The organism is Raineyella fluvialis, from assembly GCF_009646095.1.
Taxonomy (GTDB): Bacteria; Actinomycetota; Actinomycetes; order Propionibacteriales; family Propionibacteriaceae; genus Raineyella; species Raineyella fluvialis.
Map to the genome: position 1 here is coordinate 2,845,787 of NZ_CP045725.1, position 115,343 is coordinate 2,961,129.

Here is a 115,343-nt window from a genome sequence, read left to right on the forward strand (position 1 = left end):
CTTCGAGGACATCCTGCTCTGCTGTGCGGCCATGCTCGCCGAGCGCCCCGAGGTCGCCGAGGAGGTCCGCCGCACGTACCGCCACCTGGTGGTGGACGAGTATCAGGACGTGTCGCCGCTGCAGGAGGCGCTGCTCTCCCTGTGGCGGGGTGATTCCGAGGACATCTGTGTGGTGGGCGACCCTGCTCAGACCATCCATTCCTTCGCCGGTGCGCGCGCCGACTACCTGACGGGTTTCACCCGGCGCTATCCGGGTGCGGCGGTGGTCCGACTGGTCCGCGACTACCGCTCGACACCTGAAGTGGTGAGGGTCGCCAACCAGGTGATCGGACACGCCGGCCCGCAGGCGCTGGTCGCCCAGCGGCCGGCCGGCCCGGCGCCGCTCTGGTCGGAGGCCTCGGACGAGGCCGAGGAGGCTGCCGGGATCGCCGCCTGGTTGGCCGGTCTGGCAGGGCAGGGGGTCGACTACCGCGAGATGGCGGTGCTCTTCCGGATCAATGCCCAGTCCCCCCAGTTGGAGCAGGCTCTCGACGCGGCGGGCATCCCGTACCTGGTGCGGGGGGCGGAGCGCTTCTATGACCGCGCCGAGGTGAAACAGGCCATCGGCCTGCTCCGTGCCCAGGCACGGACCGGCCAGGCCGACGGTGTCGGCGCCCTCGACCAGGCCAAGGCGCTGCTGGAGCCGCTCGGCTGGCGCGCGACGGCACCGTCCGGCGCGGGCTCCCGTCGGGAGAAGTGGGAGTCCCTGGCCGCGCTCATCGACCTGGTCGATGATGTTCTCGCCGAGCGGCCCGGGTCCAGCCTGGCCGACGTCGCAGAGGTCCTCGAGTCGCGGGCGGCGGCTGACCACGCGCCGATCGCCCACGGCGTCACGCTCTCGACCTTCCACGCGGCCAAGGGCCTGGAGTGGGATGCCGTCGCGCTCTCCGGTGTCCATGAGGGGTCGGTGCCGTTCGTCCTCGCGAAGTCCCGCGACCAGGTGGACGAAGAGCGCCGGTTGCTCTACGTCGGCGTCACCAGGGCTCGGGAGCACCTACGGATCTCCTGGTCGCGGGCGCGGTCGGGGACGAACGGCCGGCGACGGCCCTCACGATTCCTGGACGGAATCATCCCCGACGGTGTCCCCGCCGGGCGGGTCACAGCCTCCGGTGCGGGCAGCGCGGCTCGTCGCAGGACGGCACTGAGTGCCACCTGCCGGGTCTGCGGACAGCCGCTGCGTGACGCCGCCGAACGCAAGATGTCCCATCATCGCGACTGCCCGGTGGACTACGACGAGCCGACGGCCGACGCGCTGCGGCGGTGGCGGCGCACGGAAGCCAAGCTGCGCAGCATCCCGGCGTACGTGGTGTTCACCGACGCGACCCTGCTGGCGCTCGCCGAGGCCCGCCCGAGCGATGAGCGGGCGCTACGGAATGTGAACGGGATCGGCGCGGCGAAGGTCGAGCGCTACGGAGAGGCCGTGCTGAGGATCTGTGCGGATCCCGGCCTCGTCGACGAGGAGGGGACCCTCGCCGGTACCGACGCGGTCTGAGCGTGCCGGCTCCCGCTGGGACTGCCGGCCGGAGCCCAGCAACAACCACACGACGGGTGCGGTCGCCAGGCCCGCCAGGTCTGGCGCCACGCTCGGGTGTCCATCTCCACAGTCCGGTCGGCGAGATCCGGCAGGCCGCCTCGCCCCCAGCAGGACAGTTGGGCCATCACCATGGACGTGGCCCACTCGCGCAGGGCTGGCGGATACGGAGCGGGCGACGAGATCATGGCGGCCCGCTGCTCCACCCATGAGGCGTCCCGAGCTGCGCGGGTCAGGTCGCCGCAGGTCAGGCAGGATGTTCGCCCCGGCACGACGAACGGGCCCACCAGCACGCCCTCCGGCCGGGGGCGCAGGACGACATGCGGATCGTCGGCGCGCATCAGGGCCTCGATGAGGGCAGGGTCCGGTTCCAGGCAGCCGGAGGCGACCACCGTCGGCGTCCCGGCGGGAAGCGGCCGACGGTCGAGCATGTCGACACAGTGCACCCGATCGTGACCCGGGCCGAGGTCCTGATACCCGCCGGGGGCGACGACCTGGACCATCCCCACCCCAGCCTCGAGGAGTCCCGCGACGAGTCCGGGAACCAGGAGAGTGTCGGCGACGACGCGCGCCACTCGCGTTCCGCCCAGTGGACCTTCCTGTGGGTCGTCCACAGCGAGCAGGCCGGCGCGCGCGAGAGTTGTCACCAGGTTGTCCACAAGCCCCGGCGTGACATTCCACCGGACCGTGAGGTCGTCGAGGGAGTACTCGCCGGTCAGATCCGCCAGCATCCGGCCCAGCCCGGTCGGACCGGCTCCGAACCTCAGCCCACGATCCGCGTCGCAGCCGATCTGCACCGTGCCATCCCGCAGTTCGAGGACGGGCAGGCCGGTCAGCAGACGCGGGTGGGCTCCCGACGCGAGGCGTCCCGCGACACTGTCGTTCATGCCCACCACGATGGCCCGGAGCGGCGAGGGTTTCCACCCTGACAAGGGAACGGACAACACCCCGCGGTTCCGGACAACAGCTCGGACCACATCGCGCAGGGCTGGGGAGGTGGCAGGCAGAAGGCCCTCACGCTATCGATGGTGTTCGCCTTCCCCTGCGAACGCACCGACCACGGAGGGCCTTCTGACGCCAATCTAGGGGGCGGTGTCCGGCTTCGTCAAGGCGGGACCTCCGGGCCAGGTGACGATGTCGTCGGGACGACCAGGCCCCGGGACGACTGCCACCCCTGTTGTCCACGGCTGTGGACAACCTTGTGGATGGATTGTGGTCAACGTGTGGACGACGACTGGCCACCGCTCGGTCGGGCGTCGTTCACCAGGTCGACACCTTGTGTCCCGCCTGGCGGCACGGGTGCCCGCCCGGAGCGGACGGATTCACTCGTGCCCGGGGCCCTCGTCGTCGTCCGTACCGCCCTCCGTCCGCCGCTGCCGGTCGGCTTCGTTGAACAGCCGCTCGAGCTCGGCATCGATGTCGTACGCCTCGGGCTGCTGGACGGTCTGCGGGGCGTTGGCGTCGACCTCGCCGGCGACGAACCCCAGCGGGTCGTCGAGCCCCGCTGCCGTCGGCAGGTTGTCCGGGTGGCTCCAGATCCTGTCGCGACCTTCCATGTCGCGGGCCTCCCTCAGCGCGGCCCACAGATTGGCCGCGTCGCGCATCCTGCGCGGGCGCAGTTCCAGGCCGACGAGGGTGTTCAGCGCCTCCTCCGCCGGGCCGCCGGTGGCCCGGCGCCGGCGCATCGTCTCCGCCAGTGCGGGCGCCGTCGGCATCCATCGGCCGGTGGCCTGCGTGACGGTGTCGTCGACCCAGCCCTCGATCAACGCCAGCAGGGTCTCCAGCCGTTCGAGGACGGCCTGCTGCTCAGGGGTGCGTACGGGTTCGAAGAGGCTGCCCTGGAGCTTCTCGAAGGCCTCCTGGAGCGCTTCGAGACCCATCGAGGCGGGGTCGAGATCGCGGTACATGTCCTCCATGGCCGACATGTCGATGCGGATGCCCGCCGCGTACTGCTCGAACAGCGACAGCAGCTGGGGCCGCAGCCAGGGTGCCGCCGCGAACAGGCGCTGGCGGGCGGCCTCGCGCAGGGCCAGGTAGACCTGGATGTCGGTGGGGGACCGGTCGAGACCTTCCGAGAACGCGGCCACGTTGGTCGGCAGCAGCACGACGGCCCCGTCCTCCCCGAGCGGCAGGCCGATATCGGTGAGGCCCAGCACCTCGGACGCGAGCCGACCGAGCGCTTCGCCCACCTTCTGGCCGTACATCATCGCCCCACTGGTGCGCAGCATCGGCTGCAGCATCCCGGCCATCTGGGCCAGCTCGGCCGGCTGGTCCTCGCCGGAGGACCGAAGGAGGGCATCGGCCAGCGCATCGGCGAAGCTGGTCGCGACCGGGGCGATGATCCGCTCCCAGACGGGCAGGGTCGAGGTGATCCATTCCGACCTGCTCCACACCTTCGGCGCCTGCTCAGTGGCGGGGAAGATCGTCGATCGGTCCAGCCACCCCTCGGCGATCCGGGCCGCCTCGGTGACGCTCTCCCGCTGTTCCCGCGTCGGGGCAGGATCCGACCCACGCTCGGCGCAGATCCGGCGGGCGATGGTGCTCACCTGACGCCAGTCGACCTGACCGGGCTGCACCAGCGACCCGGCGCCTCCGGCAGGATTCGCGAAGCCGCTGTAGCCAGCGGTGGGCCCGGCGGAGCCGGCGGCGAACATCTGCCCGAAGGCCTGCTGGAGCTGCTGCATCAGCGCCGCGAGATCGGGCGTGCCGCCTGGTCCGGTGGCACCGGAAAGGCCCAACTGGCGGAGCAACTCCTCGAAGGCGTTCTCCTGCGGCTTGCCCTCGTCCGGGTCGTTCTCGTCGGGGCGAGGATCGTCGGCCATCTGTCACTCCTGCTCGTGGGACATCCTGACTTGCGTCCATTGAACCGCATCGGGCCAAGCGCGTCCGGATGGGCCCTGCGGTGTTCGGTACAGTCGTACGCATGCTCCGGACGAGTGCCTGCGTGACCGCCGAGACGCTGGCGGTTGACGATCTCCTGCGTGCCGTCGCCGACCCCGCGGTCGGCGGGGTCGGGATGTTCGTCGGGCTGGTCCGCGACCACGATCCGGCCGGTCCCGCCTCGACCGTGAGCTGGCTGGAGTACTCCGCCCATCCCAGTGCCGAGGCCACCCTGGCCGCTCTGGTCGCCGAGGTCGCCGAGGCGTACGACGCCCTGGTGGCGCGGGCCGAGCATCGGGTCGGCCGGCTTGGCGTGGGTGACGTCGCGGTCACCGTCGCTGTCGGCGCCGCCCACCGCGCCCCCGCGTTGGAGGCGTGTCAGGTCCTGATCGACCGGATCAAGACCGAGGTGCCCATCTGGAAACGCCAGGCCTTCGACGACGGTGTGACCGGCTGGGTCGGTCTGTGAATCCGCGGGAGACCGGGCCGCGCCACCGGCGGCGGTCTCTTCCCGGTCGTGCCGCCGCTCGGCTGCGCCGCGTGTTCGGCGGGACCCCGACGACGACGGCTGCCGCGGCCGCGACCTTCGTGGTGCTGGCCATGGTGCTGGCGCTGGTGCCGGTGCCGTACGTGACCTGGAGCCCGGGTCGTACGGCCGACGTACTCGGTCCCGCGGCCTCCGGGCAGGGGGAGGCCATCTCCATCTCCGGTCTGGCGACCCACCCGACGCGGGGCCAGCTGCGGCTGACCACTGTCGCGGTGACCCGGGCGGATTCCCGGATCACCCTGCCGGCCGCCCTGGCGGCCGAGTGGTTGCCGTGGCGTGAGGTCCTGCCGCGAGCCGCTGTCTATGCGCCCGGCACCACCGATCAGCAGAGCACCACCGAGGGCACCAGGATGATGGACACCGCGCAGCAGTCGGCCGTCGCGGCGGGGCTGCGCAGCGCGGGGGTCACGGTCACCGAGGTGACGCAGGTCGTCGGGGTCACCAACGGATCGCCGGCCGACGGTCGTCTCGAACCCGGTGACACGATCACCCGGATCGATGGGGCGCCCGTCACGGCACCGGCGGACCTCACCGCGCGGATCAGGGCCCATCACGTGGGCGACACCGTCCGCCTCGGCGTCCGGAGGGCGGGGACCGAGCAGGAGGTCACCGTTCCTACCGTCGCCGCCTCCGGCGCCCCGACCCGCCCGATGATCGGGGCCAGCGTCGGCGTGGGGTACGAGCATCCCGGCACGGTCACCTTCGGTATCGACCCCGGCATCGGCGGACCGAGCGCCGGGCTGGTGTTCGCCCTCGCCATCCATGACCGCCTGACGACCGGGGACCTCACCGGCGGCCGCGTCATCGCGGCGACGGGGACCATCGATGCGGACGGCAGGGTCGGATCGATCGGCGGTCTGCCCTCCAAGGTGGCCGGTGCCCGATCGGCCGGGGCCGCGCTGTTCCTGATCCCGGCCGGCAACTGCGACGAGACGGTCGGTCTGCACACGGATATGCCCCTGGTGCCGGTGGACACCCTCCAGCAGGCGATCGACATCCTGTCGCGGCCGGACACGCCGACCGCCGACCTACCCCACTGCTCCTGACGTCCCGAGGAGGACCTGATGAGCCAGCCCGAACCGCCCCGCGACACCGACGACGCCGCCGACGCCCTGGTGGCCGCCCTGATGGAGATCGAGCGTCATGTCTCCACCCTCGGCTGGGACCAGCCGGCCCGGTTGTTCGCCCTGGTCCGTACGGCCGATCTCGTCGCCGCGGAGCCCCACCTCGCCGACGCCCTGGATGCCGAGCACCGGCCCGCCGACGCGCTCAGCTCGATCGAGCAGGACACCTGGCATGCCGGGGAGGACGTCGTGCAGGCGCTGCAGGAGATCGCCTGGCCCGACACCGTGGAGGGGTGCGCGCTGGCGATCGAGCGGGCCTTCCTGCCCTCCGATGCCGAGGCCGACATCCCCGAGGACCCCGAGGAGGCGGCCCGCTACGTCGCTGAGCATCCGCGCCGTCAGGACATCCGGGTGGTGGCCGGAGTGCTGCGGTCCGGACAGCAGCAGAGCCTTGCCCGGCTCGCCAGCGATCCCGGCGATCTGCTCGGGGGACGCGACCTGGCTCCTGGGCTCTCGGAGCTTCTCAGCCGCACCCTGCGCTGAGCCGGGGGCCGTTGCCTCCTTCCCCGTAGGATGGGGGCGCCGCACCTCGACCGTCCCCGGCCGTCCCCGGATCCCGTTCCCCCCGTTTCTCGTCCCGCCCGCGAACAAGGAAGTGTCACGTGAGCACCGCCTCTCCGGCCCGACCCCGGCGCAAGCCGCACCCGCTGCTGATCACCCTGGTCGCGATGGCGGTACTGCTCGTGCTGCTCGCGGTGACGGCCAACGTCTGGACCGACTTCCTGTGGTACCGCGCCCTGGGGTACTCCGCGGTGTTCACCACCCGGTTGCTCACCGAGGGCGTGCTGTTCGCCCTCGGGTTCCTCATCATGAGCGGGTTGGTCATCGGCAACGGCCTGGTCGCCCTGCGGCTGCGTCCGCGGACCCGGCCGACGGCCCACAGCAGCCTGCTGGAGAGCTACCGGCATGTGTTGTTCAGCGGCCGGTTCCGGGTGGTGCTGTACGTGTTCGGCGTGATCCTGGGGTTCTTCGGGGGATTCGGGATCTCGGGGAACGTCGACACCGTGCTCGCCTGGCTGCATCGGACACCGTTCGGGGGTAACGAGGCAGGCTTCGGGCTCGACCCGGGGTTCTTTGTCTTCTCCTACCCGTTCTGGAAGATGGCGCTCACCTTCCTGATCACGTGCCTTGTCCTCAGTGGCCTGGTCGCCCTGGTGATCCACTACCTGTCCGGCGCGTTGCGTCTTGAACGGGGCGCGCGGTCCTCGGCGGGCGCCCAGGTGCACCTGTCGATCGTGATCGGTGTGATCCTGGTGGTGTACGCCGTGCTGCGGATCTTCGAGCGGTACGGATTGCAGGTCGCCTCGAGCCAGTTGCTGACCGGCATCGGATACACCGATGACCACGTCCGCACGACGGCGCAGCTGATCCTGGCCGCGATCACCCTGGTCTGCGCGTTGCTCTTCTTCGCCAACGCGGCACTGCGCCGCTGGCGGATCCCGGTCGCCTCGATCGTCCTGCTCGTCCTCTCCGGGCTCATCCTCGGCCTCATCTACCCGGCGGTCGTCCAGGCCTTCTCGGTCAACCCGGACGAACCGGACAAGGAGAAGCCCTACATCGAGCGGCACATCGCGGCGACCCGCGCGGCCTACGGCGTGTCCGACGTCGGGGTCCAGGACTACACCGCGGTCACCAAGACCTCGCCGGGCCAGCTGCGCGCGGACGCCGAGGCACTGCCCGGCATCCGGCTGATCGATCCCAAGGTGGTCGCGCCAGCGTACGAGCAGTTCCAGCAGGTGCGTGGCTTCTACCAGTTCCCGAAGACCCTCGACGTGGACCGTTACACCATCAACGGCCAGGAGAGCGATGTCGTGGTGGCGGCCCGAGAGATCGACCTCACCGGGCTGGACTCGAAGAGCTGGAACAACATCCACACGGTCTACACCCACGGATACGGCATGGTCGCGGCCTACGGCAACCGCCGCCAGACCGAGGGCCAGCCCGACTGGATCGAGAAGGACATCCCCCCGACCGGGGCCCTGGGCGAGCAGCAGTCCCGGGTGTACTTCGGCCAACTCTTCACCAACTTCTCGATCGTGGGGGCGCCAGCGGGGTCGGGGCCGGTCGAGCTGGACACGCCCGGAGGCGGAGACCAGAGCGGTGGCTCCAAGATGTTCACGTACGACGGCAAGGGCGGCGTAGGGATCGGCAACTTCCTCACCCGGGCGCTGTACGCCATCCGGTTCGCCGACGCCAACATCCTGTTGTCCGACCGGGTGAACAGCGACTCGAGGATCATCTACAACCGCACTCCCTCGGAGCGGGTGAAGGCTGCCGCGCCCTGGCTGACGGTGGACTCCAACATCTACCCGGCGATCGTCAAGGGGCGCCTGGTCTGGATCGTCGACGGCTACACCACCTCGAACACCTACCCCAATGCCCAGCGTGTCAACCTCGACTCCGCGGTGTCGGCCCAGCGAGCGACCGACACCGGCCTCGGCGCGACGGGGCGGTCGATCAACTACATGCGCAACTCCGTCAAGGCGGTGGTCGACGCCTACGACGGCACGGTCGACCTGTACGCCTGGGACACCAGCGATCCCATCCTGCAGACCTGGAGCAAGACGTACCCGGGGCTCGTCAAGAGCCGGGAGGAGATCTCGTCGGAGCTGCTCAACCACCTGCGCTACCCGGAGGACCTCTTCCAGGTGCAGCGCGAGGTGCTCGCCCGCTACCACATGACCGATCCGCACCAGTGGTACCAGCGGACCGACCTGTGGCAGATCCCGGACGATCCGGTGCTCGGTCAGAGCAACAAGGAGAAGCCGTACTACCTGTCGGTGAAGTGGCCGGGTGACCAGGACCCGATCTTCAGCCTGACCTCGGTCTACGTGCCGAACGCCCGGTCGAACCTCGCCTCGTACATGGCCGTGAACGCCGACGCGGCCAGCCCCCACTACGGCCAGATTCGCATCCTGCGGATGTCGGACCAGACCCAGATCGACGGGCCGGGGCAGACGTTCAATGCGATGACGACGAACGAGCAGGTGGCCACCCGCTTGCGCCCGTATCTCAACCAGGGCGCCGCGAGCGCGGCCTACGGCAACCTGCTGACCCTCCCGGTCGGCGGCGGTCTGCTCTACGTCCAGCCCGTCTACACGGAGCGTCAGGGGGCCACCGGGGCCTACCCGGCCCTGACCTTCGTGATGTCGCGGTTCGGCAACTCGGTGGGTATCGGCACCACCCTGCAGCAGTCGCTCGACCAGGTGTTCGCCGGTGACGCGGGTGCGACCACCGGGGAGACCGGAGGGGCCGCCCAGCCCACCTCGCCGGGCACCTCGCCGTCCACGACGCCACCCTCGACCTCGACGGCGCCCGTCGACCAGGCGGGCCTCCAGAAGGCCGTGGCGGAAGCCCAGCAGGCGTTCACCGACGCCGACAAGGCGCTGAAGGCCGGTGACCTCGGGACCTACCAGAAGAAGACCCAGGAGGCCCAGGCGGCGGTGGCCAGGATGCGGCAGGCACTGGGCGGCTAGTCTCCATCCGCCCGGCCGGCTCGGCGGGGTCAGCCGACGACGTCCTCAGGCCGGACCACCCGGTCCGGCACCACGCCGGCCGCGGCCAGTGGTCCGGTGAGGGCGTCAGCGTCGCCGGCCACCACGATGCTCATGGTGGCCGGTTCCACCACCTCGGTGTAGGAGCGGGTGGCCGAGTCCGGCGTGACCCGGCGCAGGCGCGCGAGGTGTTCGTTGACGTAGCCCAGCGGGAGGCCGTACAGGACGTTCGAGGCCGTCTGCTCCACCACGCCGCGGGCGGTGGCGTAGCGCAGCGGCAGCAGGCCCACCGAATAGGCCACGGCGTCCGTCACCTCCTCCGTGGTCAGGGGCGCTCCGCGCAATGACATCAGGTCCCGGGCCTCGGCCACTGCCCGGGCGGCGACTTCGGTGCGGAAGCTCGAGGTCACGGAGTACGCCCCACCGGTGCGGAACGGCAACAGTCCCATCGAGATGCCGTAGGTGAAGCCGCGTTCCTCCCGCAGGACCCGGTTGAGACGGCTCCAGAAGGCCCCGCCGACCGCATGGGTGGCCACCCGCAGGTCTGCCCAGCGAGGGTCGGTGCGATCCGGGGCCGGGCCGCCCAGGGCCACATCCGCCTGCACCGAGCCGGGGCGATCGGCCAGCACCACTTCCGGCCGACCGGGGCCGGGTGCCCTCTCCGCGGTGGGAGGCAGGCCGCTGCCGCCCCAGCTCCCGAAGGCGGCCTCGACCATCGGCAACGGATCAGCGCCACCGAAGTCGCCCCGAGGACGAGCGTGCTGCGGGCCGGGTCGACGTGGGCGGTATGGAAGGCGCGGACATCGTCGGGGTGGATCCGTGCCAGGGTCTTCCGGGCGCCACCCGTCGGCCGTTGCGCACGGCTCTGGTCGTCGAAGACCACGGATCGCAGCAGCAGCGAGGTGAAGGACGCCGGGCGTGACAGCACCTGGTCGATCTCCGCCAGTCGCAGCGCCACGTGCCGTTCCACGTCCTCGTCGGCCAGGGTCGGGCACACGACCGCCTCCGCGAACAGCGCGAGGGCCCGGTCGAGGTGGGTGATGGGGACGTCCAGATGGATCCGCAGGCCGGCCTGGGCGACGGACAGGGACAACACCGCCCCTCCCGGGCCAACTCCTCGGCGAACGAGGCCCCCGGATGGCGGTCGGTGCCCTCGTCCAGGCAGCGGGCCCCGATCGTCGCGACACCCTCCAGCTCCCGTGGCTCAGCGGCCAGTGGCAGTTCGACGACCAGCGCGCCGGAGACGACGTGCTGGCCGGGCAGGTGATGGACGACGACGCGCAGTCCGTTGGTGAGCCGGTGGTCCGAGGGCAGTGGTGCGGGCCAGGCCGGGGGCGGCGTCGGTGCGGGCCGCGGTCTCGGCGGGAGCCGGAGGAAGTCGAAGCTCATGAGGTGCTCCCTCGCAGGGTCGAGTGGTAGGCGACCGTCGCGTGGTGTGCCGGACCGAGGTGCTCGGGCCCGCAGTCGGCGATCTCCTGGTCGGACAGCGCCAGGACCTCGTGCAGGCGGCGATTGACGAGAGTCGGGTCGTTGCGGAGGGTGGCGTAGGCGGACAACAGGTCCGCCCGGTTCGTCGACGAGGCCAGGTCCTGCAATGCCGTCAGTTCGTGTTGCGCTCGGGCGCGGGCCAGTTCCTCCGATGTGGGTCCCGTGGCGAGGTAGTCGGCGAGCACCTCCCGGGCCGCCTCCTCGAGTTGCTGGGCGGTGGTGTCCTCCCGGGCCCGGGCGACGACGACGCCGAGTGAGGTCCCGTCAATCAGGCCGACCGTCCCGGTGCCGGCCGACTCGGCGAGGCCACGGTCCCGGACCAGGGCCTGGTGCAGGCGAGAGGTCTGCCCGTCGCCGAGGACGTCGAGGGCCAGCCCGACAGCGTCGTACGCCGGGGTGTCCAGGGCGGGCAGTCGCCAGGCCAGGTAGACGGCGTCGGCCGGTACGGGTTCCGCCAGGTCGACCCGGGGCAGGCCGCTGAGCGGGGGCAGTGGGCCTGCGTAGCGCCGCTCGCCGAGGACCCGCGCAGCGATGGGAGAGAAGTAGTGCTCGGCCTTGCGCCAGGCCTCGTCGGGAGTGACGTCGCCGACGATCGACAGGACGGCGTTGCCCGGCATGTAGTGCGCCTGGAAGAAGATCCGCACGTCGTCGAGGGTGGCGGCGTCGAGGTCCTCCATCGAGCCGATGGTCGGGTGGGAATAGGGGTGCCGTTCCGGGAAGGACAGTGCCAGCAGGTGCTGGTAGGCGTCGCCGTAGGGCACGTTGTCGTAGCGTTGGCGCTTCTCCTCCTTGACGACGTCGCGCTGATTGTCGAGGTTGGTCCGGTCGAGCGCCGAGAGGAGCGTGCCCATCCGGTCCGCCTCGAGCCACAGGGCCAGGTCGAGGACGCCGGCGGGGCCGCTCTCGTAGTAGTTCGTCCGGTCGAAGGAGGTGGTCGCGTTCGCGGTCGCGCCGGCCGCCTCGAGGATGGCGATGTGCTGCCCCGACTCGACGTGGCCCGAACCCTGGAACATCAGATGTTCGAAGAGATGGGCGAATCCCGTCCGGTGCCGCAACTCGTGGCGTGAACCGACGTTGTACCAGAGGTTGACGGCCACAGTCGGGGTGCTGTGGTCCGGATTCACCACGACCCGCAGCCCGTTGTCCAGCCGTCGCTCATGGACGGGGTAGTCGAGGCGGACGGAGGGGCGGGCCATAACCGTCATCACACCACATGACCCGCACGCATGCGCGGAGCGGCGGCAAATTCCCCTGTCTGCCGGGAACGTGACCGGGCTCGGATCCCCGAAGGGGACCCGAGCCCGGATTGGTGGCGGGGACAGGATTTGAACCTGCGACCTCTGGGTTATGAGCCCAGCGAGCTACCGAGCTGCTCCACCCCGCGTCGGCAACGAGATAGAACTCTAGACGTGCTCGGCCCTCGAGGCAAATCGGCGCTGGGCGCACTACCGTGAAGGCCATGATCGACGGGTTCTCCATCGGCCACCACCAGGCCCGTGGCGAGGGCTGGCTCACGGGGACGACCGTGGTCCTCGCCCTCGACGGCGCGGTCGGCGGGGTCGACGTGCGTGGTGGGGGCCCGGGCACCCGCGAGACCGACTCGCTGGATCCGATGGCGATGGTCCACCGGGTCAACGCCACCGTCCTCACCGGCGGCAGCGCCTTCGGACTGGCCGCGGCCGACGGGGTGATGCGGGGCCTGGAGGAACGCGGGGTCGGGTTCGAGGTCCCGACGCCATGGGTGGCCGGAGCGGACGCGGTCGTGCCGATCGTGCCGGCCGCTGTGATCTTCGACCTGGGGCGCGGGGGAGACCTGGTGAACCGCCCCGACGAGGCCTTCGGCCGGCGTGCCCTGGAGGCCGCGCTCGCCGCGGACCACGGACCCGACGACCGGCCACCGGTCGGGTCGGTCGGCGCCGGGACCGGGGCTCTCTGCGCCGGCCTGCGGGGCGGCTTCGGCTACGCGGAGCGTAGGGCGGGGCCCTTCCGAGTCGGTGTCGCGCTGGTGCTCAACGCGTCGGGGCCGGCGGTCGACGACCGCACCGGCCGGCCCTGGGCGGACAGTCTCGGCGTCCTGCCTGCTCCCAGCGCCGCCGAGCGGGAGGCGATCGCGGCGGCGATGGCCCGGGTCCCGTCCTTGCCGCTCAACACGACCATCGCGGCCGTGCTGACCGATGCCCCGCTGGACAAGGCCCAAGCCACCAAGGTGGCCCAGGTGGCCCACGACGGCTTGGCTCGGGCGGTCCGTCCGGTGCATCGGATGATCGACGGTGACACGATCTTCTGCTTGGCGTCGGGCACCGTGGACCATCCCCTGAGGCCCTCGGGATCTTCGACGGACTGCTGAGCGCTGCCGCGGGCGTCGTCGAGGAAGCGTGCCTCGTCGCGCTGCTGGCAGCCACCGGGGCTGGTCAATGGCCCGCCTACGCCGACCTCGTGCCGGGATCGGTGACCTGAGGACGGACCGGTGCGGCCAGGTGACTGGCCGATCCCGGTGGCCGTGGGAGGATGTGCCCGTGAGCATCTGTCATCGACCGAGGATCGTCGTCGCACTGGTGGCAGGCCTGGCACTTCTGCTGGCCGGCTGTGCCGGCGGGGGAGGGGCGGGCTCGACCAGCCGGGCCCCCGCCAACGTCCTGGTCATCGGCGCGACGGCCGAGCCGCCGACACTCGACCCGACGATGAACAACGCCGCAGCCATCCCCAGGTGCTCCTGTACAACGTGTACGAGACCCTGGTGAAGGTGGACGGTCAGGGCCAGCTCCACGGCCTGCTGGCGAAGGAATGGACGGTCAGTCCCGACCGGAAGACCTACACCTTCCACCTCGAGCCGGGAGCGGCCTTCGCGTCGGGCCGCCCGCTGACGGCCGCCGACGTCAAGTGGAGCATCGAGCGCATCCTCAGCGCCCAGACCAGCAGCGTCCTGAAGACCCAGATGTCGGTGGTCGACACCGTCACCGCCCAGGACGACCACACCGCCGTTGTCACGCTGAAGCGCCCCTCGAACAGCTGGCTCTGGAACATGAGCTCGACCGCCGGGATCATCTTCGACTCGAAGTCGGGCGCCGACTTCGCCACCTCACCGGCCGGTTCCGGCCCCTACGTCTTCACCTCCTGGACCAAGGGCTCCCAGATCGCGCTGGCGCGCAATGAGAAGTACTGGGGCACCCACGCCCGCCCCGACACGGTGACCTTCCGCTACTTCACCGATGCCAACGCGATGAACGCCGCGCTGCTCTCCGGTGACATCAACGTGATCTCCAACGTCCAGGCGCCGCAGGCCCTCGACAGGTTCTCCGATCCCTCGAAGTACACCGTCCTGCAGGGCACCACCAACGGGGAGGTGGTGCTCGGCATGAACAACCGCGCCACCGCGCTCAAGGACAAGCGTGTCCGGCAGGCGATCTCGTACGCCATTGACCGCAAAGCCCTGCTCGCTTCGGTCTGGAACGGCAAGGGGACCCTGATCGGGTCGATGGTGCCGCCGACCGACCCGTGGTACGAGGACCTGTCGGGCGCCTACCCGTACGATCCGGCCAAGGCCAAGGAGCTGCTCAAGGAGGCCGGCTTCGAGAAGGGGCTGAGCCTGCGGCTGCGGTTGCCCACCCTGGCGTACGCCAAGGGGGCCGGCCAGTTCATCCAGAGCCAGTTGGCAGCAGTCGGGGTCAGCGTCGTGATCGACGAGCTGGAGTTCCCGGCGCGCTGGATCGACGTGGTGATGCGCCAGAGCGACTACGACATGACGATCGTGGCGCATGTCGAGCCTCGTGACATGGTCAACTTCGCCGACCCGAACTACTACTGGCACTACGACAACCCACAGTTCCAGGCGCTGATGGCGGCCGCCGACGCCGGCTCCGCACAGGAGTACATCGACGACCAGCGTGCCGCGGCGAAGCTGCTGTCCGACGACGCGGCCGCCGACTGGCTGTTCCTGCTGCCGAACCTCGTCGTCACCAGTCCCAAGGTGAGCGGACTCAACGCCAACGCCACGTCCTTGAGCTTCGACGTGACGAGGGCTTCGGTGGGGAGCTGAGCGATGCCATCCGGAAGGGTGCCCACCCTCCCGCTCCGGTTGGTCCGGCGGCTGGTGGTCTTCTTCGCCAGTGTCCTCGCCGCGTCGTTCCTGGTGTTCTGGGTCGCCTCGGCCCTGCCCGGCAACGTCGCGCAGGTCGTCCTCGGGTGCAGGCGACCCCGGAAGCAGTGGCCCGGCTGGAACAGGACTTCGGCCTCGACCGCCCCTGGCCGGTGCGCTACCTGGTCTGGCTCGGCGGCCTGCTGCACGGTGACCTGGGCCGGTCCTACCTGACGGGCGAGCCGGTGGTGGTGCAGGTCCTGCCGCGGCTCGGCGTGACGGTGTGGCTCGTCGGCCTGGCCATGTTCGTCGCCATCCTGCTCGCCGTGCCGGCCGGCATGTGGGCGGCCGTGCGACGCCGGCACGCCGACGGCTTCGCCGTCTCCGCGCTCTCCCAGGCCGGCCTGGCGGTGCCCGGCTTCTGGCTCGGCATCCTGGCGACCCTCGTCTTCGCCGTCCAGTTGGGGTGGCTGCCGGCGAACGGCTACGTCCCGCTCGCGTCCGGCGTGGGGACTTGGGCAGTTCATCTCGTCCTGCCGGTGAGCGCCCTGGCCCTCGTCCAGGCATCCGTGCTCACCCGCTACGTACGGTCGGCGACGATCGAAGTGCTCAAGGAGGACTACTACCGCACGGCGCGGGCCGGGGGCTGGCGTACGGTGCCGGCTCTGCTGCGGCACGGACTGCGGAACATGTCCCTGTCGGTGGTGACCGTGATCGGTCTGCAGCTCGCGACGCTCCTCGCGGGCGCCATCATCATCGAGTCGGTCTTCGCCCTTCCGGGTCTGGGTCGACTGCTCCTGGACGCGGTGGCCCAACGGGACCTGATGGTGGTGCAGGGGATCGTCCTGCTGCTGGTCGTCGCCGTCCTGGCGATCAACGCGTTGGTGGACCTGTCGTACGCGCTACTGGATCCGCGGCTGCGCAGCGAGCGGAGGGTCCGCAGATGAAACGCGCCTCCCTCGTCACCGGCATCGTCCTGGTCCTCGCGACCCTCGTGGTGGCCCTCGTGTCGACCGTCGCCACCCCCTACGATCCGCTCGCCGTCGTCCCCGAGGCCCGGCTGCTCGCGCCCGGGCCGCAGCATTGGCTGGGCACCGACGGCTACGGCATCGACATCGCGTCGCGGATCATGGTCGGAGCGCGGATCGCCGTCGCCGTCGGCGTCGTGGCGGTGGCCATCGCCGCCGTCGTCGGCGTCCCTCTCGGGATCGTCGCCGGGATGGTCGCCGCCTCGGGCACGCGGACCGGTGACCGGCGCGGTGAATGGATGTCGGATCTGGTCATGCGCGCCAACGACATCCTGTACGCCTTCCCGGCGATGCTGCTCGCCATCCTGCTGGCCGCTGTCTTCGGCGGGTCCACCGGCACGGCGATGGTCGCCATCGGGGTGGCCAACATCCCGCCGTTCGTCCGGGTCGCACGGGCCGCCACGCTGCAGGTCGCCGTGGCCGACTTCGTCACCGCGGCCCGGGGAGCAGGCATCCGCACCGGCGGCATCGCGGCCCGCCACGTACTGCCCAACATCACACCCGTGGTGGCGGTCCAGGCCTCGATGGCCTTTGGACTGTCCATCCTCTCCGAGGCGGCCCTCAGCTACCTCGGCCTGTCGACGCCACTGCCGACACCGACCTGGGGACGGATGCTGAACGAGGCGCAGGCCTACCTCTACACCGCCCCGATGTTGGCGGTCTGGCCGGGCCTGGCGATCGGTCTGGCGGTGCTCGGCTTCAACCTGCTCGGGGACGGCCTGCGCGACCTGCTCGACCCGAGACTGCGGGAGAGCGTCCGATGACCCAGGCCCTCGTCCGGGTCCAGGACCTGAGGATCGCCTTCGGTCGCCGACGGCGCGAGGCGGTGCACGGACTCTCGTTCAGCATCGCCCCCGGACAGCGCGTCGGTCTCATCGGGGAATCCGGTTCCGGGAAGTCCGTCACAGGGCTGGCGCTGCTCGGACTCCTGCCCGAGACCGCGAACGTCAGTGGGAGCATCCGGCTGGTGGACCCCCGGGCCGGCGGAGCGACGGTCGAGGTCACCACCGCGAGCGATCGGCGCCTGTCCCGATTGCGCGGGGATGCCTACAGCATGGTCTTCCAGGAGCCGATGACGGCGCTCGACCCGACGATGAAGGTGGGCCGCCAGCTCGGCGAGCTCGTCCTGCTGCACGGCCACCGCACCGGCATCGGCACGCGGGCCAGGGTCCTCGAGATGCTGCGCGAGGTCGCTCTGCCGGACGTGGAGCGGATCGCCGACAGCTTCCCGCACCAACTCTCCGGCGGCCAGCGTCAACGCGTGCTGATCGCGATGGCCCTGGTCAACCGGCCCGTGCTGACGATCTGCGACGAGCCGACCACCGCGCTCGACGTCACCGCGCAGGCAGCGGTCCTCGGGGTGCTGGACCGCCACTTCTCCGAGCAGGCGGCCGCCACGCTCTTCATCACCCACGACCTGGCCGTGCTGGCACAGTTGGCCGAGGTGGTGATGGTGATGATCGACGGTCACGTGGTCGAGGCCGGGCCCTTGCTCGAGGTCCTGGCCGATCCGTGGCATCCCTACACCAGGGGCCTGGTGGCGACCGGCCGCCTCGACCGGGCCACCCCGGGCAGTCGGCTTCCCACGGTCGCCGACCACTTCGACCGTGCCGCTGGCGTCGACGGCCTGACCCTCGTCCCCGACGACTGGGCCCACTGCGCGGCGGTGGCGGGGCGGCCGGGGGCGCCGCATGAGCGAGGAGGTGACGCGATGACCGAGGAGGCGCTCTACCGCCTGTCCGACGTCGTCCGGCGGTACGGGAATGCTGCCCGACCCGCGGTGGACCACGTGACGCTGGAGGTCCGGCGCGGCGAACGCCTGGGGATCGTCGGTGAGTCCGGGTCGGGCAAGTCGACCCTGGTCCGGATGATGGCGGCCCTCGACAGGCCGACCAGCGGCAGCATCACCTTCAGGGGAACCGAGCTGGCCGGCCGGTCCGAACGGCGGCTCGGCTTCCTGCGGGCCTCGGTCCAACTCGTGTTCCAGGACCCGCGCACCTCTCTCGACCCCCGGATGACGGTCGGGTCGAGCATCACCGAGCCTCTGCGGTCCCGCCTCGTCCGTGGCCGCGACAGCGTGCCCGTCGACCGGCGGGCCAGACTCGCCGAGGTGATGCGGCAGGTGGGCCTGGACCCGGACGACGCCACCAGATTCCCGCACGAGTTCAGCGGTGGCCAGCGCCAGCGCATCGCCTTGGCACGGGCGCTGGCGCCACATCCCGAGGTGCTGATCGCCGACGAGCCGGTCTCCGCCCTCGACGTCTCGGTCCGTGCCCAGGTACTCAACCTGATCGTGGACCTGGTGGCCGCCGAGGGCCTGACCCTGGTCTTCGTCAGCCATGACCTCGGGGTGGTGCGCCATCTCTGCGACCGCGTCGCCGTGATGCAGAACGGGAGCGTCGTCGAGGCCGGGCCGGCCGAGCAGATCTGGACCGCGCCGCGCCATCCGTACACGCAGGAGCTGCTGGCGGCGATCCCTCGGTTGCCCGACCAGGCGGGATTCCAGGGGTGATGCGTTCCTGATATGGCCTGGGGGTCGTCTCCGCGGGCAGACGCTCCTAGACTCCTTGATCGTGAAGGCACTTCTTCTGGAGAACATCCACCAGTCAGCGGTCCAGGCTCTCGAGGCGTTCGGTATGGACGTGCAGCTCGAGAAGGGGGCGATGGACGAGGACGAGTTGATCGCCGCCCTGGACGGCGTCGATGTGCTCGGAATCCGTTCCAAGACCCAGGTGACCCGACGCGTCCTCGAGGCCCGTCCCGACCTGATGGCCATCGGTGCGTTCTGCATCGGGACGAACCAGATCGACCTGCAGGCCGCCACTGACACCGCCACCGCCGTGTTCAATGCGCCCTACTCGAACACCCGCTCGGTCGTCGAGCTGGCCCTCGCCGAGATCATCGCGATGGCCCGCCACCTCACCGACCGCAGCGAGGAACTGCACCGTGGCGTGTGGAACAAGTCGGCGAAGGGCAGCCACGAGATCCGAGGTCGCAAGCTCGGGATCGTCGGCTACGGCAACATCGGCTCGCAGCTGTCGGTCATCGCCGAGGCAATGGGCATGCAGGTCTACTTCTACGACGTCGTGGACCGGCTCGCCCTCGGCAACGCGCACAAGTGTTCCTCGCTCCAGCAGTTGCTCGAGACCGCCGAGGTGATCAGCCTCCACGTCGACGGACGGGAGGAGAACACCAACCTGTTCGGCGCGGAAGAGTTCGCCATGATGCGCGAGCGGGCGCTGTTCCTGAACCTGTGCCGCGGCTTCGTGGTCGACCTCGACGCGCTGCGCGAGAATCTGTTGTCGGGCCACATCGCCGGCGCCGCCGTCGACGTCTACCCCACGGAGCCGAAGACCAACGACGAGGCGTTCTCCTCAGTGCTCCAGGGCATCCCGAACGTCATCCTCACCCCGCACATCGGGGGATCCACCCAGGAGGCGCAGGAGGACATCGGGCACTTCGTCTCGGGCAAGCTGCTCGACTACGTACGCTCCGGGTCGACCAACATGTCGGTGAACATGCCCGAGCTGCACGTCGACAGCCACGTCGGCCAGGCGCGGCTGCTGCACCTGCACAGGAACGTGCCGGGTGTGCTCGCCAAGGTCAACGGCGTGCTCGGCGAACACGGCGTCAACATCGAGCGCCAGCAGCTGTCCACCCGCCGTGAGCTCGGCTACGTGGTGACCGACACCCTCGCCCCGCTGGATCGCGACCTGATCGACGCGCTGCTCGAGATGCCGGAGACGATCCGCCTGGCGACGATCGGCTGAGGACCGCTCAGCGGCCCAGCCGCGACAGCACGGCCCCGTGGAGCAGACCGTTGGAAGCGACGGCGCTGCGACCCACGGGGCCGTCCTGTCCGTCCAGGTTGGTGAACCGGCCACCGGCCTCGGTGACGATCAGGCTGCAGGCGGCCATGTCGTGCAACTCGAGGTCGGGTTCCGCGGCGATGTCGACCGAACCCTCCGCCACGAGCATGTACGACCAGAAATCGCCGAATCCGCGTACGCGCCAGATCTCCCGGGCGAGCTCCACGAAGCTCGTGCCCCGCTCGATGTCGAACCAGCCGGACAACGAGGAGAACGACAACGACGCGTCCGCCAGTTCACCCACCGCAGAGACGCGGCAGGAGGCCGTGTGCCGGCCGAGGACGCGGGTCCAGGCACCCTCCCCGCGCGATGCCCACCAGCGCCGACCCAAGGCGGGGCGCTGACCGCCGCGGTGACGACCTGCGGGCCGTCCATCAGGGCGATCAGCGTGGCCCAGACCGGGACGCCCCGGACGAAGTTCTTGGTGCCGTCGATCGGGTCGATGATCCAGCGGCGCCGGGCCTCACCGGTGTCGGCCCGCTCCTCCCCGTGCACCGCGTCGTCGGGACGCAGACCGGCGAGCAGTTCCCGCAGGGCGTCCTCCACCGCGAGGTCCGCATCAGTGACCGGAGTGAGATCGGGCTTGGTGGAGACGGCCAGGTCGAGCGCCTGGAACCGCCCCAGGGAGATCTTGTCCGCCGCGTCGGCGAGCAGCAGCGCCACCCCCAGATCGTCGTTGACGGGAAAAGCGGGGGCGGGCGTCTCACTCATGGGCCCAGCGTATCGGCCGATCAGCCGCGGTCGTGGCGATGAGCCAGCATGCGCCGGTACGACGCCACCCGCGCCTCGGCCACCGCACCGGCAGCGACCGCGGTGTCGAGGCCGCAGCCGGGCGCCCCGGCCTCGTGGGTACATCCACGGGGGCAGTCCGAGGTGTGCTCGGCCAGGTCCGGGAAGGCCTCGATGATCGACGCGGGGTGGACGTGGGACAGGCCGAAGGAACGGACGCCCGGCGTGTCGATCACCCAACCTGCCCGATCGGGCAGTTCCAGGGCCACGGCCGACGTCGAGGTGTGCCGGCCCCGGCCGGTGACGGCGTTGACGTGGCCGGTCTGCCGCTCGGCCTGCGGGATGAGCCGGTTGACCAGGGTGGACTTGCCCACTCCCGAGTGCCCGACCAGCACGCTCGTGTGGCCGGCCAGTTCCGCCTGCAGCGGTGCCAGGGACGCCTCGGGGTCGATCACCACGACCCGGACACCCAGCGGTTCGTACGCCGCCCGCAACTCGTCGGGGGAGGCCAGGTCGGCCTTGGTCAGGCACAGCAGCGGCTCGAGGCCGGCGTCGAAGCCCGCGACCAGGATGCGGTCGATCATGCCGGTCCGGGGTGGGGGATCGGCCAGGGCAGTGACGATGACGAGCTGGTCCGCGTTGGCGACGATGGGACGTTCGTACGGATCGTCGTCGTCGGCCGTGCGGCGCAGCACGCTGCTCCGCTCGACCACGTCGACGATCCTGGCCAGGGTGCCGGCCTCGCCCGACACGTCGCCGTCGAGGTACACCCGGTCACCGACGATGACCCCCTTGCGGCCGAGGACCCGCGCCTTGGTGGCCACCACCCGGTCCTCACCGCCCTCGACGATGCAGGCGAACCGCCCCCGGTCGATGCCGATGACCCGGCCGATCGGCTTGACCGAGTAGTCCGGCCTGTCCTTGGTGCGGGGACGGCTGCGCCGCCCCGGCCGGTCGAAGCCGGCGTGGTCGTCGGACTGGATCCCGTAGCGGGGGCTCACCGGCCGGTCCCGGTCGCCAGCGACCACCAGGCGGAGGGGAAGCTCGGCATCGTCTTGGACGTGCAGCCGATGTCGTCGATCATCACCCCGGACACCACCAGGCCGAGCAGCGCACCGGCCTGGGCGAGACGATGGTCGGCGTACGCGCCCCACGGGCCGCCGTGCAGCACCGCCGGGCGGAAGACCAAGCCGTCCTCGGTCTGCTCGACATCGGCGCCCATCGACCGGAAGTTGGCCTCCAGAGCGGCGAGCCGGTCGGTCTCGTGGCCGCGGATGTGTCCGACGCCGCGGATCCGGCTGGGGCCCTGGGTAAGCACCCCGAGGGCCGCGACCACCGGGGTGAGTTCACTGGCGTCCGCGAGGTCGACGTCGAAGCCGTCGAGGTCCCAGTGGCCCGGCCCGGTCACGGACAGCGTGCCCGTCCGACCCGCGGGACCAGGCTCCAGATGGACCCGGGCGCCGAGCTGTTCCAGCAGCGGCAGGAGCAGGGCACCCGGCTGGTTGGTCTCCAGCGGCCAGTGCGGGATCCTGACCGTGCCGTCGGTGACCACGGCGGCCGCGAGGAACGGCGCGGCCGTCGAGAGGTCCGGTTCGATCGCGATGTCGCCGGCCCGGACCGGGCCGGGCGCGACGACCCAGTGGGCCGGCTCCGGCTCCTCGATCCGCACGCCGTGCTCGCGCAGGATGTCGATCGTCATCTGGATGTGCGGCAGTGACGGCAGTGTCGGGCCGACGTGCCGCAGGTCGAGGCCGTGGCGGAACCGTGAGCCGCTCAGCAGCAAACCGGAGACGAACTGACTGGAGGCGCTGGAGTCAATGATCACCGGCCCGCCTGGAAGGTCGGGGCGACCGGTGACGGTGAGGGGGATGCCGAAGGCGCCGTCAGGGATCCCCGCACCCAGGTCGATGAGGGCATCGAGCAACGGCCGGATCGGCCGCGCGGACATGGCCTGGTCGCCGTGGACGTACGTCCGCCCCTCGGCCATCGCCGTGATCGGGAGCACGAAGCGAGCGACCGTGCCGGCGAGGCCGCAGTCGATGTCACCCGAGCTGACGAACCGCGCAGGGGGGAGGACGCGCCACACCCCGGCGGCGAGGGGCTGGGCCCCGTCGGATCCGGGCGTCCCGAAGGCTTCACCGCTGGTCGACCCGTAGAGGAAGCTGGTGTGGATCCGTACGCCGAGGGCCCGCAGCGCGTCGCGCATCAACTGCGTGTCGCGAGCGTCGAGGCCGCCGGTGATCGTGGACGGTCCGTCGGAGAGTGCGGCGACCACGAGGGCCCGCGCCGTCGCGGACTTCGATCCGGGGATGACCACCTCGAGGTCCAAGGCATGACGCAGCTTCGGGGCCGCCCAGAATCCCTCGGGGTCAGGGCGTGAGCATCCATGGATTCAGGCTGCAAGGCCGCTCTTCGTCTCCGTCGCGACGGTCCGGATACGCTTGCCGGTGTCCTTGGCGGCTCCCTCGAGGCGCCGCTCGGCCTTCCGGACGGACTTGCGGGCCTTGCGGCCCTTGGCCTCCAGGTGCCCACGGGCGACCCGGGACCGGTAGCCCAGGCTCGGGCGGCCCTCGGTGTCCTGGGCGGCCAGCAGGACGCCTCCGGTCAGCGCGATCCTGGTCAGCAGGTCGGGGTCCTTCAGGGCCTTGCGGCCACCGCCGGCCGTGATCAGGTCCTGCACCGTGAAGGCGGCCAGCGTGAGCGCCCCCCACCGGCGACCGAGCCCGGTGGACAGTCCGATGCCGGCCGCCACCTCGGCAGCGCCGCGGATCCTCGCCCAGGTGATCGCGTCCTCGGGCAGGTGTGACGCGATCGGTTCGGGCGCCACTCGACGCAGGAATGGAGCGACCCGATCCCGGAGCATCGCACCCTGGGCAGTGGTGGAACCTGGGTCGGTGACGCCCTTGACGCCTTGGGAGATGAAGACGCCGGCGAGCATCGTCCGGGCAACCGCGCGCGAAAGAGCCATGTCTCATTCTTACTGCCTCAGCCTCTGGAGGCCAACCGTGGCGCGCGGTTACCGTGGCCGCATGTGCGGGAGATATGCGGCGACGGCCGGGGTGGACGAGCTCGTCGAGGAGTTCGAGATCGTGGAGGTGGGCGACGGGCTGCCGGGCCCGTCCTGGAACGTCGCCCCCACCGATCCCGTTCCCCTGGTCGTGGAGCGGCTCGTCGCCGGAGCGAGCGCGACAAGGCGGCGGCTCGTCGCTGCCCGCTGGGGACTGGTGCCCTCCTGGGCCAAGGACACCCGGGGTGCGGCGCGGCTGATCAACGCAAGGATGGAGACGGTGACCGAGAAGCCGTCGTTCCGCAAGGCCGCGGCCCAGCGGCGGGGACTGCTCCCGGCCGAGGGGTACTACGAGTGGCAGAAGCTTCCGGGCGGACGCAAGCTCCCCACCTTCCTGCACGGGGACAGCGACCGTACGCTCGCGTTCGCCGCGCTGTTCGAGAACTGGCCAGACCCGGCACTCCCGGAGGACCACCCGGCCAAGTGGCTCCGTACGGTCACCATCATCACCACGGCTGCCTCGGATGCCCTCGGGCACATCCATGACCGGACGCCGCTGATCGTCCCGTCCGACCTGCAGCGGGACTGGCTCGACCCGGCGACGACGTCCGAGGCCGACGTGAGAGGTCTCCTCGCCTCGATCCCACCGCCGCGGCTGGTGCCGCGCGTGGTGAGTGACCGGGTGAACGCCGTCCGCAACAACGGGCCCGACCTGATCGAAGCCGTACGGGACGAGCCGTCCTGACCCGTCGGCGAATCTCCGGCGGGAGGGAATAGACCCACCACCGGGATCGTTGCAGAAGGCGTGAGCACAGCCCTTCTCGAACAACCGGTGTCGTGGAGTCTTCCGGCCGCCGGGCTCCCGATGCGGCTAGGCTCGGATCCGATGAGCGAGCCGCATACCGACGACACCGCCGACGAGGCGTCCGCCGCGGATCCGTCCGGGCGTGACATCGTCGAGTCCTCAAGCCGGTCCGAGGTCGATCTGGCGACCGAGACCGTCGAGGAGCGGGCCGCGCGGTTCGAACGCGAAGCGATGCCATACTTGGACCAGTTGTACGGCGCCGCGCTGCGGATGACCCGCAACGCCGCGGATGCTGAGGACGTGGTGCAGGATGCGTACGCCAAGGCCTTCGCGTCGTTCCACCAGTTCCGGCCCGGGACCAACCTGAAGGCGTGGCTCTACCGCATCCTCACCAACAGCTACATCAACACCTACCGCCGTCAGCAGCGGCGCCCGCAGATCAGCGGCGGGGAAGACGTCGAGGACTGGCAGATCGCCCGGGCCGCCGACCACGATTCGACGGGCCTGAAGTCCGCCGAGACAGAGGCACTGGAACTGATCCCGGACGGCGACGTCAGTGACGCGCTGGCGCAGCTGAATCCGGAGCGGCGGCTGGCCATCTACCTCGCGGACGTCGAGGGCTTCTCCTACAAGGAGATCGCCGAGATCATGGGGACCCCGATCGGCACCGTGATGAGCCGGATCAACCGCGGGCGCAAGCAGCTGCGCGACCTGTTGGCGGACTATGCCCACGAGCGGGGCCTGGGCCGCTCCCGGGAGGAAGAATCATGACCACGATGGACTGCCGGGGGAGCAGGGAACTGATCTGTGCCTTCCTCGACGAGGAACTGGACGGCGAGGTAGCTGACGCCGTCCAGGCTCACCTGCTGGAATGCCCCGACTGCGACCAGGTGTTCCGCATCCAGCAGACCATCAAAGGGCTGCTGCACCGCAGCTGCGCCGACGCGACGGTGGCACCCTCGGGCCTGCGTCAACGGGTCTGGGCTGCCGTGATCGCCCAGTGCGGCGCCCCGGTCGACGGGGCGGTGACGATCAACGCCACGCGGACGACGGTCTCGACCACCCAGCGGGACAGCTCCGGCGCCCTGGTCCGTCGTACCACCGTGACCGGTACGGTCGTCCGGGCGACCTACTGGGGACAGTCGGGGTCATCCCCCCGGCAGTGAGCCGACCGACGAGCAACCCTTCGGCGATCAGCCGAACGACGAACCAGCCCCCGGATCTCACGATCACCGGGGGCTGGTGCAGTCCTCAGGCCTGTCGGCCAGGCGTGGGCCTGGCACTCAGGCGTTGGGGCGCTTGCCGTGGTTCGCGCCCTTCTTGCGACGCGCGCGGCGCTTGCGGCCGGTCTTACCCATAGGGGCCTCCCATTGTTGTGCGATGGCATTGGTCGATACAGATCAACACGTCATTTTCGCACGTTCCACCCCCCTGTCGGCAAATCCGTCCCGCCGCGGGGTGTGCGGTCCGCTGGGCGGTCCGTATCCGGGGCGGGAGTGGGCAGGCCGGCCGTGGCGGACGCGTAGGCTGTGCCCATGCCACAGATGTCAACCCTCCTGGCGACGCACACCGATCTGGATCCCAGGGCCGCGGAGTGGTTGCGTTCACTGGTGAACGAGTGGCACCTGCTCGCCGACCTGTCGTTCTCCGACCTGATCCTGTGGGTCCCGGACCGCGATCCGAACCAGATGTGGGCGGTCGCGCAGATCCGGCCCACCACCGGCCCCACGGCGCTGCTTGACGACGTCGTCGGTGACGCCGTCCGGTACGACCCCGATTCGCTGGCACTGCAGGCTTACTGGTCCGCGACGAGCTGCGAGACCAGCGACAACAAGCTGGCCACGGGTATCCCGGTGGACATGCACGCGGTCCCGCTCGAGTATGACGGGAAGGTCATCGCCGTCGTCGAGCAGCACACCAACCAGATGGGCGTACGGGCCAACGGAGCCCTCGAGGACGCCTACATCGCCATCGCCGAGGTCCTGCGGGACATGCTGCTCCGCGGCGAGTTCCCGCTGCCCGGCACCAAGTCACACCCGACCCGCTCGCCCCGGGTCGGCGACGGCCTGATGTGGATAGGACCCGAGGGGGAGTACCGCTACGCCACCCCTAACGCGGTGTCGGCCTACCGTCGGTCGGGCCACCTGGGCGACATCGTCACCGCCACGCCGTTCAGCTTCCGCGAGGAGCTCGGCGGGGAGGACGAGTTGCGACGGCTCATCACCGGCCACGAGGCGGTCGAGCGAGAGGTCACCGTGGAGAGCGTTGCTCTCCGGTTCCGGTTCACGCCGCTGCACGACGCCGACGGAGCCTCCGCCGGCGCCTGTGTGCTGCTTCGCGACATCACCCAGATCCATCGCCTCGACCAGCAGCTGATCACCAAGGACGCGACGATCCGCGAGATCCATCACCGGGTCAAGAACAACCTGCAGACGGTGTCCGCCCTGCTGCGCATGCAGGCCCGCCGCGTCAGCTCCCCGGAGGCCAAGCAGGCCCTGGGAGAGGCGATGTCGCGGGTCGCGTCGATCGCCGCGGTGCACGAGGTCCTGGCCCACTCCTTCGACGAGGACGTCGCTTTCGATGACGTCGCTGATCGGGTCCTCGCGATGGTGGGTGACGTGGCGACCACCACGGGAGCCCCGGCTCGGGTCCGGCGAGAGGGGACCTTCGGCAAGGTCTCCCCGGTCATCGCCACGAACCTCTCCCTGGTGGTGACCGAGCTGTGCCAGAACGCCGTGGAGCACGGCCTCGGGGGAGCGGCCGGGGAAGTCCGGGTCGTGCCCGTCCGCGACGACGGGGAACTCGTGGTGCGCGTGCTGGACGCGGGGCGCGGACTGCCGGAGGAGTTCGACCTGGCAAGGACGACGAGCCTGGGGCTCGGGATCGTGGCGACCCTGGTGGCCGACATGCACGGGACGTTCGCGTTGAGCAATCGCCCCGAGGGTGGGGTCCAGGCCATGGTGAGGGTCCCTGCCCCCGAAGGGGAGTGGAAGGACTGACCGGGGGAACGCGTCGAAGCCCGGACCCTTGGGGCCCAGGCTTCGTCACACGTGTCAGGCGGTGCGCACCCGCGAACGGGCTTTGCGTCGCTTGAAGGCCCGGCGCTCGTCCTCGCTCATCCCGCCCCAGACTCCGTGGTCCTGACCGGCCTCGAGGGCCCAGGCGAGGCACTCCTCGCGGACGGTGCAGCGCTGACAGACCTTTTTCGCTTCCTCGATCTGGAGGAGTGCGGGCCCGGTATTGCCGATGGGGAAGAACAACTCAGGATCTTCGTCCAAGCAGGCAGCCTCGTGGCGCCAATCCATACCGTTTTCCTACTCCCTGATCTGTGAACCGGATACAGCCCCAAGCTTCGCAATGAAACCCGGGCGACACAAGACCCTCATCGAGACGTACCCGGTAGCATCCGTTCCCCGGTGGCTCCGGGAAAAAACCGTGGGATAGTCTAGGAGATTCCTGAGCATTCAACCATAGCTTGTGACCACAATCACTAACTCGTGCTCGGCGCAGTGGCGTGCAGGGCCTACGCTGGTGCGGTGACGTCACCCCTTGCCACTCTCCGTCGTGCCCCCGTCCCGCTGCGGATCGCCGCCGCGCTGGTGGGCATCCAGACCCTCGGCTTCGCCGGTTTCGGTCTGTACGAGCTGGGGCAGCTCGTCGCGGCCCGGATCGTCTCGGGCATGGCGGCGGAGCCACTCGTGCTGGTGGCGTGGGGGCTGGCCCTCGGATGGGGTGCGTACGCCCTGCTGGGTGGCCGCGCGGTGGCACGCGGGCCGGTGCTCGCGGCTCAGCTCATCCAGGTCCCCACGGCGTGGAGCCTTCGCGGCGGGGACACGACCTGGGCCGCGGTCGCGCTGGGGCTCACGTCCTTGGGTGTGATGGTCCTGGTGCTGTTCCCCGCGTCCACCCGCTACCTCGTCGGCCCGCGACCCGAGAGGTCCTGAGCCCGGCGATACAAGCTCGTAGACGACTGGAGGGTCCGTTCCCGCGGGAACGGACCCTCCAGTCGTCTGTCAGTCCTCGCTGACCCCGTCATCGCCTTCGTCGTCGAGGCGTGCCAGCCAGGTGGCCAGCCTCTCCACCGGAGTCTCGAACTCCGGGTGCAGGTCGACGAAGAACCGGAACTGCTCGGCGAGCCACGCGAAGGAGATCTCCTCCTCCCCGCGGCGCGCCTCGAGCTCCTCGATCCCGCGATCGGTGAAGTACACCGGACTCAGCCCCGCGGTGCGAAGGCGGCGTCCATCAGGGCCTGCTCCTCCACGTCGTGGCGCTTCTTGCTGCCGACCGCCGTGGTGGCCGAAGCCGGGCGAGAGATCGCCGGGACCGCGCTCCAGTCGCGGCTCGGGTCCTTGGCGATCAGGTCGGGCAGCATCGCGTAGTGCAGGAACGGCCAGGGGCCCTGGTTGGCCGGCTCGTCCTGGACCCAGCGGATGTCCGACACGTGGCGGTACGGCGCCAGGACCTCGAGCAGCGCCTCGGTGGACAACGGGTACAGCCGCTCCAGCGTCACGATCGCGACCTTGCCGTTCAGCCCCTTCTGCTCACGGGCGTGGACCAGTTCCCAGCGGACCTTGCCGGAGCAGATGATGATCTGCTCGACCTGCGACGGGTCGGTGATCGTGGGGTCGCTCAGGGCGTGCTCCCACTTGCCGCTGGTGAAGTCCTCCGGCATCGACGTCGCGAGCTTGTTGCGCAGCATCGACTTCGGCGTCGGGATGATCAGCGGACGGTGCCAGCCGACGAGGGCGTGCTGGCGCAGCAGATGGAAGTAGTTCGCCGGGGTCGAGGGCTGACACACGGCCAGGTTGTCCTCCGCGCACATCTGCAGCCACCGCTCGATCCGTGCGGAGGAGTGGTCGGCCCCCTGGCCCTCGTAGCCGTGCGGCAGCAGCAGCACCACGCCGGACTTCTGGCCCCACTTGGTGTTGCCCGAGGCGATGAACTCGTCCGAGATGATCTGGCCACCGTCGGCGAAGTCGCCGAACTGGGCCTCCCACATCACCAGGGCGTCGGGCCGGGCGACCGAGTAGCCGTACTCGAAGCCCATCACGGCGTACTCGCTGAGCAGTGAGTTGAAGACGTGGAACTTGCCCTGGTCCTCGGTGAGGTGCTTGAGCGGCACCCAGGCGTCGCCGTTCTCCGCGTCGATCACCGCGGCGAAGCGCTGCGAGAAGGTGCCGCGGCGGGTGTCCTGACCGGTCATCCGGACCGTACGTCCCTCCATCAGCACCGAGCCGATGGCGAGCAGTTCGGCCGTGGCCCAATCGATCGGGCCCTGCATGATCGCGGCCGCGCGCCGCTCCAGCTGGGGGCGGACCTTGCGGTGCGGCGTGAAGCCTTCGGGGTAGTCGACGTACGCATCGGCCATCCGCTTGAGCACCTCGGGGCTGACGGCGGTGCCCTGGACGAACTCCGACTTCTCCGGGTAGTCCGGGGTGGTGGTGTAGGCGGTGTCGGTGCCCTTGTCCTCACGGACCTCGCGGAACACGCTCTCGAGACGCTCGTGGAACCGGTCCATGACCGCTTCGGCGTCCTCGATCGAGATCAGACCGCGGCCGATCAGGGACTCGGCGTAGAGCTTGCGCGCCGAGCGCTTGTTCTCGATCATCCGGTACATCGTCGGCTGGGTGAAGCTCGGGTCGTCGCCCTCGTTGTGCCCGCGACGGCGGTAGCAGACGATGTCGACCACGACATCCTTGTTGAACTCGCGGCGGAACTCGTAGGCGAAGCGGGACGCCCGGACCACGGCCTCGGGGTCGTCACCGTTGACGTGGATGATCGGCACGTCGTAGCCCTTGGCCATGCCCGAGGAGTAGAAGGTCGAGCGGCTGGAGTCGGGCGAGGTGGTGAAGCCGATCTGGTTGTTCACGATCACGTGGATCGTGCCACCGGTCCGGAAGCCGCGCAGCTGCGACATCTGGAAGGTCTCGGCGATGACGCCCTGACCCGCGAACGAGGCGTCGCCATGCAGCAGCACCGGCAGCACCGGGAACTCGTAGCTCCGGTCGAGCATGTCCTGCTTCGCGCGGGCGATGCCCTCGAGGACCGGATCGACGGCCTCCAGGTGCGACGGGTTGGCGGCCACGGAGGCGCGGATGGTCGAGCCGTCCATCGCGGTGAAGGTGCCCTCGGCGCCGAGGTGGTACTTGACGTCGCCCGAGCCCTGCACGGAGCGGGGGTCGAGGTTGCCGTCGAACTCGCGGAAGACCGAGCCGTACGACTTGCCGACGATGTTGGTCAGCACGTTGAGACGACCGCGGTGCGGCATGCCGATGGCGACCTCGTCCAGACCGTCCTGGGCCGCCTGGTCGCAGATCTCGTCCAGGGCGACGATGGTCGACTCGCCACCTTCCAGGGAGAACCGCTTCTGACCGACGTACTTCGTCTGGAGGAAGGTCTCGAAGAGCTCGGCCTCGTTCAGCTTGTCGAGGATCCGCAGGTGCTCTTCGCTGGGGATCTGGGTGTAGCGCCGCTCCACCCGATCCTGGATCCAGCGACGCTGGGCCGGCGACTGCAGGTGCATGTACTCGATGCCGACGGAGCGGGAGTAGGCGTCGCGCATCGTGATGATGATGTCGCGCAGCTTCATGAAACGCTTCTGGTCCGGGCCGAGGCCGCCGACCGCGAAGGAGCGATCCAGGTCCCAGATCGACAGGCCGTGCGACTCCAGCTCCAGGTCGGGGAACGAACGCTGGTGGTACTCCAGCGGATCGATGTCGGCCAGGAAGTGCCCGGAGACCCGGTACGCGTTGATCAGGTCCATCACCCGCGTCTGCTTGGAGATCGCGTCCTCGTGCTGGTGCCCCTTGTCCGCCGTCCACTTGTAGGGGCGTACGGGATGCGCAGCGAGGCGAAGATCTGCTCGTAGAAGTCGTCCCCGCCGAGCAGCAGGTCATGCAGCCGGTTGAGGAACTCGCCGGACTGCGCGCCCTGGATGACCCGGTGGTCGTAGGTAGAGGTGAGGGTGCAGATCTTGCCGACGCCCATCTCCTCGAGGCGCTCGGGGTCGGATCCCTCGAACTCCGGCGGGTAGGCGATGGATCCCATGCCGATGATCGCCGACTGGCCGTTCATCAGGCGCGGCACGGAGTGGTGGGTGCCCATCGGGCCCGGGTTGGTGAGCGAGACCGTCGTGCCGGCGAAGTCGTCGACCGTGAGCTTGTTGGCGCGGCCCTTCTGGACCAGTTCCTCGTACGCGGACCAGAACTGGGCGAAGGAGAGCGTCTCGGCGGCCTTGATGTTCGGCACCAGCAGCTGACGAGTGCCGTCGGGCTTCGGCAGGTCGATCGCCAGGCCGAGGTTGACGTGCGGGTTCTCCACCAGGGTCGGCTTGCCGCCGGTGACGTCATAGGCGTTGTTCATCGCCGGGACGGCCTTGACCGCCTGCACCAGGGCGTACGCGATGACGTGGGTGAAGCTGATCTTGCCGCCGCGGGCCCGACGCAGGTGGTTGTTGATCATCGAGCGCTGGTCGATCAGGAGCTTCATCGGGACAGTGCGCACCGATGTGGCCGTCGGCACGCTCAGGGAGAGGTCCATGTTCTTCGCGGTGCGCATCGGCGCACCCTTCATCACCGTACGGACGGGCTCGTCGGAGCCGGCGTCGGGGCGCAGCGACGGGTTCGGCGGATCGGCCGGCACGCCGGAGTCCTGACCGGCGCGGACCGGGCGCGGACCGGACCGCACCTGGTTGGGACGCTCCACCCGGGAGGACTTCGGCGCGGCGGCGGCCGAGGTCACGGTCGGATCCGAGGCCGCGGCCGGGGTCGACGGCGCGGTGGCAGGCGCTGCCGGCGCGGCGGGCGCCTGTCGAGCGGGCTGGGCGGCGGGGGCCGCAGCCTTGCCGTCACCTCGCTGGGTGAAGAACGCCTGCCAGCTCGCGTCGACCGACGCAGGGTCGGCCTTGAAGCGGTCGAGCATCTCCTCGATGAGCCAGTCGTTGGCTCCGAAAGCTGTGGAGCTGGTGGTGGTCTGTGGTTCGGGCGCGGGGGCCACGGTCGCCTTCTTCCGTCGCGATTCGGTCACTTCATGGGACGGCGCGTGAACGAGTGCTCGCTGCGGGGAGGTCAGGCGACCAGTCCACTGCGATGTGTCCCACATCCGGCATCCCGGACGGACCCGGCGATGCCTCTGCCGATCGTAGCCGAAAGTGACCACTCCGCCATGTGGTGTGCACTGTGAGGGGACAGGCCCACGACGACGTGCCGCACGGTGGAAAGGAGCGCCGTGGTGCCGGGTCAGGAGGCCGTGACGGTGCTGGCGTCCAATGGTTCGGGCGAGGGGTGGGGACGGCCCAACGATGACCAGGCGAGGACGTATGCGAGCACGGTGAAGCCCACCAGGCCGGCGTTACGCACGGTCAGCAGCAGGGTCGCCAGGGTCCGCCCGACGCCCGGTCCCACGTCGACGATCCACTTGTAGGTGAACGGGAAGATGACCTGGGTGCACAGGGCGAGGACCAGCCCGAGCCCGAGCAGCCATCGGTCGCCGGTGCGGTGGCCGCCGCCGACGAGTGTCAGGACCGCCAGCGGGGCGCCCAGCCAGATGACGTACTGGGGGCTGAGTGTCTTGTTCGTCACAATCATGATGCCCACCACGGCGACCATGATCAGAGCCGCGCTGCGCAGATCGTGGCCTCGCGACAGCCAGGCCCGGGTGCCGAGGGCGAGGATGGCCAGACCGCCGGCGACGGTGGCGGCCGAGGCCACCATGAGCATCGTGGGGACGCCCGCTCCGAAGATCTCGAAGGCCTTGTAATCGGAGAAGTGGATCTCGTCGTGCCCGGGACGCAGCGCGAGGTTGAGCATGGCCGGGGTCGCCAGCACCGACTCGATCTGCAGGCCCCGCCCGCTCTGCCAGGCCAGCGGTGACAGGAGCCGCGCGAGGCCGCCCTTCAGCAGGCTCGCCACGAGCAGTGTCAGTCCGGTGAGGGCGAAGCCGACCCAGGTGGCCAGCCGCCGCCGACGTTCCCCCCACAGCGCCGTGATCAGCAGGGCGGGCCAGAGCTTGAGGGCGGCCCCGGCGGCGACGAGGGCTCCGGACACGGCGGGGAAGCGGGACACCAGCAGCAGCGCGCCACCGGCGAAGACCGCGGTGACAAGGTCGAAGCGCGAGAAGATCAACGGGCCGATCAGGAAACTGAAGAGCATCCAGTAGACGGCGGCCGAAGATCGTACGTCTCGTCCGCGGGCCCACAGCCACCCGGTCAGCACAGCGTCGAAGAGCACCATCAGCGTCACGAACGCGGCGAGGTAGACCGCCGGGTCGCTGCCGCTCACCATGTGGGGCACCCGCAGCAGCCACACCACCGGGGTCGGGTACTCGACCAACGTGCGGGCGAGCCAGGTCTGGCGCAACGCGTCGACGTTCGCGAAGTAGTAACCCACGTCGGACCAGACCTTCGGCTGCGCGTACAGCATCACGATCAGGGCCAGACGCGAACCGGCCCACAGCAGGGCCGTGCCTGGGCCGGACCCGAGTGCCGGGAAACGGCCGGGGGTGGGTGATTCGGATCGCGTCACGGAGGGGAGGTTACCGTCGGCACTCTGTGGGCTGTGGTGGGTGACGGTGTGCGGGACGGAGGTGGTCATCAGGCGCCGTCGGACAGCTCGGCGTGTTCCCCGGGCGCCGGCCGGCCGGCCGTCGATCCGAGGGCCGACCAGGCACGCCCGAAGGCCACCACCGTGAAGGCCAGCATGCCGATGTTGCGCAGTGCCAGCACGAGGGTCATCAGGGTGCGTCCGGTGCCCGGTCCCGCTTCGGTGATCCAGCCGTAGAAGCCCGGGTAGATCAACTGGGTCAGCAGGGCGAGCACCAGACCGAGAACCAGCAGGCTGCGGTCCGACCCCCGAGGCCGATCCCCGCGCGTCAGCACCAGCACCGCCAGCGGGCCCCCGAGCCACACCAGGTACTGGGGACTGAAGGTCTTGTTCGTGATGATCATCACGGCGACCACCGCGGTCATCACCAGCGCTCCGGTGTGGACGTCGTAGCCGCGCGAGACCCAGGCACGGGCGCCCAGGGCCAGGATGGCGAGACCTCCCACGAGGGTGGCGACGGAGGCCACGGTCAGCATCGACGCCACCCCTGGGCCGAAGACCTCGTAGGCCTGGTACTGCGAGATCTGGATGACGTAGCGGGCCGGATGCGCGAGCACGTTCACCATCGCCGGGGTGGCCCAGACCGACTCGATCTGGAGTCCGCGTTGCCCTTGCCATGCCAGCGGGGAGATCAACCGGTCCCAGCCCCCGAGCAGGAGGCTGGCTGCCACCAGGGCGACACCGGTGACGCCGAAACCCACCCAGAGCGCCGGTCGGCGGCGCCGGTCGCCGATAAGGCCGGCGACGAGCAGGGCCGGCCACAGCTTGATCGCGGCACCGATCGCGACGAGGCCGCCGGAGACGGCAGGGATCCGGACGGCCAGCAACAGCGCCGCCGCGGCGAGGACCGAGGGGATCAGGTCGAACCGGGTGTAGAGCAGCGGGCCGACCAGGAAGGTGAAGACCATCCAGTAGTAGGCGGCGGCGTGCGATCCCGCTCCGCGACGCCACAGCCAGACGGTCAGGCCGGCGTCGAGCAGCCCCATCATCACCATGAACACCGCTACGTACGCAGTCTGGTCGCCCCCGCCGAGGAGGAACGGCAGTTGCAGCAGCCAGACGACCGGGGTGGGGTACTCCAGGAGCGTTCCGGACAGGCCGGCCTGCGGCAGGTTGGTCACCTTGGTGAAGTAGTAGTAGACGTCCCACCAGACGGTGAGCTCGACGCTGAAGAACAGGGCGAGCATCGTCAGTCGCGATCCCACCCAGAGCAGCCCGGCCGCGACAGCAGGCTCGACCAAGGGGCGGTGGGCGGTGGTCGCGGTCTCGGCTGGAGTCACGGTAGGCAAGGCTACCTGTTCGCTCCCACCTGACGGTGAGGGCGCCGGGACGACGAAGGCCCGGTCGACAGCAGATCGACCGGGCCTTCCCGTTGGCGCCCCCAGTAGGATTCGAACCTACGCTCCCGCCTCCGGAGGGCGGTGCTCTATCCCCTGAGCTATGGGGGCCCGTCACCCTGCCCGGCATCCGCCCGGCTGTGGCAACCCGGAAACTGTAGCACCACCGCAGACCCACCTTCGACCAGGCAAGCCGGTCGAGCGTCCGTCCAGCGTGAAAAAGTGCTTCCTGCGGCGTGTCGCTGGCAGAGTAGACCCCATGACGCACATGCACGTCGCGGGCTCCATCCACGCCGACACCATCGCCCCCGGGCCCCAGTGGCTCCGGCTTCCCGAGGACGTCAATGCCCTCCTGCCGGCCTTGTGGAGCGCGACGGTGGAGCGGGGTCCCGACGGGGTCCTGGCGGTCGGCGGGCTGCCCGTCACCGATATCGCCGCTCGGTGCGGCACGCCGGTGTACGTGCTCGACGAGGTCGACTTCCACCAGCGGGCGCGGGGATTCGTGGAGGCCTTCGCGGGCTGGGACGTCTACTACGCGGGCAAGTCCTTCCTCACCACCGCGGTGGCGGGCTGGGCGGTCGCCGACGGGCTGTTCGTCGACTGCAGCACCGGCGGAGAGTTGACCGTCGCCCTGCGCGGTGGTGTGCCGGGGGAGCGGATCGGCTTGCACGGCAACAACAAGTCGGAGGCCGAGATCGCCATGGCCCTCGATGCGGGGGTCGGCCGGATCATCGTCGATTCGTTCGACGAGATCCGCCGGATCGGCCGCCTGGCCGCGGACCGCGACGTGCGGGCGCGGGTGATGGTGCGGGTGACGACCGGGGTGGAGGCACACACCCACGAGTACATCGCGACGGCGCACGAGGACCAGAAGTTCGGCTTCTCCATCGCCTCCGGGCAGGCCAAGGAGGCGCTGCGCGCCTGCGAGGCCGATCCGCACCTGGACCTCATCGGCATCCACTCGCACATCGGCTCACAGATCTTCGAGACGTACGGGTTCGAGGTCGCCGCGCGCCGGATCATGATGCTGCATGCCGAGGTGGCGCGGGAGTTCGATCGTGAGCTGCCGGAGATGGACCTCGGCGGCGGCTTCGGGATCGCCTACACCTCCCTGGACCAGCCGGAGACACCCGAGCGGCTGGCCGCCGCGCTGCGGGCCATCGTCGAGGAGCAGGCCCATGACCTGTCCGTCCAGGTCCCGCGCATGTCGATCGAGCCCGGCCGGGCCATCGTCGGACCGACGACGATGGCGCTCTACCGCGTCGGGACGGTCAAGCAGGTCGTCCTGGACGGAGGAGCCACCCGTACCTACATCTCGGTCGACGGTGGGATGAGCGACAACATCCGCCCTGCCCTCTACGGGGCGGAGTACTCGGCGACACTGGCCGGGCGCGCCTCGTCCGCCGGGGCCGTGCTGTCGCGCATCGTCGGTAAGCACTGCGAGGGCGGCGACATCCTCGTCCGCGACGAGTTCATGCCCGCTGACATCGCCCCCGGTGACCTGGTCGCGGTGCCGGGGTCCGGCGCCTACAGCCGGGCGATGGCCTCCAACTACAACATGGTGCCGCGTCCGCCCGTGGTGGCGGTGCGCGACGGTGTCCTGCACACCCTGGTCAGGCGGGAGACCATCGACGACCTGCTGGCGCTCGACCTCGGGTACGACCCGGTACCGTGAGACGACCGGATACGGTGAGCCGGGACGATTCCGCGCCGATCCGGCGGAGCACACCGATCCGAAGCACCATGCCGTTCCCGATGAACCACAGTGAGGTTGACAGATGAATGAACCGGTCGGGCGCCCGCTGGGCGTGGCGCTGCTCGGCTGTGGCGTGGTCGGCTCGCAGGTGGCGCGCCAGCTGCTCGAGCATGCGGACGACCTGGCCGCACGTGCCGGGGCGCCACTGCGTCTCGTCGGCATCGCCGTCCGGCGCGCGGACCGTGAGCGGCCCGGACTGCCGGCCGAGTTGTTCACCACCGACGCCCCTGCCCTGATCGCTCGCGATGACGTCGACCTCGTCGTCGAGGTGGTCGGCGGCATCGAACCCGCCCGCGCCTGGATCCTGCAGGCCCTGACCAGCGGCAAGTCGGTCGTGACGGCGAACAAGGCGCTGCTCGCAGAGGACGGCCCGACCCTGGTGGCCGCCGCCGATGCCCACGGGACCGACCTCTACTACGAGGCGGCCGTCGCCGGCGCCATCCCGATCGTCCGCCCGATGCGGGAATCCCTCGTCGGTGACCAGGTCACCCGGGTGATGGGCATCGTCAACGGCACGACGAACTTCATCCTGGACAAGATGCACACCGCCGGGGCCGGCTTCGCCGAGACCCTGAGCGAGGCGCAAGCCCTCGGCTACGCCGAGGCCGATCCCACCGCCGACGTCGAGGGCTACGACGCTGCCGCCAAAGCGGCGATCCTCGCCACCCTGGCGTTCCATTCCCGGGTCAGCCTGGGCGACGTCCACCGCGAGGGCATCACCGACGTGTCCCGGGCCGACATCGCCGCCGCGGAATCGCTCGGCATGGTCGTGAAGATGCTGGCGATCTGTGAACTGGAGCAGCAGCCCGACGGTGGCCGGCGCGTCTCGGCCCGGGTCCATCCGGCGATGCTGCCGGCCCACCATCCCCTCGCCTCCGTCGGTGGGGCGTTCAACGCGGTGTTCGTGGAGAGTGAGGCCGCGGGGCAACTGATGTTCTACGGTCAGGGCGCCGGCGGTGCGCCGACCTCGTCGGCGGTCCTGGGTGACCTGGTCACCGTGGCCCGGCATCGTGTGGTCGGGGCCTGGGGCCTCGCTCGGCGGTCTACCAGGAACTCGAGGTCGCTCCGATCGGGGACGTGATCACCCGGTTCCACATCGCGCTCGAGGTGGAGGACACCGTCGGCGTACTGGCGAAGGTCGCCAAGGTCCTCGCCGACCACAACGTCTCGATCATGACGATGCGCCAGGAGGACGCCAGCGGCACCGCCCGCCTGGTGCTCGGGACGCACACCGCGCGGAATGCCGATGTCGAGGCGACCGTCGACGAACTGGTCGCCATCCCCGAGGTGTACGAGGTGTCCAGCCTGATGCGGGTCGAGGGGCGCTGAGGTGCAGATCGTCGTCCGCGTCCCCGCTTCCTCGGCCAATCTCGGTCCCGGGTTCGACTGCATGGGCATGGCCCTCGACTGGTTCGACGACGTCACCCTCACCACGCAGCCGGCCGGCATCGACGTCGACGTCACCGGCGAAGGGGCCGAGGACGTCCCGCGGGACGCGTCGCACCTGATCGTCTCGACGTTCCTCACCGGCCTGGAGTCCCTCGGCGTGACGCCCCCCAGGGGGCTGCGGCTCACCGCCCACAACTCGATCCCGCACGGCCGGGGGTTGGGTTCCTCCTCCGCCGCCATCACCGCCGGACTGTTGCTCGCATGGGCGTACGCCCATCCCGCCTCCCAGCCCGACCGCAAGTGGATGGAGCGGATCGGCACCCGGCTGGAGGGCCACGCGGACAACGTGGCCGCGGTGATTCTCGGTGGCCTGGCGATCGCGTGGGGGACCGCCGACGCCGGCCGGGCGATCTCCGCCCCCTTGTCCGGCGATCTGCGGGCGCTGGCCTACATCCCGCATCGCGCGGTCCCGACGCGCCGGGCCCGGGAGGCCCTACCGGCCCAGGTCAGTCACGCGGACGCGACGGCGAACACCGGCCGGGCAGCACTGCTGGTCCATGCGTTGGCCCAGCGTCCCGACCTCCTGCTCGACGCCACCGAGGACTGGTTGCACCAGCGCTACCGGGCCGAGCTGATGCCGGAGTCGGCTGCTCTGGTCGCCCAGCTGCGGGCGGGGGGTCATGCGGCGATCATCTCGGGCGCCGGGCCGACCGTCATCGTCCTCGGGACCGAGGAGATGCTCGACGAACTCGCGCGCACCCCGTTCAAGGGGTTCGACCGGCGGCTGCTGCACGTCGGGGGGCCGGCGCACATCGTGTCGATCTCGGAGAACTGACCGTCACTCTCGTGCGGCCGTGTACGGTTTGGGATTCCGGTGCTAGGCTGTGTCCAGCGCATCGCCCTTCTGGCGACGCACAGCGCCCGGATCATCATGGTCAGAGCATTTCGTGATCGAAGCATTCCTCGTCTGAGACTGTGGGGAAACGTCACGATCGCTCGCGATCGTTCGGTGGTGGGCGTGCGTGGCGCGGTTCCTGACCCCTGGATGTCATTCCCGGATGGGCATTCCTGGAGGATCGCGTCGCGAAATCCGAACCAAAGGGCCGTCGATGGCCCAGGACCGGTGTGACGTCCGTAGTGAGTCCCGGTCCCCGAAAGGAATCCCGTGACCGAAACGTCGAATGCGACGACTGCGGTGGACAACGCCCCGAAGCAGGCGTCGAAGCGCGCCTCCGGTGGCCTCGAGGCCAAGGTGCTGCCCGAGTTGCGTCAGATGGCCGGCGGCCTGGGGGTCAAGGGGACCTCCGGGATGCGCAAGGCGGACCTGATCGCCGCGATTCGGACCGCCCAGGCGGGGCAGTCCGCCGGCGCCGGCGCCCAGGGCGCCAACCCGCCGAGCGGACGGGGGAGCCGACGCGCCCAGGGGGCGCCCGTGAAGGTGTCGGCATCCGAGGACCGCGCCGGGGCCGACGCCCCCGAGGGCGGTCGCGACCGCGCCGAGCAGCCGGCTCTCACGCCGGCCCAGCAGCCGAGCGACCGCAGCGAGACCGAGGCCACTTCGAGGCGCGAGCGGGCGTCGAGCACACGTGAGCGTGATGCCGGCCGGACTGGGGAACAGTCCCGTGGGGGCTCTGATGACCGTTCGCAGGGTGCTGACCAGGGTGACGGCGAGCGTCAGCGCGGGGAACGTCCGGCCAGGCAGCGCGAGGGTCGCGACGGTGTCCGGCAGGATCGCGAGGCAGGCGCGGGCCGGCAGGATCGCCAGGATCGTGAGGGCACCGGCCGCCAGGACCGGCAGGACCGGCAGGACCGTGAGGGCACCGGTCGCCAGGATCGCCAGGACCGGCAGGACCGTGAGGCGGGTCGCCAGGACCGGCAGGACCGGCAGGGCGGTGACACCGGCGACGGTACGGGCCGGCGGAGCCGTCGGAGACGAGGCCGGGACCGCCAGAGCCGCCGCACTCCCGGTGCCGGCGGCCGCGCCACCGGGATCGATCGCTACGAGAACGAGCCCACCGTGTCCGAGGGCGATGTGCTGACCCCGGTGGCCGGTGTCCTCGACGTCCTCGACAGCTATGCCTTCGTCCGCACCTCCGGGTATCTGCCCGGCTCGGACGACGCGTACGTCTCGCTCGGCATGGTGAAGAAGTACGGGCTGCGCAAGGGCGACGTCGTCACTGGCGCACTTCGACAGCCCCGGGAGGGCGAGCACAAGGCGAAGTTCAACCCCCTGGTCCGGATCGACTCCATCAACGGCACCGAGCCGGCGGCGATGAAGGAGCGCCCGGAGTTCAACAAGCTCACGCCGCTCTACCCCGACGAGCAACTGCGGCTCGAATCGGACCCGGCGAACATGACGGGCCGGATCATCGACCTCGTCTCCCCGGTCGGCAAGGGACAGCGTGGCCTGATCGTCTCCCCGCCGAAGGCCGGCAAGACCTTCGTGATGCAATCGATCGCCAACGCGATCGCCCGCAACAACCCTGAGGTGCACCTGATGGTCGTGCTCGTCGACGAGCGACCGGAGGAGGTCACCGACTTCGAGCGTACGGTCACCGGCGAAGTCATCTCGTCGACCTTCGACCGGCCGGCTGATGATCACACCACCGTCGCGGAACTGGCCATCGAGCGGGCCAAGCGCCTGGTCGAGCTCGGCCGTGATGTCGTCGTCCTCCTCGACGGCATCACAAGGCTGGGCCGGGCCTACAACCTGGCAGCCCCCGCCTCAGGGCGGATCCTGTCCGGCGGTGTCGACTCCGCCGCCCTCTACCCGCCGAAGAAGTTCTTCGGCGCGGCCCGCAACATCGAGAACGGCGGTTCGCTGACCATTCTCGCCACGGCTCTGGTCGAGACCGGCTCGAAGATGGACGAGGTGATCTTCGAGGAGTTCAAGGGCACCGGCAACATGGAGCTGCGGCTGCGCCGCGAGTACGCCGAGAAGCGGATCTTCCCGGCGATCGACGTGGTGCAGTCGGGGACCCGGCGCGAGGAGCTGCTGCTGGGCACCCACGAGCTGGCGATCATGTGGAAGCTGCGCCGGGTGCTGTCCAACATGGAGGGTCAGCAGGCGCTCGAGATGCTGCTCAAGCAGATGAAGAAGACGCAATCGAACGCCGAGTTCCTGATCCAGATCTCCAAGAGCACGCCCAACCGGGACGGCTTCTGATCGATCGCCTCGGAAGCGGCTCCCATCGGGGAGCCATTCCGGTGGGGAACAATTGGCGCACGTGCGACGTTTGGGGCATAGTTGTCCCTTGGTCCGGTTCACGCCCGCAGGGCCCTCCACCCTGATCGGACGACCCGGCGCCACCACACGACAAGGAGAAGGACATGAAGCAGGGGATCCACCCCGACTACCACGAGACGACGGTTGTCTGCACCTGTGGCAACACGTTCACGACTCGTTCGACCGCCCCCGGCGGCCAGATCCGCGCCGACGTCTGCTCGGCCTGCCACCCCTTCTACACGGGCAAGCAGAAGATCCTCGACACCGGTGGCCGCGTCGCCAAGTTCGAGAAGCGCTACGGCAGCTTCAAGAAGGGCAAGTAGTCCTCCGGCAACGCCGGGGTGCAGCGACGCTGCGCCCCGGCGTTCGTCATTCCCGCAGTCAGCCCCGCCACGAGCCCTCGCCCGCCCCAGGAGGTTCCGATGTCCGAGCCCACCGAACGCCTGCAGTCGCTGCTGGCCGCCGTGACGCCGTTGCGCGAGGAGTACCGGGAGGTAGAGGTCCGGATGGCCGACTCAGCGGTGCTGGCGGATCAGCGGGCGATGCGTCGGCTCGGCCGGCGCTACGCCGAGCTCGGCCCCGTGGTGCGGGTGGCCGACGAACGTGACCGGGTGACCGATGACCTGGCTGCGGCGGTTGAGCTCGCCGAGGAGGACAGCGGCTTCGAGGCGGAGGCGGAGGCACTGCAGCAGCGACTCGACGAGCTCGATGCGCGGCTGACGACGCTGCTGGCCCCACGCGACCCGAACGACCCGCTGGACGCCATCGTGGAGATCAAGTCCGGTGAGGGCGGCGAGGAGTCCGCCCTGTTCGCGGGGATCTCTTCGGCATGTACCGGCGGTTCGCCGAGGGCCGCGGATGGAAGATCGAAGTCCTCGACTCCCAGGACACGGACCTCGGTGGCTTCAAGTCCATCACGTTCGCCGTGAAGGCCCCTGCCGCGGGCGATCCCGACCTCATGCCGTACGGCACGCTGAAGTTCGAGGGAGGCGTGCACCGTGTCCAACGGGTCCCGGTGACGGAGTCCCAGGGCCGGATCCACACCTCGGCGGCCGGGGTGCTGGTGATGCCCGACGTCGAGGACGACGACGCCATCGAGATCGATCCGGACGACTTGCGGATCGACGTGTACCGCTCCAGCGGCAAGGGCGGCCAGGGCGTCAACACGACCGATTCGGCAGTGCGGATCACCCACCTGCCCAGCGGCATCGTCGTCACCTGCCAGAACGAGCGGTCGCAGTTGCAGAACAAGGAGCAGGCGTTGCGCATCCTGCGTGGTCGCCTCGTCGCTCGCGCCGAGGAGGATGCGGCTGCCGAGGCCTCGCAGGCACGTCGGTCGCAGGTACGGACGGTCGACCGCTCGGAGCGGGTGCGGACCTACAACTTCCCCGAGAACCGGATCGCCGATCACCGGATCGGCTACAAGGCGCACAATCTGGACCAGGTGCTCAATGGTGACCTCGGTCCGGTGATCGAGGCCCTGCAGGCCGCCGACACCGCCGAACGGCTGCGTTCGGCGGCATCATGAACCCCGCCGAGGGCTCGAGCCCCCTGCGAGCGACGGTCCTGGCTCGACGGGGTGCCGATCGGCTCCGCGGCCGGGTGGCCTCCCCGGACGTCGATGCCAGACTGCTGCTCGCCCACGTCCTGGGACGTCGGCCCGGCGACCTCGTGCTGGTCGATCCTCCGGATCCGGACGAGGTCGACCGTTACGAGCAACTCCTGTCCCGCCGGGCCGCCGGTGTACCGCTCCAGCACCTCACCGGCGAGGCGTGGTTCCGCGGCATCCGTGTGGCCGTCGGTCCCGGTGTGTTCGTGCCGCGACCCGAGACGGAATCGGTGGCTGGGGCGGCGATCGAGGCCGCTCGGGCGGTGGTTGCTGCCGGGCGTCGGCCCAGGGTCGTCGAGCTCTGCGCAGGTTCCGGGGCGATCAGCGCCGCGCTGGCGGACGAGGTGCCCGGCTGTGAGCTGGTGGCCGTGGAGATCGATCCGGTAGCGGCTGGATGGGCCCGGCAGAACCTGGCGGGCAGCGGCGTCGAGGTGCGGGAAGGTGACCTCGTGGATGCCCTCCCCGAGTGGGACGGCACGGTCGACGTCGTCGTGGTCAACCCGCCGTACGTCCCACTGCCCGCTCGCGCAACGCTCCCGCGCGAGGTCTCAGGCCACGATCCCGCCCTGGCCGTCTTCTCGGGTGAGGACGGTCTCGACGCCATCCGGGCCGTCGAACGGACCGCTCGCAGACTGCTGCGGGCGGGCGGTCTGCTGGTCTGCGAGCACGACGACACCCACGGCGAGTCCGCTCCGGCGATCTTCTCCGGCGCCGCCTGGCGCGACGTCGTGGATCATCCGGACTTGTCCGGGCGACCGCGGTACGTGTCGGCGACGCGGTCGTCAGTGGCAGGATGATGGGCGTGAGCGACATGTCGCAGGACAACAAGGACATCGGGGAGGCGGTCGTCCCGCCGGCCCCACAGCCGCGGATCGTCGACTGCACCCAGGGCGACCTGGAGCCGGCCCTGGCCACGGCCAAGGAGGTCATCTCCGAGGGCCGGGTGATGGTGATGCCGACGGACACGGTCTACGGCATCTGTGCCGACGCGTTCGACGCGTACGCCGTCCAGCGCCTGCTGACCGCCAAGCGCCGCGGCAGGGACATGCCGCCGCCGGTGCTGATCGGCGACGAGGGCGTCATGGCGGCGTTGGCCGTCGACGTCCCGATCGGGGCGAACCGTCTCGTGGAGGCCTACTGGCCCGGGCCGCTGACGATCATCTGCAAGGCCCAGTCGAGCCTGCGGATGGATCTCGGGGACACCCACGGGACCATCGCCCTGCGCGTGCCCGACAACGACCTCGCTCGCGCCGTCCTGCGGCGCACCGGTCCGTTGGCCGTGAGCAGCGCCAATGTCTCCGGGCAGCCCGCGGCGACGACCGTCGCCGAGGCCGCCGACCAGCTCGGCCTCGACGTGTCGCTGTATCTCGACGGGGGACCGACTCCCGGACCGGTGCCCTCGACCATCGTCGACTTCACTGCCCACCCGGAAGGGCGCGTGGTCCGCGAGGGCGTCATCACCCTGGAGCAGTTGCGCGAGATCCTTCCCGGCCTGCTCGCACCCGTCGAGCCGTCCCAGAGTTCCGTTGAACCACCGGTCGCCGACTCGGGCACCGCCGAGCGGACCACCGCGGAGCCGGCGCAGGCCACCGCCGGGGATCCGTCAGACACCACCGGGACGTCGCCGGTCGGCGAGCCGGCGGCCGAGGACCGCCGGACCACCTAACAATGCGCGAGTACGTCCTCGTCCTGCTGGTGGCCGCCGCGGTCACCTATCAGCTGAGCGGCTGGGCACGGCGCACGGCGATCCGCTTCGGAGCCGTGGCGAAGGTCCGCGCCCGTGACGTCCATATCGTCCCGACCCCCTACTTCGGGGGTGTCGCGATGCTGGTCGGCGTGGCGGTCGCCTTCCTGCTCTCGATGAACCTGCCGTTCCTGGGGCGCCACGAGATCGTCCGGCACGATGCCGCCTGGATTCTTGTCGCGGTCGCCGTGCTGTGCGCCGTCGGTGTCCTGGACGACCTGCTGGACATCAGTGCCATCACCAAGTTCGCCGGTCAGGTGTTGGCCGCGGGCATCGTCGTCCAGGCCGGCGTGCGGATGCTGTGGATCCCGCTGCCCAACCGGATCATCTCGTTGAGCACGGCGAGTTCCATCGTGCTGACGGTCTTCTTCGTCGTGATCTGCACCAACGCAGTGAACTTCGTCGACGGGCTGGACGGCTTGGCGGCGGGAGTCGTCGGGATCGGGGCGGCGGCGTTCTTCACCTACTCCTACATCCTTGCCGTGGAACAGGACCTGGTCCGCGCGACCACCGCGAGCGTGGTCTCGGTGGCGATCGTCGGGGTCTGCCTGGGCTTCCTTCCTCACAACGTGCACCCCTCGAGGATGTTCATGGGTGACTCGGGCTCGATGTTGCTCGGGTTCCTGCTGGCCATTTCGACAGTGAGTCTCACCGGGCAGTTCGACTCATCCAAGCTCGAGGCCGGCGGCGGGGACCTGCTCCCGGCCTACCTACCGCTGGTGCTGCCCATCGCGATCCTCGGGCTGCCGCTGCTCGACCTGGTCCTCGCCTGGATCCGGCGCGCGAACCAGGGGAACTGGTGGTTCGTGGCCGACAAGGGCCACCTGCACCACCAGTTGCTGCGGCGGGGCTATTCCCATCGCGGCGCCGTCACCGTGATGTACCTGTGGACCGCTCTGCTCTCCTTCGGAGTGATGACGATCGGCCTCACCCGGAGCACCTGGGTGATCGCGGCATGGATCGCGGCAGCCGTCGCTGTGGTCGTGATCACACTGGGGCCCGGACCCCGGATCTTCCGTGCCGCCTCTCGGCGTCGTGCGGCACATGAGCAGCAGTGATCGACACCTTGTGCTACGTTTCACAAGCGGATGCCGGACGGTTCCGCAACGGGCCTCCAAGGGAGTGGGAAGCACCGCAGGATGAGTACGGTGATGGATGAGCATGTCGGGGACGGAGCTGCGTCCCCCGTCGAGCCGCCATCCGGTCGTCCCCACCCCGGTGCCTCGACCCTCCTGGCCCGCCGGTTGCTCGTCGTCGGCATGGTCGGTGGTCACGTCGGGCTGCTCGGATCGACGATCGTCTTCGGAGCCCTGCGCGGGGGAGTGGGTGCCGCCTCCGCCGCCGTCGGCGCGGTGATCGCCATCCTCTTCTTCAGCCTGGGCCAGTCTGTCGTTCTCCGATACGCCGAGCGTGAGGGAGCCGCGCTCCTGGTCGCTGCCCTGGCCTCGTACGGGATCCGTGTGTCCGGGCTGGCCGGCGCCGTCGCCCTGTACGAGAAGTCCGGGCTCGCGCTGCTCGACCGCACCGCCACCGCGCTGGGCATCATCGCCACTGTTCTGCTCTGGACAACGGCTGAGGTGGTCACCTTCGCGCGGATGCGAATCCCCGTGTATGACCTCGGTTACACCGACGGCCGTCCGAGCAGCGGGGAGTGACTCTACGACATGGCAACTGATAGTGTCCGAGACGCGCTGAAGGACGAGGAGGTCGACAACGTGGATACCCGGCGCCACAAGCCCGGCAAGCCCGAATCCTCGTTGGTACCTCCCGGTGAACCCGCCGGGATGGAGACGGGAATGCGTATCCTGTCCTACCTCGCCTCGGGCCTCATTCTCTACGGCGGTCTCGGCTGGCTCGGCGACAAGTTCCTGGGCACTGAGTTCCTGCTGCCCCTCGGACTCATCATCGGTCTGGGGCTGGCCATGTTCGTGATCATCAAACGGTACAACCACGATCCCGGCGACAAGCCGAAGAAGTAGTCCGGAAGAGACCATGACGTACGACATCGAAGTTGAGGAGGAACGGTGGGTCCGTTGACACTGCCGGCTCTGGTGGGAGCGCTTGTCCCGCTGGAAGGCGGAGCATTTGAAACCCCGGGCGTGAAGGATTTCCGGTTCTTCTGTGAGGGCAGCCCCCAGGTCGCCAGCGGGGAAGCGGTCGCTGGTTGCACCTTCGGCGTCGACTGGATGAACAAGCCGTTCTGGCAGGCGATCATCGGCGCCGGGCTGGTCATCGTGCTGTGGTACCTCGCGTCCCGCAATCTGAAGAAGGTCCCCACCAAGGGGCAGTTCTTCTGGGAGTACGTCTACGACTTCATCCGCAACGGTGTCGGCCGCGACATCCTCGGCCCGGAGTACCGCCGCTACCTGCCCTACCTGCTGGGCCTGTTCAGCTTCCTCGTGGTGAACAACTGGTTCGGCGAGACCTTCGTGTTCATGCTGCCGACGTTCTCCAACATCGGGTACGCGTGGGCCCTGGCGATCATGTCCTGGTTCATCTACATCGGTGCCGGCATCAGCAAGCACGGCTTCGGCCACTACATGAAGATGCAGCTCATCCCCGAGGGCGTCCCGGTGTACCTCTACCCGGTCATCGTCCCGCTGGAGTTCCTGTCGAACTTCATCACCCGGCCGCTCACGCTCGGCTTGCGTCTCTTCGCCAACATGTTCGCCGGCCACCTGGTCGTGATGGTGTTCGTGATCGGCGGCGCCTACCTGCTGACCTTCCCGCACAACCCGTTCTACAACGTGTCGGGCGCCGTCTCCCTGTTGTTCAGCTTCGCGATCCTCTTCCTCGAGCTGTTCATCGGCTTCCTGCAGGCGTACATCTTCACGGTGCTGACGGCCCAGTACATCCATTCGTCCCTCGCCGAGGCGCACTGACGCCTGGGCGGGCTCCCTCCCCACCACAGTTCTCTTCTCACTGCAACCAAAAATCCCTGAGAAGAACCATCCGAAAGGAACGAGTAATGCCCCTTCTCGAAATCGCTGGCAGCATGAACATGCTCGGCTACGGCCTCGCCACCCTCGGCCCGGCCCTCGGCGTGGGCTGGATCTTCGCCTCCGTGATCAACGGCACCGCCCGCCAGCCCGAGGCCCGTGGCGCGATGATGAGCACCGCGTTCATCGGCTTCGCCGTGGTCGAGGCCCTCGCCATCATCGGCATCGCCCTGGCGTTCGTCCTTAAGTGATGATTTCGATGGTGCCGCAGGAACTCAACCTCGGCCCCCTCCTGCCCACCCACCCCGCGGAGATCATCGTCGGGTTCGTCCTGATGGTTCTGGTCTTCCTGGTGATGTGGAAGGCGGTGGTGCCGGCTTTCGAGAAGATGTACGAGGAGCGTCGCGCCGCCATCCAGGGTGGCATGGACAAGGCCGAGAAGGCCCAGGAACAGGCGCAGGCGGCGCTGGCCGAGTACAAGGCCCAGCTCGCCGAGGCCCGTACCGAGGCGGCCCGCATCCGCGAGGACGCCAAGAACCAGGGCGCGCAGATCATCGCCGAGATGCGTGAGCAGGCCAACGCCGAGGGCGAGCGGATCATCGCGACGACCAAGGCGCAGATGGAGGCCGAGCGCAAGCAGGCCATGGGTGAGCTCCGTAACGAGGTGGGTGGACTCGCCACCACCCTCGCCGGTCGGATCGTCGGGGAGTCCCTCGACGACGATGAGCGGGCCCGGCGTACGGTCGAGCGCTTCCTGGCTGATCTGGAGTCGCAGACGGAGACGGAGAAGGCATGAGCCCCCAGACGGATCGCAACGAGCCCCGGCTGAACAGCCTGGACCAGGCCCTGGATGCGCAGAACGTGCACCCGGGCCTGGCCGAGGAGTTGTTCTCGATCGCCGACCTGTTCGGTTCGGACCCCGCCCTGCGGCGTGCGGTCACCGATCCCGGAGCACCGGTGGAGGCTCGTCAGCAGCTCGTCGGCCGGTTGCTCGACGGCAAGGTCTCGCCCGAGGCCGTCGCCGTCCTGCGAGCGGCCGCCGGTCTGCGCTGGCGCACGGCGGGGACGTTCGTGTCCGCCGTCGAGCGCCAGGCGATCCGGTCTGCTCTCGCCCAGGCACAGGTCGCGGGTCAACTGGACCAGGTGGAAGAGGAACTCTTCCGTCTGAATCGGACCGTGGCCGGGTCGGCGGAGCTGCGCGATGCGCTCTCCGACGGCCGGCGCCCGCTCAGCGACCGACAGGTCGTGGTCGCCCGACTGCTCGACGGTAAGGCGGCGCCGGCGACGGCGGTCCTCGCTCGTCGTGCGGTGGTCGCCCGGGAGCGCACCTTCGCCAACACCATGGACGGCTACCTCGCCCTGGCGGCGGCCCAGCGCAGCCGTGCCGTCGCCACTGTGCGGGTCGCGCGGCCGTTGACGGCCGAGCAGACGGCTCGCCTCCAGAACGCCCTGAACAAGCAGCTGGGTCGCGGGGTCAGCATGCACGTCGTCGAGGACCGCTCGGTCCTCGGGGGCGTCCGTGTCGAGGTCGGCGACGAAGTGATCGACGGGACTGTGGCGTCCCGGCTGGACGAGGCCCGCAAGCTGTTCTCCTGACGGCGCAGCCCGACCCGGTCGCCGGGTGACACCGGCCCTGAACTACGACACTCACAGACAACGAGAACAAGGACGCAGAAGATGGCGGAACTTACTATTCGTCCGGAGGAGATCCGGAACGCACTGGACCAGTACGTCCAGCAATTCACTCCGGAGACCTCCTCTCGTGAAGAGGTGGGCACGGTTGTCACCTCGGGCGACGGCATCGCCCGGGTGGAGGGCCTTCCCTCCGCGATGGCCAACGAGCTGCTGCGCTTCGAGAACGGCACGCTCGGCATCGCCCAGAACCTCGAGGCGCGTGAGATCGGCGTCGTGGTGCTCGGTTCGTCCGAGGGCATCGACGAGGGCCAGACCGTCCGTCGCACCGGCGACGTGCTGTCCGTCCCGGTCGGCGAGGGGTACCTCGGCCGCGTGATCGACGCGATGGGCAACCCGATCGACGGGCTCGGCGAGATCACCGGCATCGAGGGCCGTCGTGCCCTCGAGATCCAGGCCGCCGGCGTGATGGATCGCCAGGAGGTCCGCGAGCCCCTGCAGACCGGTATCAAGGCCATCGACTCGATGACCCCCATCGGGCGCGGCCAGCGCCAGCTGATCATCGGTGACCGTAAGACCGGCAAGACCGCCATTGCCATCGACACGATCATCAACCAGAAGTCCAACTGGGAATCGGGCGACCCCAAGAAGCAGGTCCGCTGCATCTACGTCGCCATCGGCCAGAAGGGCTCGACCGTCGCCGAGGTGCGCGGCGTGCTGGAGCAGGCCGGCGCGCTGGAGTACACCACCATCGTCAACGCTCCGGCGTCCGACCCGGCCGGCTACAAGTACATCGCCGCGTACGCCGGTTCGGCCATCGGACAGCACTGGATGTACCAGGGCAAGCACGTCCTGATCGTGTTCGACGACCTGACCAAGCAGGCCGAGGCCTACCGGGCCATGTCGCTGCTGCTGCGTCGTCCGCCGGGCCGCGAGGCCTACCCCGGTGACGTGTTCTTCCTCCACTCCCGCCTGCTGGAGCGCTGCGCCAAGCTCTCCGACGCGCTGGGTGGTGGCTCGATGACCGGCCTGCCGATCATCGAGACCAAGGCCAACGACGTGTCGGCCTACATCCCGACCAACGTGATCTCGATCACCGACGGCCAGATCTTCCTCCAGTCCGACTTGTTCAACGCGAACCAGCGCCCGGCCGTCGACGTCGGTATCTCGGTGTCCCGCGTGGGCGGCGCCGCCCAGACCAAGGCGATGAAGGGTGTCTCCGGCACCCTGAAGATCGACCTGGCCCAGTACCGCGACCAGCAGGCCTTCGCGATGTTTGCGTCCAGCCTGGACGAGGCCACCAAGCGTCAGCTGGAGCGTGGCGCTCGCCTCACCGAGCTGCTCCGCCAGAAGCAGTACTCGCCGTACCCCATGGAACAGGAGGCCGTCTCCGTGTGGGCCGGCACCACCGGCAAGCTGGACGAGGTCCCGGTCGCCGATGTGCTCCGCTTCGAGAAGGAGTACCTCGAGTACCTCGGCCGCAACACCGAGCTGCTCACCACCATCCGCGACAGCGGCAAGCTCGAGGACGAGACCAAGTCCGGCCTCGAGAAGGCCCTGGACGCCTTCCGTCAGGAGTTCCGCACGAGCGAGGGCAAGCCTCTGGGCACCGAGCCCGAGCCTCGGAAGATCGGCGACGAGGACGTGGAGCACGAGCAGATCGTCGTGAAGAAGGCCTGACGTGGCTACCCTTCGCGAACTCCGTGATCGGACGAGGTCCGTCCAGACCACGAAGAAGATCACCCGGGCGATGGAGCTCATCGCCGCGGCGCGGATCCGCAAGGCCCAGCAGGCCGCCGAGGCCGCCGACCCGTACACCCGGGAGCTGACGCGCGCCCTGCAGGCCGTGGCCAGTCGCCCGGACATGGATCATCCGCTCCTCACCGAGCTGGAGCATCCGAAGCGGTCCGCTGTGCTGCTCGTGACCTCCGACCGTGGCCTTGCGGGCGGGTACTCGACCAGCGTCCTGAAGGCGGGGGAGTCCGTACGGCACTACCTCACCGTCAAGCACCATCGGGAGATGGAGGTCTACATCACCGGTAAGAAGGGTGTGGGCTTCTACGAGTTCCGGGGCCGGGACATCAAGCAGTCCTGGGAGGGATTCTCCGATTCCCCCTCCTACCGGGACGCCGACGAGATCTCCCAGAGGCTGTTGGAGGCCTTCCTGACGCCGACCGAGGAGGGGGGCGTGGACGAGATCTTCCTCGTCTTCACCCGCTTCGTGTCGCGGGTGAAGCAGGTCCCGCAGATCATCCGGCTGCTGCCGCTGGAGGTCGTCTCCGAGGAGGAGGCCGCCGAGCGCGCGGAGAGCGGGGCGCTGATGAGCGAGCTGCATCACGCGCCGGTCTTCCAGGAGGATCGGGTCGAGAACCCGTTCGACTTCGAGCCCAGCCCGGAGGAGGTCCTCGACACCCTGCTGCCGCTCTACATCGGCAACCGCGTGTACTTCGCGCTGATGCAGGCCGCGGCGTCCGAGCTGGCCGCCCGTCAGGCCGCCATGAAGTCGGCGACCGACAACGCCAACGAACTGATCCGAAACCTGACGCGAGAGGCCAACCAGGCACGTCAGGCAGCGATCACCCAGGAAATTACCGAGATCGTGGGTGGCGCCGCCGCGCTGTCCGAGAGCGCGTGAGAGCGAGTGAGTGAGAAATATGACTGCGATTGCTGAACAGAACGCCGAGGTGAAGCCCGGCGCCACCGGCCGCGTCGTGCGCGTCATCGGCCCGGTGGTGGACGTCGAGTTCCCGCCGGACGCCATGCCCAGGATCCTCAACGCACTGACCCTCGAGGTCGAGGTGATGGGCGACAAGAAGACGATGACCCTCGAGGTCGAGCTGCACATCGGTGACAACACCGTGCGCGCCATCGCACTGAAGCCGACCGACGGCATCGTCCGCGGCCAGGAGGTCGTCGACACCGGTGCGCCGATCTCGGTGCCGGTGGGCGAGGTGACCAAGGGCAAGGTCTGGAACGTGACCGGCGACGTGCTGAACGTCGACCCGGCCTCGTTCGAGGTGACCGAGCGCTGGCCGATCCACCGCGAGCCGCCGTCGTTCGACGCGCTGGAGTCCAAGACCGAGCAGCTCTACACGGGCATCAAGGTCCTCGACCTGCTCACCCCCTACGTCAAGGGTGGCAAGATCGGCCTCTTCGGTGGCGCGGGTGTGGGCAAGACCGTGCTGATCCAGGAGATGATCTTCCGTATCGCCCACAACTTCGGTGGCACCTCGGTGTTCGCCGGTGTGGGGGAGCGGACCCGTGAGGGCAACGACCTCATCTTCGAGATGGAGGAGGCGGGCGTCCTCAAGGACACCGCCCTGGTCTTCGGTCAGATGGACGAGCCGCCGGGCACGCGTCTGCGCATCGCCCTCTCCGGTCTGACGATGGCGGAGTACTTCCGCGACGTCCAGAACCAGGACGTGCTGCTCTTCATCGACAACATCTTCCGGTTCACCCAGGCCGGTTCCGAGGTGTCGACCCTGCTCGGCCGGATGCCGTCCGCGGTGGGCTACCAGCCGAACCTGGCCGACGAGATGGGCGCCCTGCAGGAGCGCATCACCTCCACGCGTGGTCACTCCATCACGTCGATGCAGGCCATCTACGTGCCGGCCGACGACTACACCGACCCGGCCCCGGCGACCACCTTCGCCCACCTCGACGCCACCACCGAGCTCAGCCGCTCGATCGCGTCGCGTGGCCTCTACCCGGCCGTCGACCCGCTGACCTCGACGTCGCGCATCCTCGACCCGCAGTACGTGGGCCAGGCGCACTACGACGTGGCCACCCGGGTGAAGCAGATCCTCCAGCGCAACAAGGAACTGCAGGACATCATCGCCATCCTCGGTATCGACGAGCTGTCCGAAGAGGACAAGATCACCGTCAACCGCGCTCGGCGGATCCAGCAGTTCCTCTCGCAGAACACCTACACCGGTGAGAAGTTCACCGGCGTGCCGGGTTCGACCGTGGAGATGCCTGAGATCGTGGAGTCCTTCCGGATGATCTGCGACGGTGAGGTCGACCACGTCCCCGAGCAGGCGTTCTTCAACGTGGGCGGTCTCGAAGACGTCTACCGCGCCTGGGACAAGATGAAGAAGGAAGGCTGAGCCATGGCCACGAGCACCCTCCACGTCGAGGTTGTCTCGGCCGAGCGCAGCATCTGGTCGGGTGAAGCGGTGAACATCATCGCTCGCACCGTCGAGGGCGACATCGGTATCCTCCCGGGTCACTCCCCGTTGGTCGCGCTGCTGCAGCCGTCCGCGGTGGAGATCTTCACCCTGGAGGGCAATCGTGAGGTCGTGGCCGTGGACGGCGGATTCATCTCCGTCGCCCAGGGCCGGGTCTCCGTGCTGAGCGCCTTCGCGAGGCTCGGTCACGAGATCGACCAGCACGAGGCCGAGCAGGAGTACGTCGCGGCCCGCGAACGCCTCGAACACGAGGCGGACGACGAGGAGACCCGCCAGCACTTCAACCGCGCCCGCGCCCAGGTGCGCGCCGCCGAGAAGTACACCGGGCAGGCGAGCCCCGAGCTCGCAGTCTGACGGATCGAGCTGCGGCGAGCCGGCCGTCACCGCTCAGAGGGCGGGACCACCTTCGGGTGGTCCCGCCCTCGGGCGTTCGCGGCCGTGTGCTGGGGACCAGATCGGCGGTTCTGCAGAGGGGCGCCCATCAGTAGAATGTGGCCATGTATCTGGCCGTCCTCAAGTTCTGCATCGTGGCACTTGTCGTTCTGGCCATCCCTGTCATCCTGATCGTGGCGCGTCGGATCTGGCTGGTACGAACAGTAGGAGCCTTCGACTGCAGCATGATCATGGAATCCGCGACTCCGGGCACCCGATGGGTGCCCGGAGTCGGTCGTTTCAAGGGGGAGGAGCTGTGGTGGTACCCGGATTTCGGGTGGTCGTTCTCCCCGCGTCTGCGCTTCCCCCGCGATCGCACGATCGCGCTGCCCAGCCGTGACCTGACCGGGACCGAGATCGCCCCCGAGTTCGCCGACTACCGGGTCGTGCCCCTCAGCCGCAAGATCGGCGGCGGGACAGCGGTATGGGACCTGGCGATGGCCCCGCCCGCCGTCACCGCCGTGCTGAGTTGGCTGGAGGCGGCGCCGCCCGGGATGGGCCATCACCGCCCGCAGATGCCCCCACCCCCGGAGCGACGGCAGCGCCCCTGACGGGGCCTCACTCCTCCTCGGAGCGCTCCGGCGCGTCAGGGGTCTCGAGGGCGTTGTGCTGTGCCGTGATGCGGGCCCGTCGGCGCAGGCCTCGGTGGTCCTGGGGGAGTCGCTCGCCACCGGGGACCCAGAGGATGTCACCGGCCTCCCCGTTGACGACGCGGGTCAGGATGAACAGCAGGTCGGACAGGCGGTTGAGGTAGGTCACGGCCAGCGGGTTGACGCCGCCGATCGCCTCGTCGTCAGACGCGGACTGGGTGCCGTACGTCTCAATCGCCGCCCAGGCACTCCGCTCGGCACGCCGGGTGACGGTCCGCGCCTGGTGGAGGTGCGCCGCCGCCGGGACGCCGCCGGGGAGGATGAAGGAGGAGAGCGTCGGCAACTGCTCGGTGAACTCGTCGCACCAGGCTTCGAGCCGATCGATCGAGGCCTGTTCGATCCGCAGCGGGGGATAGGGCGGATTGTCCGACAGCGGGTTGGACAGGTCGGCGCCGACGTCGAACAGTTCGTTCTGGATCAACCGGAGGATCGAGACCACCTCGTCGGGCATACCGTCGGTGGCCAGGGCCACGCCGAGGATCGAGTTCGCCTCGTCCACATCCCCGTAGGCCGTGACGCGGGGGTCGGTCTTGGCGGCCCAGGACATGTCGGAGAGCCGAGTCCGTCCGGTGTCACCGGTACGGGTGTAGATCCGGTTGAGGTTGACCATGGGGCCAGCCTAGAGGATGGTCCGCGGCGCGGCCGGTGGGCGGGCACGCGGTAGATTCCGGTCAGGACGTAGGCCTGGTCGGCGCGAAGGGTGGAGACATGGGTGCACGATCCGGCTGGGGGGCGGTCGCCTCGACGGTGGTCGGCCTGGTGCTGCTGACCGGCTGCGCACCCGGTGCATCCGGCGGGCCGACCGGGGCGGCCACGGCGGCGCCCTCCGCCACCCGCTTGGCTACCCCCGCCGGCGGCACTGGGACAGGGACGTCGGTGGGCTGTCGTTACGTGCGTGCCGGCGATCCGGCCCGTCCGGTGGATCCGCCCGCGTCGTCGGCGCCGTCCTCGGGCACGGTCGCGATGACACTGTCGTTCGCCGTGGGCAACGTGACGGTGACGATGGACCGGGCCGAAGCGCCGTGCACCATCAACAGCGTCGAGTCCCTCGCCGGGCAGGGCTTCTACACCGGGACGTCCTGCCACCGGCTCGCCGACAACGGGCTGTTCATGCTGCAGTGCGGCGACCCGACCGGTACCGGCGGTGGGGGCCCCGGTTACCGCTTCGCGGACGAGGTCGCTCCTCGGACGACGTATCCAGCCGGGACCGTGGCGATGGCCAACGCCGGTGCCGACACCAACGGTTCCCAGTTCTTCCTCGTCTACCAGGACTCGCGGCTTCCGCCGGCCTACACCGTCTTCGGCCACCTCGACGACGCCTCGACCGCGGTGATCGGCAGGATCGCGGCGGAGGGCCAGGACGGGTCCTGGGGCGACGGCACAGGTCGGCCGAACAACGCCGCGGCTATCACCGCCGTGCGGCTGGGCTGACGTCTCGGCGCAGGACGAAGCGCTCGAGGGCGGCGGTGAACACCTCGCGCCGCTCGGTGTGCACCCAGTGGCCGGAATCCTTGATCGTCACCTGGAGCGTGTTGGGGAAGTACCGCCGCATGGCCGGCGCGTACTCCGGGAGGACGTAGTCGCTGTTGGCACCCTTGATCCACAGCGTCGGACCGTCCCAGGTGCCCTCCACCTCCTCGGGCCAGCCGAGGACCTTGTTGAGCTCCGCCGCCAGCATCCGGATGTTCGGCTGCCAGTACCAGGAGTCGCCGTCGCGGGCGAGGTTCTGCAGCACCCACTCCCGCAGACCGCGATCGGGCAGGAGCGGACGCATCATGGCGGAGGCCGACTGACGGTCAGTGATCTGTCCGAGGTCGAGCGCCTCGATCGCCGCAACGATGTCCGCGAACTGCCGGTGCCCGTGGTAGACGACCGGTGACATGTCCGCGACGACGAGCTTCTCGACCAACTCGGGGTGGCGCAGCGCCACCAGCATCGAGATCTTGCCGCCCATCGAGTGGCCGACCAGGGTGACGGGCCGTCCTCCCACCTCGGGTGACCCGACCAGCCAGCGCGCGACGATGTCCGCGGCCTCGGGATAGTCGAAGTGCTCCGTCCACAGCGACCGGCCATGGTTGGGCATGTCCAACAGCACCGTGGAGGCTCCGTGCAGCCCCAACTGACGGGCGATCTGGGCGAAATTGCGCCCCTGGCCGAGGAGGCCGTGGCAGAACACGACGAGCGGGCCCTCGGTGCCGAAGGTGATCGAGAAGAGGTCGGGGACAGTGGTCATGGGCGGCGGCTCCAGCAGGATGTGTGCCAGTGCCGACGCTGCGCCACGGCGCTGTCGGCCCCGGGTCGGGGATCGTGCGGCCAGACCACCAGATGGGGGACGCCCGGCCGGATCTCATGGTTGCAGCCCGGGCAGACATATGTCTTCACCGCGTTCTGCCCCGACATCGTACGCACCACCCAGTGCCCGTCGGTCTTGGTCTCGCCGCGGGCATGGCTGGTCCCGAGCGGCCGGGGGGCGCGTAGGTGCTTGCTCGGCCGCCTCTTCATCCGTCCCCCTCAGCACGCTCCGGTGTCTCGGCCCAGCATAGTCAGGTAGCGTGAAGCGGTGCGTTTGGTGATTGCTCGCTGTCAGGTCGACTACTCAGGGGCGCTGACCGCCCATCTGCCGATGGCCAACCGGCTGATCATGATCAAGGCGGACGGCTCCGTGTCGGTGCATGCCGACGACCGGGCCTACAAGCCGCTGAACTGGATGAGTGCCCCCTGCTCGATGACGGTCCGTGCGGCAGAGCCGGACGAGGCGGCGGTGACCGAGGACCTGGACGCGGCGATCACCGAGGTCTGGACCGTACGAGGGGCCGGCAAGGAGCCGTCGAAGCTCCAGATCGCCATCGCCGAGGTACTCCATGACACCGAGCACGAGTTGGGCGTCGACCCGGGCCTGCAGAAGGATGGCGTCGAGGCCCATCTGCAGGCCCTGCTCGCCGAGAATCCCGAGACGTTCGGGGTGGGCTGGTCGCTGGTCCGGCGGGAGTACCCCACTCCGATCGGTCCGGTCGACCTGCTCTGCAAGGACGCTGACGGCGGCTACGTCGCGGTCGAGGTGAAGCGGCGTGGCGAGATCGACGGCGTGGAGCAGCTCACCCGCTACCTCGAACTGATGCGGCGCGACCCGCGCCTGGGTCGCGTCCACGGCGTCTTCGCCGCCCAGCAGATCAAGCCGCAGGCGAGAGTCCTCGCCGAGGACCGGGGGATCAGCTGTGTGACGGTCGACTACGACGCGCTGCGGGGGCTGGACCACTCGGAGGATCGGCTGTTCTGACCCGGCTGGACCGGATCAGGACTCAGCGTGCGACCCGCCCTTCGGGGCGCCTGAGCCCTGAGCCGGCGACACGCGTCGGATCTGGGTGGGGGCCTCCTCCTCTGCGGCGAGGCGCTCGGCCCCGGCGCGATCGAGGACGACCGTCTCCTCCACGACTTCCGTCTCATCGGTGTCCATGGGCAGGTCGACCACCGGATCGCGGCCCAACTCGTCCAGCGCACCGAACTCCATGTCCGGGAAGTCCTCGGCCGTCGTCCCGGCAAGGGCCGACAGGTTCGAGAGCTGGGCGAGGATGGCGTGCTTGCGCTGGGTGAGCATGTCGGTGTCCCGGCGCAGCCTGCTCTGGCGCTCCGACCAGCGGTCGGCCACCAGTTGATGGGCCGCTTCCGCCTCCTTGTGTGCCTGGTTCACCAGCTGCTGACCCTCGCGTGAGGCGAGGATCTTCGTCTGTTCGGCCTCGGCGATCGCCTCGCTGCGCAGTCGCTGGGCGCGTTCGGTCTCCTCGGCGATGTTGGCGATCAGTGCCTCGTGTCGGGCGGTGGCATCGGCCAGCATCCGCGAGGTCTGCTCCTGGACCCGTTCCTTCTCCCGGATCAGTGCCGCGAGGGTGGTCTCCCGCTCGTCCGCCAGTTCCGTGCGGATCCGGCGGACCTCCTCGGTCACCTCGTCGTGCAGCCGGGCCGCCTCCGTGCGCGCCGAGTTCTGCAGCAGGGTCGTCTCCGCGCGCGCCTCGTCGCGCAGCTTCGTCGCTTCAGTGCGGGCGTCGGCGAGCATCACCCGTGCCTTCTCCTCGGCCTCGGCGACCGTACGACGGGCTCGTTCCTCGGCCTCCTCGATGGTCGCCCGCGCTTGCGCGGCGGTGGCGTCACGCATCTCGCTCGCGGCCCGCTCGGCTGCGGCGATGGTCGCCTTGGCCTCCACCTCCGCCGTCGAGCGGACCAGCTCCGCCTGCGCATCGGCCTGGCCGGTCACGTCCTCTGAGTGCTCGCGCGCGGTGGCGACCAGCGCATCCGCCTCGGTCCGGGCGGCGGCGAGCATCTGGTGGGTCTCGCCGTCCCACCGTTCGCGCAGCGCCCGGGCCTCGGCCAGCGTCATGGTCCTCAGGTCCTCGGCGTCCCGCTCAGCGTTGTTGCGGATCTCCGCGGCCTGTTGACGGGTCTCCGCGAGCATCTGCTCCGCCTGGGAGTTGGCCCGGTCGATGATCTCGCGGGCCTGCGCTTCGGCGGTCGACAGGATCTGCGTGGTGTGCGTGCCCAGCCGGGTGAAGTCCATCTGGACCGGCTTGTCCATCTCGGAGCGCTGCTGGTCCACCGTCCGGCGGAGGTCGCGCTGGACGCGCTTCAGGTCCGAGATCTGCGCCTCCAGCGAGTGGAGGTACTCGTCCACCGACGCCTTGTTGTAGCCGCCCCAGGCGGCTGTGGGGAAACTCCCGACAGCGCTGGCGGTCTCGTCGAAGAGGTCGAGTCCCTCGTTGTCCGATGCCACTGCGTCTCCATTCGTTCGTGGGCGACTGGTCCCAGGCTACCCAGCCGTGGGGACAAAACGACGGACCACCGCGCGCGCCGGGGTGATCCCGGACGGTCACGGTGGTCCGTCGGTGTGTCGGGGGCGGACCGACAGGCCCGCCGTGGTGCCTCAGACGATGGGCAGGAAGCCCTCGGGATCGGCCGGGCGCTCGACGAGTTCGAGGAGGACGCCGCCGGTGCTCTTCGGGTGGCAGAAGTTGATCCGAGAGCCGTACGTCCCGTGCTTCGGGGCGTCGTAGAGCATCTTGACCCCGCGGGAGGTGAGGACCTCGGCGGCCTTCTCGACGTCCGCTACGCGGTAGGCGACCTGCTGGATGCCGCCGCGGCCGCCGTTCTTGGCCAACCACTTGCCGATGGTGGACTCCTCGCTCAGCGGAGCGAGCAACTGGATCTCGGCGTCACGGTCGGTGAAGTCGTGGCGGTTGGTGCCGAGCATGACCTCCTCGACCCCCTGCTCCTCGTTCTTGCCGCGGAAGATGACGTGCCAGCCGAAGACCTCGGTGTGCAGCTTGATCGCCTCGTCCATGTCCGGCACCGCGAAGCCGACATGGTCGACGCACAGGAAGATGTCCTGGTTGTCGGAAACAACAGATGACTCGCTCATGGCTCAAGCTTTCCACAGCCGGACGTGTCCGGGGCATGGGGGGTCCCGGCCCCAAGGAACGCTGGCGGACTAGGCTGGGAACGATCCGCCAGCCCCTGTACGCGACACCGGAAGGACGTCCCCCGTGGCCCGTACCCAGCCCACCGTGCCGGAACTCATCGAGGGAGCACGCCAGCGCAAGCCGCGCGCACTGGGACGGCTCATCACGCTGATCGAGAACAACTCCGCGTCGCTGCGTCAGGCGATGGAACTCATGGCCCCGACACGGGACACTGTCACATCGTCGGGATCACGGGCTCGCCCGGGGTGGGCAAGTCGACCAGCACCTCCGCCCTCGTCACCGAGCTGCGGGCGCGAGGTCAGCGGGTCGGGGTCCTGGCCGTCGATCCATCGTCACCGTTCTCCGGCGGCGCGGTCCTGGGGGACCGGATCCGGATGCAGAAGCACTCCCTCGACCCGGACGTCTACATCCGGTCGATGGCGACCCGGGGGCACCTCGGCGGACTGTCGGCGGCGGCACCGCAGGCGCTACGCGTCTTCGACACCGCAGGCTTCGACACGGTGATCGTCGAGACCGTCGGAGTGGGGCAGTCCGAGGTGGAGATCACCCAGACCGCGGACACGGTCCTGGTGCTGAACGCTCCCGGCATGGGTGACGGGATCCAGGCGGCGAAGGCCGGGATCCTGGAGATCGCCGACATCTTCGTGGTCAACAAGGCGGATCGCGACGGCACCCAGGCTCTGGTGCGTGAACTGCGCAACATGGTGGCGTTGGCGAATCTGGGGCCCGAGGCCTGGAAGCCGCCGATCGTGCGCACGGTGGCCAGCCAGGGGGAGGGGATCACCGAGGTGGTGGACCAGATCCAGGCGCATCGGGCGCATGCGCAGCAGACCGAGGCCTGGCAGGCGCGTCGCCTGGACCGGGCGCGCGCCGAGGTGGAGGCGCTGGCCCTCGGTAATGTACGCCAGCGGTTCCTGCGTCAGGGGAAGGCGCACTTCGATGCCATCGCGGCGGAGGTGCGGGACGGGCGGACCGACCCGTACGCCGCGGCGGACGCGATCCTCGAGGATCTCTGAGTGGCCCGAACAGCACACCACACCGAGTCGGCTGCCGAAGCAGCGCGCTCTCGGTGTGGGGGATCGGGGCGGCGGCTGGGGGGACGGGCTCAGCGGAACAGGTAGCGGGCCACCTGGTCCAGCGTCATTCCTCCCTCGGAGGTCGGGAGGAGATGGTTGGTCCGCGTGTTGTACAGGAAGTACGGTGCGGCGACTGTGGAGACGCAGGTCTTGGTCAGGCGGAGGCCCTGCTGTGTGGCCTCGAAGGAAAGGCGCTGCTCTACGAGACGGTCCCACGCGCTGGGTGGCGGCGCGGGACGACGCGAGCGGACGTGTGGCCGGATCGGTGCTGTCATTGTCATGATGTCACCCCCGTTCTTACGGACTCCAGGCGATGCACGGATGCCACGTCTGTGCGTTGATCAAAATGTTACCAGTGACGTTGCCGGTCGAGAAGCCTCCCGCAACTGTGAAACGGGGGATTCTATACCGCACCGGCGCGTCGTGCAGAGGGTGGCAGGGACCTGCGGTAGAAAAGGAACGGTCCATGTCCTTGTCCCGTTCGGAGGTCGGCGTGCTGAGTTGGGTGAGGAAGGCCCTTCTGGTCCTGGTCATCGCATTCGCGGTGTTCTACCTGTTCACCAATCCCGAGGGGGCCGCCGGCGCGGTCCGCGGGTTCTTCGGCCTGTTCGGCTCCATCGGCAGGTTCTTCACGGCCCTGGCCCACGGCTGATCGGGACCGGTGATGCGCGGTCCTGGGAGGCGCGGGGGCGGGCTGCTGGATCGGGTGCTCGACCCGCACATCGATGACCACCTCATCTCCGACGAGGGTGAGGTCGTCATCGATGAGGTCATGCACCATTGGGCGGTGATGGTGAAGCCGGTGGCATACGTGCTGCTCGGGGTGATCATCATCCTCTCGATCCCGTTCGTCGGGGAGTTCTGGTGGTTCTTCCTGGCCCTCGGGCTCGTCCCCGTGGGGTACGGCCTGTACCGGATCCAGTCGGAATTCATGGACCGTTTCGTCATCACGAACATGCGGGTCTTCCGGGTCCACGGGGTGTTCAACCAGCAATTGGCGACCGTCCCGATGTCGCGGATCCTGGACATCAGTGTGCACAAGCCGATGCTCGGACGGATCCTCGGGTACGGCCACTTCACCTTCGAGTCGGCGGCGCAGGACCAGGGCCTGCGCGACATCCGCTACGTCGGGCGCCCGGACGAGCGCGACCTCACCATTCAGCGGGTGATCCAGCGCTCCGGCCTCCGCAAGGACTTCAAGGTCGCGGTCTCCGACGAGGACGACGGCACCTGATCCACCCTCGCCCCCGGACGCTCAGCGTCGGCCGGTGAGCCGATGCCGACGTCCCTCGAGGACGAGGCTCCGCCGCCTCGCCGAGAACGCGGATGAACGGCGGGTGTCCAGCGGCGGGGTGAGTTGGTCGTCCTCCGCCGGCAGGCCCGCCGCGAGTCGCCGTGCCCGAGCCAGTTCGGCGTTGAGGACCCCCCCGATGACCAGGGCGAGGTTGCACACCCACAGCCACATCAGCGTCACGATGATCCCGGACAGGGTGCCGTAGTTGAGGTCGAGCCGGACGTAGGCCCGTGCGGCGTAGATCGTGAGCAGCCATGAGGCGGCGGCGCCGAGGCCGACGGCCAGGACGGCGCCGGGAACGATCCAGCGAGTGCTCTCGTGGCGGACGTTCGGCGCCGTCCGATAGACGATCGTCGCCGCGAACAGGGACACGAGCACCAGTGCCGGCCACCGTAGGGCGTTCCAGACGTGCAGCAGCATGTCCGGGATACCCAGCAGGCCTCCGACGACCCCGACCGCGCTGGGCCCGGCGATCAGCAGCACGGCCATCAGGGCCGCGGCCATCGCGAGGGCCAGGGTGGTGAGGTACTGGATCGGCGGCAGGATCAGCAGCGGCCGGCCCTCCATCACCTCGTAGACGCGGTTGAGCATCCGGGCCAGTGCTCCCAGATACAGGCTCGCCGTCGTCACCGTGAAGAGCACGAAGATCACCAGGGTCAGCGGGGGCAGTCCGGAGTGCGCGAACCCGCGCAGGGGTGCGTCGAGGGCCACCGCGACCCCGCCCGGGGCGACGGCCGAGAGCACGTAGAGGATGAGGTCGACCGTGCGCTCGTCCATGCCGACGAAACTGACGAGGTCGACCACGACCATGAACGCCGGGACGACGGCGAGCACGGCATAGAAGGTGAGGGCGGCGGCGAGGTCGACGCACTGCAGCCGGAGGACGCTGTCGACGGCCCTGCGGACGGCGTACCACCACAGTCGGGCGTGGAGGTCGCCCCAGGTTCGGGGGAGCGGGTCATGGGACGGCAGGCCACGGCGGCGACCGGGCCCGACAGGCCCCGCGCCGGGCATGTGCACCATGCGTCCGTTCCTACCATGAACGGGGCTGCAGGGACGAACGCGACCCGGACGGAGGCGACTCACCGGGAGTACACCCCGGTGGGAAGACGCCGGTGGCCGACCCCTCGGGGTCGGCCACCGGACGGCTGGCTGATCAGGCCGACAGCACCGCGGAGACGAGTGCCTGGGCCTCCTGCTGGACCTGGCGCAGGTGCTCCTCGCTGATCATGGACTCGGCGTAGATCTTGTACTTGTCCTCGGTGCCGGAGGGACGGGCGGCGAACCACGCGTGCGCCGTGGTCACCTTGAGGCCCCCGATGGCTGCCCCGTTGCCGGGTGCCTCGGTGAGGATGGCCGTGATCGGCTCCCCGGCAAGGGTGTCCGCCGTGACGTCGGCCGGGCTGAGGGCCTTGAGCCGGGCCTTCTGCTCGCGGGTGGCGTCGGCGTCCGTACGAGCGTAGAAGGGCTGCCCGTGCCGCGCCACCAGGTCCGCGTACAGCTCGGAGGGGGTCCGGCCGGTGACGGCGAGGATCTCGCTGGCGAGCAGGTCGAGCAGGATGCCGTCCTTGTCGGTGGTCCAGGTGCTGCCGTCCAGGGTCAGGAAGGAGGCGCCCGCGGATTCCTCGCCGCCGAAGCCCACCGAGCCGTCGCCCAGGCCGGGGACGAACCACTTGAACCCGACGGGCACCTCCACCAGCGTGCGCCCGATGTCCTCCGCCACCCGGTCGATCATCGACGAGGACACCAGCGTCTTGCCGATCCCGCAGTCAGCCGGCCACTGGGGGCGATGCGTGTAGAGGTACTGGATGGCCACGGAGAGGTACGCGTTGGGGTTCATCAGGCCGGCGTCGGGGGTGACGATGCCGTGCCGGTCGGCATCCGCGTCGTTGCCGGTGGACAGGTCGTACCGGTCCCGGTTGCCGATCAGGGACGCCATCGCGTTGGGCGAGGAGCAGTCCATCCGGATCTTGCCGTCGGTGTCCAGTGTCATGAACCGCCAGGTGGGGTCGACCCGGGGGTTGACGACGGTCAGGTCGAGACCGAGGTTCTCGGCGATGTACTCCCAGTACTGCACCGAGGCGCCGCCCATCGGGTCGGCACCGATGCGGACGCCGGCCTTGCGGATGGCGTCCAGATCGATGATGTTGGCCAGGTCCTGGCAGTACGGCGTGCGGTAGTCGAAACGGGTCACCTGAGGCGCGGCCTGTTCGTACGGCATCCGCTTGATCGGTGCCGGGTCGGCGATCAGGGCGTTCGCCCGGGCCGCGATGACGGAGGTCGCATCGGTGTCGGCCGGACCGCCGTGCGGCGGGTTGTACTTGAAACCGCCGTCACGCGGCGGGTTGTGCGACGGGGTGACGACGATGCCGTCCGCAAGCGGTGCGGACTGCGCCTTGTCCCGATTGTGGACCACGATCGCGCGCGACAGGGCCGGCGTCGGGGTGTACTCGTCCTCGCGCTCGGCGCGAACGTCGACCCCGTTGGCCACCAGGACCTCGATCGCCGTGCGCCAGGCGGGCAGCGAGAGGGCGTGGGTGTCCTTGCCGAGGTAGAGCGGTCCGGTGAACCCCTGGTCGGTGCGGTACTCGACGATCGCCTGGGTGATGGCGGCGATGTGGGCGTCGTTGAACGCCCCGTCGAGGCTCGATCCGCGGTGACCTGAGGTCCCGAAGACGACCTGCTGATCGGGATTCTCCGGGTCGGGAACGATGGTGTCGTAGGCGGAGAGGACGTCGTCGACATTGATGAGGTCTTCCGGCAGAGCCGGCTGACCAGCGCGTTCGTGAGCCATGGGTTCATCATGCCCCTAGTAGGCTTAGGCCGGCAGGCGACCCGGCGTATCGCGGGACGCCGGTGACTCGAGGGCGCGACGCCCGAGGACACGGCCAATCATGCGGCGGATGACGAGGAGAACCACGAAGCGATGACGAATCCCACCTTCAACCGACCTGGTGCCGTCGACCTGTCCGCGCTGCCGCCGCAGACCCCCGCCCCAGGGGGCCGCCGTGGGACCCGGAACACGTGGGTGGTGGAGGTCGACGAAACCACGCTGGAAGCCACCATCCGCCGCTCCCTGCAGTACCCGGTCGTCCTTGAACTCACATCCGCCCGGGCCCAGGGTGCGGACCAGTTGTCCGCGGACCTGGCCGGACTCGCCAACGCCGCCGAGGGCCGGTGGCTGCTGGCGCGGGTCGACTGCGACGCACATCCGCAGATCGCGGCCGCCCTCCAGATCCAGGCCGTCCCGACCGTGATGGGCCTGCTCTCCGGTCAGGCGGTGCCGCTCTTCCAAGGGGTGCTGCCGCACGACGATGTCGCCTCGGTGATCGACCAGCTGCTGCAGGCCGCCCTGGCGAACGGGGTCGCCGGCCGGGCAGAGCCGATCGTGGTGGCCGAGGACGCCGCGGAGGTGCCGGCCCGCGACGCCCGCTACAGCGAGGCCGACGAGGCGATGGGTCGCGGTGACTTCGCCGCGGCCGAAGAGGCCTTCGACGCGTTGCTGCGGGCCAACCCCGCCGACTCCGAGGCCCGGATCGGCAAGGCGCAGGCCGGGCTGTGGGCCCGCGCCGAGCAGGTCGACCCGGAAGCCGTCACCGCGCAGCTGGCCGCTGCGCCCCGCGATCCCGAGACGGTGCTGGCCGCCGCGGACCTGGCGATGGTGCAGGGCCGGGCCGCCGAAGCCTTCGACCTCATCATCCGGCTGATCAGGACCACCTACGGCGACGACCGCGAGCCGTTGCGCCGTCGGCTGCTGGACCTGTTCGAGACGGTGGACCCCGCCGATCCGACCGTGACCAAGGCCCGCCGGGACCTGGCCAACGCGTTGTTCTGAGCCGGCCCGGCCCATGACGGAGGCCGCCCGTCCCTGAGGGGATGGGCGGCCTTCGTGGCTTTCGTCTGGCGGGGTTTCGTCAGGCGCGGGTTTCGTCAGGCCTTGATGACGTTCTCGGCCTGGTGGGTGAACCAGACGGCACCGAGGGGCGGCACCACGACCGAGGCGCTCTGGCGCAGCCCGTTGTTGGAGATCTCCTCGGTGTGTACCTCGCCGAGGTTGCCCCATTCACCGGTCCCGTCGTAGGCGGGAGCGTCGGTGTTGAGGACCTCCTTCCAGGTGCCCGGCATCGGCAGCCCGATGCGGTAGTTGGTGTGCGGCACCGGCGAGAAGTTGAGCACCGCCGCGAGGGCGTTCCCGTCGGCATCGAAGCGCAGGAAGCTGAAGACGTTCGCCGCGGCGTCATCGGCATTGATCCAGCGGAAGCCGGACGGGTCCTGGTCGAGCTCCCAGAGAGCCGGGGTCGCCTTGTAGATGGCGTTCAGGTCCTTGACCAACTCCTGGACGCCGTGATGGCCCCAGTGCGGCTGCGCCAACCAGTCGACGCCCTGCCTGTCGTTGAACTCGCCACGTTGTGCGATCTCGCAGCCCTGGAACAGGAGTTGCTTGCCCGGGTGGGCCCACATGAACGCGTAGTAGGCGCGCAAGGTCGCGAACTTCTGCCAGTCGTCGCCCGGGATCTTGCCGAACATCGAGCCCTTGCCGTGCACGACCTCGTCGTGACTGATGGGCAGGACGAAGTTCTCTGAGTACTGGTAGACCATCGCGAAGGTCATGTTGTTGTGGTGGTACTGGCGATGGATCGGCTCATGCTCGACGTAGCGCAGGGTGTCGTTCATCCAACCCATGTTCCACTTGAACCCGAAGCCCAGACCCCCCTGGTCGACGGGCTTGGTGATGCCGGGGAACGAGGTCGACTCCTCGGCGATCAGCACGCAGCCCGGCTGGCGCTCGTAGAGGTGCCGGTTGACGTAGCGCAGGAAGTCGATGGCCTCGAGGTTCTCGTTGCCGCCGTACTGGTTGGGGATCCACTGCCCGTCCTCACGGGAGTAGTCCAGATAGAGCATCGAGGCGACGGCGTCGACCCGCAGGCCGTCCACGTGGAACTCGCTGAGCCAGTAGAGCGCGTTGGAGACCAGGAAGCTCTTCACCTCGTTGCGTCCGAAGTTGAAGATGTACGTACCCCAGTCCGGGTGTTCGCCGAGGCGCGGGTCGGCGTGCTCGTACAGCGCTGTGCCGTCGAAACGTCCCAATGCCCACTCGTCCTTGGGGAAGTGCCCCGGCACCCAGTCCACGAGCACGCCGATGCCGGCCTGGTGCAGCCGGTCGATCAGGAAGCGCAGGTCGTCCGGGCTGCCGTACTTCGACATCGGGGCGAAGTAGCCGGTGACCTGGTAGCCCCATGAGCCCGAGAACGGGTGCTGGGCGATCGGCATGAACTCGACGTGGGTGTAGCCCTGCCACTTGACGTACTCGACCAGGTCCTCGGCGAGCTCCTGGTAGGTCTTGCCGGGCCTCCACGAGCCGAGGTGCACCTCGTAGACGCTCATCGGCGACTTCCACAGCTCGGTCTGTGCGCGCCTCTCCATCCAGCCCTGGTCGTGCCAGGGGTAGTTGTCCACGGCGACGATGGAGGCCGTGTTCGGCGGGCCCTCGGCCTTACGGGCCATCGGGTCGGCCTTCTCGTGCCACTGCCCGTCACCACCGAGGATTCGGAACTTGTAGAGCGCTCCCTCACCGATCCCCTCGACGAAAATACCCCAACAGCCGGATCCCGGGATGAGCTTCATCGGTTGGCCCTGCCAGTGGTTCCAGTCACCGATGACATGCACCTCGCGAGCGTTGGGCGCCCAGACCGCGAACCGCGTGCCGTGCAGGGTCCCGCGCTCATCATCCTCAACGGTGCAGAGGTGGGCTCCCAGACGACGCCACAATTCGGTGTCGCCGCCCTGGTGGAACCCCTCCAGGTCCCAGCCTGTCAGCCCTCCAAAGTAATCGTGCATGTCCTACTTCTCCTCAGGGATCGGTGACTGCCCGTCGCTGGTGTCCGGCGACGGTGAGGCGATGACAGCGACCGCTCCGAGTGGGATACCCACCCAGTCGGGACGGTTGCGGACCTCATAGACGACTTCATAGACGGCTTTGTCCGCTTCGTACGCGCGTAAGACTGCCAGATCCGAGGCCGTCGGGGGGAATGCCCCGTAGCCGGACAGGAAACCGGTACGGCATCGTTGCCGCCACTGGGCGGTGGCGCGTGGCGTCGCGCTGCTGGTGGGCGAGGAAGCCGCCGCGTAGTCGAAGGAGCGCAGCATGCCCGCGACGTCGCGCCACGGGGAGTCGGGCGCCCACCGCTCGGCGAGGGACTTCAGCGGCTCGCCCTCGAAGTCGATCACCCGCCAGCCGTCGGACGTGGCCAGCACCTGCCCGAGATGGAAGTCGCCGTGGACGTGTTGCACCGACACCGGGTGACCCTCGAGCGCGGTGAACACCCCCCGCAGCGCGTCGGCGTACGGGACGAGGGCGGGGGCGGCGGCACAGGCCGCGTCGAGCCGCTCCATCATCACCTCGGCGAGGGGACCTCCGTCGAGGACGTCGCGGGGGAACCGTCTCGCCAGGCCTTCGTGGACCGACCGCAACGTACGCCCGAGCGCTTCGGCCTCGGCGGAGAAGTCCTGTCCCGCCGCACAGGCCTCGAGGGCCAGGCCCCAGCCGTCGCGGGCGTCGCGGAAACATTCGGTCAGCATGGCGAGGTCGGCCCCGAGCACGTCCTCACCGTCGCTCCACCGTGCCTCGGTCCAGCCGTAGAGGGTTGCGATACCGCCGATCCCTTCGTGACCCAGAGCCTCGTGCACGGCGATGTCGAGGTTGCGACCGATCTCGAGTCGACGGAAGACCTTGAGGATCAGCGCCTGCCCGTAGAAGACCGAGGTGTTGGACTGCTCCCCGGAGAAGGGCCGGGGGGTGAGATCGGCGTCGGGCAGCGGAACCACCAGATGGTGGTGGACAGCGCCCTCGGCGGACGGATGCGGGTCCTGTCGATCCGCGAGCGCTGCCAGCACGGCGGTCATCGCCTCGGGATCACGGGTGGCGTCCGCGACGTCGGCAAGGTCCCGCGTCCCGGTCACCGCGGCGTCCTGGACGGAACCGTACGAGCCCGCGGGGGGCGCCTCGCCTGGCCGGCGCACCGCCAGCAGGAACTGGTAGGTGTCCGTCGCCCGGGGCACCACGTCGTCGTGGGCGACGACGACCAGCACCGGACGAATGCCGACAAGGCCACCGGTGCCCGGTTCGTCCGGATGGGTGAACCACGGCAGGGGGATGACCCGCACCACCTGTAACGGTCGGCCCTTCCCGGCGAACCACCGCGCGGTGGCGAAGACCCGGGTGGCGAGCTCAGCGAACGCTTCGGCCACGTCCTACCTCCTCGACGCTTCCTCGTGGAGCCGCACCTCGTGAAGTCGATCATGCCGCGTGTACTCCCCATCCGTACGGCGATCGGGCGTCACCGTGGCGTCCGGGCCGCTCGACCGCGAGGCCATGGTCGCCTCCTCTTCCAGCACGAGCCAGGAGAAGCCGTGACCCGGAAGGTGCAGCGTGTACGGCTCGTCGCCGATGGAAGGGTGGACCTCGTCGCGGGCCAGTCGTCGCGGCCTCCTGCCTCGGTAGGCGGACAGGTCCAAGGAAACCTCCTGCGGCTCGGCCGAGAGGTTGTTGAGGCAGAGGATCGTCTCGTCGGCATCGTGGCGTAGAAAGGCGAACACCGCCGTGTTCTCCCCGCCGAGGTCGGTGAAGTCACCCGTGCCGAATACCGGGTGGGCCCGGCGGATGACCAACATCGCGCGCACCCACTGGAGCAATGAGCCAGGATCCATCATCTGGGCCTCGACGTTCACCAGCGACCGGTCGTACTCGGGGTCGACGATCACCGGCAGGTAGAGGTCGTGCTCGGCGGCCGAGGAGAAGCCGGCACTCGAGGCATCCCGCCACTGCATCGGCGTCCGTACGCCGTCGCGGTCGTGGAGCCAGATGTTGTCGCCCATCCCGATCTCGTCGCCGTAGTAGAGACACGGGGATCCCGGCAGGGCGAGCAGAAGGGCGTGCAACAGGCGGACCCGGGCATGGTCGCCGTCCACGAGGGGGGCGAGTCGTCGGCGGATCCCGAGGTTGCAGCGCATCCGTGGATCGGGTGCGTACTCCGCCCACATGTACTCGCGCTCCTCCTCGGACACCATCTCGAGGGTGAGTTCGTCGTGGTTGCGCAGGAACGTGCCCCATTGGCAGCCGTCGGGGATGTCGGGCGTGTCCGCGAGGATCTCGGAGATGCAGGTGCGGTCGGCCCGCCGCAGGCCCATGTAGAGCCTGGGCATCACCGGGAAGTGGAAGGCCATCTGGCATTCGTCCCCGTCGCCGAAGTACTCGACGACGTCGTGGGGCCACTGGTTCGCCTCACACAGCAGCAGGGTCCCGGGGTAGTGGTCGTCCAGTTCCTTGCGGACGATCTTCAGGATGTCGTGCGTGCCGGGCAGGTTCTCGCAGTTGGTCCCGTCGCTCTCGACGAGGTAGGGCACGGCGTCGAGACGGAAACCGTCGATGCCCATGTCCGCCCAGAAACGCAGCGCTGAGAGCATCTCGTCGAGCACCCGGGGGTTCTCGAAGTTGAGGTCAGGCTGGTGGCCGTAGAAGCGATGCCAGAAGTACTGGCCGCGGACCTCGTCATAGGTCCAGTTCGACTCCTCGGTGTCGAGGAAGATGATCCGCGCGTCGAGATACTCGTCGGGCTCGTCCCGCCAGACGTAGTAGTCGCCGTACGGCCCCTCGGGGTCGCGGCGGGACTCCTGGAACCACGGATGGCGATCCGAGGTGTGGTTCATCACGAAGTCGATGATGATCCGGATGCCGCGCTCGTGGGCCTGCGCCACGAAGCCCCGGAAATCCTCCAGCGAGCCGAGCTCCGACATCACGTCGCGGTAGTCCTGGATGTCGTAGCCACCGTCCGCCAACGGGGACGGGAAGAACGGTGGCAGCCAGAGGCAGTCGATCCCCAGCCACTGCAGATAGTCGAGTCGCTCGGCGAGACCCGCAAGATCTCCGATCCCGTCACCGTCGGAATCAGAGAAATTGCGGATCATCACCTCGTAGAACACCGCAGTGCGGAACCACTGCGTGTCACCTGCCGCCTTCATCGTTCCCTATCAGTCCAGCTGCGGTTCGGCCGAGATCACCGCCAGCACATGGGCCGGCTGCTGGGGCGTCAACCGGACGAAGTCGTGAGCCCCCCAGTCGTATTCCTGGCCGGTCAGCTCGTCGCGGACGCGGAGCTTGTCACCCTCCGCCAGCCCGAAGATCCCCATGTCGAGGTGGATCGTGGACTCCTGGGTGTGCTGCGAGTCCAGGTTCACCGCGACGATCACGGCGTCGCGCCCGTCGGCGGTCTCGGTCTCCTTGACGTACGCGATGACCTGGGGGTTCTCCGAGTTCTGGAAATGGACATTGCGCAGTCGCTGCAGTGCCGGGTGCTGGCGACGTGCCCCGTTGAGCTTGCCGATCAGCATCTTCAGGTTGGGCTGCTGATGGTAGTCGCGGGGCCGGTACTCGTACTTCTCGGAGTTCAGGTACTCCTCGGAACCGGGGCGTACGGCCTCGTGCTCGAAAAGCTCGTAGCCGGAGTACATGCCCCAGCTCGGGGAGGTGGTGGCGGCCAGCACGGCCCGCACGGTGAACGCCGCCGGCCCGCCGTACTGCAGGTAGGCGTGCAGGATGTCCGGCGTGTTGACGAAGAAGTTGGGACGCACCCAGCTCGCCGTGTCGTACGCCAACTCCTTGACGTACTCCTCGATCTCCCAGCGCTCGGTGCGCCAGGTGAAGTACGTGTAGCTCTGGTGGAAGCCGACCCGGCCGAGGGACTGCAGCATGGCCGGGCGCGTGAAGGCCTCGGCGAGGAAGATCACCTCCGGATTGGTCCGCCGGACCTCGGCCAGGAGCCAGGCCCAGAAGTTGAGCGGCTTGGTGTGCGGGTTGTCGACCCGGAAGATCGTCACGCCGTGGGAGATCCACAGCCGGACGATCCGCAGCACCTCGGCGTAGATCCCTTCCGGATCACGGTCGAAGTTGATCGGGTAGATGTCCTGGTACTTCTTCGGGGGTTCTCGGCGTAGGCGATGGTGCCGTCGACACGCTCGGTGAACCACTCCGGGTGCTCCTTGACCCAGGGGTGGTCGGGCGAGGCCTGGAGGGCAAGGTCGAGAGCGACCTCGAGGCCGAGCTCACGTGCCCTCGCCACGAACCGGTCGAAGTCCTCGAAGGTGCCGAGATCGGGGTGGATGGCGTCGTGGCCACCGGCCTCGCCGCCCACCGCCCAGACCGACCCGGGGTCGCCCGGCTCGGGTGTGAGGGTGTTGTTACGGCCCTTGCGGAACGCGGTGCCGACCGGGTGGATCGGGGGCAGGTAGACGACGTCGAAGCCCATCGCCGCCGCGTCCTCGAGCCGCTCCTCCGACGCCGCGAAGGTGCCTGAGTGCCAGGTGCCGTCGGCATCCTGGTAAGCGCCCTGGGAGCGGGGGAAGAACTCGTACCAGGAGGAGAACAGGGCGCGTTCCCGATCGACCCAGACCGGGTACTCGGGGGAGGGCGAGACGAGCAGGCGCGGACCGTGGGACCGCATGGCTCGGCGTACGCCACTGCTCCCGATCAGCTCGATGAGCTCCTCGGCGGGGCGTTCCGCCAGCAGCGCGATCGCGGCGCCGCGGAGGATGGCGGCATCGCCGCGGCGCGACGCCCGCTCGGCGCGCAGGGCGGCCCCCTCGAGGATCAGCTGCCCCTCGGCGCAGACGAGGTCGACGTCGATGCCCTTGGCCAGCTTGATCTCGGCGTTGTGCAGCCAGGTGCCCCAGGGGTCGTCCCAGCCCTCGACCCGGAAGCGCCAGGCGCCCTCCGTCGGCAGGGTGACCCAGGCCTCCCAGCCGTCCAGACCCGGAGTCCCCCACGGCCGCATGTCCGTGCGCAACTCCTGGCCGTCGGGTCCGACCGCGATCACGGAGGCCCGGACGGCGTCGTGGCCCTCACGCCACACGGTCGCCCGCACCGGGAAGGACTCACCGACCACGGCCTTCGCCGGGTACGCGCCGCCCTCGAGGACCGGGGACACGTCCGAGACGCCGATCCGGCCGAGCCGTGCGCCGATCGCGGCCGCCCCCGGCTCGACGGCCGGCACGTCGGCCCGCGGGTGCGTCGGGGCCGGGACGTCGGCGGCGTACGCCTCCGGGCTGTGCTGAGCGGCGAAACGCGACGCCGGGGCAGCCACGGGTGCGTCGGTGCCGGTGCTGGGTGCGGCCACCTTCTTGCCGGTGGTCGCCTTCTTGCTGGTGGTCGCCTTCGTGGCGGTGGTCCGCTTGCTGGTCGACTTCTTCGCCGTCGCCTTGCGCGTAGTGGCTGCCTTGCTCGCCGCGGGGGCGGGAGTTCCCAGGGCAGGGTTCTCCACGCCGGGCCTGCTCGTGGCGGTGAGGTCCGTGGACGTCGTGTCCACGGCCGGCGGGGTGGAGGTGGTTGACTCGTCGGAACGCTGCTGAGGGGTCACGGGACCAACCTAGCGGGGTAGGAGTCCGGGGGACAGGAGGAAGCCGCGAAACCGCCGCGTCGTCGTGGTCCTTTTACCAGGGTCGCGCGCCTCGATCCCGTGCCGGACCCCTCGCTAGGGTGGCGTCGTGCGAGCCATTCGACGTTTCACCGTTCACCCGGTACTTCCCGAGCCGCTCCAGCCGCTCGAGGAACTGGCGCGAAACCTGCTCTGGTACTGGAACGAACCCACCAAGGAGCTCTTCCGGGCGATGGACCCGGCACTCTGGGAGGCGACCGGGCAGGACCCGCGCAAGCTGCTGTCGCGGATCGACGCACGGCGCCTCGCCGCGCTCGCCGAGGACTCTCGTTTCACCCGCAAGGTGGCCCACGCCTACCAGGACCTCACGGACTACCTGACCCTGGATCGCTGGTATCAGGACTTCGCCGCGCAGCACCCGGGAGCTCCTGAGCGGATCGCCTACTTCTCCGCGGAGTTCGGCGTCTCCGAGGTCCTCCCGCAGTACTCGGGCGGCCTGGGGATCCTGGCCGGTGACCACCTCAAGGCGGCCTCGGACTCCGGCATCCCGATCATCGGCGTCGGCCTGCTCTACCGGCACGGCTACTTCCGTCAGTACCTCGATGCCCAGGGCTGGCAGCAGGAGCGTTATCCGCTGCTGGCACCGTTCGACCTCCCGCTCACGTTGCTGACCGAGAACGGTGAGGCGGTCACCGTGGAGGTGCCGCTGCGCCAGGAGAAGTACCGGGCCCAGATCTGGGTCGCCCAGGTGGGCCGCGTCCCGCTGCTCATGCTGGACGCCCTCGTCGACGGCAACTCCGAGGCCGCCAAGGCTGTCACCGACCGCCTCTATGGCGGTGGCGTCGACCACCGGTTGGCCCAGGAGGTGCTCCTCGGCATCGGTGGCGTCCGGGCCCTGCGTGAGTACTGCCGGATCAGCGGGGACCCCGCGCCCACCGTCTACCACGCCAACGAGGGCCACGCCGGTTTCCTCGGCCTCGAGCGCATCCGCGAGTACATGAACGACGGCATCGACTTCGCCACCGCGGTCGAGCTCACCCGGGCGGGTTCCCTCTTCACCACCCACACTCCCGTGCCGGCCGGTATCGACCGGTTCCCTCGAGACCTGGTCGCCGACCAGTTCCGGACCTTCGCCCCGTTGCCGCTGGATCGGATCATGGCCTTCGGCACCGAGGACTACGTCGGCGGTGACCGCGGCGTGTTCAACATGGCGGTCCTCGGCTTCCGCCTCGGTCAGCGCGCGAACGGTGTGTCGGAGCTCCACGGGGCGGTGTCGCGGCGGATGTTCCAGGGACTGTGGCCATCGTTCGACGTCTCCGAGGTGCCGATCACGTCGGTCACCAACGGCGTCCACCACAAGACCTGGATCCATCCGGAGCTGCTCGAGTTGCTCGAGTCGCCCACCTCCGACAGCGACACCGTGATCGACGGGTACGACTGGTCCGGCCTCGATCGAGTGGACGACAACACCATCTGGGCCCTCAAGCAGCAGATGCGTGGCGGACTGGTCCGGATGGCCCGCGAGCGGCTGGCAGCGTCAGCCAAGGCCCGGGGCCTGTCCGGCAGCACGGAATGGGTCGAGCGGGCGCTGGACCCGAACATCCTCACCTTCGGCTTCGCGCGCCGCGCGGCGTCGTACAAACGTCTCACCCTGATGCTGCGCGACCCCGAGCGACTCAAGCGCCTGCTCAACCACCCGGAGCGGCCGATCCAGATCGTCATCGCCGGCAAGGCCCACCCCGCCGACAACATCGGCAAGGGCCTGATCCAGGAGATGGTGCGCTTCGCCGACGCCGCCGACGTGCGGGAACGCCTGGTGTTCCTGCCGGACTACGACATGTCGCTCGCTCGCCCGCTCTACCCAGGATGCGACGTATGGATCAACAACCCCCTCCGCCCGCAGGAGGCCTGCGGCACGTCCGGGATGAAGGCGGCGATGAACGGCGCCGCCAACCTGTCGGTGCGTGACGGCTGGTGGGACGAGTGGTACGACCCGAAGTTCGGCTGGGAGATCCCCTCGGTCGAGAACCTCGCCAACGCTGACCAGCGGGACGCCCAGGAGGCGGCCGCCCTGTACGAGATCATCGAGAACGAGATCGTCCCCCGTTTCTACACCCGGGACAGCAACGGGATGCCGACGGCCTGGATCGCCATGATCCGCGACATCATGTCCGGCCTCACCCCGAAGATCCTCGCCTCGCGGATGGTGCGTGAATACACCGAGCGGATGTATCTGCCGACCGCCCGGTCGTCTGCGCGGATGGCCGAGGGCCGCACGGCGCAGGAGACTGCGGCGTGGAAGCAGCGGATCCGCACCGCCTGGCCCCAGGTCAGCGTCTCCCGCGTCGAAGGACTCGATTCCGCTTCCCACGCCCTCGGCTCGCAGGTGTCGCTGCACGCGGTCGTCCGGCTCGGTGAGCTGACGCCCGATGACGTCGAGGTGCAGATGGTGATGGGCAGGGTCGATGACAACGACGAGATACACGACATCGTGACCTACCCGGCCCGCGCCGGCGACGCCGTCGACGGCGGGGTGCGCTACGGCGCGGACGTCCGTCTGGAGACCGCCGGGTCGGTCGGTGTCACCTGTCGTGTCGTCCCGAGCCGAGAAGGCCTGGCGACCATCGCCGAGATGGGCCTGGCGACCGTGTCGGCGGACTGACCACCCGACCCTCCTCGCCACGCAGGAGGCCGACACCCCGAGGGGTGCCGGCCTCCTGCGTTGTCAGGCTCAGCCGTTGTCACACCTGGGCGCGGCTCGACTTGCGTCGCGGACCGTGCGGTGTCTGGCTGCCCGCAGTCGGCTCCGGCGGAACGGTCGTGGCCGTGGGGACGACCGGGGCCGGGGCGGCAGACTCCTCGTCCGGGAGCTCGGCCTGCAGGACCGCGACGGTCCGGCCGGGCAACTCGAGGCGGGTGCCGGCGGGCACCCTGGCGGTGGGCAGCTCGTCGGGGAGCCCGGTGTGGGCGACCACTCGGTAGCCGAGGGCCCAGGGGTCGCCGGGCAGCAGCACCTCGACGGGTTCGTCCCCGCCGTGGGTCCAGACCAGGAAGGCCTCGGTGGCGTCAGAGACGTACATGCCGAGTGTCCGGCGGCTGCCGTCGCGCCAGTCCTCGCTGTCCATCTCGACGTCCTCCTCACCGAACCAGGCGAGGTTCTTGCGGCCCAGCTCCCGGCCCTTGGCGTCGATCACGTACTCGCCGTTGCGCCAGTCCTGGGGCCGCAGGACCGGGTGCTCGGCCCGCAACCGGGTGAACACGCGGGTCACCTCCAGGACATCGGCCCAGGCCTCGGCGGTGTCCCAGTGGATCCAAGAAATCGGGGAGTCCTGGCAGTAGGCGTTGTTGTTGCCCAGCTGCGTACGACCGATCTCGTCGCCCGCCGTGATCATCGGCACGCCGGTGGCGACCAGCAGAGTGGCCATCATGTTGCGCACCTGACGGTGCCGCAATGAGACGATCTCGGGGTCGTCGGTCTCACCCTCGACGCCACAGTTCCACGACCGGTTGTCGTCCGAACCGTCGCGGTTCGCCTCGCCGTTGGCGTTGTTGTGCTTGACGTCGTACGTCACCAGGTCACGCATGGTGAAACCGTCGTGCGCGGTGACGAAGTTGACCGAGGCGGCGGGCTGGCGCCCGGAGTGCTGGAAGAGTTCACCGGAGCCGGAGAGCCGGGTCGCGAGCTCCTGGACGCCGTGCACCGCGTTGCGCCAGAAGTCCCGGGTGTGTCCCCGGAACCGGTCGTTCCACTCGCTCCAGCCCGACCCCCAGGCGCCGACCTGGTACCCGTACGGGCCCATGTCCCAGGGCTCGGCGATCATCTTGATGTCGCGCAGCACCGGATCGGCGGCGATCTGCTTCTTGAACGGGTGGTCCTGGACGACGTAGTGCTTCTCGTTGCGGATCAGCTCGGTGGCCAGGTCGAAGCGGAAGCCGTCCACGCCCATCTCGGTCACCCAGTACCGCAACGAATCCATGATCATCTGCAGCACGCCCTCCTGGGAGGTGTCGACGGAGTTGCCGCAGCCGGTCACGTCATAGTCGTTGTGCATGTCGGAGGTCAGGCGGTAGTAGGCACCGTGGTCGATGCCACGCCACGCCAGGGTCGGCCCCTCGTGGCCACCCTCCCCGGTGTGGTTGTAGACCACGTCGAGGATCACCTCGATGCCCGCTTCGTGCAACGCGCTGACCATGGTCTTGAACTCCGCCACCTGTTCGCCGCGCGTGCCGACCGAGCAGTACGCGGCGTGCGGGGCGAAGTAGCCCAGGGTGTTGTAGCCCCAATAGTTGGACAGTCCGCGGCCGATGATGAAGGGCTCGGAGACGAAGTGGTGCACCGGCAGCAGCTCGATCGCCGTCACGCCGATGTCCAGCAGGTGCTGGATCACCGCCGGATAGGCGATGCCGGCGTACGTGCCGCGCAGGTGCTCCGGCACCGCGGGGTGCAGATGGGTGAGGCCCTTGACGTGGGCCTCGTAGAGGACCGACTCCGCCAGCGTGCGGCGGCGGGCGATCGGGGTGGGGCGGGCGAGTCCGCGACCACGACGCTCAGCGGCACCGAGGCGAAGGAGTCCATCGGGTCGGGCATGAAGTCCGACTCCGCGGTGTGGTCGAGGATAGGCCCGGAGTAGTCGACGCCGCCGGTGATCGCCCGGGCGTACGGGTCCAGCAGCAGCTTGGCAGGATTGAAGCGTTGGCCGGTTTGCGGCGACCACGCGCCGTGCACCCGGTAGCCGTACTGCTGGCCCGCGAGGACGCCCTGGACGAAGACCGTCCACACACCGTCCTCGTTCATCTCCATGTCGTGGTTCTTCTGGGAGCGGTCAGGAGCCACCAGAGCCAGCTCGACCCGGGTGGCACGGGGCGCCCAGAGGCTGAATCGGGCACCGCCGCCGAGCAAGCGTGCGCCGAGCACGCTGGAGTCGATCGGGGCGGTGAGCGTGACGCCACTCATGGAACGTCCTTCGGGGTCGAATGGGCGACTGCACGGCCCCTGCCCGGTGCTGCACTGCCACGGAATGGGGCCGAGCAAAAGCCAGGCAAGGATACCGTAAAGAGGTGATTTCCGGGATCCATCCAGCGACGAACGCGGCACGGGCGTACCTCGATCACGCCGCGACGAGCCCCCTGTCAGCCGCGGCGGCGGCGGCGATGTCGCACCACCTGGAGCTGGTGGGCAATGCCTCCAGCCTGCACACCAGCGGCCGTGCTGCTCGGCGGGTGCTCGAGGATGCCCGCGAACAGTTGGCCGCTGCTGTCGGCGCCCATCCGACCGAGGTCATCTTCACCTCGGGCGGCACGGAGGCGGACAACCTGGCGGTGCACGGCGGCTGGATCGCGCGGCGGGCGGCCGGGCCGGGGGAGCCCGAGGGTCGTCCGCGCGTGGTCGTCAGTGCCATCGAGCACCACGCTCTGCACGATCTGGTGCCCGCTCTGGAGCGGGACGGCGCCGAGGTCGCCCGGTTGCCGGTCCGTCCGGACGGGATCGTGGATCCCGACGTGCTGCGGGAGGCGCTGGCGGACGGGCCGGGCCGCGCGACCGCTGTCGCCTCGTTGATGTGGGTGAACAACGAGACGGGTGGCCTGCAGCCGGTGGAGGTGCTGGTCGAGGCGTGCCGGACCGTGCGTGCGTGGTCGCACTCCGACGCTGTCCAGGCTTTCGGTCACGTGCCGTTCGACTTCGCCGCCAGCGGGCTCGACCTCGCCTCACTCTCGGCCCACAAGGTGGGCGGCCCGGTGGGCATCGGGGCGCTCCTGGCGCGGCGCGGAGTCTCGCCGGCTCCGATCGTCTTCGGGGTGGCCAGGAGCGGGGCGTACGTTCCGGCACCCTGGCCCCGTTGCTGGCTGTCGGCTTCGCGGCGGCAGCGACGGAGGCTGCCGCGGACCTGGTCGTGCGGATGTCGCGGTGGGAGGCGCTGCGCTCGCGCCTGCTGGCCGGCCTGGCCGGGCTTCCCGGAGTCCGGCCGCACCTGCCCGCTGAGGCGAGTCCGGCGATCCTCAACGTCGCGTTCGACGGCTGCGAAGCCGACGACCTGCTCCTGCTGCTGGACGCCGCCGGGATCGATGCCTCGGTCGGGTCGGCCTGCACCGCCGGAGTGAGCAGCACCAGTCACGTCCTGCTCGCGATGGGCCTGCCGGAGAACGAGGCCAGGTCCTCGCTGCGGTTCTCCTTCGGCGCGTCCACCGGTGAGGCGGAGGTGGACAGGCTGCTCGCGGCTCTGCCTGACGCCCTCGTCAGGGCGCGCCGCGCCCGTGGGGCCGGGAGCTACGATCGTCGGGCACGACGCGGCGACGGCACGGAAGGAGACCGGCGATGAAGGTCCTGGCGGCGATGTCCGGGGGTGTCGACTCGGCAGTGGCCGCGGCACGCATGGTCGATGCCGGGCACGACGTCACGGGCGTCCACCTGGCGCTGTCCCGCAATCCCGAGTCGTTCCGTAGCGGCGCCCGGGGCTGCTGCTCGCTGGAGGACTCCCACGATGCCCGTCGCGCGGCGGACCGTCTCGGCATCCCGTTCTACGTCTGGGACCTCTCCGCGGAGTTCCGTGCCGACGTCGTGGCGGATTTCCTGGCCGAGTACCGCGCCGGGCGTACGCCCAATCCTTGCCTGCGGTGCAACGAATCGATCAAGTTCTCGGCCGTGCTGGCCCGTGGCACGGCCCTGGGGTTCGACGCGGTCGCCACCGGTCACTACGCCCGGCTGCTGGACGGTCCGCACGGCCCCGAGTTGCACCGCGCCGTCGACCCGGCGAAGGACCAGTCGTACGTCCTCGGCGTGCTGACCGCCGACCAGCTCGCGCACAGCCTGTTCCCGCTGGGCGATTCGTACAAGACGGAGGTCCGCGCCGAGGCGCAGCGCCGTGGCCTGTCGGTCGCCAGCAAGCCCGACTCCCACGACATCTGCTTCATCCCCGACGGCGACACCGGCGCCTTCCTCGACCGGGAGCTGGGGACCGCCGACGGTGACATCGTCGAGCAGGACGGCACCGTGGTCGGCCACCATCAGGGGCACATCGCTTCACCGTCGGCCAGCGTCGCGGACTCCACCTCGGCATGCCGGCCACGGACGGGCGGCCGCGCTACGTCCTCGACATCAGCCCGGTCGACAACCGGGTCACCGTGGGCCCGCACGAGGCTCTCGCCGTCGACACCATCACCGCCGTCCGGCCCAGCTGGGCCGGACCGGCCCGGCTGGGTGACTGGGACGCCCGTGCCCAGGTCCGCGCCCACGGCGAGCACCTCGAGTGCTCCGTGCGGGCCGACGAGGGCTCGGTTGTCGTCACCCTGCGCGAGGCCGCCTACGGCATCGCCCCCGGTCAGGCCGTCGTCCTGTACGACGGGGACCGGGTGGTCGGCTCCGCCACGATCGACGCGGCGGGCAGGGTCGCGGCGTGAGCGTCGGGCACAGCGGGGTCGGTTCGTGGCCGGGGACCGACCTGGCGGGCGCCGTCCGGCTCACGCTGGGCGAGTTGCCCGGCGCCGCGTACGTGCCGGAACTGCCAGGCCGCGGACCGGGTGCCGACATGATCGGTCGCGCGCTGGGCGCGGTGACGGTGCTCGGTGCTGACCTTCAGCCGACGGGCTGGCGGCTGGTCGAGGGAAGCTCGATGGCACAGCGCCGGGCCCGTGCCCTGCTGCGTGATGATCTCGACGTGCTGGAGGAGCAGGCCCAGGGATTCGAGGGCGGGCTCCGGCTGACGCTGACCGGCCCACTGACGCTGGCCGCCGCGGTGGAGCTGCCCCGGGGCGGGCCGGCGCTGGCCGACCCTGGCGCCACCCGAGACCTGCGCGATGCGCTGGCCGAGGCCTCGGCCGACCTCGTCGCCGACGTCGCCCGCCGGGTGCCGGGCGCGGAGGTGAGCCTGCAGTGGGACGAACCGATGCTGGGGTCGATCCGCACCGGCGGTGTCCGCAGCGCCTCGGGGCTGAGGCGGCTACCGGCCTGGGGGAGCCAGGAGATCATCGGGCACCTGCGTCCGCTGGTCGATCGACTCGCGGCGGCCGGGCTCGACCCCTCCCGGACGCTGGTGCATTCCTGCGCTCCCGGGCCGGGGATCGACGACCTGGTGGCCGCCGGCGTGGGCGGTGTCGGTGTGGACGTCGACCAGCTCGCGAGGGCCGACCTCGACGCGATCGCCGCTCTGCTCGAAGGTGGCCGGATCCTTCATCTCGGCGTCGCCCGGACGGTGCCCGTCGACACGCTGCCCACCGCCGATGCGCTGGCCGGACGGGCTCTGAGCGTCCTGCGGCCGCTCGAACTGGGACCCGCCATCGCCGACCGCGTCGTCCTCACTCCCGCCTGCGGCCTGGCCGGCTGGACCGAGCGCCCGGCCACCCAACTGCTGCGCCGGCTGGGATCTGCCGCGGGGATCGTGGACGAGGAGTTGTCCCGCTGAAACGTCGTAGGGGCCCACTAGATTGGGCCTCGTGACCGAACAGCGCCCGGATCCCGCCGCCCCCGACACCGTCGAGCCCGCCCGGGCCGATGAACGGACCCGGGAACGACACGCCGCCCTGGCGACCGAGATCACCGAGCACCGTTACCGCTACTACGTGCTCGACGCGCCGACCGTCTCCGACGGCGAGTTCGACACCCTGATGCGTGAGTTGGAGGGCCTCGAGGAGCGTTTCCCGGAGCTGCGGACTCCCGATTCGCCCACCCAGCAGGTGGGGGCCGCCCCATCGGCGACCTTCGCACCCGTGCAGCACCTGCAGCCGATGACCAGCCTGGACAACGTCTTCAACCAGGAGGAGTTGTTCGCCTGGGTCGACCGTACGTACGACCGGCTCGGGGGACGCCCGGGGGAGGGGGCGTTCGTCTGCGAGCTGAAGATCGACGGGCTGGCCGTCGACCTGGTCTACGAGAACGGTGTCCTGGTCCGGGCGGCCACCCGAGGTGACGGCCGGGTCGGTGAGGACGTGACGGCCAATGTCCGGCGCATCGAAGCGATCCCGCACACCCTGGTGAGCCGTGCCGGTCACCCCGTACCGGCCCTGCTCGAGGTGCGTGGGGAGGTCTACCTGAGCCTGGAGCAGTTCACCCGGATCAACGAGGAACTCGTCGCGGCCGGCCGGGCGCCGTTCGCGAATCCCCGCAACAGCGCGGCCGGATCGCTGCGGCAGAAGGACCCGCAGGTCACGGCCTCGCGCCGGTTGGGGTTCACGTCGCACGGCTGGGGTGCCACCTCCGATGACCCGGGGACCCGGCTCGAGCTGGCCCGTCAGTCCCACGCCTACGAGGTGCTGGCGGACTTCGGCCTGCCGGTGAGCCAGTACTCCCGCGTGGTCGACACCAAGGAGGAGATCTGGGCGTTCGTCGAGGAGATCGCCGGGCGTCGCCACGACTTCGTCCACGAGATCGACGGCGCCGTGGTCAAGGTCGACGAACGTGCGCTGCAGGACCGCCTCGGTTTCACCTCCCGGGCGCCCCGCTGGGCGATCGCCTACAAGTACCCGCCGGAGGAGGTGACGACGAAGCTGCTCGACATCCGGGTCAACGTCGGGCGCACCGGTCGCGTCACGCCCTACGCGGTGATGGAACCGGTGGTGGTCGCCGGCTCCACCGTCGCCCAGGCGACGCTGCACAACGCCACCGAGGTGGTCCGCAAGGGTGTGCTGATCGGCGACACCGTGGTGCTGCGCAAGGCCGGAGACGTGATCCCGGAGGTGGTCGGTCCCGTCGCCGACCTCCGGGACGGGACCGAGCGGGCGTTCGTGATGCCCACGCACTGCCCGGTCTGCGGCACCGCCCTGGCGTACGAGAAGGAAGGGGATGCCGACATCCGCTGTCCCAACCAGCGGTCCTGCCCGGCGCAGCTGCGGGAGCGGCTCTTCCACCTGGCCTCGCGCGACGCCCTCGACATCGAGGTGTTGGGGTGGCAGGGCGCCGATGCCCTGCTCGCCGCCGGGTTGCTCAAGGATGAGGGGGACCTCTTCGACCTGACGGCCGACGACCTGGCGCGGACGTCCTTCTTCACCCGCGCGAGCAAGGCCAAGGAACGGGCCCAGGGGGCGGGGGAGCGGGTGCTGTCGGCGAACGGCAAGCGGTTGCTGGAGAACCTGGAAACCGCGAAGACCCGGCCCTGGGCCAAGTTCCTTGTCGCGTTGTCGATCCGCCACATCGGCAAGGGCAACGCACCGGACATCGCCGCAGCGTTCCCGACCGTCGAGGCGCTGCGTGACGCCACGGACGAGGAGTTCGACGCCGTGGAGGGCATCGGGCCCTCCATCGCCGCCGCGATCCGCGACTGGTTCGACACCGACTGGCGGGTCGACATCGTGCGCAAATGGCAGGCCGCCGGCTGCGTGCTGGGGACGTACGGGCAGCCGTCGCCGACCGGTCCACAGGTGCCCCAGACGTTGGCCGGACTGACGGTGGTCATCACCGGGACCATGCCGGGGTACAGCCGCGACGAGGCCCAGGAAGCCATCGTCGTTCGCGGCGCCAAGGCCGCCGGCTCGGTGTCGAAGAAGACCGACTACGTGGTGGTGGGCGAGGGCGCCGGGTCCAAGGCGGACAAGGCCCGGGCCTTGGGCCGACCGATCGTGGCGGCGCAGGACTTCCAGCGGTTCCTGGACGAGGGACCCTCCGCGGTGGCGCTGCTCGGCGAGTAGGACGGCGACGTCGCGGTCGTACGTACGATCGGATGAGTGTCTGACCCCTGTTCTAGCGTGGGGGTCATGGACGAGGGCAACGCACCACCGCTGCCGGGCCTGCCGGACTGGCCCGAGATGACGACCGTGCCGCCGGCGCGTCCGGTGGCCGAGGGTGCCACCCTGCTCACCGACGGCGTGATGGTCACCCTGGGCGGGGACATCGATGGGGACCCGATCGCGGTCACCGCCGGCTACGGCCTGCCCGAGGACCCCTGCGACCACATCGGCCAACTCGCCGAGATCGAGGCCCTCGCCCGCTTCGCCGACATCCGCCGCCTCGCCCTGGTCGCCGACCTCGTCGAGGCCGCCCCGCCCGTCGGGCGCGAACGCCGCCTCCCCCTGGGCGGGGACGGCACCCCCGCGGTGCCCGAGTTCCTCCACCTCGAGGTCGGCGGCGCGCTCGCCCTCGCCCCCGACCGGGCCAAACTCCTGATCGGCGACGCCCTGGACCTGAAATGGCGCCACCCCCGCCTGTGGAACCAGATGATCCACGCCCGCCTACCCGTCTGGCGCGCCCAACACGTCGCCCGCCGCTGCCACCACCTGCCCGCCAGCACCGCCCTGTGGATCGACGACCGGATCGGTGACGTCCTGCCCGGCCTGTCCTGGGCCCGCGCCCAACGCCTCCTCGACGGCGAGATCACCGCCGCCGACCCCGCCACCGCCGAGAAGGACGCCGCCGCCCGCGACCGGCGCCGCGTCGACCTCTTCCCCCGCCCCGGCAGCGGCGCCGCCACCGGCATGTTCGCGATCCTCGACACCACCGACGCCGCCCAACTCGACCAGACCCTGGCCGTCATGGCCGCCCGCCTCGCCGAGACCGGCGACACCACCGACCTCGACACCCGCCGCGCCCGCGCGCTGGGCCTGCTCGCCCGCGGCCACCACCCCGACCAGACCCCGCTGGTCCACCTCTACGTCCACACCACCCCCGACGCGACCCTCGCCCGCGTCGAGGACCACGGACCCCTCGGCCCCACCGGCCTGGCCCACCTCCTCCAGGGCTGCCGGGTCCGCTACACCCGCGTCATCGACCACGCCGACACCCTGCCCGTCGACGCCTACGAGGTCCCCGACCGGATGCGCGAACAACTCATCCTCACCCAACCCGTCGACGTCGCCCCCTACGGCACCCTCACCGCCCGCCGCGCCGACGCCGACCACACCATCCCCTGGGACCGCGGCGGCCCGACCGCCCTGCCCAACCTCGGCCCCCTCTCCCGCACCGCCCACCGCGCCCGCACCCACGGCGGCTACCACCTCACCCAACCCGTCCCCGGCCAATGGCACTGGCACACCCCCCGCGGCCAACACTTCATCGTCACCAACCACGGCACCATCCGACTCCGCCAATGAGGCGCCTAGGCTGGCGTCGTGGCCCGACGACGCATCTTCTCCGACCCTGACCTCCACGGCGGTGTCCCCGATCGGGTGCGCCCCCGGCTGGGGGAGTGGGGGCCGACCCTGGTCCCGAGCACACGACGCAAGCGCCTCCAACGGGCGGTCGTCGTGGCGGGATTCGTCGTCGCCCTCGCGGCGGTGGTCGCGATGTGGTGGATCTTCTACTGGATGATGACCGGCAAGGGCGCGCTCTTCTGACGAGTCGTGATCCCGTCGAGTCGACTCAGCCCAGCCAGCCGGCCAGGCTCGTGCCGCCCCAGGCCAGCAGTGCGAAACGGATGCCGCGCCCCAGCGACATCACCAGCCCGAAGCTCCACGCCGGGATCGGTGACGCGCCCGCGACGAGGACCACGGGGTAGAGCGGCGGGAATCCCACGATGGCCGCGACGAAGACAAGCGGCAGCCCGGCCCGCGTATCGCCGACGAGCCGCAGTGACACCCGGATCGTCCGGGACCACCACCGTCGCAGCAGCCCCAGCTCGGCCTCCCGGGCGCCGGATCGGGGTCGGACGGGACGCGGATGGAAGAACGGCAGGTCCTTGCCTCGTCGCATCCCCCAGAACATCAGCATCTTCCCGATGCCCTGGCCGAGTGTCAGCCCGATGATCGCGGCCACCGAGCCGGCCGGTTGCAGCGCCCCGGCGGCGAGGGCGTACGCCTCGGCGTTGGCCACCGGCACCACGGCGCCGACCAGCCCATAGACCGCGGCCACCAGGAACCCGGCGAACCAGCCGAGGCCGTGCGGCAGCTCCGGCACGGATCAGCTGGCCAGTGCAGAGAGGTGGCGCAGTCGCGCGATCTCGGAGGCGAGCCACACGGGACCCCCGGTGCGGCCCACGAGGATCGAGCGCTCGGTGCCCACCGGCGCCCAGGCCAGGGCCGTGTCGCTCCACGCCGGCACCCAGCCGGCGGGCATCTCCGCCGACCCGGCGCCACCGAGGTCACCGATGCTGGCCAGGACAGTGGCGTCGAGGTCAGGTGCCATCGGTGTGGCGTACGAGATGGACGGGCTGTCCGCCCGGTCGACCAGGACGCTCCACTGACAGTGGAAGACGCTCGGGGCGCTGTCGACCAGGACCTCGGCGGCATGCTCGGGGTCGCGGGTCATCTGCTCCAGCGTCTCGAGGTCACTTTGCAGAGTCCCGCTGTCGTAGTGCCGCGAGATCCACAGCACCTCGACCCCGCTGACCTCCTGGCAGGCGCTGACCACGGTGTCGGGCAGCACGCCGGTCGGGATCTCCAGCATGAAGTCGTCGATGCCGTGGCCGTCCAGGCTCTCCACGATCTCGATCGCCTTGATGTCGCAACCGACGAGGCCGACGGCGGAAGCGACGGCCCCGAGGGCGCCGGGTCGGTCGGGCATGGACACTCGCATCAGGAACACACCGTCATTGTCCCCTCCCTACCGGCCGGGACGGCAATTGGGACGCCCCTTCCGCCGACGTGTCACACACTGTTAACCGGATCGTCGTGGACCGGAGCCGTCTCCGGGCGCATCGGTAGGGTGTCGGCGCTCGGTCCTAGGATGAGGGGTGCGGCCGGCCCCTCGGCGGCCGCGCCGGACCGGGGACGACTCCCCGGACACGACACCCCGGACCCAAGGAGTTGCACCGTGGCGTTGAGCCAAGACGAGGTCGCGCGGCTGGCACAGCTGGCCCGCATCGACCTCTCCACGGAGGAGCTGGCCCATCTGGCCCCCCAGTTGGACGTGATCCTGGAGGCCGTCGCGCGGGTTGCCGACGTGGCCACCGACGACGTCGTGCCGACCTCACACCCGGTGCCGATGACCAATGTCTTCCGCGTCGACGAGGTGCGGACCTCGTTGCCGGTGGAGGACGTCCTGGCGATGGCCCCGGACCGGCAGGACGACCGGTTCCGGGTCCCGCGGATCCTGGGGGAGGAGCAGTGAGCATGGAAGGCATGTCGGAGCTCATCACGGCCGATGCGGCCGATCTGGCCGGTCGGATCGCGCGACGGGAGGTGTCGAGCGTCGAGGTCACCACGGCGCACCTGGACCGCATCGCCGCCGTCGACCCGACCATCCACGCATTCCTCAGTGTCGACGAGCAGGGGGCCCTCGAGCAGGCCGCCGCCGTCGACGCCAGGATCGCCGCCGGGGAGACCGTCGGCCCGCTGGCCGGTGTCCCGCTGGCCCTGAAGGACGTGCTCGCCCAGCGCGGGGTCCCGACCACCGCGGGGTCGCGGATCCTCGAGGGCTGGCGGCCCCCGTACAACGCCACGGTCACCCAGCGACTGCTCGACGCCGGCATCGTCATCCTCGGCAAGACGAACATGGACGAGTTCGCGATGGGGTCGTCCACCGAGAACTCGGCGTACGGCCCCACGTACAACCCGTGGGACCTGACGCGCGTGCCCGGCGGCTCGGGCGGTGGCTCGGCCGCGGCGCTGGCGGCCTTCGAGGCCCCGCTGGCGATCGGCACCGACACCGGTGGATCGATCCGCCAGCCGGCCGGGTTCACCGGCACGGTCGGGATCAAGCCCACCTACGGCGGCACCTCGCGCTTCGGCCAGATCGCGCTCGCCTCGAGCCTGGACCAGCCCGGCCCGTGCGGTCGTACGGTCCTCGACACCGCGCTGCTGCACGAGGTCATCGCCGGCTACGACCCGATGGACCAGACCTCGCTGGACGCCCCGGTGCCGCCGGTGGTCCGGGCGGCCCGCAGCGGCGACGTCACCGGCCTGCGGATCGGTGTGGTCAGGGAGCTCGGTGGCGAGGGCTACGCCCCCGAGGTCGAGGCGAACTTCCACGCCACCGTCGAGATGCTCGCGGACCTGGGCGCGGAGGTCGTCGAGGTCTCCTGCCCGAACTTCGAGTACGCCCTCGCGGCGTACTACCTCATCCTGCCGAGCGAGGCGTCCTCCAACCTCGCCCGCTTCGACGCGATGCGCTACGGGCTGCGCGTCGGTGACGACGGCACCCGCTCGACCGAACAGGTGATGGCGCTGACCCGCGAGGCCGGTTTCGGAGCCGAGGTGAAGCGCCGCATCATCATCGGCACGTACGCCCTCTCGGCCGGCTACCGCGACGCCTACTACGGCTCCGCGCAGAAGGTCCGCACCCTGGTCCAGCAGGATTTCGCGGCGGCGTTCGCCCAGGCCGACGTGCTGGTCTCGCCGACCACTCCCACCCCGGCGTTCCGGATGGGGGAGCGGGTCGACGACCCGATGGCGATGTACCTCAACGACCTGTGCACGATCCCGACGAACCTCGCCGGCAACGCCGCGGCGTCCTTCCCGTCCGGGCTCACCACCGACGGGCTGCCGCTCGGCTTCCACGTGATGGCGCCCCACCTGGCCGACGACCGCCTGTATCGGGTGGGCGCGGCCCTGGAACGCCGGCTGAGCGCCACCTGGGGCGGACCGCTGCTCCGCAAGGTCCCCGCCCTGCCCACCACCACGCCCGCCACGACCATGACCGAGGGTGTCACCCGATGAGCGATCCGATCCTGTCCTACGAGGAGGCCCTGGCCGCGTACGAGCCGGTGATGGGGCTGGAGGTGCACGTCGAGCTCAACACCGCCTCGAAGATGTTCTGCGGCTGCTCGGCCGAGTTCGGCGCGCCGCCGAACACCCACACCTGCCCGGTGTGCCTCGGGCTGCCCGGGTCCATGCCGGCGATCAACGGCAAGGCGGTCGAGTCCGCGATCCGGATGGGCCTGGCGCTGAACTGCTCGATCGCGGAGTGGTGTCGGATGTCGCGGAAGAACTACTTCTACCCGGACATGCCGAAGGACTACCAGACCAGCCAGTACGACGAGCCGATCGCCTACGACGGTCACCTCGACGTGGAGCTCGACGACGGTGAGGTCTTCCGGGTCGAGATCGAACGGGCTCACATGGAGGAGGACGCCGGCAAGCTGACCCACCTCGGTGGCGAGACCGGCCGGCTGCACGGGGCCGACTACTCCCTGCTCGACTACAACCGCGCCGGGGTGCCGCTGATTGAGATCGTCACCAAACCCATCATCGGCGCGGGGGCACGGGCTCCCGAGGTCGCCCGTCGCTACGTGGAGACCGTCCGCGACCTGATGCGTGCGCTCGGGGTGTCCGACGTCCGGATGAACGAGGGCTCCCTGCGCTGCGACGCCAACGTCTCGCTGCGCCCGTGGGGGCGGGAGAAGCTCGGCACCCGGACCGAGACGAAGAACATCAACTCGTTCCGCTCCATCGAGGGCGCCGTGACGTACGAGATCCAGCGCCAGGCGGCGCTGCTGCAGGACGGCGGAACCATCCAGCAGTGCACCCGCAACTGGCTGGAGCACCTGGGTGAGACCTCCTTCGGCCGGTCCAAGGAGGAGGCGGAGGACTACCGCTACTTCCCCGAGCCCGACCTGGTGCCGATCGCCCCCAGCCGCGAGTGGGTGGAGGAGTTGCGAGCCACCCTGCCGGAGGATCCCACCAAGAAGCGACACCGGCTGCAGGCCGAGTGGGGCTTCAGCGACCTCGAGATGCGGGACGTCGTCAACGCCGGGGCCCTCGGTCTCGTCGAGTCGACCGTCGCCGCCGGGGCAAGCGCCCAGGCTGCCCGCAAGTGGTGGACCACCGAACTGTCGCGGCGTGCCAACGAGGCCGGTACGACCCTCGACGAACTCGGCATCACCCCCGCCCAGGTCGCCGGCGTCCAGGCCCTCGTCGAGGCGGGCACGATCAACGACAAGCTGGCCCGACAGGTGTTCGACGGGATCCTTGCCGGCGAAGGGGAGCCGGAGCAGGTCGTCGCCACCCGCGGCCTGGCCGTCGTCTCGGACGACGGCGCCCTCGCCGCGGCCGTGGACAAGGCGATCGCGGCCAATCCCGACGTCGCGGACAGGATCCGCGGGGGTCGGGTCCAGGCTGCCGGTGCGCTGATCGGCGCGGTGATGAAGGAGATGCGCGGGCAGGCCGACGCCGGCCGCGTCCGCGAGATCATCCTCGACAAGCTCGGCTGACGCAGGGGCCACAATAGGACGGTGACTCCCAACCCTGACCAGACCAGTCTTCCCGAGGATGTGGCCGCGCTGCTGAAGCGGACCCCGGACGGCCTCGTACCCGCGATCGCCCAGGACGCGACCACGGGCCGCGTGCTGATGATGGCCTGGATGAACGATGAGGCGCTGGCCCTGACGCTGGCGACGCACCGGGGCACCTACTGGTCGCGCAGCCGGGGCAGGATGTGGGTCAAGGGCGAGGAGAGCGGCCACCGCCAGTGGGTCCGCAAGGTCGAGCTGGACTGCGACGGTGACACTCTCCTGCTGCAGGTGGAGCAGGAGGGTGCCGCCTGTCACCTCGGCACGACCTCCTGCTTCGACACCCGGACCCTGGAGCTGGGGGAGAGCCGATGACCCTGCCGATCGTCCCCAGTGGCGAGGAGTTCCGCGACCAGGCCCGGACCAGCCGGGTGATCCCGGTCTGGACGAAGGTGCTGGCCGACACCGAGACACCCGTCGGGCTCTATGCCGCCCTGGCCCGTGACGAGCCGCACACCTTCCTGTTCGAGTCCGCCGAGGACGGCGTGTTCTCCCGCTGGTCGATCATCGGTCTGCGGAGTGGCGCGACGCTGACCGAGCGGGACGGCCGGGCGGAGTGGTCCGGCACGCCGCCGGTCGGTCTGCCGACCAGCGGGGATCCGCTCGCGGTGCTGCGGGAGTCCCTCCAGGTCCTGCGCACCGAACGGCCCGACGGGCTGCCGCCGTTCGTCAACGGTTTCGTCGGCTACCTCGGCTACGACATCGTCCGCCGCCTCGAGGTGCTCCCCGACGACAACATCGACGACCTCAAGGTGCCGGAGCTGGTGATGATGCTGGCGACCGATCTGGCGGTGATGGACCACCGCACAGGCGAGCTCTGGCTGATCGCCAACGCCATCAACTACGACGCGACGGACGAGCGGGTCGACGAGGCGTACGCGGACGCCGTCGCCCGGGTCGAGACGATGGCGCGCCGCCTCACCGAACCGACGCAGCCGCTGGTCCGGGCCGTCGACGACACGGGCAGCGCCCCCACGGTGGTCGAACAGCGGACCCCGGCCGAGTTCGAGGCGGCCGTCGAGTCAGCGGTCGAGGAGATCCGGGCCGGTGAGGCCTTCCAGGTCGTCGTCTCCCAGCGTTTCGACATCCGCACCCAGGCCGATCCGCTCGATGTGTACCGGGTGCTGCGCCGGATCAACCCCAGCCCGTACCTGTACCTGCTCCGCCTCGACGGTTTCGACATCGTCGGGTCGAGCCCCGAGGCCTTGGTCACGGTGACCGACCGCGACGCCGTCACCCATCCCATCGCCGGCACCCGGCCGCGCGGGCGGACGCCCGCTGAGGACGTCGCGCTGGAACAGGAACTCCTCGCCGATGAGAAGGAGCGGGCCGAGCACGTCATGCTCGTCGACCTCGGCCGCAACGACCTGGGCCGGGTGAGCGAACCCGGGACCGTCACGGTGATCGAGTTCATGAAGGTGCGGCGCTACTCGCACGTGATGCACCTCGAGGCCGGCGTCACCGGGCACCTGCGTGACGACGTCGATGCCGTCGAGGCTGTCCTGTCCTGTTTCCCGGCCGGCACGCTGTCCGGCGCGCCGAAGGTGCGGGCGATGGAGATCATCGACGGGCTCGAGGTCAGCCGTCGGGGCGTGTACGGAGGGGTGATCGGCTACTTCGACTTCGCCGGCAACGCCGACGTCGCGATCGCGATCCGTACGGCGCTGATGAAGGACGGCGTCGCGTACGTGCAGTCGGGCGCCGGGATCGTCGCCGACTCCGTCCCGGCGAACGAGAACCAGGAGTGCCGCAACAAGGCGATGGCGGTGGTCCGGGCGATCGCGACCGCCGACAGTTGGCGGGGACTGGACGGGGCGGCCGGATGACCGCCGCTCGCTGGCGCGGCGTCGCCTACAGTGCGCTGCTGGCCGGCACGGTGGTGGCCTTCGCCACCGCGGCCCAGCCCTGGTGGCACGCCGACGTCACCGGCAGCAGTGCCGCGATCAGTGGGACGGCTGCCAGCGGCAGCCTGACCCAGGCCCTCGCCATCGTCACCGCCGCCGGGCTCCTCCTCTCCCTCACCCTGGGGGCTCGCGGCCGGCAGATCCTCGGCGGCGTCCTGTTCCTCGCCGGTGCCGGGATGATCGCCGTGGGCGCCTCCCGCCCGCGCCCCGCCGCGGACGTCGTCGCCTCGGCGCTGCGCTCCGTCAGCCTGTCGACGGACTGGTCACTGACCGGCACCCCGTGGCCCTGGGCCTATCTCGCCGGTGGGGTGCTGGTGGCCTTCGGCGGAGCGCTGGTCGTCGCGTTCGCCCCCCGCTGGGAGACGCGCCGTGCCCGGTTCGAACGGGGCCCGGTGGCGGTCGATCTCACCGACGCGACCGCTGTGTGGAAAGCACTGGATGCGGGCGTCGACCCCACCCGGGAAACTGCGGTACCCTCCTCGCAGCAGGAACCCCCGCAGGCAGCGTCACCGGACAGGGAGAGTCAAGGATGAGTCACAGTGCGATCGGCCACGCGCCCGAGGAGAAGTACCACCACGGCAAGTCGCCGGCCGCGTACGCGTTCTCCATCATCTTCATGGTCGCCGTCGTCGTCGGTGTGGTCGCCATGGTGCCGACCCCGAAGCTGGTCCTGCTGATCATCGCCGGTGTCATCGCCCTGATCGCCTGGATCGCCTGGGCCGTGCTCCGGGGGATGGGCCTGGACAACGTGTAGGACCTCACGACAGCCACGGGGCGCCCGGACCGTCGGTCCAGGGCGCCCTTGTCGTCCGTGGGCGTTCCATTGCGCGGGACGCCTGGAGCGGTGCGGTAGAACAGACAGAGCGACGAAGGGAGAGCCGGGATGGGTGTGCTCGACGAGCTGAACGCGGGGGCCCGCGCCGACATGGAGGAGCGCCGCGCGCTCACCGGTCAGGACGAGCTGGCGAGGCGCATCGAGGCGCTGCCGCCGGCCCGTGACCCGCTGCCGGCCTTCCGGGCTCCCGGGATCGCCGTGATCGCCGAGGTGAAGCGGTCCAGCCCGTCCGCCGGAGCCCTGGCCGAGATCGCCGATCCCGCCGCCCTCGCCGAGGCTTACGCCCGCGGAGGGGCCGACGCCATCTCCGTCCTCACCGAACGGCGCCGGTTCGGCGGCACCCTGGCGGACCTGGTCGCCGTCCGGGCCCGGGTCGACATCCCGGTGCTGCGCAAGGACTTCGTCGTCGACGACTACCAGCTGTACGAGGCGCGCGCCGCCGGGGCCGACCTGGCACTGCTGATCGTCGCCTCGCTGACCGACCGCGAGCTGGCCGGCCTGCACGCCACCGCGCTCGACCTCGGCCTGACGCCGCTCGTCGAGACCCACACCGCCGACGAGGTCCGCCGGGCCCTCGATCTGGGCGCCGCCCTCATCGGCATCAACAACCGCAACCTGGACACCCTCGAGGTGGACACGGCGACCTTCGCCCGTCTCGCGCCGCTGGTGCCGGACGAGGTGGTCAAGGTCGCCGAGTCCGGGGTCCGTACCCCCGACGACGTCCGTGTCTTCGCCGAGGCGGGCGCCGACGTCGCCCTGATCGGGCAGGCCCTCGTCACCGGCGGCGACCCGGTCGCCGGAGTCCGCGCCATGAAGGAGGCCCATCGTGGCTGACAACGCACCCGAGCAGGACCGCAACCTCGCCGGTCAGCGCCCCTGGGACGGGCGGGAACTGCCCGACGCCCGCGGCCACTTCGACCGGCTCGGCGGCAAGTTCGTGCCCGAGGCACTGTACGCCGCCCTCGCCGAGCTCGAGGAGGCCTACGAGAAGGCCCTCGTCGACCCGGACTTCGGGGCCGAGCTGAACGACCTGCGGGCCAACTACGCGGGTCGCCCGACCCCGCTCACCGAGGCGAAGCGCTTCTCCGTCCACTGCGGCAACGCCCGCATCGTCTTCAAGCGCGAGGACCTCAACCACACCGGCTCCCACAAGATCAACAACGTCCTGGGCCAGGCGTTGCTGACACGTCGGATGGGTAAGAAGCGTGTCATCGCCGAGACCGGCGCCGGCCAGCACGGCGTCGCCACCGCGACGGCCGCCGCCCTGATGGGCCTGGAGTGCCGCATCTACATGGGCAAGGTCGACACCGACCGACAGGCCCTCAACGTCGCCCGGATGCAGCTGCTGGGAGCCGAGGTCATCGCCGTCGAGTCGGGCTCGGCGACGCTCAAGGACGCGATGAACGAGGCCATGCGCGAGTGGGTCGCCACCGTCGACGAGACCCACTACCTGATCGGCACCGTGGCAGGCCCGCACCCCTTCCCGAAGATCGTCCGGGAGTTCCAGCGGGTGATCTCCACCGAGGCCCGGCAGCAGTTCCTCGACACGTACGGGCGGCTGCCCGACGCCGTCTGCGCCTGCGTGGGCGGAGGGTCCAACGCGCTGGGCTCCTTCGCCGATTTCATCCCGGACGCCTCCGTCGCGCTCTACGGCTACGAGGCGGGGGGCGACGGGGTGGAGACTGGCCGCCACGCCGCCTCCATCAACGGGGGCTCCGTCGGCGTGCTGCACGGCACCCGTACATATCTGCTGCAGGACGAGGACGGCCAGACCCTCGAGTCGCACTCGATCTCGGCCGGCCTGGACTACCCGGGCGTCGGTCCGGAGCACTCGTACCTGCACGACGCCGGTCGGGCGACGTACGAACCCGTCACCGACGCCGAGGCCATGGAGGCGTTCCGCCTGCTGACCCAGACCGAGGGGCTGATGCCCGCCATCGAGTCGGCCCACGCCGTCGCGGGCGCGATGCGCCTGGGCCGTCGGCTGGCGCAGACCGACCCGGACGCCCGGCCGCTGATCATGGTCACCCTGTCGGGCCGTGGCGACAAGGACGTCCGGACCGCCATCCGGTGGTTCGGCCTGACGGGCGAGGTCGACGCCACCCAGGGTGGTGATCCGGTGGAACTACCGGCTGACCGCGCCGCCCACGCCGAACCGCGCCCCGAGGAGCTGTGAGATGACCGCACCAGGCAACTGCACCCCGATCTTCGACCGCGCCGCGGCGGAGGAGCGGGCGGTCTTCATCGGCTACCTCCCGGTCGGTTACCCGACGGTCCCCGGCTCGCTCGACGCCATGCGCGCCCTGGTCGATCCCGGTGACGGCCCGGGCGCCGACATCGTCGAGATCGGCATCCCGTACTCGGACCCGATGATGGACGGCGCGACCATCCAACGCGCCGCGACCCGTGCCCTGGAGCGGGGCGTCCGGGTCCGTGACGTCCTCGCCGCGACCGAGGCCGTCGCCGCGGCCGGCGCCACGCCCTGCGTGATGTCTTACTGGAACCTCATCGAGCAGTACGGGTGCGACGCGTTCGCCCGCGACTTCGCCAACGCCGGCGGCGCCGGGGTGATCACCCCCGACCTCACCCCTGACGAGGCCGACGAGTGGACGCCGGCCACCGACGCCCATGGTGTCGACCGGATCTACCTGGTCGCCCCGTCATCGACCGATGACCGGATCAAGCTCACCGCCGACGCGGCGCGAGGCTGGCTCTACGCCACCGCGGTGATGGGCGTCACCGGTGCCCGGGACACCACGTCCGAGGCCGGTCACGTCCTCACCCAGCGGATCCGGCGGATCAGCCCCGACACCAGGGTCGGCATCGGCCTGGGGGTCTCGGACGGTGCCCAGGCGGCGGAGATCGGCGCCTACGCCGACGCCGTCATCGTCGGCTCGGCGCTCGTCCGTACGCTCATCGACGCCGACGACACCGGCCGGCCGGACGACCTGACCGCATTGCGGGCGCTCACCTCCGATCTGGCTCGCGGCGTCCGCGCCCGCTGAGAGCGGGATGGCGAGTGGCTAGAGTGTCGCTGCCCCGATGACCCGAAAGGCGGCCCGATGACCCCCCTGCGCTCGACCCGATGGCGCTGGTCCCTTTGTCGATCCCCAGCCCACCCCAGGGGGTCTGGGAGCTACCGGTTCCCGGGACCGGCCTGGTGATCCCCATCCGGGCCTACGCCCTGTGCATCCTCACCGGCATCGTGCTGGCGTGGTTCATTGCGTCCCGGCGCTGGAAAGCCCGCGGCGGCAGCCAGGACACGCTGGAGACGGCGATCCTGCTGGCGGTGCCGGTGGGCATCATCGGCGCCCGGCTCTACCACGTGATCACCGACCACCAGTTGTACTTCGGTCCGGGCCGCCACCCGATCGAGGCGCTCTACATCTGGAACGGTGGCTTGGGGATCTGGGGGGCGGTGGCCGCCGGGGCACTGGCCGTCTGGATCGTCTGCCGGCGCCGCGGTGCGTCCTTCGCCGCCATGGCCGACTCCCTCGCCCCGCAGTGGCCGTGGCACAGGGCTTGGGCCGGCTCGGCAACTGGTTCAACCAGGAGCTCTTCGGGCGTCCCACGACCCTGCCCTGGGGGCTGCAGATCGATCTGGCGCACCGGCCGGTCGGGTACGAGCAGTACGCCACCTTCCACCCCACGTTCCTCTACGAGCTGATCTGGGTCCTCGTGGTCGCCGCGACCCTCGTCCTCCTGGACCGGCGGCTGCAGCTCGGACATGGTCAGGTCTTCTGGCTCTATGTCTCCCTGTACACGTTCGGCCGGTTCTGGATCGAGGGCCTGCGGATCGACACCGCCAACCACGTCGGCACCTGGCGGATCAACGAGTACGTGTCGTTGGTGGTCTTCGTGGTCGCGGTGGTGGCCCTGATCGTCAGCCTGCGACGCCACCCCGTGCGCGAGACCCCCACGTCGGTCGACCCCCGGGCCGCCGTCCCGGAGGAGGAACCGGTGGCATGACGGCCGCCCCGGCTCCCACCACCCCGGCTCCCGCCACCGCGGAGTCCACCTCGCCTGCCCAGGCGTGGCTGGTCGTCGCCGTGCTGGCCCTGCCGATCGCCCTGGTCGTGGCGGCGGACCGGCTGCTCGTCGGGTGGTCGCTGCGCGACGCGGGTCGCCTCGACGCCCCCACCCTGGCGCCGCTGCTCGGTGTCGGACTCGTCCTGCTCACCCGCCGTCGCCTGCCCGGGCTGCGGACCCGCTTCGATGTCGGGGTGACCCCGCGGGTCATCCGCCGCAGCGTCGCCCTGGTGCTGATGGTCGTCGCCATGATGGTCGTCTGGAACCAGCTCTGCCTGATGTTCGGCTGGCTGCCGGCCCCCCGGATCGATGTGGACGCGGGGCTCCCGTTCGCTGCCAGGGCGGCGGCCTATCTCCCGCTGGCCGCCGCCCAGGAACTCGCCTGGCGGGGCGTCGTCCGCCCGACCCTGGGCGCTGCCCACGGGTGGCTCGGTGGCGGCGTGGGGACCGGGCTGGTGTGGGGACTGCTGACCGGCACCACCTGGCGCTTCGGGGTCGGCTACGGGCTCCTCGCCCTCCTCACGGCGGTCGGCTGGTCGGTGATGGTCAGCGCCGTGCTCGAGGAGATGCGCCACGGCCAACTGCTCGCCGCCGGGCTGTTCCAGTGGGCGCTCCTGCTGGCCCTCTTCCTGCTGCTGCCCGAGGAGTCCGGGGTGCTCCGGGCCGCGTGGGTGCTGGCCCTCACCGCGCTGATCGGGGGCGTCGCTTCGGCGTGGGTGTACGTTCGGTCACGAAGGGCTCGCCTCATGTCGCCATACGGACGACCCGAAAGATGACAGCCGTGTTACGACGACCGTCGATTGTGTAACAGGATCCACAGCGCTATTTACACATTCGTTTAGTTGGTCGATGATGTGTCCTTGGAACACTGCTGTCGTGCAACGGAGCCGGCGGCGGCACCATATCCGCACGGTCGCGCCGGTCGGGGGCTCCCACGCCGCTGACCTGGTCACCGTCTCACCGCCCGTTCTCACCGCTGAGGTGACGACGCGGCCTGTCCGAGGGGAAGAACATGGCTCCTGACAGTGCGCTCCAGGCTCGGGAGGGCATCGTTGGCAAGGGTCTCTATGACCCGATGTACGAACACGATGCATGTGGTGTGGCCTTCGTGGCCACCCTGAGCGGCGAACCGTCCCACCGGATCCTCGAGCAGGGCCTCGAGGCCCTGCGTAACCTCGACCACCGCGGCGCCACCGGAGCCGATGAAGCCGCCGGCGACGGCGCGGGCATCCTGCTGCAGGTTCCCGACGACTTCCTGCGCGAGGTCTGCGACTTCGAACTGCCCGCCCCCGGCACGTACGCCGTCGGGATGGCGTTCCTGCCGCCGAAGGAGCCGCGTCGCAACGCCGCTCGGCGCGAGATCGAACAGATCGCCGCCGAGGAGGGCCTGCGCGTCGTCGGTTGGCGCCCGGTGCCCGTCGTCACCGACACCCTCAGCCCCATCTCGCTGCACGTGATGCCGCACTTCGAGCACCTCGTCGTCACCCCCGGGGACGGTCGCACCGGAGTGGAGGTCGACCGGATGGTCTACGGCCTGCGCCGGCGGGCCGAGCGTGAGGCCAAGGTCTACTTCCCGTCGCTGTCCGCGCGGACCCTCGTCTACAAGGGCATGCTCACCACGATGCAGCTGGAGGAGGTCTTCCCCGAACTGCACGACGAGCGGATGGCTTCCGCCCTGGCCGTGGTGCACTCGCGCTTCTCCACCAACACCTTCCCCGCCTGGGAGCTCGCCCATCCGTTCCGGATGGTCGCCCACAACGGTGAGATCAACACCGTCCGGGGCAACAAGAACTGGATGCGGGCCCGCGAGGCACTGCTCGCGACCTCGCAGATCCCCGGTTCGCTGGACCGGCTCTTCCCGATCTGTGAGCCGACGGCGTCCGACTCCGCCTCGTTCGACTCCGTGGTCGAGCTGCTCAACCTGGCCGGTCGCAGCCTGCCCCACGCGGTGCTGATGATGATCCCGGAGGCCTGGGAGAACAACCACGACATGGACCAGGAGGTGCGCGACTTCTACGCGTACCACGCCTGTCTGATGGAGCCGTGGGACGGCCCGGCCTGCATGACGTTCACCGACGGCACCCAGATCGGCGCGGTCCTCGACCGCAACGGCCTGCGCCCCGGGCGGTACTGGATCACCAATGACGGACTGGTCGTCCTGGCGTCCGAGTCGGGCGTGCTGGACATCCCGGACCACGACCTGCGCGCCAAGGGCCGGCTCAAGCCCGGCCAGATGTTCCTCGCCGACCTCGCGGAGCACCGGATCGTCCCGGACGAGGAGATCAAGCAGGCGCTCGCCGAGCAGGCGCCCTACGGTGAGTGGCTCCAGGAGGGCAGGATCAACCTGTCCGAGCTGCCCGTCCGCGAGCACATCGTGCACACCCACGCCTCGGTCACCCGCCGCCAGCAGGTCTTCGGGTACACCGAGGAGGAGCTGCGCAAGATCATCGCCCCGATGGCGAACACCGGAGCCGAGCCGATCGGGGCCATGGGCACCGACGCGCCCATCCCGGTGCTCTCGCAGCGGCCGAAGCTGATGTTCGATTACTTCGTCCAGCACTTCGCGCAGGTCACCAACCCGCCGCTGGACGCCATCCGTGAGGAACTGGTCACCAGCCTCTTCAACAGCATCGGCCCGGAGCAGAACCTGCTCGAGCCGGGACCGGCGTCCTGCCGCCAGATCGTCCTGCCCTTCCCGATCCTCAACAACGACGAACTGACCCAGATCGTCCGGATCAACCAGGACGGCAACCTGCCCGGCTACCAGTCGTACGTGCTGCGCGGCCTCTACCCGATCGAGTCGGGCACCGAGGGGCTGGAGCGCCGGCTGGAGGAGCTGTGCGAGGAGGCCTCGACGGCGATCGCCGAGGGGCCCGGATCCTGGTCCTGTCCGACCGTCACGCCAAGCAGGAGTGGGCGCCGATCCCGTCGCTGCTCTTCACCGCGGCCATCCATCACCACCTGGTCCGCGAGAAGACCCGCACGAAGGTCGGCATCGTGGTCGAGGCCGGCGACGTCCGTGAGGTGCACCACGTGAGCACCCTCATCGGCTACGGCGCCGCGGCCATCAACCCCTACCTGGTCTTCGAGACCGCGGAGGACCTGGCCCGCACCGAGACGTACGTGACCGTCCCGCCGCAGAAGGCCGTCGCCAACGTGGCGAAGGCGCTCGGCAAGGGCGTGCTCAAGGTGATGTCCAAGATGGGCGTCTCCACCGTGGCGTCCTACACCGGTGCGCAGATCTTCGAGGCCGTCGGTCTGTCCCAGGAACTCGTGGACCGCTACTTCACCGGGACCACGTCGAAGATCGGCGGCATCGGGCTGGAGCAGGTCCATCTCCAGATCGCCGCGGGTCACCTCGGCGCCTACCCGGAGGACGGTATCCCGCTGGCGCACCGTCGCCTGGAGATCGGTGGCGACTACCAGTGGCGTCGCGAGGGCGAGGAGCACCTCTTCGACCCGGAGACCGTGTTCCGGCTCCAGCACGCCACCCGCAACCGTCGCTACGACGTGTTCAAGCAGTACACCGACCGGGTCAACGACAGCTCCGAGCGGCTGATGACGCTGCGCGGCCTGTTGAAGTTCCGGCACAACCGCCAGCCGATCGACATCGACGAGGTCGAGCCGATCGAGTCGATCCTGCCGAGGTTCGCGACCGGCGCCATGTCGTACGGCTCCATCTCCATGGAGGCGCACGAGACGCTGGCCATCGCGATGAACCGGATCGGCGGCAAGTCGAACACCGGTGAGGGCGGTGAGGACCCCGAGCGCCTGCACGACCCGGCACGCTGCTCCAAGATCAAGCAGGTCGCCTCCGGCCGCTTCGGCGTCACCTCCGAGTACCTGTCGTACGCCGAGGACATCCAGATCAAGATGGCCCAGGGCGCCAAGCCCGGCGAGGGCGGCCAGCTGCCCGGCCAGAAGGTCTACCCGTGGGTCGCGAAGACGCGTCACTCGACGCCGGGCGTCGGGCTGATCTCGCCACCGCCGCACCACGACATCTACTCGATCGAGGACCTCAAGCAGCTCATCCATGACCTGAAGTGCGCCAACCCCGTGGCGCGCATCCACGTCAAGCTGGTGTCCGAGTCGGGTGTCGGGACCGTCGCCGCGGGTGTGGCGAAGGCGAAGGCCGACGTCGTGCTGATCTCTGGCTTCGACGGCGGTACGGGCGCAGCCCCGCTGACGTCGATCAAGCACGCCGGCACCCCGTGGGAGCTCGGCCTGGCGGAGACCCAGCAGACGCTGATCGCCAACGGGCTGCGCGACCGCGTCGTCGTCCAGGCGGACGGCCAGATGAAGACCGGGCGTGACGTCGTCATCGCTGCTCTGCTCGGCGCCGAGGAGTTCGGTTTCGCCACCGCTCCGCTGGTCGTCGAGGGCTGCGTGATGATGCGCGTCTGTCACCTGGACACCTGCCCCGTCGGCGTCGCGACGCAGAACCCGGAGCTGCGGGCGAAGTTCACCGGCAAGCCGGAGTTCGTCGAGACCTTCTTCGAGTACATCGCCGAGGAGGTCCGGGAGATCCTCGCGGAACTCGGTTTCCGTACCCTGGAGGAGGCGATCGGTCGCTCCGACCAGCTGGACACCCGCACCGCGGAGAACCACTGGAAGGCCGTCGGCCTCGACCTCAGCCCGGTCCTCCACCAGCCGTCGGTGCCGGAGCACACCGCCCGGCGCCACGTGATCGACCAGGACCACGACCTCGACAAGCAGCTCGACATGCAGCTGATGGACCTGGTCGCCCCCGTGCTGGAGGCGGCCCGCGAGGGACGTACGCCGGAGCCGGTCCGCGGCTCGATCGCGGTGCGCAACGTGCACCGTACGGTCGGCACGCTGCTCGGCCACGAGATCACCATGGCCACCGAGGGCAAGGGCCTGCCGGACGACACCATCGACGTCACCTTCACCGGCTCGGGCGGGCAGAGCTTCGGTGCCTTCATCCCGAAGGGCCTCACCCTGCGGCTCAACGGCGACTCGAACGACTATGTGGCCAAGGGCCTGTCGGGCGGCCGGGTGATCATCCGGCCGCAGGAGGACGCCACCTTCGTCGCCGAGGACGAGATCATCGCCGGCAACGTGATCGGCTACGGCGCCACCTCCGGTGAGCTCTTCCTCCGCGGTCAGGTCGGCGAGCGCTTCTGCGTCCGCAACTCCGGCGCGACCGCGGTCGTCGAGGGCGTCGGTGACCACGGCTGTGAGTACATGACCGGCGGCACCGTCGTGGTCGCCGGACCGACCGGGCGCAACTTCGCGGCCGGCATGTCCGGCGGCGTGGCGTACGTCCTCGACCTCGACCCGCATCGCCTCAACACCGAGCTGGCCGACCCGGTGACGCTCGAGGGTGACGACGTCGCCCTCGTCCGTGGCCTGCTGGAGAAGCACCGGCAGGAGACCGGGTCGGCGGTCGCTGCCCGGCTGCTCGACGGCGAGGCCGCCGACGCCGTGATCGGCGAGCGGTTCACCAAGGTGCTGCCCCGCGACTACGCCCGGGTCCTCGCGGCCCGGTCCCAGGCCGAGGCCGAGGGCCTCGACGACGAAGCGACCACCGCCAAGATGATGGAGGCGACCCGTGGCTGATCCCCGTGGTTTCATGAAGTACCCGCGCGAGCACCCGGAGCGCCGCGACGTCCAGGAACGTGTACAGGACTGGAACGAGGTCTACCCGGGTGGTCCTGCCGCGGCGTTCCTGCCGATCATCTCGACCCAGGCCGCCCGCTGCATGGACTGCGGCATCCCGTTCTGCCATCAGGGCTGCCCCCTGGGCAACATCATTCCCGAGTGGAACGACCTGGTCTGGCGCGACGACTGGCAGGCGGCCTCCGACCGGCTGCACGCGACCAACAACTTCCCGGAGTTCACCGGCCGCCTCTGCCCGGCCCCCTGCGAGACGGCCTGTGTCGTGGGCATCAACGGTGACCCGGTCGCGATCAAGGGGATCGAGGTCTCGATCGCCGAGCGTGCCTGGGACGACCGCTACATCGAGCCGCAGGCACCCGACTGGCACACCGGTTACACGGTCGCCGTCGTCGGGTCGGGGCCGGCCGGTCTCGCCGCCGCCCAGCAGCTGACCCGGGTCGGCCACACCGTCGCGGTCTTCGAGCGCGCCGACGCTCCCGGTGGCCTGCTGCGCTACGGCATCCCGGAGTTCAAGATGGAGAAGTCCGTCCTGGACCGACGGATCCACCAGATGAAGGACGAGGGCACCCTCTTCCGTACCGGGGTGACCATCGGCAAGGACATCACCTGGTCGCAGCTGAAGTCGCGCTACGACGCCGTCGTGGTGGCGATGGGCTCGACCAAGCCGCGGGACCTGCCGGCGGTGGGTCGTGAGTTCGAGGGCATCCATTTCGCCATGGACTACCTGCCGCAGGCCAACCGCGTCGCCCGCGGCCGGACCGTCGAGAACCAGATCGTCGCGACCGACAAGCATGTCGTCGTCATCGGCGGAGGCGACACCGGTTCGGACTGCATCGGCACCGCGTTGCGCCAGGGCGCGGCCTCGGTCACCCAGCTGGAGATCTTCCCCGCACCGGGGCAGGACCGCCCGGCGAACCAGCCGTGGCCGACCTACCCGGCCGTCTGGCGGGTGTCGACCTCCCAGGAAGAGGGCGGCCAGCGCGTGTTCGAGGCGTCGACCACCGAGTTCATCGGCGACGACGAGGGCCACGTGCGCCAGCTGCGGTTCGTGGAGGTCAAGCCCAACGGTTCCGGCGGCTTCGCGCCCGTCGACGGCTCGGAGAAGGTCATCCCGGCAGACATGGTCGTGCTGGCGATGGGTTTCGTCGGCCCCGAGGCCGAAGGCCTGGTCGACGAGCTCGGCGTCAGCCTCGACCGGCGCGGCAACGTGGCGCGCGACGACAGCTACATGACCAACGTCGAAGGGGTCTTCTCCTGTGGTGACACCGGTCGCGGCCAGTCGCTGATCGTGTGGGCGATCGCCGAGGGACGCTCCTGCGCCGCCGGCGTCGACGCCTTCCTCAGCGGGTCGACGAAGCTGCCGCGTCCGATCGGTCCGCAGGTGCGCCCGATCTCGCTCTGACGCTCCCGCCCGACGCGAACGAGGCCCCCGGAACCTGTGGGTTCCGGGGGCCTCCTTCGTCAGAGTGTCCCGGCTCAGTCGGTGTCGGCCCAGCTGTCGGGGCCGCGGCGGACAGCTCGGCGCAGGGCGGCGCGGGCGGCCGGCAGATCGCGGTCGAGGTCGCCCATCTGCGTGCCGTAGAGGACGCCGTACGTGAACGTCGGTTCGCCCGCCGCGGCGGCCGCGTCGGCCAGCCGCAGCAGCCGCTGCCGGGCCACCGCCGCGTCGTTCATCTCGCCGAACACCTCGGTGACGGCCTCCCAGTCCCGGGCCGAGGACGCGGCGGGCTCCCCGTACACCGCGATCAGCGCTTCGCAGGCGTACCGGACGACCTTGGACTTCTTGCGGACCTCATGGAGCGCCTCGAGCCGCTCCTGGCCCTCCGATTGCTCTGCGGCGTCGTGGGCCTTGCGGACGCGCTTGATCGCCTTGTCGAGCAGGGCGATCGCGCGCTCCGAGACCCGGGCGTCGGCCACCGCCACCAGGGGCGGGTCGGTCAGCCACCGGCTCAGCGTGACCATCAGGCGGGTGTACCGGGCGTCGGCGAGACAGGCCGCCACACCGGCGAGTCCCTCCTGGTGGGTCCGTTCGAGTTCGGTCTCCATCCTGGCCCGCACCGGCCCGATCACCGACTCGGGTGGGAGGGCGTCCAGGCGGTCCAGCAGCTTCACCTTCTGCACCTCGGCGTCGCGGGCGTGGCCCAGCTCGGTGGCGTACCACTGGAGCTCCTCGCGGAGGGACCCTACCGCCTCGGCCTCGAACAGGTCGCGAAAGACGCGCAGGATGCTGCGCAGCCGTCGGGCCGCGACCCGAGCCTTGTGCACCGCGTCGGGGGCGTCGGCCGCCACCGCCTCCTCCCTGCCCTGGAGCACCCCGACGTGCGTCGCGAGGGCCGCCAGCACGGTCTGGCTGAGCAGGTCGTCGCTCGAGGGGACGTGGGCGGCGGCCCGCGCCGGGGCGTCCCCGAGGGCCTGGTTGATCTTGGCGGGGGAGCTGGCAGGGACGATGCCGGCCCACTGGAAGCGCTCGGTGACGGCGTCGAGGAAGGAGCGCGACCCCTCGTGCAGCTCGACCTCGATCTCCCGCCACGTCGTCTCGGTGCCCTGCCGGCCCGGCAGGGGGAAGCGCGTCGCGGTGACCTCGTCGTCCGCGAGTTCGGCCAGCGGGGTCCCGGTCTGCGGATCGGAGAGCTGCCGTACGGTACGCACCGTCCGGAGCCGGGCCACCGGCACCAGCGCGACGGCGCCCACCCGCTCGCCGACGACGGTGCGCAGGCTGCGCGGCACGACCAGCGGATCGGGAGTGGCATCCAGCGGGACGTGCAGCTCGGTCCTGGTGCCCTCCACCGGAGGGAGCTTGACGTGCCAGGCCGCGTCACTGCCGCCGGTGCGACGCCGCAGGGTGATCCGGGCCCGGTTCAGCTCGTACGACGGTGAGTCGAAGTAGGTGGCGTCGAGCTCCTGCACCTCGGGGTCGCCGATGATGGCGATCCCGGCCAGGTCGGGCAGTTGCGCACCGGGCAGCAGGGCGAACTTCCGCTCTGTCTCGGCCTGTGCACGGGGACCGGGGGCCGGGCCGGTCGGGACTTCGGACACCGCTGCTCCTCTTGTACGGGAGGGGCCAGTCTACCGGGCTACTCTGGTCCCTGCCCGTCCGCTCGTGACCCAGGAGGTGGCAGCCGCCCCATGGCCGGTTCGCTCGACGACTCGTTCGTCCATCTGCACGTCCATTCCGAGTTCTCGATGCTGGACGGCGCCGCCCGCGTACCGGACATGTTCCAACGCGCCCAGGACCTGGGGATGCCGGCGATCGCGGTGACCGACCACGGCAACATGTTCGGGGCGTACGAGTTCTGGAAGACCTCGAAGAACTACGACGTGAAGCCGATCATCGGCTGCGAGACGTACATGACGCCGAAGACCCACCGCTCGGAGCGCAAGCGCGTGCAGTGGGGGGACGGCACCGGCGATGACGTCTCCGCCAAGGGCGCCTACACCCACATGACGCTGTGGTCGGAGACCACGGAGGGGATGCACAACCTCTTCCGCCTCGAGTCGTACGCCTCCATCGAGGGCTTCTTCTACAAGCCGCGCGTCGACCGGGAGCTCCTGCACCGCTACGCCAAGGGCCTGATCGCCACCACCGGATGCCCCTCGGGGGAGGTGCAAACCTACCTGCGGCTGGGCCAGTACGAGAACGCGCTCGCGTCGGCCGCCGAGTTCCGCGACATCTTCGGCAAAGGCAACTTCTACGTCGAGATCATGGACCACGGGCTCGACATCGAGACCCGGGTCCGCGACGGCCTGATGCGGATCAGCAAGGAACTGGGCCTGCCGCCCGTCGTCACCAACGACTCGCACTACGTGTCGAAGGAGGACTCGCACGCCCACGACGCCCTGCTGTGCGTGTCCGCCGGCGCCCACCTCGCCGACACCAACCGCTTCCGGTTCAACGGCGACGGCTACTACCTGAAGTCGCCACGGGAGATGCGCGAACTCTTCCGCGAGATTCCCGAGGCGTGCGACAACACCCTGGAGATCGCCGAGCGCTGCGAGATCGGCTTCGACAACGCCATCGGCAAGTACATGCCCCAGTTCGAGGTGCCCGAGGGGGAGACCGAGGAGACCTGGTTCGTCAAGGAGGTCAACCGCGGGCTCGCCGACCGCTACCCGAACGGCGTCACGGCCGAGGTCCGTGACCGGGCCGACTACGAGACCGGCGTCATCCTGCAGATGGGCTTTCCCGGCTACTTCCTGGTCGTGTCCGACTACATCAAGTGGGCCAAGTCCCAGGGCATCAAGGTCGGCCCGGGCCGAGGGTCGGGCGCCGGGTCGATGTGTGCGTACGCCCTGCACATCACCGAGCTGGATCCCATCGAGCACGGACTGATCTTCGAGCGCTTCCTCAACCCGGAACGCATCTCGATGCCCGACTTCGACATCGACTTCGATGATCGTCGGCGCGGCGAGGTGATCCAGTACGTCACCGAGAAGTACGGCGCCGACAAGGTCAGCGCGATCGTCACGTACGGCACGATCAAGGCCAAGCAGGCCGTCAAGGACGCCGGTCGCGTGCTCGGCAAGCCCTACTCGCTGGGCGACCAGATCACCAAGGCGATGCCCGACCCGGTGATGGGCAAGGACGTCCCGCTGCAGAAGCTGTTCGACGACAGCCACGACCGCTACCTCGAGGGGCAGGAGTTCCGGGCGCTCTACGACGCCGAGCCGGAGGTCCGCGAGGTCGTCGACACCGCGATGGGCCTGGAGGGCCTGAAGCGTCAGTGGGGCGTGCACGCCTGCGGCATGATCATGTCGTCCGAGCCCATCATGGACGTGGTCCCGCTGATGAAGCGGGAGCAGGACGGCCAGATCATCACCCAGTTCGACTATCCGTCGTGCGAGTCGCTGGGCCTGATCAAGATGGACTTCCTCGGGCTTCGCAACCTCACCATCCTCGCCGACGCACTGGAGAACATCCAGCTCAACCGGCACCAGGAGGTGGTCCTGGAGGAGCTCAGCCTCGACGACCCGACGACGTTCGCCCTGCTGCAGGCCGGCGACACCCTGGGGGTGTTCCAGCTGGACGGCGGGCCGATGCGGGCGCTGCTGCGCTCCATGCAACCCGACTGCTTCGACGACATCTCCGCCGTGGGTGCGCTCTACCGCCCGGGCCCCATGGGCGCTGACTCGCACAACAAGTACGCCCGGCGCAAGACCGGCAAGGAGCCGGTCGAGCCGATCCATCCTGAGCTGGAGGAGCCCCTGGCGGACATCCTCGGCGAGACGTACGGCCTGATCGTCTACCAGGAGCAGGTGATGGCCATCGCCCAGAAGCTCGCCGGCTACACCCTCGGTGGCGCCGACATGCTGCGGCGGGCGATGGGCAAGAAGAAGAAGAAGGAACTGGACGCCCAGTTCGAGACCTTCAAGAACGGCATGCTGGAACGTGGCTACTCCGAGGCCTCGATGCAGACCCTGTGGGACATCCTGCTGCCGTTCTCCAACTACGCCTTCAACAAGGCCCACTCCGCGGCGTACGGACTGGTCTCCTACTGGACCGCCTACCTCAAGGCCAACTACCCGGTCGAGTACATGGCGGCGCTGCTGCAGTCGGTCAAGGACGACAAGGACAAGATGGCCGTCTACCTCGGCGAATGCCGCCGGATGGGCATCGAGGTCCTGCCTCCCGACGTCAACGAGTCGGCGGCCCAGTTCACCCCGGTCGGTGAGGCGATCCGGTTCGGGCTCACCGCCGTCCGCAACGTCGGTGAGCACGTGGTCGAGGAGATCATCGCGACCCGGGAGGCGCACGGTCGGGCCCGGACCTTCAACGACTTCCTCGATCAACAGCCGCTCGCCGTCTGCAACAAGCGGCTGATCGAGTCGCTGATCAAGGCCGGCGCGTTCGACTCGATGGGTCACCATCGCCGTGGGCTGATGGACTGCTTCGAGGAGGCGATCGACAAGATCACCAGCCGCAAGCGGAACGAGGCGAACGGCCAGGACGACCTCTTCGCCCTGTTCGGCGAGCAGACGGTCGAGGACGACCCCACCGCCGTCGTCGTCCCCGACACGGAGGAGTGGGACAAGCGGACGAAGCTGGCCTTCGAGCGCGAGATGCTCGGGCTCTACGTCTCCGACCACCCCCTGCAGGGCATGGAACCGGTGCTGGCCAGGCTCTCCGACAGCGGGGTCGAGCAGATCCTCGACGAGGACGGACCCAAGGACGGTGAGCAGATCACCATCGCCGGCATGATCACCCAGGTCGTCCGCAAGCAGAACAAGCGCGGCGACCTGTGGGCGCTGATCTACGTCGAGGACCTCGGCGGCTCCATCGAGGTGAAGTGCTTCAACAAGGTCTATCAACTCGTCGCGCCGATCCTTGCCCCGGACACGATCGTCCAGGTGAAGGGGACCGTACGCCGCGAGGAGGAGACGGTGTCGATCTTCGCCCGGGAGGTGGTGCTGCCGAACATCAGTGAGGACCCGCACGGCCCGATCATCATCACCATCCCCGCGGTGAGCTGCACCCCGCCCCGGATCGAGCAGTTGCGCGACGTGCTCGCCGCCCATCCGGGGGCCACCGAGGTGCGGGTCCGACTGCGCGGCAGCCAGGGCACCAGCGTGTGGCGGGTCCAGCCCGGACTACGGGTGGACGCGTCGGTGTCCGTGATGGCTGACCTCAAGGCGCTGCTGGGTCCCGCGAACGTGAGTGCCGCCGGATGACGCGCGGCCCGTTGCCGCCCTCACTCTGGGGACCGTACGCCGGCTACGGCCTCGCGTCGGTGCTCCTCGGCTGCCTGGGTGGGGTGGTCTGGCGGACCACGACACCGTTGCCCGGCTACACCGTCGGACCCGATGAGAAGGCGGTGATCAGCGAGCTCGGACTGACCCAACTGTTCGTCGCGGACGCGCGCTACGCGCTGATCGCGATGGCCGGGGGACTGCTGCTGGGGGTGCTGGCCGTCGTACTGCTGCGGCACCTGGGGGTGCGCATCGTGCTGTGGGCCGTGATCGGCCCGGTCCTGGCGGGCCTGGCCGCGTGGGCGGCCGGGGTGGTCGGCGCCACCCCGTTGAAGGATCGCCTCGCGGTGGCGACCGCCGGCCGGACCGAGCCCGTCGACCTGGCGCTGAACGCGCCGGTCGCGGTGCTGCTGTGGCCCTTCCTGGCGATACTGGTGGTGCTGCTGTGGAGTGCGTTCGCGCCCGAGCCGACGCCCGTGGTCGCCGCCCGGTCAGTCGAGGGTACGGATCTGGACGACCTGGGCACCGAGCAGCCGGACCAGGTCAGCGGGGGCGATCTCGAGCTTCAGTGACCGCTTCCCCGCGGACACGAAGATCGTCTCGTGCTCCAGTGCCGAGTCGTCCACGACGGTCGGCAGTGGTGTCCGCTGACCCAGCGGCGAGATGCCGCCGACGACGTAGCCGCTCGAGCGTTCGGCGGTCGCGGGGTCGGCCATCTGAGCCTTCTTCGCGCCGACGGCCCGCGCCAGCGCCTTCAGGTCCAGGTGGTGGCTGACCGGCACGACGCCCACCACGAGGTGACCCGAGCAGTCCGCCACCAAGGTCTTGAACACCCGCTCCGGGCGGACCCCCAGTTGCCGAGCCGACTCCGGCCCGATCTCGCCCTCGGCGTGCATGTCGACGGCGTGCTCATGCAGCTGGTGGGGGATCCCGGCCCTGACCACGGCCTGCAGGGCGGGGGTGCCGGTCGCCTCATGGGCCTTCTTGGAACGCTTGGCCATGGCCCCATCATCCCACCCCGATACCCCGGCGGGCATCAGCACCGACTGGGATACTGGCGGTACGACCGAAGGGGGAGGCAGATGAGGGCGCGTGTCCTGGTGGTGGACGACGAAGCCGCGATCCGTGACGTGTTGCGCGGCTATCTCGAGGCATCCGCGTACGACGTGATCGAAGCGGCGGACGCCGCCACGGCCCTCGACCTGGTACGCCGCGACGAACCGGACGTGGTGCTGCTGGACCTCGGGCTGCCGGATCGGGACGGGCTCGAGGTGATGCGCGAGTTCTCCGGATCGACGGATGCTTATGTGCTGGTGGTGAGTGCCCGGGCCGAAGAGATGGATCGTCTCGTCGGGCTGCGTCTCGGCGCGGATGACTACATCACCAAGCCGTTCAGCCCTCGGGAGGTGGTGGCCCGGGTCGAGGCCGTGCTGCGCCGGGGCCGCCGCCCTGTGGCGGAGGACCAGCGCGAGGACGATCGTCGTGAGTTCGAGGGGCTGGTGGTCGACCGGGGGCGGCGCGAGGTGTTGGTCGACGCTGCACCGGTCGAGCTCACCGCCCTCGACTTCGACCTGCTGGCCGCGTTGGGCGACGCGCCGGGACGGGTCTTCTCCCGGCGGCAGCTGCTGGAACGTGTCTGGGGCGGGGACTTCTTCGGCGACGAACGGATCGTCGACGTCCATGTCCGCACCATCCGGGCCGCCCTCGGCGACGATCCCGCGGCTCCCCGGTTCGTGGCGACAGTGCGCGGCGTCGGCTACAAGTGCGTGGCGAGACCGCGATGAGGCAGATGTTCGGCCGATTGAGCACGCGCCTGCTGCTGTCCCATCTGTCGGTGGCCGTGGTGGGGGCGGGCGTGGCCTTCCTGCTCGTGCGGCTGTTGGCCCCGGTGGACTTCGCCCGGCGGGCGGGAGTCGTGGCCGGAGGAGCCGGGCCGGGTCCCGGAGCGGGCTCGGCCAACGCGGGCCGGGGACGGCTCCTGTTGGAAGCCTTCGACGCGGCGATCAACCAGGCCCTCGTCGTCGGTCTGGTGGCGGCCGTGGTGGTGGCGACACTGCTGGCCTGGCTGATGGTGCGCAGGTTGCTGCGGCCGCTGGACCGGGTACGGACGACGACCCGGGCGCTGGCCGGCGGCGACTACGCCACCCGCGTGTCGGTGCCGCGGGAGGTCGAACTCGCCCGGCTGGCCGAGGACATCAACGCCCTGGGTGGCGCATTGCAGGAGTCCGAGGCCCGGCGGGTCCGACTGATCGGTGAGGTCGCCCATGAGATGCGTACGCCCCTGACGGTGATCGACGGCTATGTCGAGGGGATGATCGACGGCGTCTTCGCGGCGACGCCGGACAGGTTGGCGGCGGTGTCCGACGAAGCCCGGGTGCTGCGCCGGCTGGCGGAGGACCTCTCCGCCCTGTCCCGCGCCGAGGAGGGACGGCTGTCCCTGGCTCCGGCGACGTTCGATCTGACCGCCCTCGTCGCGGAGACAGGGCGCCGGCTGGCACCCCAGTTCGAGGACGCCCGCGTGGACCTTGCCCTCGTTCCGGCGCCGCCTCTGACGGTGAGTGCCGACCCGGATCGGATCGGTCAGGTCGTCACAAACCTGCTCGGTAACGCTCTTCGCGCGTGCTCGCCGGGGGACACGGTGACACTCGGCATCGATGCCGCCGACGGGCATGCGGTCGTCACCGTGGAGGACACGGGCCGCGGCATCGCCCCGGCGGAGCTGCCCCGGATCTTCGAGCGGTTCTACCGCGTGCCCGACGCGACGACCGGGACTCGGACGGGGACCGGGTCCGGGATCGGGCTGACCATCTCGCGCAGCATCGCCCGCGCCCATGGCGGCGACGTGGTCGCCGCATCACCCGGTCCCGGCCTGGGATCGACCTTCCGCCTGCTGCTACCGCTGACATGAGTGGGGTCGCCGGTCCGTCACCGGCGACCCCTGGGACGTGGCGGGTGGTCCACGTCAGTTGGTGAGGCAGCTCCCGTTCCGCAGGCCCTGGCCGTTCATGGCACCCTGACCGTTCCGCATGCCCTGACCGTTCATGGCTCCCTGACCGTTGCGTGCACCCTGACCGTTGGGTCCGAGAGCCGGGGTGGCGCCCGGCCCGGCGGCGAAGGCGGCCTGGTGCCGCTGGGAGGCGGTCAGCAGGTGGCCGTACACCTGGTCGAGGTCGGCGTTGTCGGAGGTGTCGATGGCGGTCCGCAGGTCCGCGACGTCAGCCTTCTCCAGGTCCACGCCCACCTGGTAGGCGGCGCTCTCGGAGGTCTGCGCCTGCGCGAGCCAGTCGTTGTAGAGCTTCTGGACGTCCTTGTCGTCGTACGTTCCCGCGGTCGTCGACGGGTGGGTGAGTTGGTAGCGGTCCAGCAGGGCAAGCACCCGTTCCTCGTGACGCTGCTCGCTGCTCGCGATCCGGGTGAACGTGGTGGCGTCGGGGTACTTGGCCGCGATCGCGGTGTACAGGTCCTTCGCCATCCGTTCCTCGTCCGCCATCCTCAGCAGGTCGGCCTTCTCCTTGTCCGACAGTGGCGCGGTCGGCAGGGCGGTGGCGCCCGCCCGAGGCGCGCTCGTGGGGGAGCGGCCATGGCCGGGCCGGTGGTGGCCAGTGCGAGCCCGCCGCCCGCGACGGTGAGCGTGGCGATCGCGAGACCGGTGACGATGTGTGTGCTTCTCATCGGAGTCCTCCTGGTGTGGTTCCTGACTCCATGTCACCGCGCTCCTGTGGAGCAGGTCGTGGCCCGATCGTGAAGATTCCGTGAAGGCGGAGGCGCCCCCTCAGCGCAGGGCGCCGACGAGTTCGACCAGCAGCGGGGCGACGACCAGCGCGGGCAGCAGATTGGCGACCGGGACCTTCCGGGCGTTGAGGATGCGCAGGCCCAGGCCGACGAGGATCAGGCCGCCGACGGCGGACAGGGCCATCAGGTGGGCTTCGGGCAGCACGTCGCCGACGACCCAGCCGGCCAGTGTCAGGGCGCCCTGGACCAGCAGCACCACACCCGCCGAGGCCATCACCCCGACACCCAGCGTCGCGGCGAAGGCGATCGAGCTGAAGCCGTCGAGGACGGCCTTGACCAGGAGCTGGTCGGGGCCGCGTCCGAGGCCCTCCATCAGCGACCCCAGCACCGTCAGCGGACCGACGCAGAACAGGAGCGACGCGGTCACGAAGCCGTTGACGAAGCGCCCCTCGGCGGAGGCCAAATCGGCGTCGGAGCCGACCGTCGGGCCTTCCCTGCGGACGAACCGCGCCCGCACCCAGTGGCCGAAGACGTCCAGGCGGTGCTCGATGTCGAGCAGCGACCCGATCACCCCACCGATCAACAGGGCCCCCAGAACGATCAGCACCGGCGCCGAGGAGCCGACGGCCGTGCGGAGAGCGGGGGAGAGGATGTCGGCGGTCGACAGGGCCCCCAGCAGCAGGGTGATCAGGCCCAGCGCATCGACCACGGTCCGCTGCGTCCGTTCCGGGAATCGCGTGCCGATCCACAGGCCCAGGGAGGAGCCCACCAGCACGGTGACCACATTGGCGAGGGTGCCGAAACCGATGAACACGGACCGTAGACTAGCCGGGTGCTGAACATTGTCGATCTTCGTGACCAGGTGGACGCCGAGGTGGACTACTCCACCATGGTGCCCCGCGCCCCCTTCGACGTGACCGCAGCCCTCGACATCGTCGCGCCCGTCTGCCAGGACGTCGCGACCCACGGTGTCGCGGCTCTGCGCCGGCTGTCGGAGAAGTTCGACCACGTGGTTCCGGAGCATCTGCGGGTGCCGGCAGAGGCTCTTCAGCACG

The 115,343-nt window shown here is 69.8% G+C and carries 91 protein-coding genes, 2 tRNA genes and 13 pseudogenes (2 of these 106 running past the window's edge); 70 read left to right on the forward strand and 36 right to left on the reverse strand.

The window, feature by feature from the left end:
* Positions 1-994: pseudogene (locus Rai3103_RS13020) on the forward strand (ATP-dependent helicase) (its annotated part extends 496 nt beyond the left edge of the window); the annotation flags it as partial.
* A 243-nt stretch (positions 995-1,237) separates the two neighbouring features.
* Entirely contained in the window at positions 1,238-1,531 is a 294-nt protein-coding gene (locus tag Rai3103_RS18785; protein WP_338420109.1) for an HRDC domain-containing protein, read from the forward strand.
* Here the strand turns inward: Rai3103_RS18785 and Rai3103_RS13025 are convergent.
* Positions 1,447-2,457 (reverse strand): TOMM precursor leader peptide-binding protein, encoded by a 1,011-nt coding sequence (locus tag Rai3103_RS13025; RefSeq protein ID WP_153572951.1) that lies wholly within the window; start codon positions 2,455-2,457, stop codon positions 1,447-1,449. The genes Rai3103_RS18785 and Rai3103_RS13025 overlap by 85 nt on opposite strands.
* Positions 2,458-2,892: 435 nt before the next feature.
* A complete protein-coding gene (locus Rai3103_RS13030; RefSeq protein ID WP_153572952.1) occupies positions 2,893-4,392 on the reverse strand; it encodes a zinc-dependent metalloprotease in 1,500 nt (499 codons plus the stop codon).
* A gap of 101 nt (positions 4,393-4,493) precedes the next feature.
* Between Rai3103_RS13030 and Rai3103_RS13035 the strand changes: the two genes are divergently transcribed.
* The 4 genes from Rai3103_RS13035 (at position 4,494) to Rai3103_RS13050 (ending at position 9,597) form a co-directional block, all read left to right on the forward strand.
* On the forward strand, positions 4,494-4,919 hold the full coding sequence (locus Rai3103_RS13035; protein WP_153572953.1) for a molybdenum cofactor biosynthesis protein MoaE: 426 nt from the start codon (positions 4,494-4,496) through the stop codon (positions 4,917-4,919).
* A gap of 71 nt (positions 4,920-4,990) precedes the next feature.
* Complete coding sequence (locus Rai3103_RS13040; protein ID WP_153572954.1) at positions 4,991-6,043, forward strand: YlbL family protein; 1,053 nt, start codon at positions 4,991-4,993, stop codon at positions 6,041-6,043.
* Between the two features lie 18 nt (positions 6,044-6,061).
* A complete protein-coding gene (locus tag Rai3103_RS13045; protein ID WP_153572955.1) occupies positions 6,062-6,604 on the forward strand; it encodes a PPA1309 family protein in 543 nt (180 codons plus the stop codon).
* Positions 6,605-6,723: 119 nt separating this feature from the next.
* Positions 6,724-9,597 (forward strand): UPF0182 family membrane protein, encoded by a 2,874-nt coding sequence (locus tag Rai3103_RS13050; RefSeq protein ID WP_153572956.1) that lies wholly within the window; start codon positions 6,724-6,726, stop codon positions 9,595-9,597.
* Between the two features lie 29 nt (positions 9,598-9,626).
* On the opposite strand, the gene Rai3103_RS13055 is transcribed toward Rai3103_RS13050, so the two are convergent.
* The 3 genes from Rai3103_RS13055 to Rai3103_RS13065 all read right to left on the reverse strand — a co-directional run bounded on the left by Rai3103_RS13055 (position 9,627) and on the right by Rai3103_RS13065 (position 12,487).
* Positions 9,627-10,331, reverse strand: a complete 705-nt coding sequence (locus tag Rai3103_RS13055) for a M16 family metallopeptidase (protein ID WP_153572957.1) — start codon at positions 10,329-10,331, stop codon at positions 9,627-9,629.
* Between the two features lie 669 nt (positions 10,332-11,000).
* A complete protein-coding gene (locus Rai3103_RS13060) occupies positions 11,001-12,299 on the reverse strand; it encodes a M16 family metallopeptidase (RefSeq protein ID WP_153572958.1) in 1,299 nt (432 codons plus the stop codon).
* A 111-nt stretch (positions 12,300-12,410) separates the two neighbouring features.
* Positions 12,411-12,487 (reverse strand) — tRNA-Met (locus tag Rai3103_RS13065).
* Between the two features lie 75 nt (positions 12,488-12,562).
* Between Rai3103_RS13065 and Rai3103_RS13070 the strand changes: the two genes are divergently transcribed.
* The 6 genes and pseudogenes from Rai3103_RS13070 (at position 12,563) to serA (ending at position 19,976) form a co-directional block, all read left to right on the forward strand.
* Positions 12,563-13,450 (forward strand): P1 family peptidase, encoded by an 888-nt coding sequence (locus Rai3103_RS13070; RefSeq protein ID WP_153572959.1) that lies wholly within the window; start codon positions 12,563-12,565, stop codon positions 13,448-13,450.
* A 193-nt stretch (positions 13,451-13,643) separates the two neighbouring features.
* A pseudogene (locus tag Rai3103_RS13075) lies at positions 13,644-15,139 on the forward strand (ABC transporter substrate-binding protein).
* A gap of 3 nt (positions 15,140-15,142) precedes the next feature.
* Positions 15,143-16,125, forward strand: a pseudogene (locus Rai3103_RS13080) (ABC transporter permease).
* Complete coding sequence (locus Rai3103_RS13085; protein WP_153572960.1) at positions 16,122-16,970, forward strand: ABC transporter permease; 849 nt, start codon at positions 16,122-16,124, stop codon at positions 16,968-16,970. Before Rai3103_RS13080 ends, Rai3103_RS13085 begins: the two are co-directional and overlap by 4 nt.
* Positions 16,967-18,718 (forward strand): dipeptide ABC transporter ATP-binding protein, encoded by a 1,752-nt coding sequence (locus tag Rai3103_RS13090; RefSeq protein WP_153572961.1) that lies wholly within the window; start codon positions 16,967-16,969, stop codon positions 18,716-18,718. The genes Rai3103_RS13085 and Rai3103_RS13090 overlap by 4 nt, the downstream gene beginning before the upstream one ends.
* 61 nt (positions 18,719-18,779) lie before the next feature.
* Complete coding sequence (gene serA, locus Rai3103_RS13095; protein WP_153572962.1) at positions 18,780-19,976, forward strand: phosphoglycerate dehydrogenase; 1,197 nt, start codon at positions 18,780-18,782, stop codon at positions 19,974-19,976.
* Between the two features lie 7 nt (positions 19,977-19,983).
* Here the strand turns inward: serA and Rai3103_RS13100 are convergent.
* The 4 genes and pseudogenes from Rai3103_RS13100 to Rai3103_RS13115 all read right to left on the reverse strand — a co-directional run bounded on the left by Rai3103_RS13100 (position 19,984) and on the right by Rai3103_RS13115 (position 23,772).
* Positions 19,984-20,786, reverse strand: a pseudogene (locus Rai3103_RS13100) (inositol monophosphatase family protein).
* Between the two features lie 20 nt (positions 20,787-20,806).
* Positions 20,807-21,832 carry a ribosome small subunit-dependent GTPase A gene (gene rsgA / locus Rai3103_RS13105; protein WP_422396007.1) on the reverse strand — a complete coding sequence of 342 codons (1,026 nt, stop codon included), beginning with the start codon at positions 21,830-21,832 and terminating at the stop codon, positions 20,807-20,809.
* On the reverse strand, positions 21,802-23,121 hold the full coding sequence (gene aroA, locus Rai3103_RS13110; RefSeq protein WP_228488915.1) for a 3-phosphoshikimate 1-carboxyvinyltransferase: 1,320 nt from the start codon (positions 23,119-23,121) through the stop codon (positions 21,802-21,804). Before aroA ends, rsgA begins: the two co-directional genes overlap by 31 nt.
* A gap of 75 nt (positions 23,122-23,196) precedes the next feature.
* Positions 23,197-23,772: a DoxX family protein gene (locus Rai3103_RS13115; RefSeq protein WP_153572964.1), complete on the reverse strand. Its 576-nt coding sequence runs from the start codon at positions 23,770-23,772 to the stop codon at positions 23,197-23,199.
* 61 nt (positions 23,773-23,833) lie between these two features.
* Between Rai3103_RS13115 and Rai3103_RS13120 the strand changes: the two genes are divergently transcribed.
* The 3 genes from Rai3103_RS13120 to Rai3103_RS13130 all read left to right on the forward strand — a co-directional run bounded on the left by Rai3103_RS13120 (position 23,834) and on the right by Rai3103_RS13130 (position 25,782).
* Complete coding sequence (locus tag Rai3103_RS13120) at positions 23,834-24,556, forward strand: SOS response-associated peptidase (protein WP_153572965.1); 723 nt, start codon at positions 23,834-23,836, stop codon at positions 24,554-24,556.
* Positions 24,557-24,697: 141 nt separating this feature from the next.
* On the forward strand, positions 24,698-25,387 hold the full coding sequence (locus Rai3103_RS13125) for a sigma-70 family RNA polymerase sigma factor (RefSeq protein ID WP_194793139.1): 690 nt from the start codon (positions 24,698-24,700) through the stop codon (positions 25,385-25,387).
* Entirely contained in the window at positions 25,384-25,782 is a 399-nt protein-coding gene (locus Rai3103_RS13130) for an anti-sigma factor family protein (RefSeq protein WP_153572966.1), read from the forward strand. The genes Rai3103_RS13125 and Rai3103_RS13130 overlap by 4 nt, the downstream gene beginning before the upstream one ends.
* Before the next feature lie 117 nt (positions 25,783-25,899).
* Here Rai3103_RS13130 and Rai3103_RS19095 read toward each other — a convergent pair whose 3' ends face one another.
* A complete protein-coding gene (locus Rai3103_RS19095; protein ID WP_369797015.1) occupies positions 25,900-25,974 on the reverse strand; it encodes a 50S ribosomal protein bL37 in 75 nt (24 codons plus the stop codon).
* Between the two features lie 177 nt (positions 25,975-26,151).
* Here Rai3103_RS19095 and Rai3103_RS13135 point away from each other — a divergent pair, with 177 nt between their 5' ends.
* The gene (locus tag Rai3103_RS13135; RefSeq protein ID WP_153572967.1) at positions 26,152-27,615 is read left to right on the forward strand and encodes a sensor histidine kinase; all 1,464 of its coding nucleotides are present in this window, start codon (positions 26,152-26,154) and stop codon (positions 27,613-27,615) included.
* A gap of 54 nt (positions 27,616-27,669) precedes the next feature.
* Here the strand turns inward: Rai3103_RS13135 and Rai3103_RS13140 are convergent, their stop codons facing one another.
* Positions 27,670-27,921: a WhiB family transcriptional regulator gene (locus Rai3103_RS13140; protein ID WP_153572968.1), complete on the reverse strand. Its 252-nt coding sequence runs from the start codon at positions 27,919-27,921 to the stop codon at positions 27,670-27,672.
* Between the two features lie 231 nt (positions 27,922-28,152).
* On the opposite strand from Rai3103_RS13140, the gene Rai3103_RS13145 reads away from it, so the two are divergent.
* Positions 28,153-28,560: a hypothetical protein gene (locus tag Rai3103_RS13145; RefSeq protein WP_153572969.1), complete on the forward strand. Its 408-nt coding sequence runs from the start codon at positions 28,153-28,155 to the stop codon at positions 28,558-28,560.
* A 69-nt stretch (positions 28,561-28,629) separates the two neighbouring features.
* Here Rai3103_RS13145 and Rai3103_RS13150 read toward each other — a convergent pair whose 3' ends face one another.
* The 5 genes and pseudogenes from Rai3103_RS13150 to Rai3103_RS13170 all read right to left on the reverse strand — a co-directional run bounded on the left by Rai3103_RS13150 (position 28,630) and on the right by Rai3103_RS13170 (position 35,663).
* On the reverse strand, positions 28,630-28,824 hold the full coding sequence (locus Rai3103_RS13150) for a DUF6104 family protein (protein WP_153572970.1): 195 nt from the start codon (positions 28,822-28,824) through the stop codon (positions 28,630-28,632).
* A gap of 5 nt (positions 28,825-28,829) precedes the next feature.
* Positions 28,830-32,611, reverse strand: a pseudogene (locus tag Rai3103_RS13155) (multifunctional oxoglutarate decarboxylase/oxoglutarate dehydrogenase thiamine pyrophosphate-binding subunit/dihydrolipoyllysine-residue succinyltransferase subunit).
* A gap of 242 nt (positions 32,612-32,853) precedes the next feature.
* Entirely contained in the window at positions 32,854-34,137 is a 1,284-nt protein-coding gene (locus tag Rai3103_RS13160; RefSeq protein ID WP_194793140.1) for a glycosyltransferase 87 family protein, read from the reverse strand.
* 68 nt (positions 34,138-34,205) lie between these two features.
* Positions 34,206-35,495, reverse strand: a complete 1,290-nt coding sequence (locus Rai3103_RS13165) for a glycosyltransferase 87 family protein (protein ID WP_153572972.1) — start codon at positions 35,493-35,495, stop codon at positions 34,206-34,208.
* A 93-nt stretch (positions 35,496-35,588) separates the two neighbouring features.
* Positions 35,589-35,663, reverse strand: a tRNA-Arg gene (locus tag Rai3103_RS13170).
* Between the two features lie 148 nt (positions 35,664-35,811).
* Here Rai3103_RS13170 and lysA point away from each other — a divergent pair.
* The 20 genes and pseudogenes from lysA (at position 35,812) to Rai3103_RS13270 (ending at position 55,017) form a co-directional block, all read left to right on the forward strand.
* A complete protein-coding gene (gene lysA, locus Rai3103_RS13175) occupies positions 35,812-37,227 on the forward strand; it encodes a diaminopimelate decarboxylase (RefSeq protein ID WP_153572973.1) in 1,416 nt (471 codons plus the stop codon).
* Positions 37,228-37,330: 103 nt separating this feature from the next.
* Positions 37,331-38,637 (forward strand): annotated as a pseudogene (locus Rai3103_RS13180) (homoserine dehydrogenase).
* A 1-nt stretch (position 38,638) separates the two neighbouring features.
* The gene (thrB, locus tag Rai3103_RS13185; protein ID WP_153572974.1) at positions 38,639-39,532 is read left to right on the forward strand and encodes a homoserine kinase; all 894 of its coding nucleotides are present in this window, start codon (positions 38,639-38,641) and stop codon (positions 39,530-39,532) included.
* A 360-nt stretch (positions 39,533-39,892) separates the two neighbouring features.
* Positions 39,893-41,863: a transcription termination factor Rho gene (rho, locus tag Rai3103_RS13190; RefSeq protein WP_277873027.1), complete on the forward strand. Its 1,971-nt coding sequence runs from the start codon at positions 39,893-39,895 to the stop codon at positions 41,861-41,863.
* Between the two features lie 164 nt (positions 41,864-42,027).
* The gene (gene rpmE / locus Rai3103_RS13195) at positions 42,028-42,246 is read left to right on the forward strand and encodes a 50S ribosomal protein L31 (protein ID WP_153572976.1); all 219 of its coding nucleotides are present in this window, start codon (positions 42,028-42,030) and stop codon (positions 42,244-42,246) included.
* Between the two features lie 99 nt (positions 42,247-42,345).
* Positions 42,346-43,451 (forward strand): annotated as a pseudogene (gene prfA, locus Rai3103_RS13200) (peptide chain release factor 1).
* Positions 43,448-44,329 (forward strand): peptide chain release factor N(5)-glutamine methyltransferase, encoded by an 882-nt coding sequence (gene prmC, locus Rai3103_RS13205; protein ID WP_153572977.1) that lies wholly within the window; start codon positions 43,448-43,450, stop codon positions 44,327-44,329. The pseudogene prfA and the gene prmC overlap by 4 nt, the downstream one beginning before the upstream one ends.
* Positions 44,330-44,343: 14 nt before the next feature.
* Positions 44,344-45,198 (forward strand): L-threonylcarbamoyladenylate synthase, encoded by an 855-nt coding sequence (locus Rai3103_RS13210; RefSeq protein WP_153573761.1) that lies wholly within the window; start codon positions 44,344-44,346, stop codon positions 45,196-45,198.
* Positions 45,199-45,200: 2 nt separating this feature from the next.
* Positions 45,201-46,334 (forward strand): MraY family glycosyltransferase, encoded by a 1,134-nt coding sequence (locus Rai3103_RS13215; protein WP_153572978.1) that lies wholly within the window; start codon positions 45,201-45,203, stop codon positions 46,332-46,334.
* 93 nt (positions 46,335-46,427) lie between these two features.
* A complete protein-coding gene (locus Rai3103_RS13220; protein WP_194793141.1) occupies positions 46,428-46,931 on the forward strand; it encodes a hypothetical protein in 504 nt (167 codons plus the stop codon).
* Between the two features lie 9 nt (positions 46,932-46,940).
* Complete coding sequence (locus tag Rai3103_RS13225) at positions 46,941-47,255, forward strand: hypothetical protein (RefSeq protein ID WP_153572980.1); 315 nt, start codon at positions 46,941-46,943, stop codon at positions 47,253-47,255.
* A gap of 69 nt (positions 47,256-47,324) precedes the next feature.
* Positions 47,325-48,158: a F0F1 ATP synthase subunit A gene (gene atpB, locus Rai3103_RS13230; protein WP_153573762.1), complete on the forward strand. Its 834-nt coding sequence runs from the start codon at positions 47,325-47,327 to the stop codon at positions 48,156-48,158.
* Positions 48,159-48,244: 86 nt separating this feature from the next.
* Positions 48,245-48,466 (forward strand): ATP synthase F0 subunit C, encoded by a 222-nt coding sequence (atpE, locus tag Rai3103_RS13235; RefSeq protein WP_153572981.1) that lies wholly within the window; start codon positions 48,245-48,247, stop codon positions 48,464-48,466.
* 8 nt (positions 48,467-48,474) lie between these two features.
* Entirely contained in the window at positions 48,475-49,011 is a 537-nt protein-coding gene (locus tag Rai3103_RS13240) for a F0F1 ATP synthase subunit B (protein WP_153573763.1), read from the forward strand.
* Positions 49,008-49,811 (forward strand): F0F1 ATP synthase subunit delta, encoded by an 804-nt coding sequence (locus tag Rai3103_RS13245; RefSeq protein WP_153572982.1) that lies wholly within the window; start codon positions 49,008-49,010, stop codon positions 49,809-49,811. The genes Rai3103_RS13240 and Rai3103_RS13245 overlap by 4 nt, the downstream gene beginning before the upstream one ends.
* A gap of 81 nt (positions 49,812-49,892) precedes the next feature.
* The gene (atpA, locus tag Rai3103_RS13250) at positions 49,893-51,527 is read left to right on the forward strand and encodes a F0F1 ATP synthase subunit alpha (RefSeq protein ID WP_153572983.1); all 1,635 of its coding nucleotides are present in this window, start codon (positions 49,893-49,895) and stop codon (positions 51,525-51,527) included.
* 1 nt (position 51,528) lies between these two features.
* Positions 51,529-52,482, forward strand: a complete 954-nt coding sequence (locus Rai3103_RS13255) for a F0F1 ATP synthase subunit gamma (RefSeq protein ID WP_153572984.1) — start codon at positions 51,529-51,531, stop codon at positions 52,480-52,482.
* Between the two features lie 19 nt (positions 52,483-52,501).
* Positions 52,502-53,953, forward strand: coding sequence for a F0F1 ATP synthase subunit beta (gene atpD / locus Rai3103_RS13260; RefSeq protein WP_153572985.1), 1,452 nt, complete (start codon positions 52,502-52,504; stop codon positions 53,951-53,953).
* 3 nt (positions 53,954-53,956) lie between these two features.
* Complete coding sequence (locus Rai3103_RS13265) at positions 53,957-54,388, forward strand: F0F1 ATP synthase subunit epsilon (protein ID WP_153572986.1); 432 nt, start codon at positions 53,957-53,959, stop codon at positions 54,386-54,388.
* A gap of 143 nt (positions 54,389-54,531) precedes the next feature.
* The gene (locus Rai3103_RS13270) at positions 54,532-55,017 is read left to right on the forward strand and encodes a DUF2550 domain-containing protein (protein ID WP_153572987.1); all 486 of its coding nucleotides are present in this window, start codon (positions 54,532-54,534) and stop codon (positions 55,015-55,017) included.
* Positions 55,018-55,024: 7 nt separating this feature from the next.
* On the opposite strand, the gene Rai3103_RS13275 is transcribed toward Rai3103_RS13270, so the two are convergent.
* Entirely contained in the window at positions 55,025-55,726 is a 702-nt protein-coding gene (locus Rai3103_RS13275; protein WP_153572988.1) for a cob(I)yrinic acid a,c-diamide adenosyltransferase, read from the reverse strand.
* 98 nt (positions 55,727-55,824) lie between these two features.
* Between Rai3103_RS13275 and Rai3103_RS13280 the strand changes: the two genes are divergently transcribed.
* Positions 55,825-56,547 (forward strand): peptidylprolyl isomerase, encoded by a 723-nt coding sequence (locus Rai3103_RS13280; RefSeq protein ID WP_153572989.1) that lies wholly within the window; start codon positions 55,825-55,827, stop codon positions 56,545-56,547.
* On the opposite strand, the gene Rai3103_RS13285 is transcribed toward Rai3103_RS13280, so the two are convergent.
* Positions 56,525-57,349 (reverse strand): alpha/beta fold hydrolase, encoded by an 825-nt coding sequence (locus Rai3103_RS13285; RefSeq protein WP_153572990.1) that lies wholly within the window; start codon positions 57,347-57,349, stop codon positions 56,525-56,527. The two genes, Rai3103_RS13280 and Rai3103_RS13285, sit on opposite strands and share 23 nt — an antisense overlap.
* Before the next feature lie 327 nt (positions 57,350-57,676).
* On the opposite strand from Rai3103_RS13285, the gene nucS reads away from it, so the two are divergent.
* Positions 57,677-58,393: an endonuclease NucS gene (gene nucS / locus Rai3103_RS13290; protein ID WP_153572991.1), complete on the forward strand. Its 717-nt coding sequence runs from the start codon at positions 57,677-57,679 to the stop codon at positions 58,391-58,393.
* A gap of 15 nt (positions 58,394-58,408) precedes the next feature.
* On the opposite strand, the gene Rai3103_RS13295 is transcribed toward nucS, so the two are convergent.
* Entirely contained in the window at positions 58,409-59,878 is a 1,470-nt protein-coding gene (locus Rai3103_RS13295) for a DivIVA domain-containing protein (protein ID WP_153572992.1), read from the reverse strand.
* Between the two features lie 150 nt (positions 59,879-60,028).
* Positions 60,029-60,523, reverse strand: a complete 495-nt coding sequence (mce, locus tag Rai3103_RS13300) for a methylmalonyl-CoA epimerase (RefSeq protein WP_153572993.1) — start codon at positions 60,521-60,523, stop codon at positions 60,029-60,031.
* Positions 60,524-60,829: 306 nt separating this feature from the next.
* On the opposite strand from mce, the gene meaB reads away from it, so the two are divergent.
* Positions 60,830-61,600 carry a methylmalonyl Co-A mutase-associated GTPase MeaB gene (gene meaB, locus Rai3103_RS13305; protein WP_338420024.1) on the forward strand — a complete coding sequence of 257 codons (771 nt, stop codon included), beginning with the start codon at positions 60,830-60,832 and terminating at the stop codon, positions 61,598-61,600.
* A gap of 89 nt (positions 61,601-61,689) precedes the next feature.
* On the opposite strand, the gene Rai3103_RS13310 is transcribed toward meaB, so the two are convergent.
* Positions 61,690-61,935 (reverse strand): hypothetical protein, encoded by a 246-nt coding sequence (locus Rai3103_RS13310; RefSeq protein ID WP_153572994.1) that lies wholly within the window; start codon positions 61,933-61,935, stop codon positions 61,690-61,692.
* Positions 61,936-62,126: 191 nt separating this feature from the next.
* On the opposite strand from Rai3103_RS13310, the gene Rai3103_RS13315 reads away from it, so the two are divergent.
* Both Rai3103_RS13315 and Rai3103_RS13320 read left to right on the forward strand, forming a co-directional pair.
* Positions 62,127-62,312 (forward strand): hypothetical protein, encoded by a 186-nt coding sequence (locus Rai3103_RS13315; protein ID WP_153572995.1) that lies wholly within the window; start codon positions 62,127-62,129, stop codon positions 62,310-62,312.
* Positions 62,313-62,324: 12 nt separating this feature from the next.
* Positions 62,325-62,894, forward strand: a complete 570-nt coding sequence (locus Rai3103_RS13320; RefSeq protein ID WP_153572996.1) for a PH domain-containing protein — start codon at positions 62,325-62,327, stop codon at positions 62,892-62,894.
* A gap of 21 nt (positions 62,895-62,915) precedes the next feature.
* Here the strand turns inward: Rai3103_RS13320 and Rai3103_RS13325 are convergent, their stop codons facing one another.
* Together Rai3103_RS13325 and pgm are read right to left on the reverse strand one after the other, a co-directional pair.
* Positions 62,916-63,977, reverse strand: coding sequence for a YihY/virulence factor BrkB family protein (locus tag Rai3103_RS13325; RefSeq protein WP_153572997.1), 1,062 nt, complete (start codon positions 63,975-63,977; stop codon positions 62,916-62,918).
* 133 nt (positions 63,978-64,110) lie between these two features.
* Positions 64,111-65,748, reverse strand: coding sequence for a phosphoglucomutase (alpha-D-glucose-1,6-bisphosphate-dependent) (gene pgm / locus Rai3103_RS13330; protein ID WP_153572998.1), 1,638 nt, complete (start codon positions 65,746-65,748; stop codon positions 64,111-64,113).
* Positions 65,749-65,880: 132 nt separating this feature from the next.
* On the opposite strand from pgm, the gene Rai3103_RS13335 reads away from it, so the two are divergent.
* A complete protein-coding gene (locus tag Rai3103_RS13335; protein ID WP_153572999.1) occupies positions 65,881-66,789 on the forward strand; it encodes a tetratricopeptide repeat protein in 909 nt (302 codons plus the stop codon).
* A gap of 95 nt (positions 66,790-66,884) precedes the next feature.
* Here Rai3103_RS13335 and glgB read toward each other — a convergent pair whose 3' ends face one another.
* The 5 genes and pseudogenes from glgB to Rai3103_RS19105 form a co-directional block, all read right to left on the reverse strand.
* Entirely contained in the window at positions 66,885-68,792 is a 1,908-nt protein-coding gene (gene glgB, locus Rai3103_RS13340; protein ID WP_153573000.1) for a 1,4-alpha-glucan branching protein GlgB, read from the reverse strand.
* 3 nt (positions 68,793-68,795) lie between these two features.
* A complete protein-coding gene (locus tag Rai3103_RS13345; protein ID WP_153573001.1) occupies positions 68,796-70,202 on the reverse strand; it encodes a maltokinase N-terminal cap-like domain-containing protein in 1,407 nt (468 codons plus the stop codon).
* A 141-nt stretch (positions 70,203-70,343) separates the two neighbouring features.
* Positions 70,344-71,972, reverse strand: a pseudogene (gene treS / locus Rai3103_RS13350) (maltose alpha-D-glucosyltransferase); the annotation flags it as partial.
* A 9-nt stretch (positions 71,973-71,981) separates the two neighbouring features.
* Entirely contained in the window at positions 71,982-72,863 is an 882-nt protein-coding gene (locus Rai3103_RS19100) for an alpha-amylase family protein (protein ID WP_422396008.1), read from the reverse strand.
* Positions 72,824-74,362 (reverse strand): maltotransferase domain-containing protein, encoded by a 1,539-nt coding sequence (locus Rai3103_RS19105; RefSeq protein WP_422396009.1) that lies wholly within the window; start codon positions 74,360-74,362, stop codon positions 72,824-72,826. Before Rai3103_RS19105 ends, Rai3103_RS19100 begins: the two co-directional genes overlap by 40 nt.
* A gap of 127 nt (positions 74,363-74,489) precedes the next feature.
* On the opposite strand from Rai3103_RS19105, the gene glgP reads away from it, so the two are divergent.
* On the forward strand, positions 74,490-77,042 hold the full coding sequence (gene glgP / locus Rai3103_RS13360; protein WP_153573003.1) for an alpha-glucan family phosphorylase: 2,553 nt from the start codon (positions 74,490-74,492) through the stop codon (positions 77,040-77,042).
* Between the two features lie 79 nt (positions 77,043-77,121).
* Here glgP and glgX read toward each other — a convergent pair.
* Positions 77,122-79,334: pseudogene (gene glgX / locus Rai3103_RS13365) on the reverse strand (glycogen debranching protein GlgX).
* Between the two features lie 197 nt (positions 79,335-79,531).
* On the opposite strand from glgX, the pseudogene Rai3103_RS18790 reads away from it, so the two are divergent.
* From Rai3103_RS18790 to Rai3103_RS13395, 7 genes and pseudogenes are all read left to right on the forward strand, one after another.
* A pseudogene (locus tag Rai3103_RS18790) lies at positions 79,532-80,089 on the forward strand (cysteine desulfurase family protein); the annotation flags it as partial.
* A complete protein-coding gene (locus Rai3103_RS18795; RefSeq protein WP_338420111.1) occupies positions 80,011-80,697 on the forward strand; it encodes an aminotransferase class V-fold PLP-dependent enzyme in 687 nt (228 codons plus the stop codon). The pseudogene Rai3103_RS18790 and the gene Rai3103_RS18795, both read left to right, overlap by 79 nt.
* Positions 80,698-80,711: 14 nt before the next feature.
* Positions 80,712-81,775: pseudogene (gene mnmA, locus Rai3103_RS13375) on the forward strand (tRNA 2-thiouridine(34) synthase MnmA).
* Positions 81,772-82,776, forward strand: a complete 1,005-nt coding sequence (locus Rai3103_RS13380; protein WP_153573004.1) for a uroporphyrinogen decarboxylase/cobalamine-independent methonine synthase family protein — start codon at positions 81,772-81,774, stop codon at positions 82,774-82,776. Before mnmA ends, Rai3103_RS13380 begins: the two are co-directional and overlap by 4 nt.
* A gap of 31 nt (positions 82,777-82,807) precedes the next feature.
* Positions 82,808-84,994, forward strand: a complete 2,187-nt coding sequence (ligA, locus tag Rai3103_RS13385; RefSeq protein WP_228488916.1) for an NAD-dependent DNA ligase LigA — start codon at positions 82,808-82,810, stop codon at positions 84,992-84,994.
* 66 nt (positions 84,995-85,060) lie between these two features.
* Positions 85,061-86,392 (forward strand): 13E12 repeat family protein, encoded by a 1,332-nt coding sequence (locus tag Rai3103_RS13390; RefSeq protein WP_153573006.1) that lies wholly within the window; start codon positions 85,061-85,063, stop codon positions 86,390-86,392.
* A gap of 18 nt (positions 86,393-86,410) precedes the next feature.
* Positions 86,411-86,635, forward strand: a complete 225-nt coding sequence (locus Rai3103_RS13395; protein ID WP_153573007.1) for a hypothetical protein — start codon at positions 86,411-86,413, stop codon at positions 86,633-86,635.
* 25 nt (positions 86,636-86,660) lie between these two features.
* Here Rai3103_RS13395 and Rai3103_RS13400 read toward each other — a convergent pair whose 3' ends face one another.
* Positions 86,661-87,194 (reverse strand): hypothetical protein, encoded by a 534-nt coding sequence (locus Rai3103_RS13400; protein WP_153573008.1) that lies wholly within the window; start codon positions 87,192-87,194, stop codon positions 86,661-86,663.
* A 3-nt stretch (positions 87,195-87,197) separates the two neighbouring features.
* Positions 87,198-87,800, reverse strand: coding sequence for an ACT domain-containing protein (locus Rai3103_RS13405; protein WP_228488917.1), 603 nt, complete (start codon positions 87,798-87,800; stop codon positions 87,198-87,200).
* Positions 87,801-88,049: 249 nt separating this feature from the next.
* Here Rai3103_RS13405 and gatC point away from each other — a divergent pair, with 249 nt between their 5' ends.
* The 14 genes and pseudogenes from gatC (at position 88,050) to Rai3103_RS13475 (ending at position 105,274) form a co-directional block, all read left to right on the forward strand.
* Positions 88,050-88,346, forward strand: coding sequence for an Asp-tRNA(Asn)/Glu-tRNA(Gln) amidotransferase subunit GatC (gene gatC / locus Rai3103_RS13410; protein WP_228488918.1), 297 nt, complete (start codon positions 88,050-88,052; stop codon positions 88,344-88,346).
* Positions 88,347-88,357: 11 nt separating this feature from the next.
* Entirely contained in the window at positions 88,358-89,893 is a 1,536-nt protein-coding gene (gene gatA / locus Rai3103_RS13415; protein WP_153573011.1) for an Asp-tRNA(Asn)/Glu-tRNA(Gln) amidotransferase subunit GatA, read from the forward strand.
* Positions 89,890-91,386 (forward strand): Asp-tRNA(Asn)/Glu-tRNA(Gln) amidotransferase subunit GatB, encoded by a 1,497-nt coding sequence (gatB, locus tag Rai3103_RS13420; RefSeq protein ID WP_153573012.1) that lies wholly within the window; start codon positions 89,890-89,892, stop codon positions 91,384-91,386. Before gatA ends, gatB begins: the two co-directional genes overlap by 4 nt.
* Before the next feature lie 21 nt (positions 91,387-91,407).
* On the forward strand, positions 91,408-91,779 hold the full coding sequence (gene hisI / locus Rai3103_RS13425) for a phosphoribosyl-AMP cyclohydrolase (RefSeq protein ID WP_153573013.1): 372 nt from the start codon (positions 91,408-91,410) through the stop codon (positions 91,777-91,779).
* Entirely contained in the window at positions 91,776-93,290 is a 1,515-nt protein-coding gene (locus Rai3103_RS13430; protein ID WP_153573014.1) for an anthranilate synthase component I, read from the forward strand. The genes hisI and Rai3103_RS13430 overlap by 4 nt, the downstream gene beginning before the upstream one ends.
* Positions 93,287-93,901, forward strand: a complete 615-nt coding sequence (locus tag Rai3103_RS13435; protein ID WP_153573015.1) for a Trp biosynthesis-associated membrane protein — start codon at positions 93,287-93,289, stop codon at positions 93,899-93,901. Before Rai3103_RS13430 ends, Rai3103_RS13435 begins: the two co-directional genes overlap by 4 nt.
* A complete protein-coding gene (locus Rai3103_RS13440) occupies positions 93,898-94,122 on the forward strand; it encodes a hypothetical protein (RefSeq protein ID WP_153573016.1) in 225 nt (74 codons plus the stop codon). The genes Rai3103_RS13435 and Rai3103_RS13440 overlap by 4 nt, the downstream gene beginning before the upstream one ends.
* A gap of 129 nt (positions 94,123-94,251) precedes the next feature.
* Positions 94,252-95,037, forward strand: coding sequence for an indole-3-glycerol phosphate synthase TrpC (trpC, locus tag Rai3103_RS13445; RefSeq protein WP_153573017.1), 786 nt, complete (start codon positions 94,252-94,254; stop codon positions 95,035-95,037).
* Positions 95,030-96,379 (forward strand): tryptophan synthase subunit beta, encoded by a 1,350-nt coding sequence (gene trpB, locus Rai3103_RS13450; RefSeq protein WP_153573018.1) that lies wholly within the window; start codon positions 95,030-95,032, stop codon positions 96,377-96,379. The genes trpC and trpB overlap by 8 nt, the downstream gene beginning before the upstream one ends.
* Position 96,380: 1 nt before the next feature.
* Complete coding sequence (gene trpA / locus Rai3103_RS13455) at positions 96,381-97,208, forward strand: tryptophan synthase subunit alpha (protein WP_153573019.1); 828 nt, start codon at positions 96,381-96,383, stop codon at positions 97,206-97,208.
* An 86-nt stretch (positions 97,209-97,294) separates the two neighbouring features.
* Positions 97,295-98,172 (forward strand): annotated as a pseudogene (gene lgt, locus Rai3103_RS13460) (prolipoprotein diacylglyceryl transferase).
* Positions 98,169-99,008, forward strand: a complete 840-nt coding sequence (locus tag Rai3103_RS13465) for a hypothetical protein (protein WP_153573020.1) — start codon at positions 98,169-98,171, stop codon at positions 99,006-99,008. Before lgt ends, Rai3103_RS13465 begins: the two are co-directional and overlap by 4 nt.
* A gap of 236 nt (positions 99,009-99,244) precedes the next feature.
* A pseudogene (gene gltB, locus Rai3103_RS13470) lies at positions 99,245-103,812 on the forward strand (glutamate synthase large subunit).
* Positions 103,805-105,274: a glutamate synthase subunit beta gene (locus tag Rai3103_RS13475; RefSeq protein ID WP_153573021.1), complete on the forward strand. Its 1,470-nt coding sequence runs from the start codon at positions 103,805-103,807 to the stop codon at positions 105,272-105,274. Before gltB ends, Rai3103_RS13475 begins: the two are co-directional and overlap by 8 nt.
* A 74-nt stretch (positions 105,275-105,348) precedes the next feature.
* Here Rai3103_RS13475 and Rai3103_RS13480 read toward each other — a convergent pair whose 3' ends face one another.
* A complete protein-coding gene (locus Rai3103_RS13480) occupies positions 105,349-106,908 on the reverse strand; it encodes a CYTH and CHAD domain-containing protein (protein WP_153573022.1) in 1,560 nt (519 codons plus the stop codon).
* 90 nt (positions 106,909-106,998) lie between these two features.
* On the opposite strand from Rai3103_RS13480, the gene dnaE reads away from it, so the two are divergent.
* Both dnaE and Rai3103_RS13490 read left to right on the forward strand, forming a co-directional pair.
* Positions 106,999-110,538, forward strand: coding sequence for a DNA polymerase III subunit alpha (gene dnaE / locus Rai3103_RS13485; protein ID WP_153573023.1), 3,540 nt, complete (start codon positions 106,999-107,001; stop codon positions 110,536-110,538).
* Entirely contained in the window at positions 110,535-111,128 is a 594-nt protein-coding gene (locus Rai3103_RS13490) for a hypothetical protein (protein ID WP_153573024.1), read from the forward strand. The genes dnaE and Rai3103_RS13490 overlap by 4 nt, the downstream gene beginning before the upstream one ends.
* Here the strand turns inward: Rai3103_RS13490 and ybaK are convergent.
* Positions 111,048-111,557: a Cys-tRNA(Pro) deacylase gene (gene ybaK / locus Rai3103_RS13495; RefSeq protein WP_153573025.1), complete on the reverse strand. Its 510-nt coding sequence runs from the start codon at positions 111,555-111,557 to the stop codon at positions 111,048-111,050. The genes Rai3103_RS13490 and ybaK overlap by 81 nt on opposite strands.
* A gap of 81 nt (positions 111,558-111,638) precedes the next feature.
* Between ybaK and Rai3103_RS13500 the strand changes: the two genes are divergently transcribed.
* Together Rai3103_RS13500 and Rai3103_RS13505 are read left to right on the forward strand one after the other, a co-directional pair.
* Entirely contained in the window at positions 111,639-112,340 is a 702-nt protein-coding gene (locus Rai3103_RS13500) for a response regulator transcription factor (protein WP_153573026.1), read from the forward strand.
* A complete protein-coding gene (locus Rai3103_RS13505; protein WP_228488919.1) occupies positions 112,337-113,464 on the forward strand; it encodes a sensor histidine kinase in 1,128 nt (375 codons plus the stop codon). The genes Rai3103_RS13500 and Rai3103_RS13505 overlap by 4 nt, the downstream gene beginning before the upstream one ends.
* Positions 113,465-113,518: 54 nt before the next feature.
* Here the strand turns inward: Rai3103_RS13505 and Rai3103_RS13510 are convergent, their stop codons facing one another.
* The 3 genes from Rai3103_RS13510 to Rai3103_RS13520 form a co-directional block, all read right to left on the reverse strand.
* A complete protein-coding gene (locus Rai3103_RS13510; protein ID WP_194793142.1) occupies positions 113,519-114,028 on the reverse strand; it encodes a DUF2202 domain-containing protein in 510 nt (169 codons plus the stop codon).
* 20 nt (positions 114,029-114,048) lie between these two features.
* On the reverse strand, positions 114,049-114,228 hold the full coding sequence (locus Rai3103_RS13515; protein WP_153573028.1) for a hypothetical protein: 180 nt from the start codon (positions 114,226-114,228) through the stop codon (positions 114,049-114,051).
* Positions 114,229-114,328: 100 nt separating this feature from the next.
* Positions 114,329-115,102 (reverse strand): DUF554 domain-containing protein, encoded by a 774-nt coding sequence (locus Rai3103_RS13520; protein ID WP_153573029.1) that lies wholly within the window; start codon positions 115,100-115,102, stop codon positions 114,329-114,331.
* A gap of 18 nt (positions 115,103-115,120) precedes the next feature.
* Between Rai3103_RS13520 and hisD the strand changes: the two genes are divergently transcribed.
* Positions 115,121-115,343: the 5' portion of a histidinol dehydrogenase gene (gene hisD, locus Rai3103_RS13525; RefSeq protein ID WP_422396010.1), read on the forward strand. The gene runs 1,103 nt beyond the window's last position; only the first 223 of its 1,326 coding nucleotides appear in the window; the start codon lies at positions 115,121-115,123; its stop codon lies beyond the right edge, outside the window.

What these genes read in the sequence shown, in the direction of transcription:
- Rai3103_RS18785 (WP_338420109.1), top strand. Translation starts at nt 1,238, where the DNA reads ATGTCCCATCATCGCGACTGCCCGGTGGACTACGACGAGCCGACGGCC.
- Rai3103_RS13025 (WP_153572951.1), bottom strand. Translation starts at nt 2,457, where the DNA reads ATGAACGACAGTGTCGCGGGACGCCTCGCGTCGGGAGCCCACCCGCGT.
- Rai3103_RS13030 (WP_153572952.1), bottom strand. Translation starts at nt 4,392, where the DNA reads ATGGCCGACGATCCTCGCCCCGACGAGAACGACCCGGACGAGGGCAAG.
- Rai3103_RS13035 (WP_153572953.1), top strand. Translation starts at nt 4,494, where the DNA reads ATGCTCCGGACGAGTGCCTGCGTGACCGCCGAGACGCTGGCGGTTGAC.
- Rai3103_RS13045 (WP_153572955.1), top strand. Translation starts at nt 6,062, where the DNA reads ATGAGCCAGCCCGAACCGCCCCGCGACACCGACGACGCCGCCGACGCC.
- Rai3103_RS13055 (WP_153572957.1), bottom strand. Translation starts at nt 10,331, where the DNA reads ATGGTCGAGGCCGCCTTCGGGAGCTGGGGCGGCAGCGGCCTGCCTCCC.
- Rai3103_RS13060 (WP_153572958.1), bottom strand. Translation starts at nt 12,299, where the DNA reads ATGGCCCGCCCCTCCGTCCGCCTCGACTACCCCGTCCATGAGCGACGG.
- Rai3103_RS13070 (WP_153572959.1), top strand. Translation starts at nt 12,563, where the DNA reads ATGATCGACGGGTTCTCCATCGGCCACCACCAGGCCCGTGGCGAGGGC.
- Rai3103_RS13085 (WP_153572960.1), top strand. Translation starts at nt 16,122, where the DNA reads ATGAAACGCGCCTCCCTCGTCACCGGCATCGTCCTGGTCCTCGCGACC.
- Rai3103_RS13090 (WP_153572961.1), top strand. Translation starts at nt 16,967, where the DNA reads ATGACCCAGGCCCTCGTCCGGGTCCAGGACCTGAGGATCGCCTTCGGT.
- Rai3103_RS13115 (WP_153572964.1), bottom strand. Translation starts at nt 23,772, where the DNA reads ATGGCTCTTTCGCGCGCGGTTGCCCGGACGATGCTCGCCGGCGTCTTC.
- Rai3103_RS13120 (WP_153572965.1), top strand. Translation starts at nt 23,834, where the DNA reads ATGTGCGGGAGATATGCGGCGACGGCCGGGGTGGACGAGCTCGTCGAG.
- Rai3103_RS13125 (WP_194793139.1), top strand. Translation starts at nt 24,698, where the DNA reads ATGAGCGAGCCGCATACCGACGACACCGCCGACGAGGCGTCCGCCGCG.
- Rai3103_RS13130 (WP_153572966.1), top strand. Translation starts at nt 25,384, where the DNA reads ATGACCACGATGGACTGCCGGGGGAGCAGGGAACTGATCTGTGCCTTC.
- Rai3103_RS13135 (WP_153572967.1), top strand. Translation starts at nt 26,152, where the DNA reads ATGCCACAGATGTCAACCCTCCTGGCGACGCACACCGATCTGGATCCC.
- Rai3103_RS13140 (WP_153572968.1), bottom strand. Translation starts at nt 27,921, where the DNA reads ATGGATTGGCGCCACGAGGCTGCCTGCTTGGACGAAGATCCTGAGTTG.
- lysA (WP_153572973.1), top strand. Translation starts at nt 35,812, where the DNA reads ATGACGCACATGCACGTCGCGGGCTCCATCCACGCCGACACCATCGCC.
- rpmE (WP_153572976.1), top strand. Translation starts at nt 42,028, where the DNA reads ATGAAGCAGGGGATCCACCCCGACTACCACGAGACGACGGTTGTCTGC.
- prmC (WP_153572977.1), top strand. Translation starts at nt 43,448, where the DNA reads ATGAACCCCGCCGAGGGCTCGAGCCCCCTGCGAGCGACGGTCCTGGCT.
- Rai3103_RS13210 (WP_153573761.1), top strand. Translation starts at nt 44,344, where the DNA reads ATGTCGCAGGACAACAAGGACATCGGGGAGGCGGTCGTCCCGCCGGCC.
- Rai3103_RS13215 (WP_153572978.1), top strand. Translation starts at nt 45,201, where the DNA reads ATGCGCGAGTACGTCCTCGTCCTGCTGGTGGCCGCCGCGGTCACCTAT.
- Rai3103_RS13220 (WP_194793141.1), top strand. Translation starts at nt 46,428, where the DNA reads ATGGATGAGCATGTCGGGGACGGAGCTGCGTCCCCCGTCGAGCCGCCA.
- Rai3103_RS13225 (WP_153572980.1), top strand. Translation starts at nt 46,941, where the DNA reads ATGGCAACTGATAGTGTCCGAGACGCGCTGAAGGACGAGGAGGTCGAC.
- atpE (WP_153572981.1), top strand. Translation starts at nt 48,245, where the DNA reads ATGCCCCTTCTCGAAATCGCTGGCAGCATGAACATGCTCGGCTACGGC.
- Rai3103_RS13240 (WP_153573763.1), top strand. Translation starts at nt 48,475, where the DNA reads ATGGTGCCGCAGGAACTCAACCTCGGCCCCCTCCTGCCCACCCACCCC.
- Rai3103_RS13245 (WP_153572982.1), top strand. Translation starts at nt 49,008, where the DNA reads ATGAGCCCCCAGACGGATCGCAACGAGCCCCGGCTGAACAGCCTGGAC.
- atpA (WP_153572983.1), top strand. Translation starts at nt 49,893, where the DNA reads ATGGCGGAACTTACTATTCGTCCGGAGGAGATCCGGAACGCACTGGAC.
- atpD (WP_153572985.1), top strand. Translation starts at nt 52,502, where the DNA reads ATGACTGCGATTGCTGAACAGAACGCCGAGGTGAAGCCCGGCGCCACC.
- Rai3103_RS13265 (WP_153572986.1), top strand. Translation starts at nt 53,957, where the DNA reads ATGGCCACGAGCACCCTCCACGTCGAGGTTGTCTCGGCCGAGCGCAGC.
- Rai3103_RS13270 (WP_153572987.1), top strand. Translation starts at nt 54,532, where the DNA reads ATGTATCTGGCCGTCCTCAAGTTCTGCATCGTGGCACTTGTCGTTCTG.
- Rai3103_RS13275 (WP_153572988.1), bottom strand. Translation starts at nt 55,726, where the DNA reads ATGGTCAACCTCAACCGGATCTACACCCGTACCGGTGACACCGGACGG.
- Rai3103_RS13280 (WP_153572989.1), top strand. Translation starts at nt 55,825, where the DNA reads ATGGGTGCACGATCCGGCTGGGGGGCGGTCGCCTCGACGGTGGTCGGC.
- Rai3103_RS13285 (WP_153572990.1), bottom strand. Translation starts at nt 57,349, where the DNA reads ATGACCACTGTCCCCGACCTCTTCTCGATCACCTTCGGCACCGAGGGC.
- mce (WP_153572993.1), bottom strand. Translation starts at nt 60,523, where the DNA reads ATGAGCGAGTCATCTGTTGTTTCCGACAACCAGGACATCTTCCTGTGC.
- Rai3103_RS13310 (WP_153572994.1), bottom strand. Translation starts at nt 61,935, where the DNA reads ATGACAGCACCGATCCGGCCACACGTCCGCTCGCGTCGTCCCGCGCCG.
- Rai3103_RS13315 (WP_153572995.1), top strand. Translation starts at nt 62,127, where the DNA reads ATGTCCTTGTCCCGTTCGGAGGTCGGCGTGCTGAGTTGGGTGAGGAAG.
- Rai3103_RS13320 (WP_153572996.1), top strand. Translation starts at nt 62,325, where the DNA reads ATGCGCGGTCCTGGGAGGCGCGGGGGCGGGCTGCTGGATCGGGTGCTC.
- Rai3103_RS13325 (WP_153572997.1), bottom strand. Translation starts at nt 63,977, where the DNA reads ATGGTGCACATGCCCGGCGCGGGGCCTGTCGGGCCCGGTCGCCGCCGT.
- pgm (WP_153572998.1), bottom strand. Translation starts at nt 65,748, where the DNA reads ATGGCTCACGAACGCGCTGGTCAGCCGGCTCTGCCGGAAGACCTCATC.
- Rai3103_RS13335 (WP_153572999.1), top strand. Translation starts at nt 65,881, where the DNA reads ATGACGAATCCCACCTTCAACCGACCTGGTGCCGTCGACCTGTCCGCG.
- glgB (WP_153573000.1), bottom strand. Translation starts at nt 68,792, where the DNA reads ATGCACGATTACTTTGGAGGGCTGACAGGCTGGGACCTGGAGGGGTTC.
- Rai3103_RS13390 (WP_153573006.1), top strand. Translation starts at nt 85,061, where the DNA reads ATGGACGAGGGCAACGCACCACCGCTGCCGGGCCTGCCGGACTGGCCC.
- Rai3103_RS13405 (WP_228488917.1), bottom strand. Translation starts at nt 87,800, where the DNA reads ATGCCCGACCGACCCGGCGCCCTCGGGGCCGTCGCTTCCGCCGTCGGC.
- gatA (WP_153573011.1), top strand. Translation starts at nt 88,358, where the DNA reads ATGTCGGAGCTCATCACGGCCGATGCGGCCGATCTGGCCGGTCGGATC.
- gatB (WP_153573012.1), top strand. Translation starts at nt 89,890, where the DNA reads ATGAGCGATCCGATCCTGTCCTACGAGGAGGCCCTGGCCGCGTACGAG.
- Rai3103_RS13430 (WP_153573014.1), top strand. Translation starts at nt 91,776, where the DNA reads ATGACCCTGCCGATCGTCCCCAGTGGCGAGGAGTTCCGCGACCAGGCC.
- Rai3103_RS13435 (WP_153573015.1), top strand. Translation starts at nt 93,287, where the DNA reads ATGACCGCCGCTCGCTGGCGCGGCGTCGCCTACAGTGCGCTGCTGGCC.
- Rai3103_RS13440 (WP_153573016.1), top strand. Translation starts at nt 93,898, where the DNA reads ATGAGTCACAGTGCGATCGGCCACGCGCCCGAGGAGAAGTACCACCAC.
- trpC (WP_153573017.1), top strand. Translation starts at nt 94,252, where the DNA reads ATGGGTGTGCTCGACGAGCTGAACGCGGGGGCCCGCGCCGACATGGAG.
- trpA (WP_153573019.1), top strand. Translation starts at nt 96,381, where the DNA reads ATGACCGCACCAGGCAACTGCACCCCGATCTTCGACCGCGCCGCGGCG.
- Rai3103_RS13465 (WP_153573020.1), top strand. Translation starts at nt 98,169, where the DNA reads ATGACGGCCGCCCCGGCTCCCACCACCCCGGCTCCCGCCACCGCGGAG.
- dnaE (WP_153573023.1), top strand. Translation starts at nt 106,999, where the DNA reads ATGGCCGGTTCGCTCGACGACTCGTTCGTCCATCTGCACGTCCATTCC.
- Rai3103_RS13490 (WP_153573024.1), top strand. Translation starts at nt 110,535, where the DNA reads ATGACGCGCGGCCCGTTGCCGCCCTCACTCTGGGGACCGTACGCCGGC.
- ybaK (WP_153573025.1), bottom strand. Translation starts at nt 111,557, where the DNA reads ATGGCCAAGCGTTCCAAGAAGGCCCATGAGGCGACCGGCACCCCCGCC.
- Rai3103_RS13500 (WP_153573026.1), top strand. Translation starts at nt 111,639, where the DNA reads ATGAGGGCGCGTGTCCTGGTGGTGGACGACGAAGCCGCGATCCGTGAC.
- Rai3103_RS13505 (WP_228488919.1), top strand. Translation starts at nt 112,337, where the DNA reads ATGAGGCAGATGTTCGGCCGATTGAGCACGCGCCTGCTGCTGTCCCAT.
- Rai3103_RS13510 (WP_194793142.1), bottom strand. Translation starts at nt 114,028, where the DNA reads ATGGCGAAGGACCTGTACACCGCGATCGCGGCCAAGTACCCCGACGCC.
- Rai3103_RS13515 (WP_153573028.1), bottom strand. Translation starts at nt 114,228, where the DNA reads ATGAGAAGCACACACATCGTCACCGGTCTCGCGATCGCCACGCTCACC.